Consider the following 114,765-nt stretch of genomic DNA (forward strand, 5'->3'; position numbering starts at 1 on the left):
ACAGCAACAGGTATTTACAACCTACTGATTGCCGGACTAGTTCTACTAGTAATGGGCGCAGGTGCTGGTTTAGTCGTTTATATTCGAAAAAGAAATGTGTTGAGAGAAAGCTAAAGATTACAATGACAACAAGCAATAGAGGCTCTTGAATTTCAGAGTCTCTATTTTTGGTATTTTTTGACGTTTGACGTATGACCACTAGAGGAGTAAGATAGTTTTTGTCTTAAACAATAATTATCAGTTTATTCTAAAATAGAGGAGAATTTCATCATGAAAAAACTTAGTAAGGAACAAATCGTCCAAAGTGTTCCTCAACGGGGATTTTTTGGACAACCTAAAGGGCTATTCACCCTTTTCTTCACAGAATTCTGGGAACGTTTCTCTTATTATGGGATGCGGGCACTGTTATTATTTTATATGTATACCGAAATTGCTGATGGAGGACTGGGCATAGATGATGGCACAGCAAAATCTATTATGGCCATCTACGGTTCTCTCGTATACATGTCAGGGATTATTGGTGGATGGATTGCAGATAGGTTGCTTGGTACGCAACGTACTGTGTTTTATGGTGGTGTACTTATTATGGCAGGGCATATTGTACTTGCGCTTCCAGCTGGTACGACAGCCTTATTCATCTCCATGTTCCTTATCGTTATTGGTACGGGATTACTAAAACCAAATGTTTCGAATATTGTGGGAGATATGTACAGCCCACAAGATGTACGCCGTGATTCTGGATTTAGTATCTTCTACATGGGGATTAACATGGGTGGACTTCTTGCACCGCTTATTGTCGGAACAATCGGTCAAGAATACAACTATCATCTAGGGTTTGGGTTAGCGGCAATCGGAATGCTAGTAGGTTTGATTGTTTACATGGCTACACGCAAGAAATATCTTGGACTTGCAGGAACTTATGTACCTAATCCATTAAGGGCAGGTGAAAAGAAAAAGGTATTTACCCGAATTGGTTTAAGTGCCGTGGTTATTGTGATTTTAGCGGCCATTACTATTCCAGCGGGTATCTTAACAATTAACCGTTTCACTTATCTTGTTAGTATTTTAGGTATTCTAATACCAACAGCCTACTTTATTGTGATGTACCGTAGTCCGAAAACAAATGCGGATGAAAAATCAAGAATCCTTGCTTACATTCCATTGTTTATTGCAGCGATTATGTTTTGGGCTATTCAAGAACAAGGTTCCATTATCCTTGCAGAGTATGCAGATAAACGAACAGAACTAAGTTTGTTTGGATTTGAATTGCAATCATCTTGGTTCCAGTCACTGAATCCACTATTCATTGTGGTGCTTGCCCCGATTTTTGCAAATATTTGGGTGAAAATGGGTGAAAGGCAGCCAACAACTACCAAGAAATTTTCTTTTGGTTTATTGTTTGCAGGTCTATCCTTCCTTGTAATGATTGTCCCAGCAGCTATGAACGGAACAGACACATTAGTAAATCCTATTTGGCTAGTACTCAGCTTCTTGCTTGTTGTAATTGGGGAGCTATGCCTGTCACCTGTTGGCCTGTCAGCTACAACAAAGCTAGCGCCTGAAGCATTTTCAGCACAAACAATGAGTCTTTGGTTCCTTTCCAACGCCTCAGCGCAAGCTATAAATGCACAGATTGTGAAATTGTATAAACCAGAGACAGAAATAGTCTATTTTGGCGTCATCGGTGGTGTTGCGATTCTTCTAGGACTGCTACTATTTATGGCATCTCCAAGAATTCAACGATTTATGAAAGGTGTTCGCTAATAAATTAGAAAACCATGATCCAGCAGGTATTCATCTGCTGGATTTTTTCCTGTTTACAACGGGGAGGGGAAACGATATAGTTTTGTTAGACTATAGAAATAAATAAAGGGAGGTCGTCTCATTATCCTTTCAATAACAAAAAGGGGTGAGTCTTACGATGAAAAAAGAACATGTTAAGATCGCGAACCGCGAAGCATGGATTGGGGTAGGATTAGTTATATTTAATTTCGTCTGGTGGTTTGCATTTGCTTATGGATTTGGAAGTAAGGACCCACAAGATTATACATACGTGTTAGGTTTGCCGGCATGGTTTTTTTATAGCTGTGTTTTAGGATTTATCATCATGGCAATATTGGTGACGATTGTTGTGAAAAAGTTTTTTGTTGCTATTCCATTTGATGAGGAGATGGAAGAAAAATGAATTGGGAATCTCTAATACCTTTAATCCTCTTTTTGGTAATCATTTTTTGTGTAGGAATATGGTCTGGCGGTTATTTGAAAAAATCTACTAGTTTTGCACAGGATTATTTTCTCGGAGGCAGGAGTCTCGGTGGATTTGTACTCGCTATGACAATGACAGCTACTTACGGAAGTGCAAGTAGTTTCATTGGAGGGCCCGGGACTGCATACAACCAAGGTCTGGGGTGGGTTTTGTTAGCCATGTCGCAAGTGGCAACAGGTTATTTTGTACTAATGGTGCTCGGGAAGAAGTTTGCTATTGTTACACGTCGCTACAATGCTTTAACCATGGTAGATTTCCTAAAGGAGAGATACCGGTCAAAATGGGTTGTCATCCTCTCGGCAGTCAGTATTATCGTTTTTCTATTCTCTGCAATGGCAGCACAGTGGATCGGTGGCGCTAGATTAATAGAATCACTTATTGGAATTGAATATACTACTGCATTGTTCATATTTGCCGTTTCTGTACTAATTTACGTTACAGTAGGGGGCTTTCGAGCTGTCGCCTTAACCGACGCAATTCAAGGTAGTGTCATGTTTGTCGGTACGTTAATATTGCTTGTCGCCGTAATTATTGCTGGGGGAGGTATTCCGGCAATTATTGCAGATTTAACAGCAGAGAACCCTAATCTGATCACTCCATTTGGGTCGGAAGGCACGCTTACACCGACTTATGTATCGTCCTTTTGGATACTGGTTGGGGTTGGAGTGGTTGCCTTGCCGCAAATTGCAATTAGAGCAATGTCCTATAAAAGCTCTCAATCTATGCACAGAGCCATCATTATAGGGACTATAGTGGTAGGTGTGATCATGTTGAACATGCATTTAATTGGTGTGTTCGCCCGTCCTATTTTACCAGGGATTGAAGTGGGTGACCGTGTGATGCCACTTATTGCGCTTGAAGTTATGCCAAATTGGCTAGCGGGGATCGTATTAGCTGCACCAATGGCAGCTATTATGTCGACAGTAGATTCCTTGCTATTGCTTGTTAGTTCAACAATAGTAAAAGATGTATATTTAAACTATGTGGAACCAAAAGCCTCTGATACGCGTGTTAAACGCTTAAGTATAGCAGTTACGGCGCTTCTTGGTGCTATCGTATTCATCATGGCACTCAACCCACCTGATTTAATTATCTGGTTAAATTTATTTGCCTTTGGTGGATTAGAAGCAGCCTTTATATGGCCAATTGTTCTCGGATTATACTGGGAGAAGGGGAATAAGTATGGTGCATTAAGTTCAATGATAGCTGGTGTAGGATTATACATTTTATCCGATTCCTTCTTCCCGCAGCCTTTTGGATTACATTCAGTGGTAATGCCAATCGTTGTATCCTTCTTTGTCTATATTGCTACAAGCCTTGCAACGCAAAAGAAAGTCGTTTGATAAGAGGTCCTGTCATACCAAGTGGCAGGGCTTTTTTATTTTTTCTAGCTTCAGTTCCTAGAGACTAGCGGGACTTCCTTCACCTCCGTACAATAAGTCAACATCTGCTCTAAAGGGAAGGAGGGTCGACTAAAACCGGCCTTGTCGGCCAACGTCGACATACCCCTGTTGCAGGGGCATATTTCCTTTATCTCCTACGGCTCTGTCCAAAAGGTCTTCGGTGGGACGAGTAATCGCAGTCCCAGTCCGTACGTCTCTAAACGGACGCTTTCGCTTTTATTCTTTCTAAACACAAATTAAATGGTTATAATGTAAATAATTCGATTGTTTGGAAAATAAGGAGTGTGCAAAGTTGGAAAAATTGTTAAGAAGGTTAACAGAATTAAGTGGACCATGTGGCCACGAACAAAATGTAGCTTATTATATAAAGGACTATGTAAAAGGTAAAGCTGATCATGTTGAAATAGACGGGTTAGGGAATGTTATCGTTCGAAAAAATGGAACAAAGCCTGGACCTAAGGTGCTACTTACTGCACATATGGATGAGGTAGGATTTATTGTTAAGAAGATTGAAGAGAATGGGTTTCTGCGCTTCGAAAAACTAGGTGGTCATGATGATCGTATCCTACTTGCGCAAGAAGTAAAAGTGTTAGGAAGAGACAATGAAATTGATGGGGTTATTGGAACTTTATCTGCTCATTTTGTGAAGTTTGAAGACCCGACAAAAGTAAGACGTCATGTGCAATTATACATAGACATTGGAGCTCGTTCCAAGCAAGAAGCTATTGAGATGGGCGTTGAGGTAGGTACACCTGTTACATATGCTCCTAACTTGAAAATGGTGGGACCAGAATCTCATAAACTGGTTCGTGGTAAATCATTGGATGATAGATCAGGCTGTGCAGTGCTATTATCCATACTTAATGATCTACAGGACGAAGAATTTGCTGGGGAAGTGACATTTCTTTTTACTGTTCAAGAAGAGGTAGGATTGCGTGGAGCCCAGGCGGCAATTAATAAGCTGGAGGTGGATGCTGCCATTGCGATTGATACCACTGCTGTCAGTGATACACCTGAAGATATAATGGATCAAAGCTTAGAGTTAGGGGCAGGCACTGGGATCAAGGTAATGGATTTTAGTCTAATTGTGCAGCGTACGATGAAGGAAAAATTGCTTGAACTTGCAAAGAAACATGCTATCGCTTATCAATTAGAGGTTTTTCCTGGTATCGGAACAGATGGGGGCGCCATTGCGTTGGCGGATAAAGGAATTCCAACAGGGGTGCTTTCCATTCCGTCTAGGTATACACACTCACCTGTGGAAGTTGTTAGCATGCATGATCTTGAAGCTACAAAGGATCTAGCAAAAGCATTTCTTATGCAACTTGATGAAAATACAACCTTTGAATTCTAGATTGCTACTTTTTGATTAAAATAGCCGGATGATCATTTGAATTTTAAAAACGAATTCGAGATCATTCGGCTATTTTGTTTTTAAACGTGCAATATAGTGAAATATTTAGTCTGTTATCTCTGTATATCTTCCATTTTACCTTGATCGGTAAACTCAATAAAGAAGTCCAATGCGGCTTGATTGCTTAAGGAACCTTTGTTTACTACTTGATCCACAGGCTTGCCCATTAGAATCTTCTTAACTGGTATTTCTAGCTTTTTACCATTTAATGTTTTAGGTAAGTCTGGAACTTGATGGATGGCTGTAGGCGTATGTCTTGGTGAGCAATGTGTACGTATTTGTTTCTTAATCTTCTGCTGAATTGCTACAGTCAACTCGACCCCATCCCTCATTACTACAAAAAGTGGGGTGGATGAATCTCCGTTAGTTAATGGAATATCCACGATCAAGCTATCAGCAACCTCCTCAATTTGATCGACTGCACGGTATATTTCACTTGTCCCGATTCGAATGCCGCCACGGTTAATGGTAGCATCAGATCTCCCGTAAATAACACAGGTATGTCGATCTGTAATCTTCAAATAGTCTCCGTGACACCAAATGCCTGGAAAGACGTCAAAATAACTGTCTTTTAGACGGATGTCCTTTTCATCATTCCAGAAGAAAACTGGCATTGATGGAAATGGGGCAGTTAAAACCAATTCGCCTACCTCATCAATGAGGGCTTCTCCCTGATCATCAAAACTTTCTATTCGAGCACCAAGGCCCCGGCACTGCAACTCTCCTGCGTAAACAGGGAGGATAGGCACACCTAATATAAAAGCAGTACATACATCGGTGCCACCACTTACGGAGGAAATCCAAAGGTCTTTTTTCACATTTTCATAGCACCATTGAAAACCCTCAGGAGGTAACGGGGACCCTGTTGAGCTAATATTTTTTAAATGCCTAAGGTCATAATCCTTACCAGGCTGCATGCCTTCTTTCATACAGGTAGTAATAAAGCTTGCGCTCGTTCCAAACACCGTGGTCTTTGTATCCTCAGCAAATTTCCATAAATTCTCTTTATCCGGGAATGTTGGACTTCCGTCATAAAGAACGATGGTAGAGCCGACAAGTAATCCACCAATAAGAAAATTCCACATCATCCAGCCTGTGGTGGTATACCAAAAGAATCGATCGTCTTCTGATAAATCCATATGAAAGGTCATAGCTTTCAAGTGCTCTAGCAAAATACCTCCCTGGCTTTGTACAATCGGCTTTGGTTTTCCTGTTGTGCCAGAGGAAAACAAGATCCATAATGGGTCATTAAACTCTACTTGTTCAAAAGTAAAAGGAAGGGAGTCATCAAGCGTAATGGCTTTTTTCCACGGTATGCTGTTTTTTAGCTTGGACATGTCAGCTGTCTTGTTAAGATAGGGAATCGTTATAGTTGTTTCAAGGGTTGGCAGTGCTCGCTGTAAATTCTCCACCACTTCTAAACGATTGAATTCTTTTCCGTTATACCTATAGCCATCTACGGTAATCATAACCTTAGGTTCAATCTGCTGAAATCGGTCCATTACACTTTCTGTCCCAAAGTCGGGGGAAGCACTTGACCAAATAGCACCAAGGCTTGAGGTGGCCAAAAATGCTACAACAGATTCATAGATATTGGGTACATAGGCGACGACGCGGTCTCCTTTTTTAATTCCAGAGCTTCTCAATGTTTGCTGAAATGCTCTTGTATCACGTTCAAGCTCTCCCCAAGTGATGGATGCAGTGGAGCGGTTTTCTGAGGAGTGCAGAATAGCAACTGCATCATTCTTTCGCTCGTTAAAAATATGTTGCGCGTAATTGATAGATGCTCCTGTAAACCATTTAGCCCCTGGCATTTTATGAGAACTTAATACAGCTTGATATGGTGTGGAGGATTTTATCTGAAAATATGTCCAAAGACTCTCCCAGAAATCTTCTGTTTCGTCTACCGACCATTTCCAGAGAGCATGGTAGTCATGAAAATCCAATTCTTTATGTTTGCGAAGCCAGTTCATATAAGTCGTGACAGCTGCCTTTTCTTTCTGATTATCCTGTGGCTCCCATAATAGGGTTCCTTCCTCAATTGCGCTCATTGTACCCCTCCCAATATGTCTCTATTGACTTCATTATATGAAAACGTTTTCTAAGTGTAAAGAAACAAAAGCTCACTAAGAACTCGTGAGCTTCGTGTTTAAGACCGTTACTGGTCCTCTTCTTATTCTGCTAATTTATCAGCGAAAGCTTTTACATATGGAGGTAAGTCAGGCGGACGGCGGCTAGAAATGATGTGTCCATCAGTGACTACCGCTTCGTCACTCCATGTTGCCCCAGCATTCGTCATATCATCTTTAATCCCAGGTGTACTGGTCACGTTCTTTCCTGAAAGTATATTGGCGGAAATAAGAACCCAGCCAGCATGGCAAATTTGTCCAATTGGCTTTTTCGCTTTATCCATTGTAGTTACCATTTCTAGTACCTCAGGATAGCGGCGTAATTTATCCGGTGCCCATCCTCCAGGAACAAGAATAGCGTCGTAATCATCTGCATTTATATCCTCGAAAGAATAGGCAGACTCAGCAGGTACACCATATTTCCCGATATAGGTTTTGCCAGATTCCTTACCTACTAAATCAACTTGGGCGCCTTCTTCCTGTAGACGCAGAATGGGATACCAAAGCTCCAAGTCTTCAAAATCTTGTTCAACGAGTGCAATAACTTTTTTGTTTTGTAGTCGCATTTGTTTCCCTCCATTCAACTTAAGTGTAACAAAGATCAGTCTGCTTATCGATTTATTCCCTTTTATTTAGATGCTCATTCATGGAGCCTTCTACTTTTTTATAATACGAATAATAACTAAACCAAAAAATGGAGTATATGATGGCGAACACGAAAAAGCTAAATAATGCTGCCAGCCAATTTAATGGCACCCACCCTACAGTAAAAGCAATGATAAAGTAAACGGTTAGAGACAAGCAAAAATGAAAGATAGTTTTCTTTAAATAACTTCCTTCTCCATCACCATAAATATACGAGGACAAACCATAATATATTCCGAGTAACATACTAGCCCCCATGTGCATCCAAATCTCGGATACAGTAGACTCCACGTTGTTCAATTTCATGATCGTCAAGGCAATGAAGGTAAAGATTCCACCGAATGCAATGCCAATCATTGAACGCTTTGTGATTTCAAGAATCATCCCTATTGCCCTCCTTTCATTAACTGGTCCTTTATTGGTTTCACATATTTTCTCGTAATATATTCTTTATTGCCTGATTGAAAGTAGACACATAGATTTCCATTAAAAGATAATTCAAACCGTTCAATCCTAACAAGATTGCCTATAACGGATTTGGAGAAGCGCATAAACTGATAAGGAATTAGTATTTCTTCGATTTCGTATAATTTCATACGAATCTCTAATTCTCGATCTTTAATTACAGCAAAAACCTTTCTTTTCTGTGCATAGATATAGTCAATATCAGGTGGGTTTAGAAGAACGGTTTGCTCCTCGTCCATACCAAATAACCGGCGCTGCTTTCGTTTTTTAATAACGGCAGCTATTTCCTCAAGCTCCTCAGACCATTCCTTGGCTTGAATGGTGACAGAAGTTTCTTCATGATTTTCATCTATATCTATATTCAATCTCATAGTTATCCCCCGATTTCGATTTCTTTACCCCCTTGCCATCTTTAAAAAAGCAGGGTAGCGTAAAATGGCGATCGTAAAGGCGATGAATCCGTAAATGAATAAAATAGAAGCAGGTAACAATATGTCGCTGATTTGCATGGAGCCCTCCATCCCTTGCTGTAATGCTTGGTGGGCCCAATACTGTGGCAAGAATTTACTGAGGGTCTGTATGAAAGATGGCATCATGTCGATTGGCATCCATAGGCCGCTGAGTACGGCACCTCCGAGAGCTATAACTTGGGTCATGGCGATCCCCATATTGTTTGTTTTCACTAGTAGCGAAAGCACTAATCCAATTCCCGTAACAGTAAAGGTGAGGAGAACAGAAATAAGTAACAGGAACAGCGGTTGCTCCAGTGGAATATCATAGACAAGCTTGCCGAAAAATAGCAAGACAATAATCTGGACAAACACGATATACATGTAGGGAATCCATTTTCCAAGTAAATATTTATAGGCGGGAAGGGGGGTGCTTGCAATACGTGCTGTCATTCCAAGCTCCCGGTCCTTTATAAAGTTAGCTATCATCGTAATAATAATGAAAAAGACAAACATCACCGTATAACCGGGAACGATTGATAAAATAACTTGTTCTCTCGCAACGCCTTCTGTACCGGAAGTGAAAACGGAAATAAATAACACCGTAAACAATATGGGCAACAGGAGCATCCAAAATAGTAGGCCTCTGTCCTGTAGATTCTTTAACAATTCAAACGATATAATCGAACGCATGTAAATCCTCCTATCATTTTAGCATATTTAATCACGCAGTTGACTTCCGGTTATGGAAAAGAATACATCCTCAAGTCTGGCCTGGCTTAGTTCTAGCTGTTCTGGTTGCACAGCATGTTGTTTGCAGTGATTAATAACGTGCTCCATAGCCAGTAAGGGACTGTCTGTTAGTAAGAGATGTTCTTCTTTTTTAGGAAAAATAGTGAAATCACCGTTTTCTTTAGGAAGACAATTTTCCCCTTTAAGATAAATGGAGGGGATGGCCTATTTCTGTAACAGTACATCCACACGGCCATTCTCCGCTATATTCCCTTTATCAATAAAGATTGCTTCATCGCAAATTTGCTCTATTTCTTCCATGTAATGGCTAGCATAAATAATTGCACAACCATGCTCCTTCAATTTCTCAATCATATTAAAGATATAACGTCTCGATTGAGGATCAATCCCTATTGTCGGCTCATCCATAATAATAAGATCTGGAGTATGCAGCAATGCACAGCCAATGTTCAAACGGCGTTTCATTCCACCTGAATAGGCGCTTACTTTGTGTTTTGCTTTATCAGTCAGACCAATATCATTTAAAACCTCATTAATTCGCAACTTGAGTGTTTGCCCTTTGAGTCCATAGATTTTTCCGAAAAAAGATAAATTGTCCCAGGCTGTAACGGTTTCCTCCAAACAAATTTCCTGTGGTATATAACCGATTATTTCTTTGCTGTTAGCTCTAGAAGCTTCCGTGAATGTTAGGCTTCCATCGAAGTCCTGAATAATAGAGGAGATGATCTTTAATAATGTAGTTTTTCCCGCACCATTTGGACCGACCAAACCATAGCACTTTCCTCTAGAAAAGTTTAAAGAGATATCATTTAAAGCCATATTTCTTTCATATTGCTTTTTTACACTTTTTAGATTTAACACTACTCTCACCATCCTTTATAAACAGTATGGCAAAAAGCGAACACAGTTGGATGCTTATTTGCGTAACGTGATGGAATTAGTGCATAAGTTAAATAAATGGTTGAACAGCATGTTAGAAAACTGCATTTGATCATCTTTTAGGAATGTTTGTGTTTTACTTATATTTAGTAGCTCAAAATTTTAGCTGCATCGTTATGGCTGCGTAGTTAAAATTTCCGCATTCTTGATTTGCAAAATAAAAAGCCACACCCGATTGTTGTCAGGTGTGGCAATTAAAAGCTTATTTTTTATTGTATTCTGCGTACTTAACATAATTCTGTTCATCCTCAATCAGCCCACATGCCCCGCATTGAATCTTATATTGCGGTCCTTTGTAGTCGATATGGAAGATGTCCGTCTGATCAGCTGCGTACTCCTGCATTACATCACCAGTAGTGGGATCAAGCTTTACTGGCTTTGCATGCTGTTCAATAATATTAAACCTTGTTCGATTGGTTTTACAGTTTGGACATTGATATGGTTGACTCACTAATCCCACCTCCGTTTCTCTTTTATCATTTAATTATTCAGGATAAAATATTCCAACTATAATAGGGAATACTACAAAAAAGTGCAAAAATGCTGTGTTTTAAATAATTGAAATAAGGGTATAAAGTTTGCTAGTGTAATATACGGGAAAAGGTCAGCTTTTTGACACGGTGGGAAAGTATAAAATTTCAGCCATGAAGTTAAGGCGCGTAGCTAAAGTAAAATATACATATAAGAGGTGAAGGAATGAAAAGTGTTTCAAATGTATTCTGGTATGCACTAGCTATTTGTATCGCGGTAGTAATTTGGGGATCTGTTTCCCCCGGAAAATTAGAGTCACTTACTAGTTCAGTGACGACGTTCATATCTGTGAATTTTGGGTGGTATTATTTATTAATTGTTATGCTCATGCTGATATTCTGTGTTTATTTAATATTTTCGAAATACGGTAAGGTGAAACTAGGGAAGGAAAAAGATAAGCCAGAGTTCAGTTTGCCATCTTGGTTTGCAATGTTATTTAGTGCTGGTATGGGGATGGGTCTTGTATTCTGGACAACTGCAGAACCAATTTCGCATGCATTTCTTACCACACCCGGTGCAGAACCTGGTACCGAGCAGGCAATTAAGGATGGCTTAAAATACTCCTTCTTCCACTGGGGTGTACATGCCTGGGCGGTATATGGAATCGTGGCTCTTGTACTAGCCTACTTTAAATTTCATCGTGATTCTCCAGGGCTTATCAGTGCTACGCTTGTTCCGCTTTTCGGAGAAAAAGCAATGGAAGGAATAGCTGGAAAGCTTATTGATACACTTGCTGTAGTGGCAACAGTAATTGGGGTAGCAGCTACACTTGGTTTTGGATCAGGTCAAATTACTGGCGGACTATCTTTCCTATTTGGAACACCGAATACGTTTAGTGTGCAAATTATTGTATTGATCGTTGCTACCATCCTCTTTATTGTATCTGCTTGGTCGGGAATTGGTAGAGGAATAAAATATTTAAGTAATATTAACATGGGACTTGCTTTTGTTCTATTACTTATCTTATTTATTGTTGGACCAACACTTTACATACTAAACATGTTTACTAATACATTAGGTAATTATATTTCGGATTTTTTCGATATGAGTTTACGACTTGCTCCATTAGATAATGACAATAGAGGCTGGATTAATGCATGGACCATTTTCTATTGGGCATGGTGGGTGTCGTGGGCACCATTCGTAGGTATTTTTATTGCGAGAATATCTAAAGGTAGAACCGTAAAAGAATTTATGCTTGGCGTCTTGCTAGTTCCAGCACTTGTTTGTTTTATTTTCTTTGCAGTGTTTGGAGTCTCGGCATTAAACCTCGAACAAAACGGAATCGCAGAAATTTCTGCGTTGTCCCTTGAAACCTCTACTTTTGGGGTATTGGCGGAGTATCCACTTGGTACATTAATGTCGATTATAACGCTTTTTGTTGTCGCGATATTCTTTATCACCTCTGCTGATTCTGCAACATTTGTATTAGGGATGTTAAGCACAAACGGACTGTTGAATCCTGCTAATTCGGTTAAAATAATGTGGGGACTGATGCAATCAGCTGTTGCCGCGATTATTGTATATTTCGGAGGTACACAAGGATTGCAAAATATGCTTATCATCGCAGCACTCCCATTTTCCATTGTTATCCTACTTATGGGTGCATCCTTTTTCAAAGCAGCGCATTCAGAATTTAAGCCTAGGAAATAAAGTAACGTGTATAAAAACCCTCTTATGGAAATGGATAACCATCCGTTTTAGGCATAAGAGGGTTTTTGAATTAAATGGAGTTGTCTTCTTCCTTATCTTTAAAAGTTAAGATTTACTTTACAAACAATGGTAACTTTTCTAGGAAGATAATATCATCTCGATCTGCAGCGTCTCCTTCTGCCAAAATGGCAGCTCGTGCTTTCACTTCAGCACCTGCTTTACGCACAAGCTCTTCTAAAGCTTTCATCGATTCACCTGTACTAATAACATCATCAATCAGGGCGACGCGTTTTCCATCAAGCTTCTCCGCATCCTTCCGATCTAAACAGAGAGTTTGTTCTTTCTGTGTCGTAATGGAAACCACCTTATGTACAAAAGGGTCTTGCATATAAGGCTTCGTACTTTTTCTTGCAACAACATAGCTGTCCATGCCCAGATCCTTAGACAACTCATGTACAAAAGGGATTCCTTTCGCTTCTGCAGTGACCAGGACATCTACCTCAGGTAACCTTTTAGCTAATAGGGGGGAAGCGGCAGATGTTAATGCTGTATCACCAAGAATAACAAAGCTGGCAATACTGAGATTGTCAGTAATCTTAATTATCGGAAGCGTTCTTGTTAGACCAGCTACATTCAGGTTATATGTTTTCATTATGTACCACCTTTTCTATTGGTTAAGAAATATAAAGAAATGGGTGAAAATAGCGCCCTTAAAAAATTCCCAATAGTAATTGCATGATGACACCAGCAAGCATACCTAGGAATGGGTCGGAAATTGCGGTAACAACCATTGTGACACCGGCAATCCATGTGGCTCCTCCGCTGTCAGCAGTGAGGGCAGCAGCGGCATTATCTGGCAATGTAACAATTGCACCTAGCACAAATAGAAATCCAACAATAGATGCACTTGGTACATACTTTCCTATTTTCGGGAGTAGCTTCACGAATAGGATTATCGCCATAAGTAACATCATAATTACACCAGCCCATACCGCGTGAGGTGCGCTAGCTGTTGCAGAAATGACAACTTCCACGGGGCCACCACCAAATAGGGCTGATCCCATGTCTGCCAGACTGCTAATAATTGTAATGGTGTCCACATTAACATCCGTGGAGGCAATGTCCCCGTTTATTTTCCCGAATGCTATATTAGCTCCGATATTAAGACAAACCATTGCTAAAGCTCCGCGAATAACCATAGGATTAAGAATGAGTTTCTGGAGGACAAGCTTTTCCTTTGGTGCATTATCTTTTATCTCTTGTTCTCCCTTTTTCACGAAAAAATAGATAATACTTGAAAGAATAACGGAGATTGTGATGGTATAGACTAAGTCATTGGTAGCTACATAAACAATTAGTGCACTGGCAAAAGAAGAGATACCGACAAGACGGTCGCTTTTTGCCATATCCCAGGCTACCTTTGCAAGCATGATCCCGACACCAGCCATCATCCCGTTTGTAATAACAGGGCCAATCCAATCGATAATTCTTTCTAGCAGGCCAAATAAACCGATAATCAGCATAATCAGTGCCCCGAAGAATATCATAGAGATGCGTTCTCTTAGATTTTTTCCCAAAGTCCCGGCGAGGGTGATTGTTTCTGCCTGATACGAGATAACCGCAACATTACTTGTCACAGCATTCCCAAATGCACCAATGACAAATGCAATAGCCGTTGGTACAGAGGCGAAGCCAAACGTGAGTGCTAGCAATCCTTGTGGCAGGGCATTTAATACCCCACTAACTGCTGCTAAAAGATCCTTCAGTATTTCCATGTTGATTTCTCCTTTTCCCCCAGAAAATGGAATGGTGAACAAAAAAAGAAAAAACCAGTCACGAATGAACGGTTTTTTCCCACATGAAAGCTGCACCGTCCATAGAGAAGTGGTTTACGGTCACTTCGTAGAGACTCCCGAACCATATTATCGGGAATATATGGGGTTTGTTTTATTTTTATTTACGAACATTAAAATGATTATAGTACAAAAGATTCAGTTTTGAAACACATTTCGACAAAATAATGCAAATTAATTCACAGTTTATAACAGAAATCCGAGGAAGGCACACCTGTGACAATAGAAATTTTGATAAAACAAAAAACCGGAAGATTTTCGAATTGTATTAAAAAATTCGAATCCGTCCGGAACTTTTTATAACATTATGGATACTAGGCACACTGCTTAGCGAAGGAAAATACCTAGACTCCAGTGGGAACAGCACGAGTCCGAAGACCCCGGAAGAAGCGTTCTTTGCTTCTGAGGAGGCTGAGGCCGTGCCCACGGAAAGCGTAGTATTTTCAGTAGCGATATACATGCAGTACCATAGATTTTTTCATTAAACTGTTCGTTTTTTTAGAATTAACAAAGTGTATCCCTAACCTTTTTTAGTCCAAAAATATCCTTTTGATTTTTGAAAGGAAAGTGGTTTCTTGTTCCTCTTTTTCCTGTGATGGTTCTTCTGGTTCGTCTTCAATAAAAATTTCTTTCTTATCAATAGCGTAATCATACGTTAACACGGCACCAATTTCCGTGTCGCTTTCTTCGTTCGTGATGGTAGTATAGGTAATATTATATTTTTTAGCTAAATCTTTTTCTTCCTTTAAAAATCGGTAAGATACCTGACCATTAATGAGCAATGTGGTGTTAGGATTTTCCTTCATTGCTTCCTCTAGTTTTTCTACACCCTTATCTGTCATCACTTGACCTATTGTCAAGGCAATTACAATTCGCTCTCTTAAGGTACCAAGAAACTGTTTTCGTTCAGCATCCTTAGGAAGTCGAGTACCATACATGCCTTCTGTCAGATAGTCGTCTACATTTTTGTTTGCCACCTACGATACCTCGCTTTCTATGACTATATTCTACACCTCTAAATAGGTCAGGTAAAGAATCACGGTAGATCGTTCAGCTGTACATGCATAAAGGATGCAGGTGAACGTCTCCCTGCATCCTTTATGCTTATTTCTTTCTTGCGCGGTGGTCTGCTGCTTTGCTTCTTGCTTGTGCCTCTAAATCTTCTTTATCTGCAAGTTCTTTGGAAAATTCGATGTCCAGCCCATCAGAATCCTTTAGATTCTTAGGTGTTTGCGCAAGAAAGTTATTTTTGGAATTCCTATGTTCATCTCTACCCATGATTGTCACCTCACTTTAGGAGACTTACATCGTTAGTATGTGCAAGGAGGAGAATCATCTGCATGGGAATTTTTATCATGTAATAGTTGGCAATATGTATTACATTTGCAGCTTAGCAGGCGAAGATAAACAGGAGGTGTGAGGACGAATTTCTCAGGAGAGTTGCTCGATACTTTTAAGGTCAAACACGTGGTTCATGCAATCAGTGGGATTAAACCAAATCCCACTGATTGAAGTTACCCTTATCTGTTTCTGTCACCGCCGAGGATGTCAAATAAGCCTCCGGCAATGCTTCCTTCCCCTTTTGAGCCGCCTCTTTCTGGTGCTGCGGCAAATATCCGACTAGCCAATCTGCTGAATGGAAGGGATTGAACCCACACAGTACCAGGGCCTCTTAATGTAGCAAAGAAAAGACCTTCTCCCCCGAATAAGGCTGTTTTTACTCCACCAACATACTCAATGTTGTAGTCGATATTGCCGGTCATGGCTACGAGACATCCCGTATCAACACGGATTGACTCACCTGCTGTTAGCTCTCTTTTATGAATGGTGCCGCCAGCATGGACAAATGCCAACCCATCGCCTTCGAGCTTTTGCATAATAAAACCTTCTCCGCCAAAGAATCCGGCACCGACCTTTTTCTGAAATTCAATTCCTACAGTTACCCCTTTTGCTGCCGCTAAAAACGCATCCTTCTGACAAATAAGCTTTCCGTCTAATTCGCTTAAGTCCATCGGGATAATTTTTCCTGGATAGGGTGAAGCGAAAGATACATGGCTTTTTCCTGTTCCTTCGTTGGTGAATGTAGTCATAAATAAACTTTCACCTGTTATAACCCGCTTTCCTGCACCAAGCAATTTCCCCATCAAGCCACTTTGTTGGCTAGATGATCCATCACCAAAAATTGTTTCCATTTTAATTGAATCATCCATCATCATAAGGCTTCCGGCTTCAGCAATAACTGTTTCGTGAGGGTCAAGCTCAACCTCCACAAATTGCATATCATCTCCATGAAGCTTGTAGTCAATCTCATGATTATTCATCGTGAACTTCAACCCTTTCTTATTTGGTGTTTATAATACGTTTAAGCGACTTAAATAGATTCGAAATAATAAAATTACGTATACCAACTGGGTCCAATTCTTCTTTATTTATACAATGTAACCTTGTAACCTTGTACTTCATTTAAAGCAGGCTACCATGTATAATGAGAAATCATACGTCTTTTAAAGGAGTAGTAAGAAATGAATAAGAAGCAGAGCCGTCCTCAGGATGGTGAGAATAATATTGAAGTATGGGAAGACCTTGTCCATATTAAGGACCTGGTATTAAGCATTATTATATGTACAGTCATAACACTTGGTGCTTATTTGATTGCACCAAATGAACCTCCTAAACCATTGATATATGGTCTGATTGGTGCTGTAGTAGGTTTTGTGATCAGCAGCATCATTATTAAACCAAAGCGTACATTACGTTTTGCAGAGGAAAGGGAGGAGTAGCATATGGAGCTTACACTTATTTTAGAAATGATTACTGCCTCCGTTATAGGTGCTGTATTGTATACCATAATCGGGATTGCACCAGGAACAGATGAGACAGCAGTTCTAGCACCTGTCACATTGGTTCTTGTATTGTCGGGGTTTGAGCCTATCGTCATTTTAGCCTTTTTTATATCTGCTATCGTTGCCAAAAAGCTTACCGATTCTATACCGGTTGCCATTGCAGGAATTCCTGGTGGCGTGATGTCAGCACCTATGGTGGAACATGCCATGGTGCTCAAAAAGCATGGCATGCCTGAAGTGAGTATTCGAAAAATGGCTTCAGGTTCTGTTATTGGAACATTTATTGCTGTACCTATGAGCTTGCTTTTAGCTAATTTAATTATCCCGCTAGCGGATGTTATTACCCAGTATTCTAATCAAATATTTCTTGGTGGTGCTATCTTCCTTGCTCTTATGTCAAAGAATCGCTGGGTATCATTGCTTTCTATCATTCCGTTTGCCTTTTTAATTCAGGGATTAAGAATCGCTTATTGGGAAACAGGAATTGTGCCAGAGGACGTTACCGTATTTACTTCTTTTTTCCTCGGTATTACGATCGGACCTGTGATTTTAAAGCTTGCTGAACTGTTGAGCGGTAAGGTGAGAAGACAGCTCCCGCGTTATGGATTAAAGGAAATCGTCCTCAAAAAGACAAAAACTGAAAAGGGATTTCCAAACCCATTTAAGATCTTAGACCGAAAAGAAATAGGCACAACATCATTTTCGTCTATTTTGGGTGTCTTAACATTTTTTATGAGTCCAGTGGGAATGACTATATTCCTTGGGGAAACGCTAACAAGTAGAATCAAGGATCCAGTTAAAAAGGCAACACGTGCAATCTCCAGTATGGATGGTTTAACGAATGCAGCATATATATCCGGGACACTTATCCCACTCATTGCGATTGGTTTACCACTGTCCCCAACTGCAATTGGACCAGGTGGAGCGTTATTTAATGCCCCGCCCGTATTCACGCCGGAAAATAATATCCACCACATGTTATCAACGGGGGACTTTATTATGGCTACGGTAATTGGCGCTTTCGTTGCAATTACCATCACGTTTTATGTAACAATTAAATATGCTCAACAAATCTGTGCCTTTGTGTTTCGTTATGTTCCACATGAGGCAATGTTAGGTCTGTTTTTTGGACTTGTAATTATGCTTGCATTTATGGATGCAGGTATTGTAAATGTGGCAGGTGTGCTTGTCGTAGCCCTTGTTGCAGGATTTCTTCATCGCCGAGGAGTGAACTATGGGGTGCAATTTATGACCTTATATGCAGCGCCGTGGCTTATCTCTGTGTTTATACCAGGTCTGTAATGGACGTCCAAGAATCAAGTAATAAGACCATTCGTATATTAATATAGGAAAGAAACACTCTTCCGCAGGCCGGTGGAGTGTTTTTATGTGGTGAAAGTTTCTGGGGAACTTTTTTAAAATGCAGTCGTACTACTTAAAAAAGGGAGGGGTATTGCTTGAAGTTTCGTACAGTTGGGTGTTTTTTGCTACTATTAATTCTCCTTGTAGCATGCGCACCAGAGGAAGGAGAAGAGAGGGATGAAGCAATGTCGCTAAAAGGAAAATGGAACGGAGAGATAAACATACCTAATCAGCCTTTAGCTATCGAAATGAATTTGGAAGACGAGCAAAGCGGGACAATCAGTATTCCAATACAAGGGGTTACGGATTATCCGCTGTCCACGGTTGAGTTGACAAAAGAGCAAAACGTAATTATCACGATGAAGATCCAAGGTCAGCTGCTAACTTTTGAAGGTAAGGTAAAAGGAGAAGAGATAACAGGAACGTTTACGCAGAATGGACAGCAGTTTCCATTTGAACTTGTAAAAGGGGAAAAGAAAGAAAAATCCGAGGATGAGGAAGAAGGGGAATTCGTGAGCATCAATACAGATAATGGAATATTGTATGGAGAATTGGAGACCCCGACATCAGCTGGCCCATACCCTGTTATGCTAATCATTCCCGGCTCTGGACCAACAGACCGTAACGGAAACTCTCCAGCTTTTCCCGGAAAGAACGACAGCCTCAAGCTACTTGCAGAGGAGCTTGCAGAAAATGGCATTGCGAGTGTCCGCTATGACAAACGTGGGGCAGGTAAGAATCAACAGGCGGTTATAGAGGAAGCATCAACAAGATACGATCACTTTGTACTGGACGCACAAGGGTGGTTAGACCTATTGGCTAATGATCCATCTTATACTAAAATTGGGGTTATTGGACATAGTCAAGGTTCTTTAACAGGGATTTTAGCAGCGCAAACATCATCGGTTGACGCCTTTATATCCCTTGCTGGAGCTGGCCGTTCCATGGACGAAGTGCTTTATGATCAGCTCGAGGAGCAAATTTCCGGCGATCTACTTGAGGAAAGTAAGGTAATTATAGAAGGATTAGTAGAGGGAAAAACTTCCCAAAATGTGTCAGATGAACTTCAATCTTTATTTAGGCCAGCTATTCAACCATTTCTCGCATCATGGATGAAATACATACCTGCAGATGAACTAGCAAAATTATCAATACCGACACTCATCATCCAAGGGGAGCATGATCTCCAGGTAAAGCAACAGGAAGCTGCAATTTTACAAGAAGCAAAACCAGATGCTGAAATGGTAACGATTGATAAAATGAACCATGTTCTTAAGGAAGCGCCTGCCGAGCGGGGAGAGAATATCCAAACCTATGGTGACCCAGCATTACCGATTGCAGAAGGGTTAATGGAAGAGATAATGGGTTTTCTAAAGGGCCATCAGTTCATAAGTAAATAAGTGTAAATAAGGAAACAGGGGGAGAAGGTAGTGGAGGATAAAAGACCATTGAAACTTGATAACCGTATCTATTTAATTGATGGGTTTGACCTTGGTGTAGCAGAACGTACAGGTTCCTACGTCATAGCAGAAGAAAAGCTGACCATTGTCGAAACTGGGCCAAGTCCATCTGTAAAACATATTAAAAAAGGGCTAGAGTACCTTGGCTATCAGTTAACAGATGTGGCGTACATTGTGTTGACACATATTCATTTAGACCATGCAGGTGGAGCTGGATTATTGATTAGAGATTGTCCGAATGCCAAAATAGTCGTTCATCCAAAAGGAGAGAGGCATTTAATTAACCCTAAGAGATTAGCTGCCGGTGCAAGAGCGGTATATGGAGAGAGTTTTGCTGAACTATTTGATCCAATTGTGCCAATAGAAGCAGATAGCCTGCTTGTAAAAACAGAAGGAGATCGATTAGAAATTGGCCCGGATTGCGTGCTTGAATTTTGGGATACGCCAGGGCATGCAAAGCATCACCTCGCTATTTATGATCCAATTAGTAATGGAATCTTTGCGGGGGACACCGCTGGTATCCGTTATCAGCAGTTGGCAAATCGCGAAATTGACTTTTTCTTGCCCTCCACTTCTCCAAATCAATTTGAACCGAACAAGATGGAGGAATCCATTCAGCGAATGCAGGTAAAAGAGCTTGATCGGATTTACTTCGGGCATTACAATATGACAGAAAAAACGGAACTTGCCCTACAGCAAGTATTGGAATGGCTGGAGATCTTCATGGAAGAAGGAGAGCAGGTTGTGGCAGAAGGGAAGGGATATGATACCCTTGCAGAGCGACTCTTAGCTAAAGTACAGTCAGCCTTGCGCTTAAAAGGTGTTCCAGATGATGACGAAGTATATATTATAATTAATCTAGACCTTCAAGTAAGCGCATTAGGGATTATTGATTACTTTAAAAATTTAAAGCAATAAAGTGAAACTGCAATCAGTGGGGGTTTTCGTTCTTCCCCACTGATTGTTAGTTGAACGAATCGGCATGTTAGTCCGTTTACTCTCACTAAAACTCCAAGGTTTCACTTCATGTTTTGAAGTGGGAGTCTTACGGACGGTTGCTCCGGGATAAAATGGATAAAGGAAAGCCGAGTGGATCGATTAATTAAAATCAAATCTTCTCGGCTTTTCTAACACTATATAGCTTTTCACTTTTAAGAATTTGACTGTTCCATTTCTAGCATGATAGGGCAATGGTCACTACCTAGTCTGTCGGGATGTGCTTCAGAACGAAGGAGGTAATCTTTTAATCGATTTGAGACGATGAAATAATCGATCCGCCAGCCGACATTTCTTTCCCGAATGGTTTTCATATAGGACCACCATGTATAAATCCCTTCCGTTTCTGGATGAAAATAACGTAAACTATCGGTGAAACCACTATCGAGAAGACGACTCATCTTTCCCCGCTCTTCCGTTGTAAACCCGGAGTTGCCATGATTTGTTTTGTGGTTACGTAGGTCGACCTCTTGGTGCGCAACATTCAGATCACCGCAATATACAACAGGCTTTTCCGCATCAAGTACTTTTAAGTATGCAAAAAGCTCGTCTTCCCATTCTAATCGGTAATCGAGACGGGTGAGATCTCGTTTGGAATTTGGTGTATAAACATTCACTAAATAAAATTTTTCATATTCGAGTGTAATAATCCGTCCTTCTTCTTCAGTTTCAGCATCCCCTACACCATATTTAACCTGCAGTGGCTTCTCTTTGGTAAAGACAGCTGTGCCAGAATAGCCTTTTCGCTCAGCATAATTCCAGTATTGATAATAGCCTTCAAGATCTAGATCAAGCTGCCCTTCTTGAAGCTTAATCTCCTGTAAACAAAAGATATCTGCATCCACCTCTTTAAAATAATCCATAAAGCCTTTTTTTACACAGGCACGAATGCCATTTACATTCCAAGATACAAGTTTCATAGAATCTATTTAAACTCCTTTTTAAGTAAGTATAAGATGTTCGCAAGTGTCTAGCTATGAGCGCCAGAAATTAGAAAATTTCCCGGAGCGCTCTAAGAGCTTTTCTTACTATTGGTACCTTATTATCTTATCATAGAACCAACAGCACTGAGGGGTGTTATGAATAGATGGGTTTTTATAAGATTAAAAAAATCTTCTTGACTTCTCAAGTGTATTAAACATATAATACACATATCAAGCGTATTAACACATTAATACAGGTGTTTTTTTGCGACTAGTGTATTACGCTCATAATACACTTTGGAAAAGAGTGAAGAAAGCCGAATAGGAGCTGCTGCTATGATAGTGAAATTTAACAACAGAGATCCTGTTTACGTACAGGTCGTTCGCCATTTTAAAGAGCAAATTGCTAAAGGTATGCTCGAGCCTGGTCAAGAGGTCTCTTCTAGAAGAGAGTTGGCGAGCCAGTTAAAAATAAATCCAAATACCGTCCAACGGGCTTATAAGGAAATGGAGGAACAGGGATTGATTTATACGGAGAAAAACTCGCCTAGTAAAATTACGAGAGATGAAGATGTCCTTCATCGTGTAAGAGAAGAACTTATCTTAGAGGCAGTGGATACATTTGTCACATCAGTTCGTTCCATTAATGTCCCTGTAGATGAGCTTTTAGAGTTAGTCAAGGAAAAGTATGACTACCAAAGTGATGAAGAAGGAGGAAGCGCACATGATTGAAGTGAGGGATATTAAAAAGAAATTTGGCAGGAAGCAAGTCTTAAACGGCGTTTCCTTTACTGCAAACAAAGGAGAAATCACCTGTCTAATTGGGATAAATGGGGTAGGAAAAACCACGATTCTAAATGCAATTATGGCATTAACTCCAGTTAATAGTGGAGAAATCCTTCTGGATGGTCAAAAGGTGACCAAACAAAGCTTTGAAAAGATAACTTTTATTCCTGATGCTATTACCATGATCCCGCAAATGACGATCGCTGAAGCAATGGAATTTATGGACGATTATTATGATTCCTGGAATCAAGATAGAGCCACAGAGCTATTAGGATTCTTTAAGCTTAAACAAGAAGAAAAGATAGCCAGCCTGTCAAAAGGGAATACCGCCAAAGTGAATTTATTACTTGGCCTGGCACTCGACGTTGATTATATCCTAATGGATGAACCATTTTCTGGAATTGATATTTTTAGCAGGGAGCAAATTGCTGATGTATTTACAAGTCACTTAATTGAAGGGCGAGGCGTCATTATTACTACGCATGAAATTAGTGATATTGAACATCTGATTGATAAAGTGGTCCTTCTTGATGAAGGAATTGTACTTAAAGAGTTTAATAGTGAAGAAGTTCGCGAATCAGAAGGGAAGTCGGTTGTGGACGTGATGAGAGAGGTGTATAAAGCATGATGCGCTATTTCAAGCTAGTTAATTTTGAACTTGGTCGGTTTTTCAAATTATATGGTGTAATAATTGGTATAACGATTTTATCGCAGCTAGTGGGGCTGTGGGTGGTTTCTAACAGTTATATGGAACGTGCGAATTATGCCATGTTCGAAGAGAACCTTTCACCAGCACAATTCGTAAGTGACAATGGTGAAATGAGTCTATTGGTATTAACAAGAACATTGTGGTTCCTTGGACCAATAGCGCTAGGAGCGATTGCATTACTCTTCAATATCTTCTTTGTTTGGTATCGAGACTGGTTTGGCAAAAATACGTTTATTTATCGCTTGCTGATGCTTCCAACCGCAAGAATTAATGTTTACTTGGCAAAGGCAACCTCCATCCTTTTAATGGTACTTGGGCTAGTGGCAATTCAGATCGTGTTGTTGCCGGTAGAGAGTGTGCTTTTAAAATGGCTGGTTACAAGGGATTTTCGACTGGATTTAGCGCCTGCAGAGGTAGTGTCTGGCTTACGTGAGTTAATGATTATTTTGCCGGCTGGAATTATTGATTTTGTTCTGGTTTATGGAGCAGGTATTATGGTGGTTTTTATACTATTTACTGCCATTCTGTTTGAACGGAGCTATCGTATAAAAGGTATCGTTTTCGGTGCAATCTATGCTGCATTAGCAACTGGCATTTTCCTTTTTCCTCTTATACTAGAAGGGATTATAGGTACAAATTATTTATATCCAATGGAATTACTTATTCTTGAGATTATTCTTGGGTTAATTGTATCGGCAGCCTCGATCTGGGTAGCAAATTATTTATTGACGAAGCGTATTACGGTGTAGGGAAGGATGGGAAGAAAATGAAAAAGTATTGGAAACTGTTGTCAATCACCATCATTGCTGTTTTAGCTATTGGTACGTTTTATATTCAAAAGGCAATCGCAAATGAAACCTCTATGGAACTAGTCTTAGACACAGTCAGTGGGGAAGAAGCGGAATTAAAGGGGATGGAGATATCAGGAGGATATTTCGCCAACTATTGGAATAAAAGGTTTACCATTACAGCAGGGGAGCTAGAGTTTGATAATAATGACTCCTTTATTGGGAGCCTTGAAAGATTTTATCAACCAAAAATAAATCAATTAATAAATGACCATCGAAGTTTTATGCGGGGGAAAAACTCTGACTTAGCAGGGTTTTATGAGGATGAACAGTTACTTGCTTATGCGAATGTTGATTCAAAATGGGATGGACAGAGCAGGTATAAAGACCACAATTTTGAAATAGATGTTTTGCAAAAGGGAGAAAATGACCGGATCACTTTTGAACAGAAAGTGCCAAATCAGCAAGATTATCGTTACATGTATGTAATGGATATACAGGTCCAGGGTGGACAGTTGAGCATTATTACAAGAAATGAAGGAAATACAGATGCTCCTACAGAATTTCGTGTGTATCGCTTTGATTTAGCGAGTGAGAAGTTAGTGAGTGAGGATAGTTTAATGAATCTAGATGGAATGAACAGCAAAAAATGGCATGAAGGTAACTTAGTGACAACCAGTACAGAAACAGAGCCAACAGAGAATGTCGTGTTCGCTAAAACAGAAATGGAAGAAGTAGAAACAGAATATGAAGAATACATGGTGGAAGAGAAGGGAACAGAATATGTTGCCTATAACCTCTCTACTATGGAGAGAAAAGAACTGAATATCCCTGAAGAAATGAGTGCTAATTCTTTTAATGAGTTTATACTTGGTTCGGCTATATATTTTATCCATCGCACAGAGCAAGGGTTAACGGTCAAGAGCTACAATTTAGAAAACCAGCAAGAGGATGAATTTAATGTAGATTTTCCTTCTACAGACCAAGGTAATATGATCGTGAATGGAAAGGGAGACCGTCTATATATTGTGGGTGGAGATAGTAAAGAACTGCCTATTACGATAGTGGACGTAAATACAGGGGAGACTCTATACCAGGGCATCTATAAGAAAAAAGGTGCAAACAAAGTAAATCAATTCTTTTCAATAGACAATATATATATTAAATAATGCAGTATGGTTGGAAAGCGGGAGTTCGCTATCCAACCATATTTTTATATATTTTATTTAGTTTTTCTTCGAATAAATCCATATGCACGATACGAGCCTCCCGTAAGTACTCTTTTCCTTGTACGAATAGGAGAATGACAGGGACAGCGAAGATATTAAATCGCCCAGCGACATCTGGAACTTCATTTGTTTCTATATGGGCTGTCTCAATTCGAGGGTAGTCTGCTAGTAGACTTTCTACCTGTGGCAACAAACCATGGCAAACACTACAGCCTTCCCTTGAAATGTAGAGCAGCGTAAGTTCATGTGTATCTATAAATTTATCAATTTCTTCCAAGGATCTTAAATCTTTCATGGAAATCACCTCTTCCTTTGAATGTCTTAATACTATACCCTTTTGTCACGATGTTTACAGCTTTCTGATCTGAGGAATATATTTTAAAAAAGAAAATGAGGTGATGGATTTGAAGAAAAAAGAAGAACGCTCACCTGAAAATGAAGTGAATAATCGTAAATCGGAAAAGCGAACAGAGCTTGATTCATTTGAGGATCAGAAATTTGTTGATGATATACCAATAGATGATCTGAATGCAGAGATGGATGAGGAAAAGAAAAAAACGAAAACGAAAAATACTTCTCAAAGTGAGAAAAAGAATATTAATTAGTCTTCAAACCATAAAATATAGAAGAGCCAAGCGGTCATTAAACCCGCTTGGCTCTTTTTGAGTATGTGAAGCAATTTAACGTTAATATTCCATGTGATGATGGTTATGAGGTCTTTCATCTGCAAAAAATTCTTCATGAGGGATCGGGGTAATGGCATCTAAACAGGTGATACCGAGAAACTTTTTAAGATCTAGTGTGAGGCAGAGCCCTGTAGCAAGAAAGTCTGTAACAGGTTCATCTTCTGGGAAATATGCGCTTACCCTATGTTTATCCTTTGGATAGGGTTGAATCTCCCGACCATTTGAAATAGGAAGTAGTAGTTCTACTTTTACACAGCAATTACTATCCATTGAAAAATGTCTTGCGCGTAATACAGGAGTTTCGATGCAGCCGAAAAATGTATCATTTCTATGATAAGGTGCCTGGAAAATTCCACTTCCTATAAACGGACTGCCATCATCTTTTGTATATAAAATAAACGGGATAGTCGAGTATTGTGGATCCATACCGTCTCCCTTCCTAAGTTGGCGAATAGAATAATTCCAACCTTCCTCCTGCACCTCCTTTTGAGCCTTTACGATGTTCTGTACAGTATCACAAACACAATCTTTGGATTCCTTAAATTGAAACATATCACTGTTTCTATAATAGCCCATATTATCTCTCCTTCTGATAATGATGTCACTACTTAATGTATGTTTTCTGCACGTTTTAGCCTGTTTTCTCGTCCATTTTCTAGCTAATTGAGTATATAGTCTATAAGATTATTAATTTGTGTGGATAACCTGGGGGATTCGCAGAGCCACTTTCTGTCATTTGGCATAAACATAATATAAATCGATACAGGCCTGTAGAAGATTTGCCCATGATATTACCCCTAGATAGGACACGGGAAAGTTGGCTGATCACCAGCTTTCTTTTCTTTTTTCTTATGCTTTTAATCTACTAAAAATACGCATATGTACGGGTACATCTATCTATTCAAAATTTGATGGCTGACATATATATATAAGCGTAAGGAAGTTTTCCACAGAAATTAGTAGGCAGAAAGCTTCTATAAAATATACAAAGGGAGGATTATTAATGTATAAAAGAAACAATTTTTATAATGCATATAATGACAATCAAAATGATCATCACAGGCATGATGACCGCGATCTAGCACCAAGCAGCAGTTGTGACAGATGCCATAGCGATCATTGTAGCTGTCATGAAAGACCAAGATCACAAGGTGCTTTAGTGGAAAAGGTTATCTGTTCAAAAGATGCACACAAAACTGCAGAATTTGCTCTTCCAGCAGCTCTAGGACCGTTTGGAGCAGGAGATGCAATATTGACAGGAATTATTGGACTTTTAACTGGCCTCGTCCCTGGATTGGTAAATATCAGGGTGACGCCAAACTATGCAGGAATCGAGCAGGAAATAACTGTCCTCAAAGACACTGTAGTTAATTTTGGTTTCGTACCAGCAACTATCGATGTTATTGTAACAGGTGGAGTCGTGGAACTTAGCATTCCGATCAGAGTCTACTTCCAGGAGCATACGCACTGTCCAGGAGCACGACCAGGAGACGTAGTCTTTGAAACAGACCCTGTTGTCGAAGCGCAGCTTATACAGCCGTTAATCGGTACTGATGATGGGGGGACAGTCCTTAACTTACTTCTTTTCAAAGCAATCTTGCGCACTCACATTACGGTTGTACGTCAAGGAATCGAAAGAGACGGTAAGTTCTGTGATTTGGATACTCACGACAAGCATCGAAACGGCCCAATTCCAATCAATACACCACAAAACCTTATCACTAACTCATCCGCACTTACTGGGGGCGGACCAGCACCAGCATAGGCGATTCAAGCTTCAATTAACAACAATACAACCTCATAACAATTTTTGCATACAGCTCCGGAGCATGAAGCTTCGGAGTTTTTGCATTTTAAAATAGAGCTGATGCTATAATGATGAATAGAAATCTGTCTGTAATGAGCAGGGAATGACCAGCTATCAATTTATATGGGTGCTAAATTGGATTATAGAAAGGAAAGAAGGAAATGGAAGCATTAAATCGCATGGCTGAAAGTTTAACGTACATCGAGGAGCATTTAGGTACAGTACTAAACGTGGAGGACGCTGCTAAGATTGCCTGCATGTCCAAGTTTCATTACCAACGGATGTTTACGATGCTGACTGGATATACGGTAGGAGAATATATTCGAAAAAGGCGCCTAACATTAGCGGCCCAGGAGTTACTTCATTCTAATACGAAAGTAATTGATATAGCAATGAAGTATGGGTATGAAACACCGGAATCATTTTCCAAAGCATTTCGCAAGGTACATGGCCTCAGCCCCTCATCTGTGCGTAAGTATGATCAGCCATTAAAAGCCTTTCCGAAACTCTCCTTTCAAATTCAATTAAAGGGTGATGAAGAAATGGATTACAAGATTGTAGAAAAGGATGCTTTTTCTGTAATGGGAAAGAGTATCAAGACATCACTGGTCGATGGCCAAAACAAATTAGAAGTTCCGGTATTCTGGGAAGAGTCCAGAAAAAATGGATTGGACAACGAATTAGCAGTACACGCTGGAGAGATGGGGATTATGGGAATTTGTATGGATTTTGATAAGGAGCAGGAACAAGTGCGCTATTTTATTGGTGCAGAGAAATCAAACACGGAAGTACCGGATACATGGGAAGAAGGCATAATTCCGGCAACTACATGGGCCGTATTTCCTGTGAAAGGACCGATGCCAAAAGCGATACAGTATGTGTGGGAGCGGATCTTCTCAGAATGGTTTCCATCAACAGGATACGAACATGGTGGAGGGCCAGAAATAGAGGCATACCAAAAAGGGGATCCTTACCATGAGGATTATTATAGCGAAATATGGGTCCCGATTGTAAAAAAATAATATACCCACGTTCAATGTGTAAAAAGAGCAGTTACGGGGCAATGTAATAGTGAGAAGGAGGGCTTATATGCTTGGTTTTTTCACGGAACCTTATGTTCGAATAACTCTTACTATCATTGTTCTCGTTGTCATTTTTATTATTCTTAGTCGTAACAAAAGGAAAAAGGCTACGGATTCGCTTTCTATTTTGCAGGAGCGGTATGAAAAAGGAGAGCTGAGCAAAGAGGAGTATGAAGAATCTCTCAAGAGACGTGGGAAATAATGAAGGATGTGCGACAACATCCTTCATTTACCCTAATATCTGTTCCTTACCAAAGAAAGAAGGAACAGGTATTTAGCCTATTATTGCTGGATGTGTGGTATCTTGAATCAGCTGTTGAATCTTTTCAGTATTTCCCCGATGAAAAAGCTCCACAATGGTACTACCGACAATAACGCCATCACAATAGCTACTTAAAGTCTGAGCCTGTGCCGGAGTGGATACACCAAAACCGGCAAGAACAGGAACGGAACTGTTTAATTTAAGCATTTCCAAGTAAGCTTTTACCTCCTCGCCATATGCTTCACGTGCTCCTGTCGTACCCGTGACTGCTACGGCATATAAGAAGCCCTCCGATCTCTTGGCAATTTCTATTAGTCTATCTTTTGTACTTGTTAAAGCTGCCAATCTAATAAAGGCTAGGGATTCGCTTTGCAGTTCATCTGCTATAAACTTCTCCTCCTCGATTGGTATGTCTGGTACGATAACACCATCAATCCCAGCTGTGGCACAATCCTGTGCAAAGGAGGCCAATCCGTAACGATACACAGGGTTCACATATGTCATCAAAATGATGGGAACCTTTCGTTCATCTTTAAATGCCTGTAAAGCTTTCAAGACGCCAGAAAGGGTCGTGCCATTCTCCAAGGCCCGCTTTCCTGCTGCTTGAATGGTAGGACCGTCAGCGACAGGGTCAGAAAACGGGATGCCTATTTCAATAGCTGCGACTCCGCAATCTTGTAGAAAGAGAACACGTTCTTTTAACACTTCTAAGCCGCCATCACCTGCCATAATATAAGGTACGAAAAGGTTATCCCCTTTAGATTGCTTTTGCTTAAAATAGTTTTCCATGTTGGCTTTTCCCATTTACTTTCCCTCCAGTGTATTTTTTACTTGCTCCACATCTTTATCACCGCGCCCAGAAAGACATATCACAATTTTTTCCTGGGGATCCATTTTTGTTGCAAGCTTCAGGGCATAGGCAACAGCATGCGCGCTTTCGAGTGCTGGTATAATCCCTTCTGTTCTTGATAGAATCTGAAAAGCCTCTAGTGCCTCTTCATCTGTAATCGAGGTGTAGCTCACGCGCTTTAATGCGTGCAAATGACTATGCTCAGGGCCAACACCAGGATAATCTAGACCGGCTGAAATAGAAAAGGCTTCTTCAATTTGTCCATGGTCGTCTTGTAGTAGGTGTGTCATCGTGCCATGAAGAATGCCAATACTCCCACTTGATAGGGTGGCAGCATGCTGCTTTGTCTCAATGCCAGCTCCCCCTGCCTCTACGCCGTAAAGCTTCACTCCATCATCCTCGACAAATGGGTAAAACATTCCCATCGCATTACTTCCCCCGCCTACACAGGCAATGACTGCATCAGGAAGGGATCCAGTTTGTTCCACTATTTGCTGTTTGGTCTCATTTCCAATGACAGATTGCAAATCGCGCACAATTTGTGGGAAAGGGTGTGGACCAACAACGGAACCGAGGATATAGTGTGTATCCTCTACATTATTTACCCAATAGCGTAAGGCTTCATTGACAGCATCCTTTAGGGTACCGCTTCCCTGTGATACACTGCGAACCTCTGCCCCAAGCAATTCCATCCGAAACACATTTAGTTTTTGCCTGCGTATATCTTCTTCTCCCATAAACACAATACATTCCAGATCCAATAAGGCACATACAGTAGCGGTGGCGACCCCGTGCTGACCAGCACCTGTTTCTGCGACAACCTTCCGTTTCCCCATCCGTTTTGTCAGCAGGGCCTGGCCAATTGTATTATTAATCTTATGGGCGCCAGTATGATTTAGATCCTCTCGCTTTAAATAAATCTGCACACCAGACAACTTTTGCGTTAAGTGCTCGGCAAAGTACAGAGGTGTTTCTCTGCCAATATATTGTTTCAAGTAGTAGTCCAAGCTTTCTTGGAATGCAGGATCCTGTTTTGCTTTTTCGTAGACAGCTTCTAATTCAAGTAGAGCAGGCATTAACAATTCGGGTACAAACCTTCCTCCAAAATTACCATATCTTCCATTTTTGTCAGGTGCCGTATAGGTTGTCATTTAATCGCTTCCTTCCGTTTAGCATTCATAATAAATTTCATTATCTTCTCACTATCCTTTTTTCCAAGCGTTTCAACACCACTGGAGACATCGACGCCTAACGGGTTTGCCTCTTGTATGGCCTGTGAAACGTTTTCGGATGTCAATCCTCCAGCAAGTAGAAAGTTATTGGGCTTAAATGCTAGATCTTTAATAAGGTTCCAGTCAAAAGATTTGCCATTGCCTCCACGATATCTTCCTACTGGACTGTCCAATAAGTAATAATCGCAAGGGTAGTCTTTCATCTCTTCCACGTTGCCATCTCCTACAGAAAAAGCTTTTATGATTGGGTAAGATAGTTCTCTAGCAAGAGAAGCTGGTTCATCTCCATGTAGTTGAATGTAATCAAGGTTTACTTCCTCAGCAATCTGCTCCATCGTCTCTTTTGTTTCATTTACAAATACGCCAACTTTCTTAATAGTAGGGGGGAGGTGAGTTCCAATCTCAGCAGCAACCTTTGGATTAACTCTTCGTTTACTGTCTGCGAAAACAAACCCGATAAAGTCTGCTCCCGCCGTTACCGCAGCCTCTGCAGCTTGATCTGTCTGGATTCCACAAATTTTAACGAGCATTTTCTGTACTCCCTTCTATTATTTTCGAGACTCGTAATGCTTGAAAAGTTCCCTTTAGATCTTTGGAGCGCATCAATGTCTCCCCAACCAGAATGGCCCTCGCGCCAGCTGTTGCAGCCAATTGGGCATCTGCGCTTGTTTTTATCCCGCTTTCGCTAACCAAAATGGATTTGGGCCTAGCAAGTCTAGCTAATTTTTCCGTTGTGTGGAGATCTACTTCAAAGGTTTTTAGATTTCGATTATTAATTCCGATGAAATCAGGATTAAGTTTGTTGGCTAACTCCATCTCTTTTTCATCATGTACCTCACAGAGCACCTCAAGATCAAGTTTTTTGGCATAGTCATAAAGCGCATTTAGCTGTTGTTCATGCAATGCCGCTACGATAAGCAAGATGATACTAGCTCCAGCTGCTTTTGCCTGGTCAATTTGTACAGGATGTATGATGAAATCCTTGCACAATACTGGAAGATTCACAGCATTGCTTACCGCCTGAAGGTCTTCCATGGAACCATTGAAGAATGTCTTATCTGTCAGGACAGAGATAGCTGCTGCACCATAAGCTTCATATTGCTTCGCTTGAGTGACTGGATCTACTGTCAGGGAGATAGCTCCTTTTGAAGGAGAAGATCGCTTTATTTCCGCAATAACACCAAGCTGATTAGAAGTAATAAGGGCTTCGCTTAGGGGTGTTACTTTCTTTCTAGAATGTTCTTGATCAAACGTTTGATTTAGCAATGAAAATACTTCTTTTTCCTTTTGCGCCACTATTTTTTCTAATATTGTCATGAGACCACCTCACCGATCAGTTTCCTGCTGTAGCTGACCAAATTTTCTAGTCGCTCCAGAGCGGCTCCTGATTGAATACTTTCTCTTGCAAGCTCCACAGACTCACGAATTGTTCCGGCAGCCCCGTTTGCATAAAGGCCTAAACCAGCGTTTAGTAAAACCGTATCTAAATAAGGCCCAGGTATTCCCCGTAAAACTTGTTGGGTTATTTCCGCGTTATCTGCAGCACTCCCACCTTGTATTTTTTCATTTGGCACCACAGGTAGACCTACCTCTTCGGGGTGAAGAGTGAATGATGTTACATTCCCTTCTTCAAGCAGGACGAGATGGTTTTCGCCTGCAAGGGAAGCTTCATCCATATAGCCTGCGCCATTAACAACAAGTGCTCTGCGGCGCCCAAGTTTTTTCAAAGCTTCTGCCAACATGGGCAGCATATCTCTTCGGTAGACTCCAAGCAGCTGTGTATCAAGCTGAACTGGATTTGTTAGTGGTCCAATCAAATTAAATACAGTAGGGAGACCAAGATCTTTACGAACTTTTGAAAAAGGCTTCAATCCAGCGTGAACATGTGGGGCAAATAGAAAAGCAATATTGTTTTCCGTAAGCATTTCTTCTACATGCTCCTTGGCAAAAGAGAGAGAAACCCCTAAATGTTCCAAGACATCGGCACTGCCTGTTTTACTGGATATACTCCGGTTCCCATGCTTGGCGACAGGGATACCAGCTCCTGCGATAACAAAAGCAGCTGTTGTACTAATGTTAAAGCTATTAGATTGATCCCCACCCGTGCCGCAATTGTCCATTACGTTAGTAATACGCGTTCCGTTAAATGTAGAGTGGCTACGAATCACTTCTACCATTCCGGCTATTTCCTCTGGCGTTTCCCCTTTTACTCGTAATGCTGTTAGAAAGGAGGCAATCTCAGATTCTGACACCCCGCCATTAATGCATGAGGTCATCAGCCCCTGAATTTCTTCTGTTGTTAAATTTTCCTGGTTAATTAGTTTCTCTAGATATTGTTTCATAGGAAAACTCCTCTCTTATCCCCTTTAAAAAATTGCGAATCACATTTCTTCCTTCCGTTGTACCAATCGATTCAGGATGGAATTGCACGCCATATAGAGGGAGGCTTTGGTGCTTTATTGCCATGATCTCACCATCCTCCAAAGACACTGCCGTAATTTCAAAAACATGGGGCAATGTGTTTTTTTCCACCACATAGGAGTGGTAGCGCATCACCTCAAGTGGCTGACTTAAATTACGAAAAAGCCCGGAGTTTTGGTGGGTTATAAGTGATGTCTTGCCATGCTTCATTTGTTTAGCCTTTCTTAAAGAGCCTCCAAGCGCTTCAGCAATCGCCTGATGTCCTAAGCAAATCCCAAGGATCGGTATCTTTTGGTAAAAATAAGAAACAAGTTCAAGACAAATGCCAGATGCAGCGGGAAGGCCAGGACCAGGGGAGAGGATGATGGCTACTGGAGCTAGACGTTCCACTTCTTGGATGCTAATCGCATCATTTCGATACACATGCACTTCCTCACCTTCTTCGGAAACGTATTGATAAATGTTATACGTAAAGGAATCATAGTTATCTAGTAACAGGATCAACGTTGGCCACCTCCATAAGTGATTTTGCTTTGTTTAAAGTCTCCGCATATTCGTTTTCCGGAAGGGAATCATGTACAATTCCTGCACCTGTCTGCAAGTAGGCAATCTCATTTTTTATGACAAGGGACCTGATAGCTAATGCAATGTTGATGTGTTGGTTAAAGCCAATATAACCAATACCCCCGGCATAGACGCCTCGTTTTGTATCTTCTAATTGATTAATAATTTGCATGGCCCGAATTTTAGGTGCACCGGAAACTGTGCCTGCTGGTAAGCAAGAGATCAGAGCATCAATGCTAGATAAACCCGCCTTCAATGTTCCTTTTACTTCGGAAACAATATGCATAACATGCTGGTATCTTTCAATTTTCATAAAGGTAGGAAGAGAAATACTACCAATTTCACAAACACGACCAAGGTCGTTTCGGCCAAGATCAAGGAGCATACGATGTTCGGCAATTTCTTTCTCATCATCCAGGAGATCATTCGCCAATTCCTCATCCTCTTCTTGTGTTGCACCTCTTGGCCTTGTGCCTGCTATCGGATTTGTTAGAATTTCTTTTCCATTCGTCTGTATCAAGCTTTCTGGAGAAGCACCTAGCAAGATGTAATCCTCAAAATCAATATAAAACATATAAGGTGACGGATTAGCCTTTCGTAGCTTGCGATAATAAGAGAAAGGATCACTTTTCATTTGGGCCTTCATCCGTTGGGATAACACGACCTGAAATATGTCCCCCTGCTCAATGTATTGTTTAGCGATTCTCACCCTTTCTTCAAAAATAGCCTGTGAGATGTCTGGCTGAAAGCTAATGGGTTCGTGGTCAATGCCTTGATCTGGAAAGGGTTCACTTAATGTTTTCTTTAAATTTTCCAGCCGAGAGTGTAACGCTTGCTCTGATTCTTGGTCTGGGTTCATAGCAATTAAATAGATTTCTTCATTTCGATGATCAAACGCAATGATTGTCTTAAAGAGCATAAGATGAATGTCCGGCATCTCCAGCTGATCTTGCAGGGCTTCTCCTATTGCTTCAAATTGTCGAATAGCATCATACCCGATATAGCCTATCGCTCCACCTTGAAAAGGGACAGGTAGATCTGTTTCTAGCGGGGGAAGATTCTCCTTCAAGTACGCTAGAGCTTCTTGGGAATATTGTTCGTCTCGGCATCCTTCCTTTTTGACTAGCGTCACATTATCATGGCCGATAATCTCTTTGTAAGGGTTACAGGCAATGTAAGAGTATCTTCCTTTCGTTTCATGTTTGAAGGAGCTTTCTAAAAGTACTTTCTTGGACCCAGGCAATCGCTGGAAAGTAGAAATAGGTGTTAAAATATCAGCATTTATTTTTAAAAACTTGTAATGAACAAACTGTTTCACTGGGCTTTTCAATGTTATTCATCTCCTTTACTTTTAAATAAAAAAATCCTCTATAAACGCAAATACTGCGTTTATAGAGGACGATTGTGACCGCGGTGCCACCTCTCTTGAAAAGAGAATCTTTCTCTTTTCATCTTGTTCAGATACGGAAGCCCAGATGTTATGGGAATCGATATCCTATCCGTGTAACGGCGGAACTCCGTGTTTTCCTACTTAAAAAACATGTTCAGAAAACCTCTTGTAAGTCCATTCAGCATACCTATTCGTACTGGATCCCACCAATTCCAGCTCTCTGAAACGACTTTAGTATACCTACTTCTCTTACATAAACGATTTTAGATATTTAATTTTTTCCAAACAAAAAGGCCCCACATCCGAAAAGGACGAGGGACCGTGGTACCACCTTTATTAGCTGAAATACAGCTCACTTTAGCAACATCGGGCATGCATTGCCCAATATTCGTCTCGTGTAACGATGAGACCTGTTCGCCAAAGCCTACTGCATACTGGTTCGGTTTGGAAGCTCAGAAGCCCATTCACCTAAATGTCCACACTGATTCTCACCAACCATCAGCTCTCTGCAATGTCTAAACTAGGTTACTATTCTTCTTCAACGCTCATTAGATTAAGTTGATTGAAAATAATGATAAAGGCTTTGCGAATAAAAGTCAAGGTTTTTTTCGATGAAATTTTTCTGTGTTACCCTTCTAGTTCTCCCAAGCATTCTTGTGGTATGGTAAAAATATATTTCGATGGAAGGATGTTAGATGAATGGGGAAGAAGAAGGTTGGAATTATTTTTGGAGGCAAATCCGCAGAGCACGAAGTATCCTTACAATCTGCTAAAAATATAGTGGATGCTATAAATAAAGAGTTATTTGATGTCGTCTTAGTTGGTATAGATAAAAAAGGAGAATGGCATATAAACGATGCTTCATCCTATTTATTGAATGAAGAGAACCCTAAATTAATAGAGTTAAATAAATCAAATGATGCAGTTGCGGTAGTCCCAGGAAAAGGAAATGGCCAGCTAGTAAAAGCAGGTGACGCTACTCCGTTAGAACAGCTTGATGTTATCTTTCCGATTGTACACGGAACATTAGGTGAGGATGGAAGTTTGCAAGGAATGCTGAGAATGGCTAACCTCCCATATGTTGGGCCAAATGTTCTATCTTCGGCAGTATGCATGGATAAGGGGATTGCAAAAGTAGTACTTCAAGAAGCAGGAGTGGAAGTAGCCAAAGGGTTCTCCTTTAATCGGGCGAAGAAAGACACCATCTCTTTTGAAAAGATAGAAGAGGCCTTAGGTACACCCGTTTTTATTAAACCTGCAAACCAGGGATCTTCTGTAGGGGTGACCAAGGCTACGACAAAAGAAGAGTTTATAGCTGGTGTAGAGGAAGCCTTTCAATATGATTATAAAATTATCATTGAAGAAATGATTAATGGTCGGGAAATTGAATGTGCAGTATTAGGAAATGCTACTCCTAAAGCATCTGAACTTGGTGAGATACTCCCTCAAAATGATTTCTATTCGTATGAATCCAAGTATATTGATGAAAAGGGCGCAGAGCTATCTATTCCAGCAAAGCTTGAGGAGGAGAAGGCTGCAGAAATAAAAACTACAGCAATTCAGGCATTCCAAGCGTTGCAGTGTGAAGGTCTGGCAAGGGTAGATTTCTTTTTAACACCAGAAGGAAAAATCATTGTAAACGAGGTAAACACTTTGCCAGGATTTACGAAAATTAGCATGTATCCTAAATTGTGGGAAATAAGCGGTCTGGAATATACAGATCTTATTACAACATTAATTGACTTGGCAATGGAGCGTTATGAAGAAGATCAACAGTTGAAAAGTACGGTGTGGTGATAAGAATTAATATGTAACGACTTAAAATGTTGAATCTCTAAAAACCTATAAGAATTTTGGTGAGATTTATTTTTACTAGAAAGAGGAACCATTTTCCATTTATGAATAGTTCCACTGTAATTTTTTATCCTTTAAAAGAATAGAGTCTAGTAACCAAAAAACAATAGAATGAAATGTAGAGATTAAAAACACTTGGGTTAAATCAGGATTACCATATATTAAAAATACTAGCATTGTTACTAGGAAAGCCACTGTAAAATAACTAAGAAGCTGTTTAACAGAAAAGAGTTTAGGTCTCTTTCTTAACCATATTTGAACTGGTACTGCAAAAATTAGAAAGCAAAAGAAATAAATGATAAAAATAATGATAAATCCGATATAACTAAAGTGAGGATATAAAAGCATAAAGTAAAATAAACTTGCTAAAACGGAGGAACCCGTTAAGCAAATGAATACTAGTGCAATAATGTTCAACACCACCTCTGTGAGCAATTGATTTACCAAATAAATATCTGTTGATAAGTATAAAGATGGCACCAAATAGAGAGGGTTGTACCCTAAATCTATGGTGCCATTTAATGCATCAACATGTTATAAAGTTGATTTCTTATAAGCTCTTTAATGTTAGCCTTCAAATCGAGTGAACTTTTCAGTGATTGGCAGTCGTTCTTTTAAGGCTGGTTGTTCATCAAAATAGCCTAAATGAACAAAGCCAACGATTTTTTCTTCATCGCCTATATTTAAAATTTCTTTTACTTTCGGGTCATAAATGTGAGGGTTCGTCTTCCAAACGGCTCCGAGCTGTCTTTCCCATGCAAGTAACCAAAAGTTTTGGATCATAGAAGCTACTGCGCCGTAGTTCTCCTCCCATTGCTTCGGTATTTCTGGTTCATCCATCACCACGACGAGAATAGCATTTGGTTCGTTGAGGTAATCCTCGCGATTTTGTTGTCGTTCCTCAGGATAAGTAGAAGCGATCTTTTTGGCAAAAGTCCCTAATTTTTCAGGTCCAACAAAAATAAAACGCCATGGTTGACGCAGACCGTGAGTTGGTGCCCACACTGCATCCTCCAGTAAGTCCAAGATAACTTCTTCTGTTACAGCTTTATCATTATAGCCTTTTTTTACTGACCGACGCTCCCGGATAGCCTTTGCCAGTGCAGTTTTTTTGCCTGTCGTATTCATTTTATGCCTCCTGGTCATGCGTATGCATAATTGATAATAGTTTTTACTTAAATTGTATCGGAATAAATAGGGAAAAGCAACTTGCCTTCTTTTTTGCACACTAGCAAAGTATAAAATTTTAGCCAGAAAGCAATTACGATGCAGTTAAAATTTTAATGTTCCAAGTATAAGAAAAACATAAACATTCGCTAAAAGACGAGCGTTTGTGGGTTTTTCTAAGCTACAGATAGAAAAAAGGCTTGATAAATACGTGGCTCCCCGTAATAATAAGAAGAGGAAAGGGCTTTCTAGTTCATTTAATGTGATTTGTTTCACATAAGCTAACGAAAGGGGTGAAAAAATGAAAGCATTTCTAAATAAAAAAGGGGTTTCTCTATCCATAAAGGAGTACCTCATTACGGCGTTAAGCTACATGGCATTGGGATTATTTTCATCTTTAATTATTGGACTTATTATGAAGACACTTGGAGAGGAGCTCATTAGCGGTTTTTCACCATCGCTAGGAGCATCCATGGCTGAAATGGGTAGCTTTGCGATGGATACGAAAATTATGGGCGGTGCGATAGGCGTCGCAATCGCTTATGGTCTCAAGGCTCCACCGCTTGTCTTGTTTTCGGTATTATTTGCTGGTGCTTATGGGGCGGAGCTTGGTGGGCCAGCAGGAAGTTATGTTGCTGCACTACTGGCAACAGAAATTGGGAAAATAGTTTATAAGGAAACACGGGTCGATATTATTGTGACACCTTTTGTTACCATTGGTGCAGGCTTTTTAGTCGGCTCCTTTATTGGACCACCAATTAATACATTTATGCTTGGCTTTGGTGAAGTAATTAATTGGTCGACTACGCAGCAGCCTTTCATCATGGGCATATTGGTAGCGGTGCTAATGGGCTTTGCTTTAACGGCACCAATCTCGTCAGCAGCTATTGCCATTATGCTGTCCCTAGATGGATTAGCGGCAGGGGCAGCTACCATCGGCTGTGCTGCACATATGATTGGATTTGCAACCGCAAGTTTTAGGGAAAATGGTTTTGGTGGTTTTATCGCCCAAGGAATCGGTACTTCTATGCTTCAGGTTGGGAATATTATTAGAAAGCCGATCATCTTGCTTCCACCGACCATTGCCGCGATCGTATTAGCACCGTTGGCCACAGTATGGCTACAACTGACAAACAATGCCTCTGGTGCAGGAATGGGGACAAGTGGGTTGGTTGGACAAATCATGACATTTGAATCAATGGGCTTTTCAACAGGGGTTTTCTGGAGTGTTTTGCTGTTACACTTTATTGCTCCTGCGCTTATCAGTCTGCTCATTTCGGAGTTATTGCGAAAGAAGGGGTTGATCAAGCAGGGAGATATGAAAATTACTTATGAGTAGGCGAGTGTTAAAGAAAAACGAACTAGCTACATAAAAGAGGTGCCGATACGTCTCTAAAGACGGGAGGCACCTCTTTGTTTAAACTATTCTTTTCTTAAGTACACCTGCTAGTAATGCTGCTACAACAGCACCTATGATAATAGCAAGTGCATAGAGCAAGCCTTTTGCTAATCCACCTTCAACAAGACCGATTACGAAGATTCCGCCGTGTGGGGCACGAAGTCCAATATCGAATAGCATCGTTAAACCACCAGTTACAGCACCACCTGCCATTACAGATGGGATAACACGAGCCGGATCGGCTGCTGCAAACGGAATAACACCTTCTGTAATAAAGCAGGCTCCTAACACGTAAGCTGTTTTCCCGGCTTCACGTTCTGTTTTAGTAAATTTGTTCTTAAACAAGGTTGTCGCGATTGCCATTCCTAATGGAGGGACCATTCCAGCTGCCATTACGGTTGCGATAAACGTATAGTTACCAGCATCAAGCATGGCAATACCAAATGTATAAGCAGCTTTGTTAATTGGTCCACCAAGGTCAAAGCCCATCATCGCACCTAAAATAATACCGACAAGCACTTGATTTGTTCCACCCATTCCCTCTAGGAAGGAAGATATACCAGTGTACACCTGAGTAAGTGGAGGGTTAATTAGCATCATAATGATTCCAGTTATGGCGATACTAAATAACGGGAAGAATAAAACGGGCTTTAAGCCTTCTAAAGCATTAGGCAATCTAGAGAATGCCTTTTTAACAAATAGTGTTACATAACCAGCAAGGAAACCTGCGATTAAACCACCAAGGAAGCCAGATCCACCATCCGCGCCATCAGCTCCTGACACGGTGATTGCAATTAGACCACCGACCATACCAGGTGCAAATCCTGGACGCTCGGCAATACTTGAGGCGATAAATCCGGCAAGAACTGGTACCATTAAGAAGAATGCTTTTCCTCCACCAATGGTATTTAACATTGCTGCGAATGCATTATAGCTATCACTGTCTGGGTCGGTTGCTTCAATTCCCCAGAAGAAGGACAGGGCAATTAAGATACCACCACCAACTACGAATGGTAGCATATTGGATACACCATTCATTAAATGCTTGTAAAAACCGCTTTTACCACCTTTTTCTGCTGATTCATCTTTTCCGCCCTCATGTTTGTACACAGGAGCATCTTGTTTAGCAGCTCGTGTTAGCAAGCTGTTAGATTCATGAAGGGCTTTTCCAACAGGTGTTTGAATCACATGCTTCCCATCAAAACGAGCCATTTCTACTTTTGTATCAGCAGCGACAATGATTGCGTCAGCTTCTGCTATTTCTTCCTCTGTTAGACGGTTTTTAACACCACTTGAACCATTTGTTTCTACTTTGATGTTAATTCCCATTTCTTTTGCTGTCTCGTTAAGCTTTTCAGCGGCCATATACGTATGCGCAATTCCGGTAGGGCATGCCGTTACAGCAAGGATCTTTTTAGAATCTGCTGGTGCATCCGTTACAGGCTCTTCAGGCTCTTCTAGCTCTGCTTCTTTCTGGTTAACCGCTTCTAAAATATGATCGACAGATGTCGCTTCATAAATTTTAGTTCGAAACTTTTCATCCATTAAAAAGGTAGACAAGCGGGAAAGTGCCTCAAGATGTGCATTATTTGCCCCATCTGTTGCTGCGATCATAAAGAAAAGGTGAGCAGGCTGTCCATCCAAAGAATCGTAATCAATTCCATCTGCAGAACGTCCGAAAGCAATTGCTGGCTCCTTAACTGCTGCTGATTTAGCGTGAGGGATGGCAATCCCTTCCCCGATTCCTGTCGTGCTCTGTTCTTCTCTACCAAGTATTCCTTCTGTGAATTTTTGTTTGTCCTGTAATTTCCCAGCACGGTCTAGCTGGTCAATAAGTTCGGTTAGGACATTTTCCTTTGTATTTGCCTGCAAATCAAGAATGATGGTTTCTTGTTTCAGCAATTCTGTTATTTTCATGTCAGTCACATCCATTCTAATGTTTCTATTTTGACTTCATCCACTAACCGGATAACATCTTTCTTCTCACATAAATCCGTTGTAAAGGCCGTAGCGCTTCCTGTTGCTACACCGTATTGAAAAGCAGCGCTTGTATCATGGTTCATTACATAGGAGGCTAGGAAACCGGAAACGAGTGAATCCCCTGCACCAACTGTATTTATTGCTTGTCCCTTTGGAGCAGTTGCGGCCAGTACCTGCTTCTCACTAACTAATATGGCACCCTCACTACCCAGGGAAACAATGACATGCTGGATACCAGTTTCAACAAGCTTTTTAGCATAGATAATGGCATCCTGCTTAGAACGTATGGTTACATTGAAAAGCTCGCCTAGTTCATGTTCATTTGGTTTAATGAGAAAAGGTTTCTCTTGAATAAGCTCTTTTAATGCTGGGCCAGAGGTATCGAGCACAAAGGGTACATTATTTTCTCGACATGTTGCTAAAATCCTTCGGTAGTCGTCCATTTTAATGGAATTGGGTAAGCTCCCAGCAAGTACAAACCAGTCATTTGTTGAGAGTGTTTGTATCTTGGCTGTCAATTGGGCGAATTGGCCTTCCGTAATATTTGGGCCGGGACCATTTAATTCTGATTCTGTATCAGCTTTAATTTTCACATTTATTCTTGTAATATCTTTTGTCTGTATAAAATCTGTTTGGACACCTTCCTGTTTAAGGAAGTCCATTACATAATCTCCTGTGAAGCCACCAGCAAAGCCGGTCGCGGTTGTATCAATTCCTAGACGTTGAAGGACCCTGGATACATTAATCCCTTTTCCGCCAGGGTAGTAATAGACCTCATTCGTTCTATTCAGTTCCCCGCTTTGAAATGATGGAAGGTAAGTAGTGTAGTCAATGGATGGTGTCATGGTGCATGTGTAAATCATATGTGTATCACCTCTACTGTTTTCATTGCGTTAAGTTCGTTCTTTATCTCTTCAGGTAAATTTCTTGTGATTAAAATAGCCTCATCCAAATCAAAGATTTTTGCAAAGTTAACCTTATGTAGCTTGGAATAATCTGCGAGTGCATAAGCCTTTTTTGCAAAGTTTGCTGCATGCTGTTTTACGCTTGCTTCCTCAGGATCTGGCGTTGTGTAACCGAATTTCAAATCAAAGCCGTTTACACCAAGAAAGCATTTATCAAAACGATAGTTTTTAATCGACTCTATTGCTTGTGAGCCAACAAGTGCACTAGTTTTTGCTTTTATTTTTCCACCTGTTAAATAGGCGGCTATGTCATGCTCCATTAAACGTTCTACTAAATTAATACCATTTGTAACAACGACTATATCTTTATGTTGTAAAAAAGGAATCATCTGAAAAGTGGTAGTACCGGCATCAAGAAAAATGCAATCTCCATCTTCTACTAAAGAAGCGGCATGCTGTGCGATTCTTTTTTTATCTTGAAGGTTTTTGGTTGATTTCTCCAAAATGCTCATTTCTCGAATTTTTTGCTCCGTCCATGTAGCGCCACCATGGATTCTTGATAACATTTTTTTCTTCTCTAATTCTGTTAAGTCACGTCGGATTGTCGATTCTGATGCGTTGGTTGCTTCAATCATTTCTTGAATAGTAACAGTCTGCTTTTCCTTGAGAAGATCAAAGATTATGGATTGTCTTTCCGTTGTTAGCATAGTGGGTCACTCCAGTACGATTGATTCATCCAAATTATAAAGTAAACGATTGCAAAAATCAACCAAAATCAATCAAAAACAATCAAAAATAATCAAACAAACAAGGAGATTGTTTGAAATAGCAGAAAATAGGTAATTAATCTATTGCAAAAGCCTTTTATAAATGATATAGTCATAAAAATTTACCCCGGGGCAACCGGCCGTAAGACTCCCACTTCAAAACATGAGGTGAAACTGTGATGTTTAAATGGAGTAAACGGACGTTAACACCCCGATTCGTTCAACTAACAATCAGTGGGAGAAGAATGAAAACCCCCACTGATAGAAGTTTCATTTTATATAAAAAGGAAGGGTGAAGCTTGTAGCTAGCTGTTACTATATTTAGGGACAACGTTATCCACTTTACCAACATGTAAAAAAGGAGTGAAAGATATGAGGAAAGTCACCTTAGAAGAGGTATTCAGCCATCCTATTACGCAAAAATATCTAAAGCGTTCAGGCATTGCTCATGCAATTTCCGTTACGGAATATGCGTTTATGTTTGCCAAAAAATACAATGTCAATACAGATCACGCTACAAAGGCAGCATTATTACATGATGTGGGGCATTACACATGGTACAGAGACGGAGAATGGGATTACGACCTTTACAAGGAAAATGATATTCATGCGATAAAAGGTGCGAGTCGCGCACATAAGTTGTTGGTCAGAATTGGTGAAGATCGGTTGGCGGCGAAGGAGATTGCTGTGGCAATACTTCTTCATACAGATTCTTATCTCCCAGAAGGCGATCTGCAACTAAAGCCACTACAACAGGTGGTGCACATGGCGGATGAAGCCGATGAAGAGGTAGGGGGGAATCATCATTACAAGAAAATGGAAGACCCCGTCGCATTGGAGCGGATTCGTGAACTAGACAGGCAAATAGACCAAGTGGAAAGAGAAAGGGAAGAGGGCATTAGTTAAGGGGCCCATTACAAACAAATCCCCTAGCCTTTCCCTACATAACTCCATTGATATGACTACGTTAAAAATAAAGATACATTCTGTTTTTTTATGCCCCCTCGTTTTAAAGAAAAACAAGTTTTCAAATCGCAAAAAAACCTGTTCAAGTAGAACAGGCTTCAAGATTATTCTTCATAATATTCTTCTAAGGTTATGCCCTGTGCCATGATTTCTTTTGCCGCTTTTTCTCCGACATATCGAATATGCCATGGCTCAAACTGGTATTGTGTAATCTCTTCTTTTCCCTCAGGAAAACGGATAATAAAGCCGAATTCTGCTGCGTTCTCTTTTAACCATTTCCCTTCATCTGTTTCACCGAACTCTATGATTAATTGAAAATTGACATCAGGACTTGTGACGTCCATCGCGAGGCCTGATTGATGCTCACTTTCACCTGGTCTTGCACTAAAGTTATTTGCTGCCTCTTCTCCATGCTCCGCAACGTTGCTGGTGAAAATAGCGTCTTGCCTGTCATAGGAGCGAAACCCGGATTGTGCATATAAATCAAGGCCAGCTTCGTCGGCGGCTGCAAACAAATCCTCTAACTTCTCAGCAGCTATTTGGCGCATTTGTTTTTTGGGAAGCTCTTCTGTGAACGGAAATCGAACGTTTGGTGTCACTAAGTCTTCTGGTAAATAGTCAGCAGGTAATGCGAACTCTTTATTTACTATTGCAAGCTGATCATATGGATTGCTTAAAACGGGCGTGCCGTTTGTCGTAGTCGTGGTTTCAGCTTTTTCGGGTAACGCCTTTCCAGGTTGGAAGTTTGCCTCTGAACCATCTAATAAGGCACTCAGTACTTTTTGGGTAGCTTTATTATAAACTCCAGATGCCTGCAATTCTTCAAATTGAAGCTGTAAATCTGTGATGGCCCACGTAGTTGCTTCTTCGTAAACGCCCTCCTCGGATAGGTTATAGCCGATTTTTCTTAGAGCATTTTGTAAGGATGTAACTTTTTCTCCTTGATCTTTCTTTTGTAGCATTTCTTTTGGTGCGGTAATCTCTTCTTTAACCTCCTGGTTATCGGCAGGGCTTTCCTGATGATTTGAAGAGGTTTCATCCTGTTGCTCCTCTGGCTCCTCCGAATTAGAGGAACAGCCGGAAATAACCGCAAGTATTGCTAGAGTTATGCTTAGTCTCTTTAACATGATGAACTCTCCCTAATTGGTTTTTCCTATTAAATACATATATGAACTCAGTCTAAAGCATATGTGACAAAAACTATCTATTATTCTCTCATAGTTTAGGATGAGAGGGCAATAGAGATTTTTCCCAATGGGGTGAAAAGAGAATGGTAACACGAGAAATTCCTGGGCATAAGCTATCGTAAAAACAGGAACAACTGGGGGTAAGCCTATGAACAGTTCCCAAAAAAGGCAAACTGCTATAATAGCAACCCTCTTCTTTAGCGCCTTGGTTGTTGTCTCAAGTGTTTATACGATGACACCTTTGACACAAGCATTAATGGAGAGCTTTCAAATTAGCAGTACCCAAGCAGCAGGAGCAGCAAGTATTTTTTCTCTTTTTTATGCTGTTGGTTTTTTAGTGTTCGGTCCAATTGGAAGCCGTTATGGTTATAAAAGTACGATGATGACAGGTTTGCTAATTCTCGGGATGATCTCAGGAGCAAGCGGGTTAGCTACGGATTACGAAGCATTGCTTTTATTTAGAGCATTTCAAGGTTTTTTTGCCGCTTCGTTTGCTCCAAATGCATTGACCTACGTTTTTCAAATCTTCGCCGAACGACAGCGTATTACCGCTATTAGCTTTATTAGTTTTGGTTATGTGACAGCAGGGATATTTGGTCAAGTCTTTGCAACGATGGTAGAACAATATTACGGGTGGCAAGCAATCTTTTTCTCGTTTGGCATTTTATATTTAGTTATCTGTATTGCCATGCTACTAGTTTTTCCTAAAGAGCAGGGGACAGACACTACCTTTCGCTTTAAGCAGTATCCTCGTTCGGTAGGACGCCTCTTTAAAAGAAAAATTCTCGTATACTGCTATGCTGTGACAAGCGTACTACTCCTATCATTTATCGGAATGTATACGATTCTTGGAGGTCACTTGCAAAACGCGCCATATTATATGTCCGATCAACAGCTTTTATATTTACGGTCAGCAGGGTTTATTGGAATGCTTCTTTCATTTGGTTCGGGTTATTTTGTCAGGAAATTTGGTGCTGCGGGAACGCTAAGAGGTAGTCTTTCCATGAGTATAGTTGGATTGGTGGGAATTGGTCTCCTTTCTGGGCCAATTATGATCACTATCATGAGTATTCTTTTTGTTGCCGGTATATCACTAACGTTTCCGGTTATTATGTTCCTAATCGGAAAATGGGGAGGTATGGAGAGAGCGACTGCTTCATCCCTATATGCCTTTATTCTGTTTATTGGGGCGACACTTGGCCCGTTGCTAGCTATGTTCTTTTTTCAGGAGTATGGCTTTACGGTTAGCTGTTTCATGCTGGCAGGTATTCTGTGTACTGGCTCCATTTTTTCATTATTAATTCGAGAAAAAGAAGAGGCCAGGACATGATGTACGTTTGTCCCAGCCTCCATGCAAAATATTATTGATCTTTGTGTTTCTCTTCGTATAATTTACAAATTTCCACGATAACAGTTGAAGCCTTTTCCATATTCTCTACAGAAATATATTCAAACTTGCCGTGGAAATTTTCCCCTCCAGTGAAGATGTTTGGAGTGGGTAATCCCATGTAGGAAAGCTGGGAACCGTCCGTACCACCACGGACAGGCTGTATAATCGGGGTTATTCCCAAGTTAGTCATAGCGTCCTGCGCTATGTCTACAATCTCCATCACGGGTTCAATTTTTTCGCGCATGTTGTAATATTGGTCTTTCAACTCTAGTTCGACACTTGCTTCACCGTATTTCTCTTTAATCTCTTCCGTGAACTTAACAAATGTCTCTTTCTTAGCTTCAAAGCTATTGCGATCAAAGTCACGAATAATGTAACTAACTTCCGTTTTTTCAACGTCACCGGAAACGGAAATTAAATGATAGAAACCTTCATATTTCTCCGTATACTCTGGCGCTTCTTGCTCAGGGAACTTGTTAATAAAAGAAGCCGCCATTTTCCCTGCATTAACCATTTTATCTTTCGCGGTACCTGGGTGCACGCTATTTCCGTAAAACGTGAGGTGTGCACCGGCCGCATTAAAGCTCTCGTACTGTAATTCCCCAAGCGGACCACCATCAATGGTATATGCATAATCTGCATCAAATCGCTCTACATCAAATTTATGTGGTCCTCTGCCGATTTCTTCGTCAGGTGTAAAGGCCACTCGAATCTTTCCGTGTTTTATTTCTGGGTTCTCAATTAAATGGTGCATAGCCGTCATAATCTCAGCAATCCCTGCTTTATTATCAGCTCCAAGTAATGTCGTTCCATCTGTTGTAATTAATGTATGTCCCTTATAGGCAGGAAGCTCTGGAAATTCCTCTGGCGTAAGTACAACATTCAACGCCTCATTTAATATCAAACTTTTTCCGTCGAAATTTTCGACAAGCTGAGGGTTAACATTTTTTCCTGTGAAGTCTGTTGCAGTATCTAGATGTGCTAGGAATCCGATTGTTGGAATATCCTTATCCGTGTTAGCGGGCAACGTTGCCATTACATAAGCATTATCATCAACCGTTACATCCATCATGCCAATTTCTCTTAATTCTTTTACTAGGAGGTTGGCTAATTCGAATTGTCCTTGAGTAGAAGGGGTTGCTTCATTTTGTTCATTAGACTGTGTATCCATTTTGGCGTAGGTAATAAAGCGATCTATCAATGCTTTCTTCAATGTATTCATCCCCTGTTTTAAAATTTAGATATATTGCTAGTATATCGTATCATGGGTTATCTGAACATTGAAAGAACTGCCGGCCAAACTTTCTTATTTTAAGAAACTGTTTATCCGGAGTTGGTTTCAATACATAGTTGCGTTAAAATTATTCTTAATCAGTTAAATGATTGCATTATAAATAATGACCCAATGGAGGGGTAAGGATGACCTATATTATTAGTGTATCTAGATTGAAGAATCGGTTGGAAAACAATAGAGACAATACAGTTATTGTGGACGTCCGCTTTCAATTGACAGATTCAGAAGCTGGTAGAAAGCAATATATAAAGGATCATCTTCCTGGGGCTGTGTATCTGGACTTGGAAAAAGATCTTTCCAGCAAGGCGGAGAAGCATGGTGGAAAGCATCCACTTCCTGATATGACTACTTTTGCGAGGAAAGTAGGGAATATTGGAATTGATCATAATACAACAGTTGTAATCTATGATCAGGCAAATGAAATGTTCGCAGCTAGGTTATGGTGGCTCTTACAGTGCCTAGGACACGAGAAGGCTTATGTGCTGGATGGTGGCTATGAAGAATGGCTTAGACAAGAAAATCCAGTAACAGACCAGATGCCAGTATTAGAACCTAAAAGATTTAGACCAATCTTACGAGATGAGCAGACTGCTAACATAGATGAAGTGAAAGAAAAACTAGAAAATGATACTGCGATCGTGATAGATTCCAGAGAAAGGGAGAGATACTTGGGGAATATTGAGCCCCTTTATCATAAAGCTGGTCACATACCCGGCGCCAAAAATTATTTTTGGAAGGACGTACTAAATAAAAAGGGAAGTTGGAAAAAGGATGAGGTATTAAGAGAACATTTTTCAGCCATTCCCAAAGATAAGGAAGTTATTGTCTCTTGTGGTTCAGGCATTTCGGCTTGTCCAAATATACTTGCATTAAAAATGGCAGGCTACGATAATGTAAAACTCTATCCAGGCAGCTTTAGTGACTGGATTTCTTATGAAGAAAATAAAATTGAGAAGAAGGAAGAGTAAAGATGGATAGAGAACGTTGCGGATGGGTCACAGAAGACCCGCTTTATGTTGCGTATCATGATGAAGAATGGGGAGTCCCAGTGGAAGATGATAGAAAACTGTTTGAAATGCTCTGCCTGGAAGGTGCGCAGGCTGGTTTAAGCTGGATTACCATCTTAAGAAGAAGAGAGAATTACAGAAAAGCATTTGATAATTTTCAACCAGAAGTAGTAAGCAAATATGACGAGAAGAAGATCGAACAATTGCTTTCTGATGAGGGAATAATTCGTAACAAGTTGAAAGTTCGTTCTGTTATAACGAATGCGCAAGCCTTTTTACGGGTCAAAGAGGAATTTGGCAGCTTCCAGTCTTATATCTGGCAGTTTGTCGGTGGAAAGCCAATTGTGAATCACTGGAAGTCGATAGAAGAGGTGCCTGCTGTAACGGAGGAATCAGAGCTGATGAGCAAGGATTTAAAACGTCGCGGATTCAAGTTTGTTGGTCCAACAATTTGCTATGCTTTTATGCAAGCGACGGGAATGGTCTGGGATCATACAGAATCATGCTTTTTGGTTCGAAATTAAATAGGACGAAATTTGAAAACACTACGTGTGCCGCAAACAAACATACGTAGTGTTTTCTTTTGTAGGTATAATGTTGGCGCCCAAATTCCATTATCTTTATCCCGGTGCAACGTCCGTAAAACTCCCACTTCAAAACATGAGGTGAAGCGTTGAGTTTTTAGAGGGGTAACGGTCGCTAGCACTCCGATTCGTTCAACTAACAATCAGTGGGGGTAGAACGAAAAAACCACTGGATGAAGTTTCACTTTATAGCTTAAAGATTTTTAATTCCTTATTTAATAGTTCGGCTAATTTGGCCAATTCATCTGCACTGTACGATACTTCCTCCATGGAACTGGAAGTTTGTTGTGCGGAAGCCGCAGCTTGTTCTACACCAGCAGCTGATTCCTCAGAGACGGAAGCAATTTCTTCAATAAGATTGTTCATCTCTTTACTGTTTTGGGAAATTTCCCGCAGGTTAGAAGAGATAAATGTAATTTTTTTAGTCATTTCGGAAACGGATTGATTAATCGAGTTGAAATTCCTACCTGTTTCTTCAATTTGTTTCGTACCTTCTTGAACTTCCTTATATCCTGAGTTAAGGGAGCCTACGACTTCTGTTGTCTCAGATTGGATGCTTTGTACAATGGTTGTTATTTCTCCAACAGAGGAAGCTACTTGTTCAGAAAGCTTTCTGACTTCATCTGCAACTACCGCAAAACCTCTTCCATGCTCCCCAGCTCTTGCCGCTTCAATGGCTGCATTTAATGAAAGAAGGTTTGTCTGATCAGCGATGTCTTTAATTACGAGTACAAGCTTAGAAATCTCATTGGATTGGTTATCAAGACCTTGTACTTTATCAACTGAAGTAGAAACAATGGTATCAATCTGCTTCATTTGTGCAACGGACTTATTCATTAGGGCCGTTCCTTCATTTGTTAATTCCAATACAGTACTGGAATTTTGTGCAGCCTCTTGTCCATTTTGCTCTGAGAGTTCTACTTTTTGTACAAAATCATTCATGCTTTCAGATAGGTCAGAAGCACTATTCGCCTGGGTTTCTGCACCAGTGGATAACTCTTCCATTGTTGTCGCAATCTGTGTATTTCCTTCACTAACTTCCTTAGAGGATATTGTCAGCACTTCACTTCTTGATGAAACGGAATTGGAAGCATCCGCTACTTTTAGTAATATACTGTGAATGTTCCCCTTCATTTTGTTAACCGCTGTTGCTAACTGGCCAATTTCGTCAGTACCATAGTAATCCATATCAGGGGTCTGGAGATTTCCATTTGCTACTTCGGAGGTTACGCCAACAATCTTTTTTAGGTTTTTAGTAATGATCCTGCTAATAATTATCATTAATGGAATGCCAATTATTGCTGCAAGAATAGTGGCAATGGCTAGGGTAATGGTACTGCCTTTAATACTCGATTCCGCATTTTGTACGGATTTATTTTGATCTTCATTAATAAGTGTAACTAATTCGTTTACATGATCAATGGTTTCTGTTCTTAACCGGGAGGTGAAATCACGCAGCGAATTTGCTATTAGCGATTGGTCATTCTCTACGGCTGGAACAATCTGTTCGGTAAATGCATCATCATTGGATTCATTCTTTTTGATAATTTCATCGAAATTACTGCGTTGTTCGTCGGTCACCATGGTTGGCTTGAGTTTATCGGCTAATGCTAAAAACTCTTCCTGATATTGAATAAATTGATCTTTATATTTATCGCTTTCAGTTAGCAAATAATCAGCTATCTGAACATCTTTAGCTTGAATTAAATAAGCCATGTCAGCCATATCGTTTACTCGTGAACTACTTTCCTTAATTTCGGTAATATCTTCCTGCCCTTTAGTCAATAGAAAAAATACCACACAAGCTGATGCTACAAATAAAAGCAATGTTAAAAAGAAAACAGTTATATATTTACGACCGATACTAACATTACGCCAAGCAAACCTTCTAAGAAGCTTGGAACGATTAATTTTCCTTTCTTTATTTTCTTTTATTTTCTTTGGTTTCGTTGCTTTTCTAAACTTCACGATTTTGCCCCCAATTTTTAGAAAAAAACATTTATTTTTAATATCGGCTAATTTTTCTAAGTCTTTAGTACTATTATAAATTTTTTGAAAAATAATTTTCAGATAGTTGCATTTGGCGATGTTTATCCTGTAAAATAGCAAATTGTGTGTTTAAGACATAAATAATAAGTAAGGTGATATAGATGATCTACTCAGCTTTTTTAGAAAAGGAAAAAGGCAAAGAAGAACTAAAGGAAGAATTGGATTCCTTGGAAATACAGTTACACCGGATGCAGAGTAATATGAAGGAGATTGCCAAAAAGTCAGAGATTATTAGCATAGACCAGGCAAATGAAGAACAGTGGGTTATTATTTATGCGGACAAAGGAAGAAAGCATTGCCAAGTCATGTTGCACGAATGTACAAAACCTTATCGGGGAGATTGGGATTCTGCAATACAGGCAGAATACCGTAGTGATTCAACCCTTCATATTGCAGATATTAAGGGAGTTAAGAATAAAGGTTTTGGTTCGGTCCTTATGAAGCATTTAAAAGAAATAGCCAGAGAAGAAAACATGCAATACATTACAGGTGATATTGTGGAGAGAGATTTTGACCATGTTAATAGACTAAAGCACTTTTATAGCAAACATCACTTCGATGTAAAAATAAATCATCAAGATTTTTCCGGAGAAATTATTTGGAATGAGAGGTAGTAACCAAACGACTGCCATAGCATAACTTGACGCTATAGGGTTTTATCGAGTAAGATTTAATCAGAATGAAAAAAGGAGGTGGGTTAGATGAATCGTACTGGAAGCATTTCTAAATTCAGAGAGTATCTTTGGATTTGTTATGCGCTTTTTTCCATCATTTTTATCCAAGGGACACGTATGCCCTTTTCGGAAGTAAAATAATGGAAAAAAACAGTAAGAGACATCTACCTGCTACGGATATAGTGGACGACAGGGAGCGGTTGCTCTTTGTCGTCCTTTTTTAATTGGCACACTATCCATTTGAAGGTTGTCTCTTCTATAGGAGGCAAAGCAAATGATTTTATGTAGTTTACGAAATGTTACCCAAATAATTGGTGCAAATACAATCTTTCAAGATATTAATTTGGAAATAAAGCAAGGCGAGCGAATAGGACTTATCGGAAGAAATGGCGAAGGGAAAACGAGTTTATTAAACCTAATTTCCAAGGAATCTGACCCAGCAATTGGTGTTATTTCTTGGAAAAAGGAGTTGCGGACAGGGCTCTTAAAGCAAATCGCAGTCACAGAAGAAGAGAAGCAAGTGCAGGCATTGTTGTATGACGTGTTTGAAAACTTAAACAAGATAAGAGAGAAAATGACGGAATTAGAGCAACGCATGGCAGCGGAAAAGGATCCTGCCAAACTGGAACGTCATATGGAGATCTATGGCACATTATTAGATAAATTCCAGCAAGACGGCGGATACGAAATGGACGCACAGGTTCGACAAGTTCTCAATGGATTGCAAATGACTGAACTGGAAAATAAGAAATGGCATCAGCTAAGTGGTGGAGAGAAGACCAAAGTTGGCTTGGCGCAATTATTATTAAAAGCCCCTGATCTTCTTTTACTTGATGAACCAACAAATCATCTAGATTTCCTGGCAATAGAATGGCTGACTTCTTTTATTAAGCATTATGAAGGTACAGTGATAATTGTCTCTCATGATCGTTATTTTCTTGATGAAACCGTCACTTCAATTTTGGAAATGGATCAAGGAGAGCTGATTAAATATCATACGAATTATACGGATTACGTAAAAGAAAGAGAAGCAAGACTGCTGCGTGAATTTCAACAATACGAAGACCAGCAGAAAAAGATTAAAAAAATGAAGGAAACGATTAAACGGCTTAAAGAGTGGGCAAATCAGGCAAACCCGCCTAATGATGGGCTACACAGGCGAGCCAAAAGTATGCAAAAAGCATTGGACCGACTGACAGTGGTAAAACGCCCCGTATTGGATCAGAAGAAGATCAATCTTGATTTCGAAATGGAGAGCCGCAGTGGGAAAGAAGTACTAAAGCTTGATAGCGTATCAAAGCGTTTCGGAAACCAACGTTTATATGAAGAGCTTTCCATGTTAGTCCGTTTCCAAGAGAGGATCGCCCTAATTGGGGAAAATGGAACGGGGAAGAGCACTTTGTTACACCTCATGCTTGGAACGGAGAATGCGGATCAAGGCATGGTCAAACAGGGAAGTAACCTTTCTATTGGCTACCTTTCCCAGCACATGCTTGAGATGGATGCAAATCTAACTGTTTTAGATGAGTTTCGGGAGCATGTGGCAGTTACGGAAGGAGAAGCAAGAAGAATCTTGGCGAGTTTCCTTTTTTATGGTCCGAATGTTTTTAAAAAGGTAAGGCAGCTTAGTGGTGGCGAAAAAATGAGGCTTCGTTTGGCAGAGCTTGTTTATCAAAAACATAACCTGCTTCTATTGGATGAACCGACCAACCATTTAGATATTGAATCAAAAGAAGTATTAGAAGAAGCTTTAGAGCAATTTGAGGGAACGATTATAACGGTTTCTCATGACCGCTATTTTCTGGATCGCTTATTTCCTGTGACTTATCTGCTTGCAGACCAAAAGCTTACGCGATTTGAAGGCAACTATACGTTTGCCAGAGGGAAATGGCTAGAAAAAAATGAATCGTAATGTAACTAAGAGGGTTTGTCAGTTTACTGGCAGGTCTTCTTTTTTAAAAAAATCTGTTTGCAATATTTATGTGTCTTATGTAATATATAATTAACTTATGGAATTTATATTTAACAAAGAGGGGTCTCCATGGTAAATAAAATAAAGTTAGCGAGAATGGAAAAGGGTTGGACTCAGGAGCAGCTAGCAAGCAGGGTGAAGGCGACAAGGCAGACTATAGGTTTAATAGAAAAGGGCGAATACAATCCAAGCCTTAAGCTATGTATCTCCATTTGTAAAGAACTTGGGAAGACATTGGATGAACTATTTTGGGAGGGGGTTTAATATGAGGTCATTTTTAAATTATCTACTACCTGATGATGAGTACAAACGGACTCGTATTCTTTATTTCCTTGCAGAAAGTGCGGTTATTCTGGCGGTAGGATTACTTATATTTACAGGGCTAAATAGTTATTGGTTTGAAATAGGGGAGCTCAATCTCACTTTTACATTATTTCTAATTTATATTTTCATTATCTTTTATGTGTATCTACGTTATATCTTTTCAGGTATTGAATTCACATCTGTATATAATAAAAAGCAATATAAGAGAGAACGGCAGCTAAGGGTTAAAACAGCATTCGCTTCAGGAGTTGTATTTTTCTTGGTGAATTTTTTTCTTAAAGGCATTCCAACTAATTTGGAAGAATGGCTGGATATAGTTGGACCTTCCGTTTTATTTATCGTGTTCTTTATTCTATTTGACTTTATTTCTCTCAAGCGCTCTTTTAAGAAAAATAAAGAATTAACGGATGATTAAATGTGTCTTGCCAAGCATAAGAATACGTGTTTTCTAAACAGTATGATAAAATAGGGACATTTCAATGGAAGGGATGTTGAACAATGCAGTATGTAACTTTAAATAATGGATTAAAAATGCCTCAGCTTGGATTTGGAGTTTGGCAGGTACCTGATGAGGAAGCAACCCCTGCTGTAGAAAAAGCAATTGAAGTTGGCTACCGTTCTATTGATACCGCGAAAGTGTATGCAAATGAGAACGGTGTCGGAAGTGCAATTGCAAACCAAAACGTACCACGCGAAGAACTGTTTATTACTACAAAGGTCTGGAACAGTGACCAAGGCTATGAAAATACGTTAAAGGCATTTGATGCGAGTTTAGAAAGATTGGGACTAGATTATGTTGACCTGTACTTAATTCATTGGCCAACACCGAAATTTGACGAATATGTGGAAACATATAAAGCACTAGAAAAATTGTATAAAGATGGTCGAGTAAAAGCTATTGGGGTGTGTAATTTCAATATCGATCATTTGCAACGTCTGTTGGATGAGTGTGAGGTCGTACCTGTCATTAACCAGGTTGAATGCCATCCTTATCTACAACAAGCTGAGTTGAAAGACTTCTGTGACAAGCACAATATTTATCTAGAAGCATGGAGCCCATTAATGCAAGGTGGCGAAGTATTAAAAGATAAAGTTGTGACAGATATTGCTGAAAAACACAGCAAAACCCCAGCACAAGTTATTTTACGCTGGCATTTACAATATAATAATGTTGTAATTCCTAAATCCGTTACACCATCTCGAATTGAAGAGAACTTTAATGTATTTGATTTTGAGTTGAGTGCACAAGATTTGGAAAACATCAAAGGGCTGGACCGCAACGAAAGAAAAGGTGCAGAACCAAGTGAAATGAACAAACGTTAATACAAACATAAGTAGAACCAGATGAAGCGCATCTGGTTCTTTTTTTTATTATTTGCAGGATTTTTTACTATAAAGGCGAAATAATAAGATGTGAGATATTTTTTCACACTAACATTAAAAATCGATAAGATGTAACGAGGCGTTTTATCCATTTTAGAAGGAGTGATGGTTTATGAGTGCAAATAAAATGAAGAAAGAGTTCAAAGCCAATAACTACAAAATGGAGGAACGTTCAAGTTAAATAGATTGTTCCTCTTTAAAACAGGAGGAAATGGATTGACGAATTTAGAGAAAATGGGATGGACCCAACCTATAGAAAAAGAAGAACACGACAAACTTGCTAGAGTGATAACAGTTCAAAAGAACAGCTACCGCCTTTCGGACGGTAATATGGAATTTTTGGCACAGGTGAGCGGGAAGTATTTGCATACTGCCTCTGGAACACTTGATTTTCCTGCCGTTGGTGACTGGGTGGTAGTAGAGAAGTTATATGATGAAGAAAAGGCAGTGATAAAAGAGCTTCTCCCTAGAACGAGTCAGTTTATACGGCAAGCAGCTGGCGAGCGAACGGAGGCTCAATTAGTAGCAGCTAACGTAGATACTGTATTTATAGTTAATGCGCTCGATCATGATTTTAATAGCAGACGGATTGAACGTTATATACTATCCACCTATGAAAGCGGTGCTACCCCTGTAATTGTTTTCTCTAAAAAGGATTCGTGTTCGGTGGAGAGACTGGAAGAAGTTATTTCCTCTACAGAAGAAATCGCGATAGGTGTCCCTATCATTTCTGTTAGCGGAAAAACAGGAGAAGGGCTGGATCAATTACTGTCTTATCTACCATCAGGCAAAACCGGAGCATTGCTAGGTTCCTCAGGGGTAGGGAAATCGACATTAATTAATACACTTTTAGGGAAAGAAATACAGGAAACAAGAGGAATTAGGGAAGACGATAGCAAGGGACGGCACACCACCACCCATAGGGAGATGTTTCGTATACCAAATGGAGCACTATTAATTGATACTCCTGGTATGAGAGAATTGCAACTATGGGAAGGCGAAGGAGCAATGGGCGCCACGTTTCAGGATGTGGAAGCCCTGGAGGAAGCGTGTCGGTTCAAAGATTGCCAACATGACACGGAACCTGGATGTCGGGTGAAAGAAGCAATGGATAATGGAGAATTATCTATAGACCGGTTTCAAAGCTATCTTAAACTGCAGCGAGAACTGGCATATGAAAAAAGAAAGCAGGACCAAAAGGCTTTAATGGAAGAAAAGAATAAATGGAAGCAGATTAGTAAAGATCAAAAAAAGAAATACCGAGCAAGATAAACAAACCCTCTTACAGTTGCAGCACTGTAAGAGGGTTTGTTTATCTCATGAAAAATGAAAGACACGTTTGACCAAATCTTCATATTCCTTAAAGTAAGTTGGAATATCTTTTTCGTCCAAGCCCACATACATTGCTTCACAAATGGACTCGTTGTACCATTTTTGTCTGTCTACGCCAGCGTTGAAATTTCTCCACGCAACTTCTGGTCCTAAATGTTTAATATCTTGTTCTTGTCCTAGTAAGTTATCTAATTTATCAGCCACAATCAAATATTTTACTTCCTTTGATCCGTTTCGAATAGTATCGATTGTATGCTGTTTTCTTTCCTCCCAAGATTTTGATTTATCTTCCGTATGGGCTGCAACAAGTTCGGCTACTTTGCTCCCAAAGTGATTCTCCATGTCCTGTATCTCGTATGGTGTATCTTCCACAACGTCATGCAAATATGCAGCGCAAATAAGCTCCTCACTGCATCCTGCTTTCTCTAATCGTTCTGCTACTCTAATCGGGTGTGTTACATACGGTGCATTAGAGTTTTTTCTTGTTTGTCCCTTGTGTGCCATTTCGGCAAATTTTTTTGCTCTTTCCCTCAATATCGTCGCCTCCTTAATACATAGGTTACTATGCCGTCTAATTCGCTTATCGCTATTGTATAGGTTTGTTCCCAAACAGTGCAATAATAAATCAGCCAGTAGGTCTTCTCTTTCATTTCGGAATAGAAACAAGTAAACTGGTTCTATAATAGAAATTATTGGTGTAGTTCTAGTTAAGGAGGCCATACATAGTGGAAGAAGGTATAAATAGAAGAAAAACAGAACACATCCGTCTTTGTTTGGATGACAATGTGGAAGGGGTTAATAAATCAACAGGGCTAGAAGGAATATCCTTTATACATAATGCTCTTCCTGAAATAAACTTTGCAGATATAGACTTGCAGACTTCCTTTTTAAATAAAGCCCTTAAGGCGCCATTCTTGGTGAGTTCCATGACAGGTGGGAGTGAGCTGGCTGCAAAAATCAATCAGAATCTTGCTATTGCTGCAGAAGAGAAGGGCTGGGCGGTAGCGTTAGGCTCGACAAGAGCGCTACTTGAGAGTGATGCACATAAAGAGTCATTCTTAATTAGGAAGCAGGCGCCTACTGTACCACTTATTGCAAATCTAGGTGCGGTTCAATTGAATTATGGCTATGGAGCAGATGAAGCAGAGCGGATTGTAGAGCTAACCGAAGCTGATTCCTTGGTGTTACATTTGAACAGTTTACAGGAAGCGGTTCAAGATGGCGGTGATTTGAATTTCGAAAACCTCCTACCTAAGATCGAGGCTGTTTGCAAGCAGCTCCCTGTACCGGTTGGTGCCAAGGAAGTTGGCTTCGGCATTGATGGAACAGTGGCAGAAAAACTTTATAATGCTGGAATTTCCTTTATTGATGTAGCAGGAGCCGGTGGGACATCCTGGAGCCAAGTGGAAAAACTACGCTCAGAAGATCCATTAAAGAAAGCAGCTGCAGAAGCATTTAATAATTGGGGATTACCTACAAAAGATTGTATTGTATCTGTTAAAAGTAGTAATGTAGCAGTCCCTGTCGTGGCAAGCGGCGGAATGAAGACAGGAGTCGATGCAGCGAAAGCTATTACGTTGGGCGCAGATGTAATCGGCTTTGCCAGACAGCTATTACAGGCAGCTACCGAGTCTGTAGAATCTGTTATCCGAACGATGGATCAAATTGAACTAGAGTTAAAAATGACGATGTTTGGTATCGGAACAAAATCTTTAAATGAATTAAAAAACACCGATCGCGTCATGGTGATGGGGAAATCATTACTAAATAAGACAGCTGGGGAATAATCCTCAGCTGTTTTTCTATTTAATAGCTTCTCGATGAGAGCCATAGGAGCTAATTGTTTGGCTGTGTGGGGATGACAAGCAAAAAGTGAAAGATATAAGAGATGAAAGTTCGACATCGAGGTGATATGTACAAAACAAAGAAGATCTCCAAACAAACAAAAAGCCCATCATCATTGTTGATGACGGGAGATAGGTAGATCTGATCTAGGCTTTTCTTAACCTAGCAACAAAAAGATATGGAATCCATACGATAGCAATGATAATTATAGAGGCGCCGAGAATCCCCGTGGTTATTTCCTCTGCAATAGTACCGTATTTTTCTGCGAACATAGAATGTATAAGGCAAATAATGAAACTCTCTACCCAGAACTTTGGCATAAGGGACTTTCTAAGATATTCTCTTTGAAAGTGAAAGTATAAGTAGGCGGAGATGATCAACAATATAAGGCCTGGAAGCACACCATCATCCGAAATAATGTGAGACTCCCCCAAATAGATAGAGATATAACTGCCGATAATTAGTAAGGGGTACACAAAGGTTGCTGCTCGAAGCCAAGCCCTAAAGTGAAACTTTTTGGTTTCTTGCTCTTTACGTGTCATTTCCTGATATTCTTCGTCAGAATTGTCTTCCTCTGGTAAGGTGGTGTCTTCCATTTGAGAGAACCATTCTTTGTTTAAAGAATCAGCTTGCTTCATCCAGTCGCCTTCAAAAGTAAAAGGTAATTGCTTCTCCCTCTTTACAATCGTTTGAAATCTTTCCTCATCTTCCATGTCGTACAGATTTAGGCTGGAATAAAGGAGAGGAATCTGATTTTCCTTCAATCCTTGTAGCCATGTATTAATAGCCGTTCCCATATAAAACGGCACAGTCAAAATTTGTTGCTGGCCGTTTTTCTCATAGACAATGTATAGAACAGGGGCAAGAGCCATACGTGGTACTTGCTCCGCGATGCGAGACTTTGTATAAGCATGGTTTTCCTTTAGTAAATAAATGGACACCACTACATATTGGATATGGTTAAAGTTAATGATGCCTTCGCTGTCTGTTCTATTGTCTTCGTTCCAGGTATGGTATGTAATTTGGTTTTTCCCCAAACGGTATGAGGAAAGATGGCGGTTTCGCCAAATCATTCTCTTTAAGACGCGCGTGAGTGCAATACATATCCAAATACCTAATGGAATAAGAATTATAAATAGTAATAGCCAGGTATTCATGTAAACAACGAATAATACAGGGCCTAAGGCAATAAATGTTAACCCTATCAAGAGACCGAGCGTGCTAAATAGGAATGCCGTCACCCACCAAAAAGGTTCCATCTGTCTTTGTTTATGTTCATGTAAGTATGATTCGTTATACATGTAAGCACCACTCCATCTAATGTTTAAATATTAGCTAGATATCTAATGAATTTCTGCTACAATTAGTAATTATAGCAAAAAAGAGATAATAGTGGGGGAAACAATGGCATTATATCCAGAAATGTTTTTATCAAAATGGCATTTAATTATAGTTTTTTTGACTGGCATCGTACTGTTTGGTTTAATTATCGGAGGATACTCGAAAAAAACCATCATCTCTTCTACTCTAAAGTGGCTAGTAGCCATTTATATCATTGTTACTGTTCCAATAGCTCTTTTCACTATGGATGCAAAGCATATCGAAGAAGAAATGGTTGCGGGGCTTGATGAGGTTTATCAAACAAATAAAGGAAAAGTCGAAAATGATCATTTAGTGGCATATGTCGGTTCATTTGAGGATGAAGACGGCGATTTTGAAGTCAAAATTTATGGCGGGAACTACGATGATTTAGAGGAGTTTTCCGGTAACGTAACAATTGTTATTTATGACGGAGAGGGCTCGCTGTTGAAAGAGGAGACGTATGAAGGAATTTCTTTAAAGCCTGGGGATAGAATTGAACTTGATGATTACTTTACAACAAATGAAGCACCAGCTAGATTTCAGTATGCTTTTGAATGATAGGTTTTGGATGCGTTAGGGAAAGGGTATGATACTTAAAAAGCAACTAGGAGGAAAAATAGATGCCCTGGACTATGAATGATTACCCGTCATCAATGAAAAACCTGCCAGATATAACCAAGAAAAAGGCAATAGATATTGCCAACTCTATGCTTGACGAAGGATATGAGGAAGGAAGAGCTATTCCAATAGCCATCGAGCAGGCAAAAGAGTGGCGAGATAACGCAAGTAAAAAAGAAGTTGAAGAGTATGAAGATAGTGGTAATCCAACGAAACGCTCTGAAGAGGGAAAGCGATATGATAATAACCCGGAACGTTTAGAAGAGGGTGAACATGTTTTGTCCCACGAAGATGGATGGGCTGTTTCATCAAGTAACGCGAAAAAACCAAGCGATGTATTCGATAACAAAGAGGATGCCATTAAGCGTGGGCGTGAAATCGCTAACAATAAAGGAACATCTTTAACCATTCATAAAGAGAATGGAGACGTACAAGAAAAACAAGACTATACAAATGAGTCGTAATCACTTCCCTTAGGAAGTGATTATTTTTTTACTCCTTTTCAAATACTAAGGGAAATGGCGAAGGAGGAATATCGTGGAGCAGAATGAAAGACCAAAAGAACACCATAAATTTATCCCTATGACTTCCATTACAAGTGGTGGGGGTATCCAGGTAAAAGAAGATGTATATTATTATACAGATCAAATAGTTAATATTGGGTTTATTGGGCATCCGAGTAGTGATAAGTGGGTGTTAGTCGATGCTGGCTTACCTAATGCAGCGCCGGAAATTAAATCAGTGGTGGTAGACAGATTTGGACGGAATAGTAAGCCTGCAGCAATAATCTTGACGCACGCTCATTTTGATCATGTAGGCGGCTTGTATGACCTTATACAGGAATGGGATGTCCCTGTTTATGCCCATGAGCTAGAACTCCCATATCTTCAAGGTGAAAAAGATTACCCTGAACCGGATACAAACGTGGAAGGTGGAATGCTCGCAAAAATGTCCTTCCTGTACCCACATGAGGGGATTGATTTAGGTTCATCTGTACAGCCTTTACCCTCAAATCAGCGGGTGCCTTTTCTAGATGACTGGAAATGGCTTCATACACCGGGCCATTCCCCTGGCCATGTATCCTTTTACCGGGAAAGTGATGGGCTATTATTTTCTGGGGATGCAGTGATTACAGTAAGGCAAGATTCTCTTCATAAGGTTCTCCTGCAACAGTCAGAGGTAAATGGTCCACCCAGGTATTTGACGACAGATTGGCAGGCAGCATGGGAGTCGGCGCGTATCTTGGCAGACCTAAAGCCAAGCGTTATGATTTCCGGGCATGGTTCGGCTATGGAAGGTGATAAACTTACAAAAGGGATGGAAAGACTTGTACGTGAATTTGAAAAAGTAGCTGTTCCTGATTTTGGTAAATATATAGACAAAGGAAGGCTTCATTAGATAGCCTTACTTCAAGACATTCTGACCTTCTGTAAAACAAGCACAATACTTCATTTGAAACAGGAAGCTATGCTACAATATTTACAGAAATGAGGTGGAATAAATGCAAATAGAAATTTGGTCAGACTTTGTATGTCCATTTTGTTATATAGGTAAACGTAGATTTGAAAAAGCACTAGAAGCATTTCCTCATAAAGAAGAAGTAAGTGTAATATACAAGAGCTATGAGCTTGATCCCAATGCAGAAGTAAACCCAGATAAAACGATTCATGAGCTACTTGCCGGAAAGTATAATATGCCGGTAGAAAGAGCGAAGCAAATGAATGAAGATATGGGGAAACAAGCAAAGGAATTAGGACTACAATATAACTTTGATGAAATGAAGCATACAAATACGTTCGATGCACATCGTGTTGCTAAATATGCAGCAGAACAAGGCAAGGGTAAAGAAATGACGGAACGACTACTATATGCCTATTTCACAGAATCTATGTTAATCAGCGATCACACGACGTTAATTGACCTAGCATCAGAAATTGGGCTTGATGAAGATGAGGTAACGACTTTACTAAAAGTAGATGATTATGCCATTCATGTCCGGGCAGATGAAGAACAAGCTCGTCAAATAGGCGTGGAAGGCGTTCCTTTCTTCGTATTTAATGAGAAGTATGCTGTTTCTGGTGCTCAGCCACCTGAGGTCTTTACAGAAGTCCTTGAAACAGTTTGGCAAGAAGAAAAAGAGAAGCCGGTACTAACATCATTAAATCCCAAACAGTCCAAAACGACGTACTGTACGGATGAGGGGTGTGAAACGGAATAACAAATAGGAAAGTCTATGGAGAATCTCCATAGACTTTTTTTGTACGTTCGAAGAGACGATGTAGCTAGAATTTTGAAGTGCCAAGTATAAGAAAAACGTAACATCCGCTAGAAGGTGGGGCGAATGCAAGTAATATATCCAAGAAGAATTAACTAGGAAAAAAGACAGAAATATGGAAAACCTCTCACAAAATATTGACGGGGTCTCATAATCTGTTATAATAAAAAACAGGCTAATTGATAATGAATATCATTATTGATTGTTGATAGGGAAACAATCAATACGGCATTAGACATAGAAAGAGAAGGTCATTATGAAAATACGTTATTACATCCTGATCCTTGGTGTGCTCTCCATAACCTCTGTATTTATCGGAGTATCGAATGTAACACCATTGGACTTATTCCATTTAACATCAGAGCAGGCTAACATACTGTTAGTCAGTCGACTACCAAGATTAATTAGTATTCTCATTGCCGGAATGAGCATGAGTATATGCGGGTTAATCATGCAACAACTCAGCAGAAATAAATTTGTTTCCCCAACAACAGCGGGTACGTTGGATTCTGCAAGGCTAGGCGTACTTGTATCGATGATGGTATTTGCATCAGCAAGCCCGTTACAAAAAATGCTAGTATCCTTTGTTTTTGCACTCTTGGGCACGTTTATATTTATGAAAATATTGGAGAAAATCAAGTTCAAGGATACGATTTTCATACCTTTAGTAGGTCTTATGTTTGGGAATATTATCAGTTCCGCGTCAACGTTTTTCGCCTACCGTCATGATCTTATTCAGAACATGTCCAGTTGGATGCAGGGTGACTTTTCGATGATAATGTCAGGGAATTATGAACTGATGTTTATTAGTATCCCTATCTTGATAATGGCTTTCTTATATGCGAATAAGTTTACCATTGCTGGAATGGGAGAAGACTTCTCTCGTAATCTTGGCCTTAACTATCGTCAGGTTGTAAATTTGGGGCTAGTAATTGTAGCTCTTGTAACGGCTTCTGTTGTATTGTCAGTTGGACTTATTCCATTTCTTGGGTTGATTGTTCCGAATATTGTTACCATTTATCAGGGCGATCATCTGAAGAAAAGTTTAATACATACAGCATTGCTTGGGGCGATATTTGTTTTAATGTGTGACATTATTGGCAGAATCATTATCTATCCGTATGAAATACCAATTAGCCTAACAGTTGGTGTTATTGGCAGTGCGATCTTTATTTACATGCTGCTAAGGAGAAGAAAATATGGGCTATAAAAAGAAAACAATCATACTTGCTGTTATCGCATTGGCTCTTGCATGTTTGTATATTTTTTACAATCTGACTGGAAATATAGGCTATATTTTACCTAGAAGAATCATTAAAGTAGTTACGATCATTATGACAGGCGGGGCTATTGCGTTCGCGACCACCCTTTTTATGACTGTTACCAATAATCGTATTCTAACACCTAGTGTGCTGGGGCTTGACTCTCTGTATATGTTGATTCAAACCATTATTATTTTTGTGCTTGGTTCGAGATCACTTGTGATGTTGAGTGGTGAGGTTAACTACCTCGTTTCAATTGGGATGATGGTAATATTTTCCCTTATTCTATATCAATGGTTATTTAAGAGTGAGGGGAGCAATATTTACTTTTTATTGCTAATCGGGATGATTCTAGGAACCTTCTTTGGTAGTTTAACATCCTTCATGCAGGTACTTATTGACCCAAATGAATTTTCGTTAGTACAGGACAGGATGTTTGCCAGTATTAATAACGTAAATACAGACCTCGTTTATTTATCAATTGTCATTCTGGTGTTGGTCGCACTCTATTTTGCCAGGCTTTATAAGTATCTAGATGTACTGGCACTTGGTAAGGATGACGCTATTAATCTTGGGGTACCTTACAACTATGTAGTAAAGCGGCTGTTAATCATTGTTGCGATACTTATTTCTGTTGCAACAGCGCTTATTGGACCAATTATGTTCCTAGGCCTACTTGTTGTCAATGTCGCATATGAATTCTTAAAAACATATCGACACTTTTACATTATTATCGGCTCTATGTTAATCAGTATTATTGCACTTCTTGGTGGGCAGTTCCTTGTAGAAAAAGTATTTGTGTTTGAGACGACTGTAAGTGTCATTATCAACTTTATTGGTGGAATTTACTTCATCTATCTTTTGTTAAAGGAGAATAAATCATGGTAACTATTAAAAATGTCTTCAAGTCATATAACGAAAAAAAAGTAATCGAAGATGTCTCTTTACATATCGAAAAAGGAAAAATAACTTCCTTTATCGGCCCAAATGGTGCTGGAAAGAGTACGCTTATTTCCATGATCAGTCGCTTGATTACAAGAGATAATGGGGATATCACCATTGATGGGAAAGACATACTCAAATCCAAAAACAATGAGCTGGCCAAAAAGATCTCAATTTTAAAACAGTCAAATGGCATCAATTTAAAATTAACAGTGAGAGAACTCGTTTCCTTTGGGCGCTTTCCATATTCGCAAGGAAAGCTTACGAAGGAAGATTGGATAAAGGTGGAAGAAGCGATTGATTACATGGAGTTGCGGGAAATGCAGCATAAGTTCCTAGATGAACTTAGTGGTGGCCAAAGGCAACGTGCCCATATTGCCATGGTAATTGCACAGGATACAGAATATATTCTGCTTGATGAACCACTAAATAATTTGGATATGCGACATTCTGTACAGATCATGAAAACCTTGCGTCGCCTTGTAGACGAATGGGGAAAGACAATTGTAATCGTGATACACGATATCAATTTTGCTTCCTGTTACTCGGATAATATTGTGGCATTAAAGGATGGAAAGATAGCAAAAACAGGCCGCACATGTGATGTGATTGATGAGTGTGTACTTAAAGAAATATATGATATGGACATTGATATTAAAAATATTGATGACCGCAGAATATGTGTCTATTTTTAAATGATTTCAGCACTGTTTAAAGAAAAGATAAAAAAACCCTTATAAAGGCGAACTGCACGGGAATGCAATGCCGATATAAAGGAATCAACGTACTTGTATTTTATATGAAACAGAGAAAATGGTAAATATATATGCTTACAAATTATAAGCCAGGGAATGAAGCCTGGATTAAAAACCAAATATTGAGGAGAATTTAATATGAAGAAGTTTACGATTATGTTTGTAATGGGACTTTTAGCGCTTGTTATGGCAGCTTGTGGAAATGACGCTAGTGGTGAAGGTAGTAATGGGGAGGAAGCGAGTTCTGAAAAGATCACGATTTCCCATGAATATGGAGATACTGAGGTCGTAAAGAATCCTGAGAAGGTTGTCGTATTTGACTTCGGTATTCTAGATACCCTTGATAAGCTAGACGTTGATGTAGCTGGTGTTGCACAAGGAAATATTCCTTCCTATCTTGAAAAGTACAATGGGGAGGAATACGAAAATATCGGAAGCTTAAAAGAGCCAGATTTCGAGAAAATCTCCGAAATCAATCCAGATGTAATTTTAATTTCAGGTCGTCAAGCAGCAGTATATGACCAGCTTGAAGAGATTGCTCCTACAATCTATTTAGGTGTAGATACAACGAATTACATGGAATCATTTAAAGATAACATGAATAAGGTTGGGGAACTTTTTGACAAACAGGAACAAGTAGAAGAAGAACTTGCAGCAATAGATGAGTCCATTGCTGGAATAAATGAAAAGGCTTCTTCAGCAGATGAAAAGGCACTCATTATTTTGGCTAATGATGACAAGATCAGTGCATACGGGCAAAATTCTCGTTTTGGTATTATTCATGACGTGTTTGGTGTGCCAGCAGTAGACGAGAGTATTGAAGCCTCTACACATGGTCAGAATGTTTCTTTTGAATACGTTGTGGAGCAAGACCCAGACCTATTGTATGTAGTGGACAGAGGCGCAGCAATTGGAGGAGATTCAGCTGCTAAGCAATTAGTAGAGAATGATCTTGTTAAAGGAACCAAAGCATATGAGAATGATAATATCGTTTATTTGGACCCTGATTACTGGTATCTATCTGGAGGCGGACTTGTGTCAGTGTCCGAAATGGTAAAACAAATCGAGTCCAGCCTAGAATAAAACTTTAATTAAAAGCTTGTAGAGAAACCGTGTGTTTTTCTGCAAGCTTTTTGCACGGCTTAAGAACTTTTACTAAATGTGGCAGAATGAAGGGAAAGGCGGTTCAGATTGTTACCGAAATGTTACGTTGGTTTGAAAACCCTGTCAAAATAGCTTTTTCAAGGGTTATCGCCTTTCCTGGCACTTGATAAGTGGTAGAAAAGTATGTTTGAATGAAGGAACAACATAATGAAATGAGGGAATTGTTAATGAAGAAGTTGATTTTGTTAGGTTTTGCACTAACTTTAGCTATAGTATTGGCAGCTTGTAATGATGATTCATCGAAAGAGTCCAAAGATAATGAACAAGAAGATAGTGCACAAACGGAAGAAAGTGCAGCAGGGGAAAATGAACAGGCGCAGCAATCAACGGAGATAACAGAAGAAGAAAAACTTGATCCAGAGAAAGCAGTAGTTTCTGTTAATGGTACGGAGGTAATGGGAGATAGCTATAATTCAGTATATAGCATGTTGAAAACCCAAATGGCCGGAAGTGGACAAGATGTTTCGGATACGGAAGTAGTCAAAGAACAAGCCGTTAATGTTCTAATCGAACAGCAATTGATTCGTCAAGAAGCAGAAACGCTAGGTTTAGAGGTGACGGATGAGGAAGTGCAATCCGAATTTGACACGATTAAGGAAGAGAATGGTGAGCAATTAACAGCAGTTCTTGATCAGTTTCAGTTGTCCGAAGATGACTTTAAAAGACAACTTGCTGATGACTTGATTACGAATAAATACGTGGAATCTGAGTTAGATATTAAAGTAACAGATGAAGAAGTCGAAGAGTATTACAACAAGTTGAAAGAACAAAGTGGCGATCAGGAAGTTGGTAAACTGGAAGATTTAGAGCCGACTATTAAAAATCAGATAACACAGCAAAAAACTGCAACTGAGCTACAGAGTAAAGTAGCTGAACTAAAAGAAGATGCAGAAGTAGAAACCTTAATCTAAATAACGATAGCCCTTTTCTTATAATGAAAGGAACGTTGGAGTATTCATTATAAAAAAGAAGCGAGATAAAAGTTGATTAAAAGAAATGCCGAATCATTACGTCAAAGCCTTTAGGCTAGTAATGATCCGGCATTTTTGCATCATTTGTAGTGTGAACTCGTCAATTAGCGAAGCATTTCCTGTAGCGCCGTTTAGGCATTCCTAAGTTGCCTCTATTATTATTTGGTCTAACTGATGGAAAAGCTGCTGCATCTCTTCATCCGTTCCAATTGTGATGCGTACGTAATTTTCAATGCGTGGCTTGTTGAAATACCGAATTAGGATGCCAGATACCTTAAGCCTCTCGTAGAGCTCTTCTGCAGGAATTGTTTCATGTGTAGTGAATATAAAGTTTGTCTGAGATGGCAGAACGGTAAACCCACGTTGATTCATTGCACTAATCGTCCATTCTCTTGTGGTTTTAACTTTCTCTGTCATGTCAGCATAATAATCGGTCGCTTGAAACGCCGCCTCCGCTCCCGCGATAGCAAGTCGATCCAAGGTATAAGAGTTAAAAGAATCCTTAATACGCGTAAGACCTGAAATCAAATCCTCATTTCCTAGTGCATATCCCACTCGAAGGCCGGCAAGCGACTTTGACTTAGACATGGTTTGAATGACCAAGATATTCTCGTAATCTTGAACAAGTCTCACTGCAGAGTCACTGGCAAAATCGATGTACGCTTCATCAATAATAACAACTTGATTCGGATTTTGTGCAGCAATTTCCTCAATAGAACCCAACTCCAGATAAATACTCGTCGGTGCGTTTGGGTTCGGAAAAATGACACCACCCTGCGATTGGAAAAAAGCTTCCTTAGGTATAGTAAAATCTGCTTGTAAGGGTACAGTCTCAAATGGAATATTAAACAGACGTGCATAGACAGGATAAAAGCTATAGGAAATATCCGGGAATCGGATTGTTTTATCTTGGTCAAAAAAGGCCATAAAGGAAAAAGCAAGTACTTCGTCTGATCCATTGCCGACAAAAACTTGTTCTTTCTTTAGTCCATGTAAGTCTGCAATTCGCTTTTTCAACTGACCCGCAGTAGGAGATGGATATAAGTTGAGACTGTTTGTAGCTTCCTGTTCAATTGCCCTTACCACGGCAGGGGAAGGGGGATAGGGATTTTCATTTGTATTCAGTTTAATGATCCCTGGCTGATTTAACTGTTCTCCAGGTACATAGGGCTCACAGCGGAGGGTGGCTTTGCTCCAAAACCTACTCATTTTGGTTGCCAGCCTTATTAATATGCCGTTTCATTAGCTCTTTTTTTATATCTGATACAGAAACATCAAGCAGCTCCATTAATACCAGTGTATGGTAGGTTAAATCTGCTATCTCCCAGGTAACCTCCTGTTTATCCGTGTTTTTAGCCCCAATGATAACTTCACTGGCTTCTTCGCCTATTTTCTTTAATATCTTATCAATTCCCTCATTAAATAGATAGGTTGTATATGCCCCTTCTACGGGATTATTCCGACGTTCCTTAATGTTATTAGTCAACATTGGGATAATCTCACTTGCAACTTCTTCTTTTTCGTAGAGTGTATTGTGAAAACACGTTTCCTCTCCAGTATGACAGGCAGGTCCAACCGGCGTTACGTGGATCAATAAGGCATCTGCATCACAATCAAATTTGATTTTCTTAATCTTTTGCTTGTTCCCTGAGGTTTCGCCTTTATTCCAAAGGGATTGGCGCTTCCTACTGTAAAACCACGTCTCACCAGTTTGGATGGTTTTCATAACGGCCTCTTCATTCATATAGGCCAATGTAAGTACTTTAGCATTTTCGGCATCTTGTACGATGGCAGGAATTAAGCCATTATTATCAAAGGAAAGTTTTTCTATCTCTACCTCCATGATTGTTCACTCCTAACGTTGATTGCTTTCGTCTGTAAATACTGTTTTAATTCTGGAATTGGGATCTCATTATAGTGAAATACAGAGGCGGCAAGGGCTGCGTCTGCATATCCTTCTTGGAGTACATCAGAGAAATGCTCCAATTTGCCAGCACCACCACTTGCGACGATTGGGATATTCACAGCTTCTGCAAGTTGCTTAATTAGATCAAGTTGATAGCCGTTTTTCTCTCCATCTGTATCAATAGCGTTAATTACAATTTCACCAGCCCCTAGCTCTTCACCGCGCTTTGCCCATTCGATTGCATCTAAGCCTATATTGTTGCGGCCACCTTTGGTAAACACCATCCATTTATTATCTGCTGTTTGCTTTGCATCAATGGATAGTACGATGCATTGAGACCCGAATTTCAAGGCAGATTGTTGAATAAGTTGTGGATTCACTACTGCTGAACTATTAACTGAAACCTTATCGGCACCTGAGCGAAGGATTTTGTGAATATCTTCGACTGTCCTTAACCCACCACCAACCGTAAAAGGGATCGCGATCTCCGCTGCTACTTTTTCTACGATGTCAGCAAGGATGTCTCGTTCTTCATTGGAGGCGGTTATATCATAAAACACGAGTTCATCTGCGCCGGCTTGATTATATCGTTGTGCAAGTTCGACTGGATCAGCTACATCCTGTATGTTTTGAAACTTTTTCCCTTTTACAACCCGTCCTTTATCTACATCCAAACAAGGGATTATCCTTTTAGCGAGCATTTGACTCATCCTTTACGATATCTTCAAAAGATAGTGTGCCGTCATACAAGGCCTTTCCGATTATAGCTCCATATAGTTGCAGATTTATTAGCTGTTGAATATCTTCTTTCGTTGTGACTCCACCTGAAGCAATTACATTCAGGTTTGTTGCCTGATTCATGGCTTCAAGTTCTTCCAGGTTAGGACCTTGAAGCATTCCATCTTTTAAAATGTCAGTGTATACAATGGTTTCGACGCCGATTTCTTCAAGCTCTTTAACCAAGTCAATGGCACGAATGGTGCTTGTTTCGGTCCAACCATTTGTTGCAACAAACCCGTTACGGGCATCAAGCGATACTGCTATTCGACCCTTGTACAGCTCTACTGCCTTCTGGAGAAAGGGACGATCTGAAATTGCTGCAGTTCCGATAATTACTCTTTCCACACCTGCTTCAACATACCTTTTTATTGTTTCCAGTGAGCGGATACCGCCACCGACTTGTACAGGAATGGGACTTATAGAAGCAATCTCTTCGATGAGCGATTGATTTGCAGATATACCTGATTTCGCTCCATCTAAATCAACGATATGGATAAAGTCCGCCCCTTGCTTTTCCCATTGACGGGCAACAATTAATGGGGAATCACTATATATTTTTTGTTGATTATAATCTCCTTGTGTAAGTCGTACACACTTTCCATCCTTGATATCTATAGCTGGAAATAATATCATCTGATCATCTCCCCGAAGTTTTTTAATAGCTGTAAACCAACCGCGCCACTTTTTTCTGGGTGGAACTGCATCCCTGTTATGTTTTTATCCTGAACGACTGCAGGAATAGTCCCTCCATACAAGGTACTTGCGACCAAAGATTGGTTCTCATAATCCGTGACAGCATAGGAATGGACAAAATAGGCGTATGCTTCTGGGTTAATACTCCGCAAAATAGCGTTGTTCCCATGCTGGTCTAATGTGTTCCAGCCAATATGAGGAACTTTTACATTTCCCGTTATTCGTGACACAGCACCTTTGAGTAGGCCAAGCCCTTCCCACCTTCCGTCTTCATAGCTCGTTTCATAGAATAATTGCATGCCTAGACAAATGCCGAGTAAAGGCTTGCCGTTTGCAGCCTCTTCCTTTAATATTTTTGCTAATCCTAGACTTCTAATGGCTTCCATTGCGTCATTAAAGGCACCAACTCCTGGGAGAATGATAGCTTTACTTTCCTGGACTACGTTAGATTCTGTAGTAACGACAGAGGAGAGGCCCACTTTATTTAATGCGAATTGCAGACTCTTTATATTGCCTGCACCATAATCAATTATCGCGATCATTACTTTTCGCTCCTTCTGTAAATAGCGTTGTGCACATTCTTTACATGTAATCTACTAAAGAGTCCCTTTTGTCGATGGAACACCTTTTATCCTGCTATTTTGTTGACTTGCTAAATCGAGGGCCCGACCTACGCCTTTAAAAATAGACTCAATGATATGGTGAGAGTTTTTTCCATACAACAGGTTAATATGGAGTGTCACTTTTGCATTGCTTGCAAAAGCTTGAAAGAACTCTTCTACTAACTCTGTATCAAAACTTCCAACCTTATCCTTTAATCCTTCTACGTGAAATACCAGATAGGACCGGCCACTTATATCAAGAGATATGCTAGATAATGCTTCATCCATAGGGCTAGAAACGGTGGCATATCGTGTTATTCCTTCTTTGCTTCCAAGTGCTTCTCGAAAGGCTTGACCTAGCGCGATGCCAATGTCCTCTACAGAATGGTGCTGGTCCACTTCCAAATCACCATCACATGTAATCTCTAAATCAAATAGCCCGTGCTTGCTTAATAGAATAAGCATATGGTCAAAAAAGCCAATCCCTGTCTGGATAGCGGAGTTCCCTTCTCCGTCGATTGAAAGGTCTAACGTTATGTCCGTTTCGGCTGTCTTTCGTGTAACATTACTTTTGCGCATTTTTCCCATCCCTTCTTTGATAAATTGCGTTGGCATGAGCAGTTAGCCCTTCTGTTTCCGCTAAGTGAATTATCGGTTCAGATGCTTTTAGTAAAGCCTCTTGTGAGTACTGGATGATACTTGATTTTTTCATAAAATCATAGACACCTAGAGGGGAGGAGAAGGCTGCCGTTCCACTCGTTGGCAAGGTATGATTGGGTCCTGCAAAATAGTCACCAAGCGGTTCTGGAGAATAATTGCCAAGGAAAATAGCTCCTGCATTTTTTACAAATGGCAATTTGTCAGAAGCATTCTCCATCATCAGTTCTAAATGCTCAGGTGCTATTTGGTTGATAAGGTCGAATGTTTCTTGTTCATTCTTTGTGATAATAATACGTCCAAAATCTTGTAAGGAAGCTTTTATAATGTCTTTTCTTTCTAACATTTCTAGTTGGATGTACATCTCATTTCTAACTTTTTCAGCTAACGTGGTACTGTTTGTAATGAAAAAGGTACGAGCACGCTCATCATGCTCGGCCTGTGAGAGCAGGTCTGCGGCAATATATGCTGTAGGGGCGGAACCATCTGCTGCTACACATATTTCGCTTGGTCCTGCAATCATGTCAATGGCTACATCACCAAATACCCACTTCTTTGCCCTGGCGACAAAAGCATTCCCAGGTCCTACGATTTTATCTACCTTAGAAACTGTCTCTGTACCATAAGCTAATGCGGCTATTGCTTGAGCGCCACCGATTTTGTATACAGTATCTACGCCCACTTCCCTTGCTGCTGTAAGCACATAAGGATTTACCTTTCCATCTTTCTGTGGTGGTGTCACAATAGCGATTTCCTCTACTTGAGCTAATTTTGCTGGAATCACGTTCATTAGTACAGAGGAAGGGTAGGCAGCCTTTCCACCAGGGATATAAATGCCAGCTCGACCTATGGGTGTAATCATTTGGCCGAGTGTTATGCCTGATGACTTATGAAAGAACCAAGACTTTTCGAGCTGCTTTTGATGGAATTCCTCAATGTTTTGTTTTGCTTGCCTCAAGGAATTTATAAAATTACCATCAACAAGTTCTGCTGCCTCTGTAAATTCCTCCTCTGATACGAGCAACTCTGTAAGCTTTACGCCATCAAATGCTTCGGTATAATCGTATAATGATTGGTCTCCTGTTTGTCTCACCTTTTGAATGATTTCTAGTACAGTTTTATCAAGGTTTTGATTATCTTGTTCCAAGGTAGTTGTGTTACGTTCTTCTTCAAGGTATGAGTCAGCCGTTATGATTCTCATATTCTTCCTCCAGTCCTACTGTAAGTCTCTTGATGAATAGCTGAATATCATTTGATTTTGTGGCGAAGCTCGCTTTATTCACAATCAGCCTTGTGCTAATATTTTCAACGTCCTCAAAGACTTCCAATCCATTTTCTTTTAACGTATTTCCTGTTTCCACAATGTCTACTATGACGTCAGCTAATCCGATTAGGGGAGCAAGCTCAACAGATCCATTTAGCTTGACAGTCTCCACATCCAATCCTTTTTTTTGAAAATGTTGTTCGGTGATGTTGGGATATTTTGAAGCCACTGTTAGGCGTTGCTTGGAAGGGGGAAAGTCACCTGCTCTTCCAGCGACAACAAATTTACACTGTCCTATTTTCAAATCTAGTAATTCATAGACATCTGCCTGTGATTCTAGAATGTTGTCTTTTCCTGCGATGCCAATGTCTGCCGCCCCTTTTTCAACATAAGTTGGGACATCAACGGCCTTAACAAAAATTAACTTTATCGAAGCATCCTCACTTAGAAAAACAAGCTTACGTGTATCTTCATGAAAGTCCTGAAACTGAATACCTATTTTCTTTAATAAATGAATCGTGCTATCGGCGGTTCTGCCCTTTGCTAGTGCGAGAGTTATGTTGGACATCTTACTTACCTCCGTTTTGCTTCAGAATGTCTAAAAGTGCTTGGTAGTTACGAAATGTTTGTGTGTCTTCTTCAGTTGTTATCGTATTTACAGATTCACTGAGAGTGATTTTTATGTCTATAGGCTTTTGGGTAACCGCAGATGATTCAGGAAAAATGCGAACGGTAAAACCATCCTCGCGTAGAAACTGTGCGGTTTGGAATGCTTCCTTCTGCTTGCTCTTTTCATAGGTCATGATAAGCTGTGGCACCATCGTTACTTCACTTATCTGGCCTTTTTGCACTAGCGCTTCCTGTAGTAAATCCACTTCCATAGCAAATCCAATAGCAGGCAGGTCAACACCGTATTGGTCTCCTAAATGATTGTAGCGACCTCCCATGAGAAGGGGGTGTCCGACCTGTTCAACAAATCCTTGGAAAATGATATCTGAGTAATAATTCATGTTGTTGATTAGTCCAAGATTTAAGACGATATGTTCTCCAACCTCGTAATCTTCTAATATATCCACAATCTCTGATAGGTTATTAAGATTTTTATGCATCTCTTCATTTAATAGCTTATCTGAAATCTGTTGCATGACTTCCCGCGGTGTCCCGTAGAGCATGGGAATAGCTTGCATGGCTTCGCGCAGATCTTCTGTTAAAGATAATTGTTCAAGAAATGGTACCATTTCTACAATGTTTTTTGACTGAATCAACGATTGTAGCTGTTCTATTTCCGAAGGGTTCAATCCTGCTGGAGCAATTAATGATTTAAAGAATCCAGCATGGCCTATTTCTATTTTAAAGTTGGAGAACCCTAATTCCTTTAAATTATGAATCGCAAGCATAATTACCTCGGCATCTGTTTCAGGCCGGTTATTACCCAAGCATTCGACCCCAGCCTGCGTACTTTCCTTTGTACCAGTACTGGCTGTACTTCTAAAAACATCTTGAATGTAAAAGTAACGCAACTCTTCTTCCGGCATCCCACCTTCGGCAACCATTCGCGTTATGGGAATGGTAACATCCGGCCTCATAACAAGAACCTTTCCGGAAGAATCAATAACCTTTACCATATCGTCTTTGTTTACAGTACCAGTAAGCTTTGAATAAAGATCATAGGATTCAAAAGTAGATGTCCTAATTTGTTCATATCCGTAAGTAGAAAAACGATTTTTAAATTGGGTGATCAAGGTTTCTCTTCGTTTAAATCCATCTGCATTATATTCCGCTTTCGCTGAACCAATTTGATAGGATGGCATGACAATACTCCTTTCTTTGTCTAACTCCGAGCGGCAAAAACTAGGCGACTTCCCTTAGCTCTTTAATACGTGCGCTCTACGTCTTCCTTGATAAATCAAAATATTTTATATCCTTTATCGCTTTATCGCTTTATCTTAGTAAAGTTATATAGTATTGTAAGTAGTATAGTTAGAAAAGTCAACCAAAAGGAGAAGATTTTAATGTTTGATTACCATATACACAGCAATTTCTCGGCTGATTGCTCTACGCCAATGGAGAAAACGATCGAATCTGCGATTAATAAGGGACTTAAGGAAATTTGTTTTACCGAGCATGTTGATTTCGACTACCCTGATCCAACTATTTCATTTGAGCTTGATCTCAATCAATATGAGAAAAAGCTAAAGGAAATGAAACAGAATTACGGGGAAAGCATTAGTATTAAGAAAGGTGTGGAAATTGGGGTCGAACCACATCTTCTTTCCCGCTATGAAGAACTTATTGCAGCGAACCGCTTTGACTTTATTATTTGTTCCATGCATACGTCTGAGCAAAAAGACCTTCATTCAGGGAGTTTCTTTGCTGGTAAAACGGTGGAAGAGGCATATCAGCTTTACTATGAAGAGTTGCTCGATTGTATAACCCATTTTCAGGACTATAACGTGTTGGGTCACATTGACTTGGTCAAAAGGTATACAGAGCAAAAGAGTAAGCTTGATTTTCACGATTTATTAGAACAAATTTTCAAGAGAATTATTGCAGACGGAAAAGGGATTGAATTAAACACATCAGGGTTTCGTTATGGGCTAAACAGTGGAATGCCAAGCACAGATATATTAAAACTTTATAAGGAGTGTGGGGGAGAAATCATTACTTTAGGCTCTGACTCTCATATGGAAACAACAGTTGCTTACGGATTTAGGGATGCTTTAGAGTTGCTCCAATCAATTGGCTTTTCCAATATTGCTACTTATTCCGATCAGAAGCCAACCTTTCACGCGATTGAAGAGATGTTTCAATAGAGGCGTTGTGTTAGAAAGAGTTACCAATAAGGACGCGAAATTCATCTAAATTACGAATAATTTGGTGTGTCAGGGACAGAAATAGGGCGAAAATGGTATACTTAAGGTACAACTGTGAAAGATGAGGGATACTCTTTGAACCGAAAAAATATTACAAGGCTAACTGTAGGCTTTATAGTCTTGTTGGGAATGATCTCATTGGGTTATCAATCTGAACGAAAGCCTGATATTAGTACAACCAAGCCAACGGTTTTTCTGCATGGCTATAAGGGGACCTTTAACTCGTTTGGCTTCATGCTTGATCGATTTGAGGACAAATATAACTGGGGAAATAGGGCGTTAATTTACTATGTTTCTGCCAATGGTGAAATCAGTACACGCAATTTAAGCAAAGGGAGATCAGAGCCGCCACTTGTCCAAGTTGTATTCGAAGATAATCGCGCAGGCTTTACTCAAAGTGCTGCCTGGTTTGCCTCTGTTCTAAAGCATATGAAGCAGCACTATTATGTGGAAAACGTTAATTTAGTTGGGCATTCCATGGGTGGTATAGTGTCACTTGAATTCTTGAAACAATATAATGATAAAGAACTATATCCGAAGGTTGATAAATTTGTGGCTATCGCTAGTCCATTTGATGGAATTTACAGCGAGGGCTATTTTCAAGTAAACCATGGTCCTGCCGCTACAGATCTTATACCTGGATCGGCTGCGCTGGAAATGTTGCGTGAACGGCCATTCCCTGAAGATATCAGTGTCTTAAGCATTGGGAGTACAGGGGATAAGGTAGCGGTGCCAGAAAGCCTTAAATCCTTGCGTCAGATCATCCCAAAGGAACAGCTTGAAGAGATTGTGATAGAGGATAAGAGTCTTGGGCATAGTGGATTGCATGAAAATCAACAGGTCGACCAACTTATCCATTCTTTTCTATGGAAAGATCGTGTTCAATAACTTAAAATGAAATAGGTGCTGCGGCATGCGGAATAACTTCAAAGGAATGATACAGATGATTAATCATCCCATATATGAAAAGCTAATAGAAATAACGAACAAGCAAAATGTCATGGTAGATGAATTGTTAAGTAACCATACGTATACGCGACTCGGTGGAAAAGCGGACATTCTTGTTACACCGGAAACATATGAAGAAGTGCAGGCTATCGTAAAGCTGGCTAACAGCGAAATGGTAGCTTTTACGTTGTTAGGAAACGGATCCAATCTAATTGTAAAAGATGGTGGCATCCGTGGGATAGTCATGAACCTAAAAAAACTCAGCTCAATTCAAACGACTTCAAACACCATTGTCGCAGGGAGTGGCGCAAGGATTATTGATGTATCAAGAGAAGCATTGGAGCGTCGGCTAAGCGGACTTGAATTTGCCTGTGGGATACCTGGTTCGGTTGGCGGTGCGCTGTTTATGAATGCTGGTGCTTACGGCGGGGAGATAAAAGATGTCCTTGTCAGTACAAAAGTGGTAGACCCGGAAGGTAATTTGCTGACACTGCCAGTAGGGGAATTAGAGATGGATTATCGCACAAGTAACATCCCAGAAAAGAAGTATATTGTACTTGAAGCAACCTTTGCACTTCAACAGGGCGAGTATGAACAAATTAAGGACGTTATGGACGATTTAACGTTTAAACGTGAGTCAAAACAGCCATTGGAATACCCGTCCTGTGGAAGTGTATTTAAGCGTCCCCCTGGCTATTTTGCAGGTAAGTTAATTCAAGATAGCGCTTTGCAAGGGAAACAGATTGGCGGGGCGCAAGTGTCCCTGAAGCATGCCGGCTTTATTGTAAATAAAGATGGAGCGACAGCAAGTGAATATATTGCTTTAATTCATCACGTGCAAGAGACAGTCGATGAAAAGTTTGGCGTTAAGCTAGAACGTGAAGTTAAAATTATCGGAGAAGATGCATAAGTAATAGGGCATCTTATTATTAAAAAAGCTTTGGACTGCTAAATAGCAGATTCCAAAGCTTTTTTACATGTTAAGAAATGTTTCGTACCAAATAATACTAACTAGAGTTAAGCTCTAAAGCGCTTAAGGAAGCTTTGTAGTCGCTCGTTACTGGAATGTTCAATAACTTCACTTGCTGTTCCTTGCTCTGCGATAACACCTTCATCAAGGAACAAGACCTTATCTGCAACATCTAGAGCAAAATCCATCTCATGTGTAACGAGGATCATGGCCATTTCTCCCTCTTTTGCAATATCCCGAATAACCTCGAGTACTTCTCCGACAAGTTCCGGATCCAAAGCAGAGGTTACCTCATCAAACAACATGACCTTCGGGCGCATAACTAAAGCACGGGCCATGGCAACTCGCTGTTTTTGTCCACCGGAAAGCTGGCTTGGATAATTATCTAATTTATCTCCAAGTCCAACTTTTTCAAGCATCTGGATAGAGTGTTGTTTCGCTGTCTGTTTATTTTCCTTCTTCACATGGATTGGTGCGGTCATACAGTTCTCTAAAATAGTCATGTGTGGAAAAAGGTTAAAATGCTGAAAAACCATGCCGATATCTCCGCGCACTTCACGCAAATGCTTTTCATTTGCGTCAACAAGCTGTCCATTCTTATCCATCTTCCATAGGTTTTTCCCGTCGACGATAATATCACCGGAAGTTGGTTTTTCCAATGTCATTAACATGCGGATAATGGTAGTTTTCCCTGAACCACTTGGTCCAATTACTGCCACTTTTTCAGCGGGCTTAATATCAAGATTAATCCCTTTTAATACTTCTACATCCCCAAAGGATTTGTGCACATCCTGAAATGTTACAATTGGCTCTGTCATTTAAGTTGTCGCTCCTTTACTACTATTTAAAGTTTCTTTTTTATCAAAACGTCGATTCATTCTTTTTTCTAGCTTACTTATTAGAATAGCAGAAGGATAGCTTAAAACTAAGAATAAAATCGCAACAATTGTTAAAGGCTCCAAATATGCCCAATATTGTGCGCCATAACTATTCGCCATATGAAGGATTCCTACTACGCCAATCGTGGAGGCAAGTGGAACTTCTTTAAACATAATAATTAAGTAGTTTCCAAGCATGGGAATGGTTGGAGGGATTGCCTGTGGCAAAATAACCTTTAACCACTTTTGCCTTGTAGAGAGATTTAGAGCTTGTGAAGCTTCCCACTGTCCCTTATCAACTCCTTCAATTCCGGATCGGTATACTTCTCCAATGTAAGTACTGAAGTGTAGTCCAAGGCCGAGTACAGCACTAGTAAATGGCGACAGAGTCATCCCCACGACAGGGACCATTGGCCATGCAAAGTAAATAAAGAATAATTGTACCAAAGGTGGGGTAGAACGAATGAATTCCATTACCCATGTCACAATCCAATTCAAAGGCTTAAACGGTATTCTTCGTAAAAAGGTCCACACAAAGCCGAATATGAGTGAAAATAAGTAGCAGGCAAATGTTAGTCCAACGGTAATGCCCAGTCCTTCCAATACAACAGGAAAGGCGTCAAAAAATATATCCCAACTCCAATTATCCATTAGCTAGCCACTCCTTTCTTGGAAATAACTTCTGCTTTGCGCGTTAGCCAGATAATTGGTAACGCTAGAATAAAGTAGAAGACTAAAAGAAGTAAGTACACGGTTGGAGCTTGTGACAAGTCATTACTTCGTAGAATGTTTCCGTAGTATAATATATCGTTCATTCCAATTAAGTACACTAAGGATGTTGCTTTTAGCATTTGAATTAAATAATTTCCGAACTCTGGTAACATCATGCGCACGGCCTGTGGTAAAATAATAAGCCGCATACGCTGAAAGCTAGACATGTTGAGTGCTGTTGCGGCTTCAGTCTGCCCCTTGGCAACAGAAAGAATAGATCCCCTTACAATTTCTGACATATAGGCACCATAATTCAGCGCAATGGCAACAACCCCAACAAGCCAATTACTGCCAAGCTGAATGTCAAAAAGCATGGGAACAGCATAGTAGAGCCAAAATAATTGAACGATTAGTGAGGTGCCACGAAATAATTCAATATAGAATCCGGTAGCCTTGCGAATGAATACATTAGAAGATAGACGGCAAAGACCTGCTATAAATGCCATCAGGTAACCTAAAATCGCAGAGGCGATAAGGACAGAGAGAGTTATATTAATCCCACGCATAAGGTATGGAAATATATCTGTAAATACACTAATTGGAATCACTCCTTTTCATAGTAGTCAACATAGAAAAACATAGGATCTGGCCCCCCTTGGCGGGAGGAAGACCCTATGGAGTCTCGTCATCTAGAAGATGTGAAACGCTCAGTTTATTCTTTGGACTGAATAAAGCAGTTTTAATTTTTTTGTTATGATTAGTAATTTTCTCCGCTACAAACTGATTCAGTTGTGATTTCTCCGGCTTCAGCCATATTGCTTTCCGGGTCAAACCCATTTGCTTCAAGCAACTCGGCAACAGTTCCATCTTCTTTCAGTTCTTTAAGTTTTTCATTATATGCATCCCTTAATTCGGTATTATCCTTAGAGAATGCAGCTGCGCCATAGCTTGGTACCCCTTCGATATCAGGCTGCTCGAAATTATCAACAAACTCAAGATCATCCCCAGCAGTTTCCACCGCCATGCGAAGTGTCATTTCTGTGGCCGTTGTAACATCAGCTCTATCCGCTTGGATGGCAGAAAAGGTTGCTGGAATATCATCGGCAGGAGTTACTTGATCATCACTGACCCCTACACTTTCAAGATAACCTACTTCTGTTGCACCAGACATTACAGATACTCGGATGTCCGGGTTGTCCGCGATGTCTTGGTAGCTTTGGATATTAAGTGGGTTTCCAGCCTGTACGACCAAGCCTTCACCATACACCATTTCCGGTTCACCAAAGGCTGCCTGTTCACAGCGGTCCGGTGTAATAGCCATTCCAGCTGTCACGACATCAAATTGATTTGCTTGCAGTCCAGGAATAAGAGAATCGAAATTAGAAAGCTGTGATTCCATGTTATCAATACCTAGTTCCGCAAATACAGCCTCTGCAATATCTACTGCTGCACCTTTTAGTTCACCATCTTCTTCATAAGCGTAGGGCTCTTCATTGGCAAAGCCAATTGTAACCGTTCCTGCTTCTTGTAATTCTTCCAGTTTTCCACCATTACTATCGCTGTCGCCACCATCGCCACTCGCACCTTCATCTTCTGAGCCACAGGCAGCCAGAGCGATTAATATTAAACCTAATAAACTAGTAAGTATAATTTTCTTCATATTGTTTCTATTGACCTCCTATTTTTTATTTTCCAAGCATGCTTTTCTTTTATTAAGCCATATATACAAGGTAACCATTCAAGGCGTGACTTTGCTCCTAGGAAAAACATCACCCCTTATATGTAAAAAAAATTACCGAGAATTGGCTGACTTAATGAAAAGCACTTATATAATTATGTTAAAGGTATTACAAGAACGTTTCAAACCCAGTATATTTTGATTATTTATAATTAACTGGCGTATAGTGCAAATAAGTAAGTTAGAGTGTCAGAGACAAAAACATACTAGTGTATTGTTCCGTATGCTTTCATTTTCCCAACATTTGGTTGAAACTGATGACGTTGATTTAAAAGGCTATTATAGACAACATAGTTAAGGACAAGGTACGATAGAAAGAGTGGAACGAGATTAAACAAAGGGGGAATACTTTTGAAAGTTGTGATAGTGGGAGCCGGAGCATTGGGTGGATATTTTGGGGCACGATTACACGAGGCAGGGGCAGAAGTAACCTTCTTGGTACGAGAAAAGAGAGCAGTCCAACTGAAGGAGCATGGCTTGCGAATTTCAAGCCAAAAAGGTGATTACACTATTAAAAATCCAAATGTAACGACCGATCCAAATAACATTCCTGAAGCAGACCTAGTATTAGCAGGCGTGAAAGGATATCACTTAGATGGTATCCTTGAGCCACTAAGAGTGCTCTCCAATAAAGGGGCTTATGTGCTTCCTGTATTAAATGGGATAGAACATATTGAACTTCTGCAAAAGCATTTGGGGAACAAAGCTGTACTCGGAGGCTTGTCGTTTATTATCGCAACATTGGATAATAGTGGACATGTGATCCATTCAAGTGACTTTCATGACCTTATTTTTGGTCCGCTATATACGGAGCAAACAGAAATATGCGAAAAACTCCAAGCTCTGTTTACTAAGGCGAATTTTCATGCTATAAATAGCGAGAATATCCTTGAGGAACTTTGGAAGAAATATTCATTTATCAATGCCTTTTCTGGTATTACTACGGCTACGAATCTTGCTATTGGAGAAATAAGAGAACAACCAAAGACGTTTCAGATTGCCAAAGAATTGCTGAAAGAAATGAAGCAGCTAGCAAATGCATATGGAGCAGAATTAAAAGATGAGCATATTGAAGAGGCGGAAAAGAAATTGATCACACTTCAGGCTGAAGCAACCTCCTCTATGCACCAAGACCGAAGAAAAGGCCTTCATCTTGAGCTAGAACATCTACATGGTGGCGCAATCCGGTTAGCTGAAAAGACAGGTATTAATCTGCCATACACAAAAGCTATTTACGGTATCATCAAGCCATTTGAAAAGGCGTAGAAATGGAGGGGGCAATTTGTCTACATTTACTATTGTTATTATTGTGATGGTCGCTGTAGTGGCAATTGTTTTGCTTTTATCGCTGTTTACCATTTCAAAAGGGTATGCATACAAACATGAAGTTGATCCATTACCTGGTGAGGATAGCAACAAAGAGGATAACCAAGAAGAAAAAGAAGAGGAGAAATGATAAAAATGAAATTTTCAACAATAGGTACAAGCTGGATAACAGAATCCTTTATAGCCGCAGCAAAACAGTCAGGATCTGCTGAACTACATGCTGTTTATTCTAGAACAGAGGAAAGTGCTAAAGCATTCGCGGAGAAAAACGGAGCGAAACAGTGGTTTTCTAATTTGGAAGCTATGCTACAGGACGAAGAATCCGACTTTATTTATATTGCTTCACCGAACAGAATGCATTATGAGCATATGATTATGTGTATGGAGAATGGTAAACATGTGTTTTGTGAAAAACCAATGGTCTTGAATGAATCACAGTGGAATCATGTACAGGAGACAGCAAAGGAAAAGGGCGTCTTTGTATTTGAAGGATTTCGTCATCTTTATTCCCCTAATTATAAGAAGTTAAAAGATCAGTTGGCTCAAGTTGGTCAGGTTCGCAGTGTGATGCTGCAATATGTACAGTATTCTTCTAAATATGATGCCTTTAAAGAAGGAAAAGCACCTAATGTGTTTTCCAAAGAGTTTGCTGGTGGCGCAATAATGGACCTAGGCGTTTACCCGCTAAGTTTGGCACTAGACTTGTTTGGCGAACCGAATAACATTAACTATTTTCCTGTCCTGCTGTCGAACGGAACGGATGGAAGTGGCACCCTTGTACTAAGCTATAACGAATTTGTTGTCACCATCCTCTGTTCAAAAATAGCCCAAGGGACTGCACCATCTGAAATTCATGGGGAAGATGGTGCCTTAAGAATGGATCATGTGGCACCAATCGAACAGCTGTCCTTTTATGATAGAAAAACAAAAGAGACAACAGAATTAGCTGAAAGGCAGGAGCAATTAGACATGATTTATGAAGCCCAAGCCTTCGTTAAGATGGTAAAGGAACAAAACCTTGAGGAACACGCGGCAGGACTAGAACGAAGCAGACAGGTTGCAAAATGGACGTCTGAAGCAAGAAAACAGCACAATATTCTATTTCCAGGAGAGTAATAAGGGACGATAAGTAAAAGGTCGAGCGATAAATCTAAAATCGCTCGACTTCTTATATTTTTATAAAGTTTAAAGGCGAACATAAATACCTTAGCCTTTTTTTGCACGTTAGAAAAGTATAAAATTTTAGCAAGGAAGCAATAACGACGCAGTTAAAATTTTGGAGTTCCAAGTATAAGAAAAAACATACTCATTCGCTAAAAGACGAGCGAATGTGAGTTTTTCAAATATCAAGTGGTTTTAATCTAGCTTCAATACGTTCCCTATCTTGTTCAAAATATGGGGGCAATGCCAGCGATTCGCCTAGGTGTTCTGGATCTTCGTCGGTTGTAAAGCCAGGACCGTCTGTAGCTAGTTCAAAAAGAATACCATTTGGCTCTCTGAAATAAAGAGATTTAAAGTAATAACGCTCCACTAATCCTGAGTTGGGAAGTCTGGCACTTTGCAAGCGTTCCTTCCAATACTGTAATTCCTCTTCGTTATCTACACGGAATGCCACATGATGGACACTCCCTCTTCCAGGTCGTTCTCTTGGGAGGTCGGGTCTTGTTTCCAAATGAACCTCAGCACCAGTGCCACCTTCGCCAGTTGAAAAGACACGTACATCCTGCTGACCTTGAACTAAGGAAGGGTAACGATCGATCTCCTTAAAGGAGAGAACCTCTGTTAGCACCTTTATGGTTGGATCTGGATCATTAACAGTGAGATGACTTGGCCCAAGTCCGATGATGGCATTTTCAACGGGAACTGGCCCCTTTTTCCATGGGGTACCACCTTTTACACCATTGTTTGTTTCATCTGATACTAACTTAAGCCTCTGGCCTTCTGGGTCTCGGAAAGAGACAATTTTTCGGCCACCCACAGTAATGATGTCATCATGGTCAACCTTATACTCGATGAAGCGTTGCTTCCAGTATTGTAGAGCATTGTCATCCTTAACACGTAGAGATGTTGCAGAGATACTGCTGACACCAGGGTAGGTCGTACCTGCACGTGGTATTTCAAAAAACGTCAAATCAGTGCCAGGGTTGCCTATCTCATCTGCATAAAATAAATGGTACACGGAAGTATCATCCTGGTTTACCGTCTTTTTAACAAGGCGCATTCCGAGCACTTCTGTATAAAAAGAGTAGTTGTCTGCTGCGTTTGCCGTTAATGCTGAGACGTGGTGGATACCTTTCAGTTCCATATGTTTTCCTCCTTCGATCAATTGTGTATGATATTTACTCGGAAAATAGTTTGAATTCAAGATAATTTTATTATAATCCTCACTGAATTAATTGTCTACTTCCTCGACTCCCTGTTCGGTCTTTGGTCTTAACCCGTTCTGAAGATCTCTTATTGAAAGGCCAAACGTCATTTGAAGGTGCGGATAATCCTGGAATTTCTCCCAATCCCCACCCCATTCAAAGCCGAGATCCTTTGCTATGTCTGCAACCTCGAACCAGTCAGAGTCACCGTTTCCATTTCCATCATAGTTAAGGTCCCAGATAAGGTTCCCATCCTGATCGGAGAGGGCATAATCAATGGCCAAGCCATAATTATGATAGGATTCTCCTCCTTGTGCGTGTGTAACAATGTTTCCCTCAGTCGTTCGCCCTTGTTCATAAAGAGCGTTCTGTTCATCATAGCTTCGAATGGTTTCCGTGATAATCAATTCTATACCTATATTCTCAGCCTCTTTCACTAGCTTGTTTTTATGCTCTTCAACGATAGGATGAAGCTGTGTTGGAATGGATGCATCCTTTCCTTTGTCATCATATTTTTTGTTTTGTTGGTTATATAATGTAAAAAGCAATACGAAGAATAGGATAATAATAAGCCACGTACTAAGTATGCTAGATGTCTGCCGCATGCTGTTATTCCCCTCAACCTATATTTCTAGTTCTTATCTTATTCTAACAAATAAAGAGGGCATTATGCTGTTGGAGAGGGAGGATTATGGAGCAAAATTCATGTTCTTTCTTTATGTTATTTACGTTATAATAAGGCCAATAAAGTGAAACTTCAATCAGTGGGGTTTTACGGACAGTTGCACCGGGATAAAGGAGGAATGCATATGTTAACCTTTATTGTTAGTTTACTGGGTTATATTTTCGGCTGTATCCACGGTTCCCAGGTGGTTAGCAGGATGAAGAAAGTCGATATAAAAAATAGTGGGGTTAAGAATGCTGGGGCTTCCAATACAACAATTTTACTTGGTTGGAAATACGGTATTCTTGTTGCATTAATTGATATTTTTAAAGCAACAGCAGCAATAATGCTAGCTTTATTTATCATAAGAGAGAGCGGTGTTAATGGGGATGCTCAGATTTTACTCGTTTATGTCACGGCACTCTTTGTAATTGTAGGGCATAACTATCCTATCACGATGAAATTTAGTGGAGGAAAAGGGACAGCCAGCCTTGTTGGGGGGCTACTGGCAATTGATTGGAAAATTGCCGTGATAGGAATTGCTATATTATTTCTATTTACCTTTACGACAGATTACCTTGTTGTTGGAGTACTGTTTATGTACCTGTCATTTCTAGTGACAACATACTTATTTTTCGGTGTGGAACCAACCATGATCGTCGTGTTCTTATCTTTGTTGAGTATTATGAAACATATGGAAAATTATAAACGTATATGGAGAAAAGAAGAGACGAAGCTTTCAAGTATGTTTCGTAAAAAATAATCACTGGAGGAACTTATGCTAGATATTATCATTTGGATCGCTATTAGCGTATTGTTTATACTAAGTTTTATAGGCATTATTTTCCCAATTGTCCCCTCTGTGCTTGTAATATGGGGTGGGTTTTTGCTTTATCATTTCGTGTTAAATAGCAACGAGCTTACTGCTGTTTTTTGGACGGTAATGATTGTTTTAACGGTTGTGCTTATCGTTTCAGATATTATTGCCAATAGTTATTTTGTGAAAAAATATGGTGGTAGTAAATGGGGAGAGCGGGGAGCGGCGATTGCAGTTATCATTGGATCGTTTATTATTCCACCGTTTGGTATCATTATCATCCCATTTGCTGCTGTGTTTATTATTGAAATGATTCAAAAGAGAACAGCACAGGAAGCACTGCTTGCATCTGTAGGATCCTTATTCGGCTTTTTAGGAGGAGCAGTAGCCAAAGTTGTAATACAGCTCGTTATGATTATCTGGTTTATAATCGTTGTGGTATTCTAAAGTAAGATAGAAAGGGTTTTTTTGATGAAACTACCAGCTAGAGTGATGACCATTGCCGGATCTGCTGCAGGAGGAAGTGCAGGGATTCAGGCAGATTTGAAAACATTTCAAGAATTAGATGCCTACGGAATGAGCGTACTTACAGCGATTGTTTCCAGGCATCCCCAGACAAAGAAAAATGTTCATCTCCAGACAATAGAGGCCATTGAAGCACAGTTTGCAACTGCTATCGAGCAAGTAGGTGTGGAAGGAGTAAAAATAGGGATGCTCTTTTCCGAGGAGATAATAGAGAGTGTGTCTGGATTAGTGAAACAAGCAGACATTAACTATTTAGTAGTTGATCCGGTAATGGTAGGAAAGATGAATTCGAAGCTACTTGAGGATAAGGCAATCCATGCACTCAAGGAAAAAATGATTCCAATGGCGACTATTATTACACCGAACGTACCAGAGGCATCTTTATTATTAGATGGAAGAAGGATTACGTCTGTGGGGGAACTAAAGCAGGCAGCGGTGGATCTTTATAATCTTGGTTGTCAAAATGTTCTTGTAAAAGGGGGGAGACTGGACGGTCCTGCCATTGATGTCCTATTCGACGGAAAGAATATGACATTGTTTGAGGCCCCGCGTATGGAAACCGCCAATACAAGTGGTGCTGGCTGTACTTATTCCGCAGCCATTACAGCATTTTTAACAAAAGGTTTTTCTGTTTATGAGTCTGTCAAAAAAGCAAAAAGTTTTGTTACGAGAGCGATTGAATATGGTTTTTCCTATACGGATATCGTTGGTCCGACTTACCATGCGGCCGAGAGGAAATATGGAGAAGCTAGCAAAATTAAAATCTATCATGTTAATCAGGGGGAAGCCAAATGAGTAAACGCGCTTTAATTAATGTAGATTACACATATGATTTCGTCGCAGAGGATGGGAAGTTAACATGCGGCAAACCGGGTCAAGCTATAGAGGATAACATCGTAAGCTTAACAGAAGAGTTTATTACGGTGGGAGATTATGTTGTGCTAGCAATTGACGCCCATCATGAAGGAGACGCATTACATCCTGAAGCCAAGCTTTTTCCGCCACATAATATTATAGGAACCTCTGGCAGGAATCTTTATGGAAGTTTAGCCAATCTTTATGAGCAATATAAGGATAAAGAGAATGTTTATTATCGTGATAAAACCCGATATAGCGCGTTTGCTGGGACTGATCTAGAATTAAAGCTGCGCGAACGCGGTATTGAGGAAGTACATATTATTGGAGTATGTACAGACATTTGTGTGTTGCATACAGCCGTGGATGCTTATAACAAAGGGTTCAAGATCGTAGTTCATAAGGATGCGGTCGCTAGCTTTAATCAAGCTGGCCATGAATGGGCGCTTGGTCATTTTGAAAATACGCTTGGAGCAAGTGTTATATAGAAAAGTTTGGCTCATATAGGAGGAAGAATAAAGATGGAATCATTATTTTTAGGGAAGCAGTTTAACTCTTTTAGGGTAAAGCAAGCCGCTCCCTCTGATGCGGTAGCAGTAACAGAATTACTAAAAGGTGTTGCCACTCGCTTGCAAGAGAATGGATTAAATCAATGGGAGTTCTTACTTGATGGTGGAGAAGATGCGGAGATTATTAATTCCATTAAACGCGGTGTTACCTATATCGTGACAGATGGTGAAAGACTTGTTGCTACTTTTAATCTCACAAATAAACAAAACGACTGGGATGCTCAACTTTGGGGAGCGAGAGAAGATAATGCTTATTACATTCATCGCCTTGCCGTACATAACCACTATACTGGAAGAGGGATAGGAAAAGATCTTCTGTTGTGGCTTGATGAAAATTTACAAGGGGAGGCGACGCTTCGACTCGACTGTATCGCGGATAACCCTGTTTTGAATGATTTTTATAAGCACGTAGGGTTCAAATATGTGGGACAGGGACATGCGGAAGGTGACTCTTTTTCCTTATATGAAAAAGAGACTCCCTCTCGAACATTAAACTCCTGAATGTGAAGGGGTGAGAAGAGAGCATCTTCTCACCTTGACTTTACAAGCATATCCCTTTATATTTAGGGATATATCGAAACGTTGACGAGGATTAGTATAATTTGTTTGTCTGTACAAGAGAGGGAATGGCGCTGTGAATTCCTACTGACACGAATTAGAACCTGCCTCCTGAGTTCGCCATTGGAAGGTTTAAACCGTAAAATGAGCGCGGGTCATGCCGTTATACATTTAAGTGTGCATCAGTAGTATGGATGCAAACAAGGGTGGTACCACCATAACCTCGGTCCCTTTTCGGATGGAGGATTTTTTGTGTTCAATATTTAAAATATCTTTATATAAAGAGGTGTTAGGCTTGGGTAAAAAGAACAAGCAGTTTGTGGAAAAAATAACAGCAATGGAAGATGATTTCGCGCAATGGTATACAGATGTTGTGAAGCAGGCAGATTTGGTTGATTATGGTCAAGTTCGCGGCACAATGATTATTAAACCATATGGTTACGCCATTTGGGAAAATGTGAGAGACGAGCTGGACAAAAAGTTTAAAGAGACTGGACATTCTAATGTCGCGTTCCCACTCTTTATTCCAGAAAGTCTGTTGCAAAAAGAAAAGGATCATGTAGAAGGATTTGCCCCAGAAGTAGCCTGGGTAACTCATGGTGGCGAGGAAAAACTACAAGAGCGTATCGCTGTCCGCCCAACTTCGGAAGTGCTTTTCTGTGATTATTACTCAAAAAATATTCATTCTTATCGAGATCTGCCAAAGCTTTATAATCAATGGACAAATGTGGTGCGTTGGGAAAAAACAACAAGACCATTCTTGCGTTCCTCTGAATTCCATTGGCAGGAAGGGCATACGGCGCATGCTACAGATGAGGATGCAGCGCAAGAAACAAATCGCATGCTTGAAGTATATGCTGATATGGCAGAAAAATATCTCGCCATCCCTGTACTAAAAGGACGTAAAACCGATAAAGAAAAGTTTGCAGGTGCTAATTACACGCTGACAATTGAAGCGCTGATGCATGATGGAAAAGCCCTGCAATCAGGTACATCACATCATTTCGGTTCTGGATTTGCAGAAGCTTTTGATATTACGTATTTAGATGAAAATGGGGAGAGCCAATTTGTACACCAAACATCTTGGGGACTATCCACTAGAATTATGGGAGCTTTGATCATGGTTCATGGTGACAATCGTGGGCTAGTTATCCCACCTAGAGTTGCACCAACACAGGCTATGATTGTTCCAATCGCTCAGCATAAAGAAGGCGTATTGGATAAAGCATACGATTTACGTGATCGCTTGAAGGATCTGGTACGTGTTGATATTGATGCAAGTGATAAAATGCCTGGCTGGAAATTTAATGAATATGAAATGAAGGGGATCCCTGTACGTATTGAAATGGGACCAAAAGATATTGAAAAAGAGCAAGTAGTACTTGCACGCAGAGATACAGGTGAAAAAGAATTTATTCCACTAAGTGAACTGGAAAGTCGCTTACCTGTATTGTTGGAAGAAATTCAACAGAACCTATATACAAAAGCACAAACGCATCGTGAAGAAAAAACGTCTATTGCTAAAACGATGGATGAATTTAAACAAGTGCTAGAAGAAAAACCAGGCTTCATTAAAGCAATGTGGTGCGGAGATGTTGCATGTGAAGAGAAAATAAAGGAAGAAACAACTGCCACTTCACGTTGTATTCCGTTTGACCAAGAAACAGTAGCAGATACTTGCGTATGCTGTGGGAAAGATGCTAAAGAATTGGTTTATTGGGCAAAAGCATATTAAAGAGAGTATGAGTTAACCTTTTAAAATTAATTTAAAAGTCGAATGAGTTCTAAAGCTGGTGCTAAGGCTTTGGATTATCATTCGACTTTTATTTTTAGGGTAGTTCCAATAATGCTTTCTCCATTTTCCTTTTCGTCGCTTCTAATTTGCATCTATCCTCAATATAATTTGCTTCATCTTCACTATAGAATTTCGCAAAGTTTTGTCCTTCATATCTTGGAACAACATGCATGTGAAAATGCGTAAGTTCGTCAAATGCCCCGCCATTTTGGCAGATAGTAATTCCGTCAGGTCGGTACAATTCTCTGATCACTTTAGAGACTTTTTTTGTAGCTTCAACTAAAGAAGCTGCAGTATGTTCATCCAGTTCATCAAAAAATCGAAAGTGAGCCTTAGGTAAAATTAAAACATGCCCCTCATTATAAGGACTGTGATCGAGAATACAGCATACATACGTATCCTCATAAACTATCGAAGTATCTTCTTTTTTATTTGCAACAGCCTAAACAATTCAATCCTATTCCTCCCCAACGCCCGTAGCCTTTTAGTACAGACTACGCATGTAATTATACCAAACTGTTAAATGAATCCTCTTCACTATACACCTTAAAGCAAGAAATCCATTAGAATATTCACTATATTCTTATTTTAAAAAATAGGTCTCTCAATCATTGTTTAACCCTGAAAACCTTTCTCTGTAAAGGTTTTCAATAAAATAAATATATTTTTTATAAAAAAACTATTGAATTTTTATACATTATCATGGTATAAATATACACATAGATTAATAAATATACAAAAAACATGCAGCGGGGGATAACCATGAAAGATGAATTGACTAAAGAACTTGATTATATAAAACAAGACTTACAGAAAATGAGTGATCATCTATATTATAACCCTGAGCTGGGTGATCAGGAATTCGAATCAATGAAACTACTAACAAACTATCTTGAGAAACAGGGCTTTCAAGTAGAAACTGGCTTAGTTGGAAGAACCACAGCATTTAAAGCTACATACGAAGGAGAAAAACCGGGGCCTAAAATAGCTTATTTAGCAGAGTATGATGCATTGCCTGGAGTCGGCCATGGCTGTGGACATAATTTAATCGGAACAATGAGTGTGGGAGCTGCAGTAATACTTAGTAAACAGATTGACCATATTGGCGGAAGCGTCGTTGTACTTGGAACACCTGCTGAGGAAACGAATGGCGCAAAAGTTCCAATGAGTGACGAGGGAATCTTTTCAGACATTGATGCAGCAATGATCGTACATCCAAGTGATCTGTCATACTCAAGTGGAGATTCCTTGGCAATGGACGCTATTCAGTTCGCGTATTCAGGAAAAGCTTCTCATGCAGCTGCTTCTCCTGAAAAGGGAATAAATGCTTTGGATAGTGTCATTCAACTATTTAACGGAATAAACGCTCTACGTGAGCATCTTACTTCCGATGTCCGAATACATGGCATCATTTCCGAGGGAGGACAGGCAGCAAATGTTGTACCCGATTCTGCTGTGGCCCAATTTTATGTAAGAGCGAAAGAAAGAGATTATTTAAATGAGGTTGTAGAAAAGGTTCATAACATCGCAAAAGGGGCAGCGCTCATGACAGGCGCCACTTTGGAGATTTCCAATTATGAACTAAGCTATGACAATATGATCACAAACAAAGCATTATCAGATGCATTCAACAAAAACTTACAGCAAGTTAGTGGAGGACCTGTTTTACCAGCAAAACAAAGCTATGGATCTATTGATATGGGGAATGTTAGTCAAGTTGTACCAGCAATTCACCCATATATCGGGTTTGGCGAAGAAGGGCTAACCGCCCATACGCAGGACTTCGCAGATAAAACAATAACAGAAGAGGGGCATCAAACCTTGGCTAATGGTGCACTATCACTAGCCTTTACAGGGTATGACCTCTTAACAGACAAAGCACTTTATCAATCGATGCAACAGGAATTTAAAGGGAAATAGGGGGAGAAAAAATGAAAAAGACAATTGGAATTATACTATTTATTATGCTAGTTGCAGGGGGACTTGCGGCTTGTGGGACATCAGATGAAGCTTCAGGAAGTTCGGAGCAAGACAAAAAAGTATTAAAAATGGCAACGTCGGCAGATTTTCCTCCATTTGAATCTCGCGATAACGAGGGGAACTTTGAAGGGTTTGATATAGATTTAGCGCATTTAATAGCAGAAGAACTAGGCTATGAATTGGATATTGAAGATATGAAATTTGATGGATTAATTGGTGCTTTGCAGGCAGATCGAGTAGATATGGTGATGTCAGGTATGAGTTCAACTGATGAACGGAAGAAAAATGTAGACTTCTCCACCCCATACCATCACTCTGGCGAAATGTTTGTTACAACATCCGATTCTGCAATTGAAAGTCTTGAAGATTTGGAAGGTAAAACAATTGGTGTTCAGCTTGGTACCATTCAAGAGGAAGGTGCAGAAACCCTTAGTGAGGAATATGGTTTTGAAGTGAAAAAGGTAGATGATGCAGGATTGATTATTCAGGAACTTAATTCCAACCGAATTGATGCTGGTTATATGGATAAGACGGTGGCAACTGGGTTTATAAAAGAGCAAGGACTCATTGGCTTTGATGATCCGACTACAAGCTCTCCAGGTATGGGAATTGCTTTTCCAAAAGGTAGTGAAATGGTAACAGAAGTGAATGAAGTACTTGAAAAGCTTGAAGATGAAGGAAAGATACAGGAGCTTGAAGAGAAATGGCTCTCTGACATGGAATAAAAATACAGCAGAGAATTGAGGTGTTAAGGCATGAATTTGGACTTCAGCCAAATTGTGCCTTATATTCCTTTTATACTAAAGGGAATCGGGGCTACATTAAAATTTGTAAGTATATCCATTATAATTGGGTTTGTACTTGGTACATTACTCGCATTATGTAAAATAACGAAAGTACCATTTTTAAAGGGATTTGCTGTGTTTTATACATCAGTGTTTCGTGGAACCCCACTTATTTTGCAATTAATGATTATTTATTTTGCTGTTCCACAGCTCACTGGATATGATATCTCGGCATTTTTATCAGCTGTACTTACATTTGGGTTAAATTCTGCAGCTTATATTTCAGAAATTATAAGAGGTGGTATCCAGGCGGTAGATCGGGGGCAAACAGAAGCAGCAGAAGCGTTAGGAGTTCCTTATAAGCCTATGATGCTAAATATCATTCTGCCACAAGCATTCAAAAATATCTTACCAGCCATGATGAACGAGTTTATAACCTTAACAAAAGAGTCCGCCCTCGTTTCCACAATCGGGTACTTGGATTTAATGCGGAGGGCGCAAATTGTGGGCTCCGATATTTACCGGAATTTTGAGCCACTAATTTTAGCTGGCCTTATTTACTGGGTAATGGTTTATATTCTTACGGTGGCAGGAAGTTTAGTGGAACGGAGGCTTCGTCAAAGTGATTAAAGCTGAAAAGATTACAAAAGTGTTTGGAAAGAATATGGTCCTTGAAGAGATATCCACTACTGTTCAACAAGGTGAAGTGGTAACCATTATTGGACCTTCAGGTTCTGGTAAATCAACATTTCTGCGTTGTTTAAATCTTTTAGAGGTTCCAACTTCAGGTGAGATATTTATGAATGGAAACGAGATCACATCTCCTAAAATTAATAAGCTGGAAGTTAGAAAAAATATTGGGATGGTATTTCAACACTTTCATCTTTTCCCACATATGACCGTGCTTGAGAACGTTATTTATGCACCACAAAAGGTAAAGGGCATAGACAAGTCAACGGCTGTGGAAAATGCGAAAAAGCTCTTAGCAAAGGTTGGGCTGACAGACAAAGAAAGCGCCTATCCGAATCACTTATCAGGTGGACAAAAACAACGGGTAGCAATTGCGAGAGCGTTGGCGATGGAACCGGAAGTAATGTTGTTTGATGAACCTACTTCAGCACTTGATCCTGAAATGGTGAAAGAAGTGCTTGATGTTATTAAAGATTTGGCTGATACAGGGATTACGATGGTGATCGTGACACACGAAATGAACTTCGCTAAAGAAGTAGCAGACCGTGTATTATTCTTAGACCAAGGAAAGTTAGTAGAGGAAGGAAAACCGAAAGACTTTTTCCATGATCCGAAGTCTTCCAGAGCAAGAGACTTTCTAGATAAAGTATTGTAAAAATCGTTTGATGTAAAATAGAGTAGTTAGGAAAAGCGAAAACCGCGTGGAATCGAAACTTTTAAACAGAGTATCGAGTCACGCGGCTTTTTTATTTTAACGCGTCTTGAATTGCTTTTTCGAGTTCTTCTGGTTTTGTTTGTGGTGCAAAACGATCTATAACCTGCCCATCTTTGCCAACTAAAAACTTAGTAAAATTCCACTTGATTTGTTTCGTTAGTAGACCTTTTGCTTCCTCTGTTAAATAGTTGAAAAGTGGATGTGCATTTTTCCCTTTAACATCAACTTTGCTGAACATTGGGAATGTAACCCCATAGTTTAACTGGCAAAATTCAGCAATCTCTTCATTTGATCCAGGATCCTGGCTGTTGAATTGATTGCATGGAAAACCTAGAATTTCAAGTCCTTGTTGATTGTACGTATCGTAAAGCTTTTGCAACCCCTCTAGCTGAGAAGTAAAGCCGCACTTGCTTGCTGTGTTAACGATTAAAAGAACTTTTCCTTCATATTCTGATAATAAAATTTCCTTGCCGTTAATTGTTTCAGCTTTGAATTCATATACACTCATAATAAGCAAGCCTCCTTAGTAAAAGAATAGCAATGGTATTGTAGCCTGTCCAAACAAACGCTTTTCTTCTACTTGGGACTTCGGAATTTAACTACATCGCTTTTGCTTCCTCGTTAAAATTTTATATTATTTCCACGAGAAAAAAGACGACCCATCTAGGCCGTCTTTTTTTGAATCATGATATTAAGCTTTTTGCTTAAGGGATTCGCCGATAGCAGTAAGTCTTTCTTCTACTTCTTGTTCGCTTAAGCCATGTTCTTCTACATACAAGTTTCGTGGGCTTACCCGACATTCATGAGTACAGCCGCGAATATATTTATGCTCATTTTCTTCAGAGCAGAGGATTTGTTGATTACATTCAGGATTTGCACAGTTTACGTAACGTTCGCATGGCTGTCCATCGAAATAATCTACGCCGACTACAACGTGTTCTTTCCGATTGATTGGTACTGAAATACGGTTATCGAAAACATAGCATTGTCCGTCCCATAGTTCTCCTTGCACTTCTGGATCTTTTCCGTAGCTTACGATGCCGCCGTGTAGTTGGCTTACATCTTCAAAGCCTTCCTCCAGCAACCATCCGGAGAATTTTTCACAACGGATTCCGCCTGTGCAATAGGTTAGTACTTTCTTGTCTTTAAATTGTTCTTTATTTTCCTTAATCCAATCCGGAAGCTCGCGAAATGTTTCAATTTCCGGTCGGATAGCACCGCGAAAATGTCCTAGATCATATTCATAATCATTTCGAGCATCGATTACCACGGTATCTTCCTCTTGCATTGCTTCAAAGAATTCCTTTGGTGAAAGGTAGTTACCTGTTGTTTCCAAAGGATTAATATCATCTTCAAGGCGAAGAGACACGATTTCCTCCCGTGGGCGTACATGCATTTTTTTGAAAGCATGTCCATCATGTTCATCAATTTTAAACACCATGTCAGCAAAGCGTGGATCATTGTGCATTGCTTCCATATATTTTTCTGTTTGTTCTACTGTACCTGATACCGTTCCATTTATCCCTTCCGCAGCTACAAGGATTCTTCCTTTTAGCTCAAGCTCTTTACAGAACTTTAGATGCTCAGTAGCGAAGGATTCAGGATCCTCGATTGGTACATACTGATAATAAAGTAATACTTGATAATTTAAATTCTCCATGTTGATTTACCACCTATCATTCATATTTGCAAGATATAAATGTTTGGTAGTCGATATTCTTATTTTTTATCTTGCAAGACATTATTTTATCATGTTTGAATTTCTTTTTCTAGTCCGTGACGGAGGTTAAGTGTATTACACCTTTTTACAAATTAATTTCATTATAAGATTCGCGTTTCTCACAGTAAGAAACGGGTAAATAAAGAAAGCTAGGTATCTTACATAATACGTACAATGGAGGTGGAAATAATGGCGATAGTACGTGTGGGATTGGTTTCTGCCCCCAATCTCCCGGCATATATAGCAGAAGAATTGTGTAAAGAATTGCCAGACTATTTTTCTAAAGAGATTGATAACGATACGAGCTGGGAAGTAGAGACGACAGTCGATACACTTGTCGGAGTTGCGGAAGAAACGAAGGAAGTGCTTGATAAAGCAAACAATATAAAAAAAGAACAAAACTGGGAGTATGTCATTTGTCTAACAGATCTCCCGATTTTCTTTAAGAAAAGGATAGTTGTGGGAAATGCCAATTTAGACCATAAGGTTGGACAGGTATCCATTCCTGCATTTGGAGTCATGCCGATGCATAAAAGAATTCGCGTGATCATGATTGAGTTGATGAAAGAACTATACCGCACTTCCGACGAACGCGTTTCGACGGAAGAGCACACACTAGAAAATGGAAAAGATGCTGCTAAAAATATAGGTAGACAGTTTTTCTTTTCTCGTGTGAGGAGATTAGTTGCATCACCGGAAGAACAGTTGGATTTTCGGTATGTGATCCGCTCTCGAGTGATCGGATATTTGCGTATAATGTGTGGCATGACGTTTGCCAACCGCCCGTGGGACGCGTTGCTTTCGTTTAAAAAGATAACGATGCTATCTTTTGCATCAGGTGCCTATGTTTCCATTTTTCCAAACCCTTGGGTACTTAGTGTAGCTTACTCTCCTCTTAGACTAGTTTTCTTGTCTCTCTTATCGATATTAGGGATGGTAACATGGATTATTTTTTCCCATAACCTGTGGGAAAAACCATCACAACACGGTAAGAAGCGTTGGCGAGATTTATATAATCGTACGACATTTTTAACACTTACAAGTATTGTGTCTCTAAATTATCTTGTTTTATTTATTATGTTTCTTGCGGCTATGTCTCTTCTCGTTCCTCCGGAGTTATTCCAAATAAGGACTCAAGTTGAAGGTTCACCATCTTTTGTTTATTACCTGAAGCTAGTCTGGTTGGTCACTTCATTTGGAACACTCGCCGGAGCAATAGGAACTGGATTAGAGAGTGAGGAAAGGATTCGCAACGTTACCTACTCTTTTCGCCAACAGCAGCGTTATTATGAAATAGGTGAGGAAGAAAACGAAGGGGATAAGAATGAGGATTCTGAGCCTGAAAAGAGGTGCATCGAATGACAAAGAAAATTGTAGTTGGATTAATTGCGGCTCCAGAGCTACCTGCAGCTATCGGGAAAAAGTATATTGAAAAGATTCCTCATCATCTTCAGCAACAAATCGAAAAAGATGTTTCATGGGAAATGGAGTTTATTGTAGATCCGCTTACTGGAGCAGCGGAGACAGTAGGTGAAATATTAGAGAAAGCAATTGAAATAAAGAAAGCGGAGGGATGGGATTATGCGGTTTGTTTAACGGACCTCCCTCTATTTCACAATAAAAACATTGTGGGAGCAGATATTAGCCTGCACCATGCTGTTGCACAATTATCGATCCCTGTATTTGGCTGGCTGCCAACCAAGAAACGAATCGAGAAATCCATCATTCAAATTATTAGGGAGATTTATTATTATCAAGGCAATTCTAATAAAATTGATGAGATAGAGAAATCGGATCCTGAAGTTATACTGCAGAAGCAATTTCCGGTTAGCCGGGTAAAACGACTCAGCTCCGATGATGATCATGTAGGGAAAGAAGCGCGCTATATTGTATTCCCCAAAAAGCTAGGAATATTACGTTTGGTAATGGGGATGACACAAGCAAATCAACCGATGAGCATAATGCCTTCTTTTAAAAGAATCATTGCGGTGGCTTTTTCTACAGGTATTTTTGGTCTTATCTTTTCTACAATATGGGAACTAAGCTATCTTCTTAGCACATACAGACTATTGGGGTTAAATGCAGCGGCTATTGGGTTAATGGTATTCTGGATTATTACTGCCCATAATCTGTGGGAAAGCCCGGCCACGCGTACAGATGCAAAACTAAGACGCTTATATAATCAAACTACAGTCCTCACATTACTAATATCTGTGTTAAGTTATTATGCTGTACTATTCTTATTATTTCTTATTGCCATTGTTATTGTCATACCGCCGGACGTGTATGTGTTTTCCATAGATCTAGAAGAAGAGTTTACGTTTCTATACTTCCTTCGATTAGCTTGGATTGCAACTTCTATTTCTACAATTGTTGGGGCAATTGGCGCAAGTCTGGAGAATGAAGAACTGGTTCGTGATATAACGTATGGATACCGACAAAAAAGAAGGTATAATGAGATAAACTCAAAAAAATAGGGAAACGCTTACTATCAAGTCGCTGTGGGAATAAACAACCAGAAGTTTTTTTGAAAATAACATCTCTAATTACTTGCTTTTTAATCTAGAAAAGGTTAAAGTGGATAGTAGCAAAAGGAAATTGAAGTTTGAATAATACTTTACGATCTCTTTATCAAAGTGGTGTAAAAGTATTTATGATTCAATTACTTTGCACGATATTTTGTATAAGGAGGTCATTTTAATGACTGGTAAAGTAAAATGGTTTAACGCAGAAAAAGGCTTCGGTTTCATCGAGCGCGAAGACGGAGACGATGTATTCGTACATTTCTCAGCTATTCAATCAGAAGGTTTCAAAACTCTTGAAGAAGGTCAAGACGTTGAATTTGAAATCGTTGAAGGTAACCGCGGACCGCAAGCAGCTAACGTTGTTCGCCTATAATAGTTAATTACAAAAAGGTTTATCTCATCCGTGAGATAAACCTTTTTTTGTACCATAGAGTAATTGCTAAAGGAAGTTAAAGCAGCTAACGGACTATAGGAATGACCAAAAAGGGGGAAGAGCATGGAAAGTTTTAACTGGAAAGAAACGGCTGAAGTAGAATGGGATAGCCGGGCCGACTTTTGGCACGAACGTAGCAGGAATATGTGGGAAACAGGCAGCAGAAAGACTATTCTTCCTTTTATACAACGACATGTAAAAAAGGGAAGCAATATACTGGACGTTGGGTGTGGGGATGGATATGGCTCCTATTTGTTAAACAAGGCAGGCTATGGCGTAACGGGTGTCGACCTTTCCGTTGAAATGATCACACATGCTAAAAGGACGGCAATACAGCATGAAATCGTCTTTCAAAAAGCGGATGTAAATGATTTACCCTTCCCGACAAATTCATTTGATGCACTCATGGCCATTAATGTTTTAGAATGGACTGAGAATCCATTCCACGCATTAAAGGAAATGATTCGAGTTACAAAAGAGGGAGGATACCTTTGCGTTGGTATTTTAGGACCAACAGCTGGTCCGCGTGTGAACAGTTTTCCCAGGTTATATGGTGAAAACGCAATATGCAATACGATGATGCCATGGGAACTTAAAAAGCTGGCAATGCAGGAAAATCTTCAACATATTGAGGATATTGGAGTTTATAAAAAAGAAGTGAAACCAACCGAGGTAGAGCATATGCCACTGGATCTAAAACAAGCACTATCCTTCATGTGGGTCTATCTCTTTAAGAAGGCTGGAACCACTTAGTTGAGTTGTGAAGTTTAAGCAAATGTAAGGTAGTGTTTTTACTTTCCATTCGTAGATGATTGAGGACAATATAGCGTAGGCAAAACATGAAGACTCCTTGAAAATGCATTAAGCATTTTCTGCGTGCGATGAGTCGCTGACGAACCCTTACTTGTCCAGTGGGAACAGCGCGAGTCCGAAGACCCCGGAAGTTAGGGGAAGGAACAAAGGCTAAGAGCGCCACGTCCTGTGGCAACGCCTTCGTGACCAACATCCTGTTGGCCCGTGGCTGAGGCCGTGCCCACGGAAAGCGCAATGTTATGATGTAGCGAGAAATTCCAACTTGTCCTAGAAGTAAGGAGGATTACAATGGATAAAAAGGAAATGGAAGATCAAGTAATAAAAAGTTATCAAAGTGATGAAAAAATGATGATCTTAATTTATGCACAATGGTGTATCAATAATGATTTAGACCCCGAAGCATTATATGTTAAAGCCTATCCGAATCAGATACATAACCCATCCTTAGCGGAAGCAATGGAGCTTACGGTACCGAAAAAAGAGTCTGAAGAAATACCGACACACACGGTATTACAGGTGCTACAGTTGTTCGGCAATGACGACTTAGCTTTTATTGTCCAAAGTGAATTGGATTAGAAAAACGCACGTTCGCTCGCTTTTTAGCGAACGTGTACGTTTTTCTTATACTTGGAGCTTCAAAATTTAAACTACGTCGTTATTACTTCCTAGCTGAAATTTTATGCCTTCCTAACGTGTAAACAAAAGAGAGGACGGGACATAACAAAACGTTATAGTCAAAAGACGGAGGATAGCTAGAATAAGCGTAAGAAATATACGGAGACTCCTATGGGAGGAAGGCCTAGGTGAGACCCCGGAATGCGGAGCATCCGGAGGCTCACCAGCCGCCCATGGAAAGCGAAGTATACTTCTGAAGCGGTTATTCAAACGCCATTCTTTCTGATTTATCTTTTACGTAATTACTTTTGTCCCGTCCTCAATCTTTTACCTCTTATTGCTCGAATAGTTTTATAAGTGCCTGAGTACCACTATCATTTTCGCCTTTTTCTGCTAGCTCTTTGTAAAGTTTAAGTGAAAGAGCCAGCCCTGGTGTCTCCATGCCAAGCTCCTTAGCAGATTCTATTGCAAGGGTCATATCCTTGATAAAGTGTTTTACATAAAATCCCGGTGCATCATCGCCAGCAATCATTCTTGGTGCCAACTTTGATAAAGAGAAACTCCCTGCGGCACCCGTTGTAATGGTGTCAAGCACCCTAGATGGATCTAGACCGGCTTTTTTTGCATAGACAATCGCTTCACATACCCCGATCATGTTTGAAGCAATCGCAATTTGATTACTTAACTTTGTATGCTGTCCAGCACCTGCTTCACCCTGTAGAATAATATTTTCTCCCATTGCCTCCAATACAGGAAGTACTGTAGTAAATGCTTCTTCATCACCACCAGCCATAATGGCTAGCGCACCATTTTTAGCACCAATATCCCCACCGGATACAGGGGCATCTAATGCATGGATACCTTTTTCTTTTGCCCGATCGTAAATTTCTTTAGCTAATGCAGGTTTTGATGTTGTCATGTCAATTAGGTAGCTGCCAGGATTTGCATGTGCGAGCAATCCATCTTTGCCAAGATAAACCTCTTCAACATCCTGAGGATAGCCAACAATGGTGATGATAATATGGCTAGAGCTAGCAAGATCTTTTACAGAATCTGCCCACTCTGCGCCTTGTTCCAATAATGGTAGTGCTTTTTCTTTTGTCCGAGTGTAGACCGTTACGGGAAACCCATCTTGCATTAGATTTTCAACCATGCTGCTTCCCATAACTCCTGTTCCAATAAACCCAATTCGCTTTTCCTTAATATCCACTATTTCACGCCTCCTAATTGAATTTCATGTGCTTATTTGTCGTAAAACTTTATGTAGTTTCCAGCAGTGTTTCTCTTTAAAAAAAGTATAGCATAGAAAGGAGGCATACAATGTGTGTATACCTCCCTAATCCTTGTTAACTTTTGAATATAGTATCGATCTCTTTTATTTCTTCAGTGGTCAATTCCACATTAAGTGTCTGTAAGTTATTTAATACTTGATCAGCACGTTTTGCGCCAGGAATAACCACATCAATAGCATCCCGAGTTAAATACCATGCTAGCACGACATGTGCGACCTCGACATTTTTATTGGTAGCTATTTTACGTACCTTTTCCACCTTTTCTAAGTTACGAAGGAATGTTGCCCCTTGGAAGTTTGGAGCCTTAGCACGACCATCCTGAAAGGTAGTGTTTTTATCGTATTTCCCTGCAAGTAAACCTGAAGCAAACGGGAAATAAGGTACAAAGGAAATGTTGTTTTCTGTTGTATAAGGAAAATATTCGGTTTCTGCAGCTCTGTTCAGAAGATTATATTCTCCCTGAAGTACATCCACATAGCCGTCTTTATTAGCCTCTTTTAGTTGATCAAGAGAAAAATTAGATACACCTATTGCTTTTATTTTACCCTGATCCTTCAGTTCTTTTAATGCACCAACCGCTTCATCTTTAGGAGTTTCTTCATCTGGGAAGTGGATATAAAATAAATCGATATAATCTGTTTGAAGGCGTTTAAGACTATCTTCCACAGATTGCTTTAAAAAAGCGGGTGAATTGTCGAAAACGATATCCTTTCCAACAAATTTGTGCGCACCCTTGGTTGCAAGTACTACTTCCTGACGTTTACCCGTTTCTTTCATAACTTGCCCAACCAGTTCTTCTGAACGTTCTGGACCATAAATGAAAGCAGTATCCAAAAAGTTCATACCATTGTCAATGGCTGTTTTAACTAATTCTTTGCCTGCCTCTTCATCAAGATTTGGATAAATATTGTGTCCGCCAACAGCGTTTGTCCCTAAGCCAATTGGGTTAACTGTCAGCTCTGTTTGTCCTATTTTCGTCTTGTGTTCCATGGGAAATATCCTCTCCTTCTTAAGCGTTGTGAATTATCCTTTACGATAACCCCTGCATATAATAGTATAAGGAAAAAAGCAAAGGAAGGAAAAGAAATGAACTGGCATACAAAAGCATTTTCTGAACTAACGACTACAGAACTATATAAACTTTTGAAAGCAAGAACGGACGTATTTGTCGTCGAGCAAAATTGCGCCTATCCGGAATTAGATAATTTGGACCAGGAAAGCATGCACTTATATTTAGAAGAAAAAGGGGAAGTCGCTGCGCTGGTACGTATTATTCCTGCAGGTAACAAATACACAGAAGCCTCGATTGGAAGAGTAATGGTGGTCAACAAATTCCGTGGCAAAGGCTATGCGAGAAACGTGATGGAAAAAGCTTTGCAATTTATCACAGAAGAATGGAAAGAATCTAGGATTAAGATTCAGGCCCAAGAATATTTAAAAGCGTTTTACCAATCATTCGGGTTTAAGCAAATGACAGAGCCGTATTTGGATGATGGGATTTTACATATTGACATGATTTGGGAGTCGAAATAAAGAATCACCCTCGATTGTTTTGCACATAGTATACCTACATAGTTAAAGCAATTAGAGGAGGATCCATATGATCACCAAAGAGCAACTATTGCAATGTAAAGCAGACTTGGTGCAAAGGCAGAATGAACTGATAAATCATATACAGGATCATTTTGGTACAACACTTGAATTGGCGAAGGAATCGGTGAGTGAACTTTCCAATTATGATAACCACCCTGGTGATATGGGGACAGAACTTTTTGAAAGAGAAAAGGATATTGCCTTGAACGAGCATGCTGAAACAGAGCTTGAAGATATTAATAAGGCCTTGCATGCGATAGAGGAAGGGACATATGGCATATGTAGCCAATGTGGCGCAGATATTCCCTTTGAAAGGTTAGCGGCTCTGCCAACTGCTGACCGCTGTATGGAGCATGCCGGAAATAATGTAATCTTTGAAGAAGACCGTACTGTAGAAGAAGAGGTTTTTAGCCCAAACATTAACCCGGATGAAGAAACAGATGAAAACCAGGTCTCCTATGATGCGGAAGACAGTTGGCAGGAAGTAAGCAGATATGGCACTTCCGAAACAACTTCTGATTTTTATGGGGATCATGAGGATTATGATGAAATGTATCCGAACAGTGATGAACTTGTAGGTTCTGCAGAAAATGTAGAAGAGTTTCTCGCCGCAGATATTGATGGAAAATTTGAAGGGGTTACCTATAACCACAATCGTTATGAAAAGAATCTCGATTCAGTGGAAAGTGATAGTGATGATGAAACCATATAGTCCATACTTCCGTATTATTAATTAGAGGGAGTGGATAAGATGAGTGAACAAACGGGTTGTATTAAATGCGGGAGTACCGATGCAGATTCAAAAGAAGTTGCCATGACGGGGACTGGCCTATCCAAAATGTTTGATATGCAGCATAATCAATTTCTTGTTGTGTACTGTAAAAACTGCGGATACTCCGAATTTTATAATAAGAAAAGTTCATCTGGCAGTAATGTAATTGATTTATTTTTTGGATAGCAAAAAGCGGACCTTTTGGAAAGGTCCGCTTTTTTCATCTCATTTAGAACAAGCTGCCCATCATGCCACCAAGTAAGGTATCCACTATATTAGCTAAAAGGTAACCAGAGGCTAGTAAGGTTACAAAGTAAACACCGATTAGCAAGTAAATTCGATCGAATGCTGGAGCGGGTCGTTCAAGTAAGATAAGAGTTGGTACTAAAAGAATTGGCCCTATCAAACCAATTAGAAGAATGTTCCCCGAAAGAGGGATCTCCACAAGTGCTAGTAAAGAGCCTAAGACTGTTAAAACTAAAAATGGCACTGAATATGCCCCGGTCTTCGCTACAACATCTGTAAATGATAAGGATTGCCCGCCGATCTTCACACCAGCAAATGTAATGGCTGCTATAACACCGAACAAAACTAAAAACTGGATAAGTGGTAAAAGAAAGCTGTCAACAAAGGAAACCTGCATGAAATAAGATCCAATGCTACTTGAGATTATGTACGTTCCAAGGGAGATTAGCAGGGAAAAAATGACGATAGTTATAATACCTGAAATCAATTGGCTGCTTGCGACGTTCTTTCCTTCGCTAGGCTTTTTCAAAAGCTTTACAAAGAACGCCCCAAACTGCGAAGTCTCTCTTTTTACTGTCTCCATAAAATCATTCGATTGACTCTGGTTTTGCTGCTGTCCTGGTGTTAGTGGCTGGCTCGGTTCACCAATATTGCTTTCCTGTTCTAAGGTAGGATCAGTGTTTACAGGTTCCTGAGTAGCTGCGTTATTTTCCACAGGTAACGGCGCGCCACAATTCGTGCAAAACTTTCCTTCTTCTGTTTGCTGTCCACAATTTGGACAAATCATAAAATCACTCCTTCTTAATTATTTGGATACTTACATGCATTCGACAAAAAAGGTGTAAATCCTGTTTTTGTTGGAAATTATTAATACATCAATTCGAAGTAAACCGCTCGCAGATGATATTAGAAGAAATGTAAGCACCCTCTATAAGTATAATGCGAAAAAACAAAAAAAAGAAGGGAGGATAGTCCCCCCTTCTAAAGAATCTTACGTGACGTTTATTGTTCTGTTTCTCCTGCTTGCAAGGTAACCTCAGCAGTTTTTTGTTCTCCGTCACGATAGTACTCTATTTCAACTGTATCCCCAACTGCAGCGTCGGAGTACAGGAATTTTCTAAGCTCTAAAATAGAAGTGATTGAATTCCCATTAATTTGTGTGATGACATCAAATCTTTGTAGACCTGCTGTTTCTGCAGAGGATCCAGCTTGTACGTCTGCAATGACCATGCCACCATCTACTTTTTCAGGAAGCTCAATCTCACTCCGGAATTGGGCAGGCACCTGGCTTAAGGAAGCAGTGCTAATACCGATAAGTGGGCGTTCAATCTCCCCGTTTTGCTCTAATTGATCCATAATTGGTAGTGCTGTGTCCATTGGAATTGCAAAGCCAATTCCCTCTACCTCTTCACGAGCAATCTTCATGGAATTAATTCCAATTACTTCGCCATTTCCATTAACGAGTGCTCCACCACTATTACCAGGATTAATAGCAGCGTCAGTTTGGATTACTTCTGTTACCCAGTCTGCTTGTTGGTCCCCATTTGTATCCATGCTTACAGAACGATTTAGTCCACTGACAATTCCTTTGGTAATCGTGTTAGCGAATTCAATCCCTAAAGGGTTCCCGATGGCAACAACCGTTTCACCTACTGTAAGGTCCTCAGAGCTGCCGATACTTGCCACTGTATCGATTTTTTCTCCATCTACCTCAAGTACTGCTAAATCTGTTAAGGAATCCGTACCGAGTACTGTTGCATTAATGTGTTCTTCGTCATCTAACACAACTTCTACTTCTTCGGCGCCTTCCACAACATGTTGATTTGTAACAACATATGCTTTACCGTTTTCCTTTTTGTAGACAATCCCCGATCCAGTTCCGGCTTCTTGGCTATCTGTCCAAACGTTTTGTTGCTGCATATTGCTAACTCCAACTACAGCCTTGGCTGTTTCTTCAATGCTGGAAGAAAGGGTTGCGTCATCCGATGCTAGTGTTTGCACAATATCCGGAGTTGAGGAAGAGTTAGCGCCATCCCCTCCTGAAGCCGAAGAACTTGTATTTATTGGAATAATATTTGTCATAATAAGGGCAATGATTAGAGCAACAGATACAATCCCTCCTGATAAACCACCAAGTATGAAGTGTAGTCCGCTTTTGCTTTTGGTTGGTTTAACATTTTCAGACCGCTGTTCCGCTGGCGTTGATTCATGATGAACTGTATGCTGTTGTTGCATGAGGTAATTATCGTTTTCTGTCCCACTGTCTTGTTCCAGGTTCTGATCAGATATTTCCTGGCGCTCATTCCTTTCCTGTTCTCCTTGATGATTTGGATTATATTTGTCTTGGTCCATTGATTATCACCCTTTCGTTGATTTCGATCTATAAGTTGAGTATACCCACAGGTTTTGGGAAACATTTGGTATAAATGTGGTATAAATGTGTAAAAGTGATAGCTTGTTCAACGGTTAGGTCTTATGTAAAAATAGAAGTAATGACATTAAATCGAAAAGGTGAGCGTGTATGAACTATCATATAGGGGTTGTGGAAGATGATCCGAATATCCAAAATATTGTTACGGCATACTTGAAAAAAGAGGGCTTTGAAGTTTCACTGTCAGATTCTGCTGAGAAGGCATGGGAGATTTGGGAAGACCGTAAGCCTGATATGTGGATATTGGACATTATGCTCCCAGGAATGGATGGGTACGAGTTCTGTAAAAAAATCCGCAATGAAAGCGAAGTACCGATTATCATTATTTCTGCAAAAGATGATGAAATTGACAAAATTCTTGGTCTTGAGCTCGGTGGAGACGATTATTTAACAAAACCATTTAGCCCGAGAGAATTGATAGCGCGTATCAAGCGATTGTTTAAGCGTTCGGCACCGCGAATAAATGGAGGAAATGAAGACAAGGAAATTATCAAAACACATCATATGGAAATATATAAAAGTGAACGACGGATTTTTTATAATGGAAATGAGCTTGATGTCACAACGAAGGAATATGACATGCTAGTGTTTTTAACTGAAAATGTCAATCGGGCTTTTTCTAGAGAGGACCTGTTAGTAAGGGTCTGGGGAGATGATTATTTTGGTAGTGACAGAGCGGTAGATGATTTAATAAAACGAATACGAAAGAAACTACCAAATCTACCACTTGAAACGGTTTGGGGTTATGGATACCGATTGCGTGATGATGAGGAAACAGAATGAAACTGCAATCACAGCTAAATGCTGCCTTTACTGCCTTATTGCTCGTGATATTGGCTGTCACGGGGTATATCATTTATTCCCTTATTCTTGATATGTTGATTGAAGATGAACAAAGGCAATTAAAGCAAAACGGAGAGATACTAGCCGAATTAATTAACGAGTCCGGAGCGATCAGTAATGCGGGGCTCAGTAACTTTTTGAATGAGCAGAACCTCCAACTCATTATGTATAATGAAAATAACAATGTTATACCGTATTCAACCATTCCAAGTAAAATCGTTAAAGGCTTGTTTGAGAATAATGACTTTTCTGCCCGTGATGAAGCGCTGTGGGAATATAAAAATGCCCGGTATGTAACTTCTCGTATCATCATAACCCCTGAAAGCAATGGCGACCAGCTAATATTGCTTACACCGTTAGATGATTTGCAGGAAGTGCAACAGCAGTTTATCTTCCGACTGCTCATTGTTTTTCTCATTGGGGCAGCAGCTGCCATCCTTCTTAGTTATTTTTTAACCAATAAACTTGTTACACCACTTTCCCAACTAAAAAGACAGTTGAAAAAGGTGGAGAATAGACAGTTTGATGATATCAACCGAATTAAAGCAACAGGGGAAATTAAAGAAGTAGAGCAAAGTGTTTATGAAATGGCAAATGAATTGAAGCAATACATTAGGTCACAGCAAACATTCTTTCAAAATGCCAGCCATGAATTGAAAACACCGTTAATGACAATACAAGGATATGCAGAAGGTATCAGGGATGGGATCTTTGATGAAAATGATCAAGACAAAGGTCTTGAAGTCATGGTTACAGAGGTAAAAAGATTGAAGAAAATTATTAATGAGATGATCTTGCTTGCAAAGCTGGACAGTGATACGGAAGTATACAATAAAGATAAAGTGTTGGTAGACGATTTGATAGAGCAAGTTGTGGATCGTGCCTTACCGATTGTAAATGACAAAAAAGTACACTTAAAACAAGAGATAGAGGCAAATATTGTCCTTTATGCAGACGAGGAAAAACTCTTACGCGCTCTCTTGAACCTGGTATTTAATGCTATTCGTCATGCTAATTCGACCGTCTCCATACAAGTGAAGAAACAGGAAAGCAACACCCATATTTTAATAGAAGATGATGGTGAAGGGGTGGCTGAGGAATTAATGCCACATATTTTTCACCGGTTTGTAAAAGGTAAAACTGGGGAAACTGGATTAGGATTAGCAATTGCTAGAGCAATTATTGAACAATCAAATGGAAAAATAGCTGTCCATAAATCGGAACTGGGTGGAGCGAAATTTGAGATAATTTTTATCGGATAGGAAGTTAAGTTTTAATCAGACGCTCGACGCTTTTGTACATTTTTCGTTAATTTTTTGAAAAAACTTTAATATGCCTATGGTTTTATGGTATAATCGTATAGTTTGAATCACTCTAATTTAAAGAGGAGCGTACTTTTATGCAATTAAGAGAAGATATTCGTAATATTGCGATCATTGCCCACGTTGACCACGGAAAAACAACACTGGTTGATCAGTTACTGAAATACTCAGGAACTTTCCGTGAAAACGAACAAGTCAATGAAAGAGCAATGGACTCAGGAGATATTGAAAGAGAACGTGGAATTACTATCTTGGCGAAAAATACTGCGATTAAATATAAAGATACATCTATTAATATTTTAGATACACCTGGACACGCAGACTTCGGTGGAGAAGTAGAACGAATTATGAAAATGGTAGATGGTGTGGCACTCGTTGTAGATGCTTATGAAGGAACCATGCCACAAACTAGATTCGTACTGAAAAAGGCACTTGAGCAGAAGCTAACTCCGATCGTTGTGCTTAACAAGATCGATCGCCCAAATGCCCGTCCTTCAGAAGTGGTAGATGAAGTATTGGATCTATTCATTGAGCTTGGTGCAGATGATGAGCAGCTTGAATTCCCAGTTGTTTATGCTTCTGCATTAAATGGTACATCTGGTCTTGAACCAGAATCTCAAGAAGAAACAATGGATCCTGTTTTTACTACTATTTTAGACCATATTCCAGCACCTGCTGATACGAAAGACGAGCCTTTACAGTTCCAAGTAACATTGTTGGATTATAATGACTATGTTGGTCGAATTGGGGTTGGACGCGTCGTTCGTGGTACAATCAGCGTTGGTCAACAAGTGGTTGTCTTAAAAGAGGATGGCTCACAGAAGTCATTCCGTATTAGTAAGCTTTTCGGCTTTATTGGTCTAAAACGTATTGAAATCCAAGAAGCGATTGCAGGAGATATTGTTGCGATTGCTGGAATGGAAGATATCAATATCGGGGAAACCATTTGCCCACAGGATCATGTTGAAGCACTACCATGGCTACGAATTGATGAGCCAACATTGCAAATGACGTTCGTGGTAAACAATAGTCCATTTGCTGGACGTGAGGGTAAATATATTACGTCACGTAGAATTGAAGAGCGTCTATTGAAGCAATTGGAAACAGATGTTAGTCTACGTGTAGATCCAACAGATTCTCCGGATGCTTGGATTGTATCAGGTAGAGGAGAATTACATCTATCCATCTTGATAGAGAATATGCGTCGTGAAGGTTACGAGCTACAGCTTTCTAAACCACAGGTAATCATCAAAGAAATTGATGGTGTACGTTGTGAGCCTGTAGAGCGTGTGCAAGTAGATGTGCCAGAGGAATATACAGGCGCAATTATGGAATCACTTGGAGAGCGTAAAGGCGAAATGCTAGATATGGTAAACCATGGTACTGGCCAAGTCCGCCTTGAGTTCAAAGTGCCTTCTCGTGGATTGATTGGTTATGCTACAGAATTCATGACCCAGACACGCGGTTATGGTATCATCAACCATACGTTTGATTCGTACGAGCCAGTTATTAAAGGGCAAGTCGGTGGACGTCGTGAAGGTGTATTAGTTGGCCTGGAAAACGGAAAAGCCTCCACTTACGGTATTATGCAACTGGAAGATCGTGGTGTGATTTTCGTAGAACCTGGTACAGAAATATATGCTGGCATGATTGTCGGAGAACACAACCGTGAAAACGATCTGACTGTTAACATTACAAAAGAAAAGCACTTAACAAACGTACGTTCAGCAACGAAGGACCAAACTTCTACAATCAGGAAGACAAGAAAAATGTCTCTTGAGGAAGCAATTGAGTACTTGGCTGACGATGAATACTGTGAAGTAACACCAGAATCCATTCGTTTACGGAAAAAAATCCTTAATAAAAACGAACGTGAAAAGGCAGCAAAAAAATCAAAAACAATCTAATTTGAATAGGGAACCCATGGTAATAGTGGGGTCCCTATTTTTTGGTTGCGATTATTGGAATTTTCCGAACATTTATTTGTAATGTGCATTCAATCAACCAGAAGAGATGCTCAATCGATCGAAGGAGAGCGTCAATCAATCAGAAGAGATGCTCAATCGATTATAGAAGAGTTCCAATCAACAAGAAGAGCGTCTCAATCGATAATAGAAGAGTTCCAATCAACAAGAAGAGCGTCTCAATCAATCATAAAAGAGCCCCAATCAACCAGAATTGCGTGTTACCGGCTATGTAGCCTTGGATAGAATAGAATTTAACTGGTTTAGGATGAAGTAAGGAAGGCAACTAATAAAGGTAAAATAGAAAGGAGGCTCACCCTATGCGATTTACTGGAATTGCTATTTTGTGCACGTTTTTTGTAATACTTACTGCCTGTTCGAATGATGGGAGAAAACCCGAACCGATGGAGCCAGAGCAACCTGCTGAAGAAACATCAGGGGAGGCAGGAGAAAATGAAAATGCCGGTAATAAAGGGGAGAACATAGAACAAGTAGCCACAAACTTAGAAGCCCCATGGGCAATTGAAAAGCATGATGGAAATTTGTATGTTAGCGAGCGTCCTGGTGCCATTGTCACCATTACAAAGAGTGAGCAAACTCGAAAGCCTGTTGAGTTTGAAAGAGATCTTTCCCAACAGTCAGAGGCCGGATTGCTCGGTATCTCCATTCCGGAGGATTTTTCATCAAGTAAAATTGCATATGCCTATTATTCTTATGAGCAGGACGGAACTTATTACCAGCGTGTCATTGAACTTGAAGAAAGAGAAGAGACATGGCACGAAGTATCTACTATTCTTGATAGGATTCCCGGAGGGCAGGTGCATCAAGGAGGAAGGATAAAAATAGGGCCAGATGAAAAACTTTATGTTACAACAGGTGATGCGTCTGTTCCTGAAAATGCACAGGATGTAGAGAGTCTAGCGGGAAAAATTTTGCGGATAAATACTGATGGGAGTGTACCTGAAGACAATCCTTTTCAAGACTCTTATATTTATTCCTATGGGCACCGTAATCCGCAAGGGATGGCTTGGGATGAAGCTGGTTCCCTATACGCTACCGAACATGGATCCAATGCACATGATGAGATAAATTTAATTAAACCTGGAGAAAATTATGGATGGCCTGTAATACAAGGGGATGAAACTGAAAGAGAGATGGTAACACCCCTCGCTCATTCTGGTGAAGAGACATGGGCGCCATCTGGAATGACAAA

Annotated in this window: 123 protein-coding genes, 1 riboswitch and 3 other annotated features (2 of these 127 cut by a window edge); of the genes, 69 read left to right on the forward strand and 54 right to left on the reverse strand. The window is 39.9% G+C overall.

Annotation, left to right across the window (positions count from 1 at the left end):
• The 5 genes from BN988_RS11905 to BN988_RS11925 form a co-directional block, all read left to right on the forward strand.
• Positions 1-114, forward strand: partial view of a 5'-nucleotidase C-terminal domain-containing protein gene (locus tag BN988_RS11905; RefSeq protein WP_051557912.1) — the end only. The gene continues 3,588 nt to the left of window position 1, outside the view; the window shows 114 of its 3,702 coding nt (coding positions 3,589-3,702); the start codon falls outside the window, past its left edge; it ends in the stop codon at positions 112-114.
• Positions 115-270: 156 nt separating this feature from the next.
• Positions 271-1,764, forward strand: a complete 1,494-nt coding sequence (locus BN988_RS11910; RefSeq protein ID WP_036577025.1) for a peptide MFS transporter — start codon at positions 271-273, stop codon at positions 1,762-1,764.
• Positions 1,765-1,921: 157 nt separating this feature from the next.
• On the forward strand, positions 1,922-2,185 hold the full coding sequence (locus BN988_RS11915; RefSeq protein WP_036577026.1) for a YhdT family protein: 264 nt from the start codon (positions 1,922-1,924) through the stop codon (positions 2,183-2,185).
• Positions 2,182-3,609, forward strand: a complete 1,428-nt coding sequence (panF, locus tag BN988_RS11920; protein WP_036577027.1) for a sodium/pantothenate symporter — start codon at positions 2,182-2,184, stop codon at positions 3,607-3,609. Before BN988_RS11915 ends, panF begins: the two co-directional genes overlap by 4 nt.
• 352 nt (positions 3,610-3,961) lie before the next feature.
• Positions 3,962-5,023 (forward strand): M42 family metallopeptidase, encoded by a 1,062-nt coding sequence (locus BN988_RS11925; RefSeq protein WP_036577028.1) that lies wholly within the window; start codon positions 3,962-3,964, stop codon positions 5,021-5,023.
• 113 nt (positions 5,024-5,136) lie between these two features.
• On the opposite strand, the gene BN988_RS11930 is transcribed toward BN988_RS11925, so the two are convergent.
• From BN988_RS11930 to BN988_RS11960, 7 genes are all read right to left on the reverse strand, one after another.
• Positions 5,137-7,134, reverse strand: a complete 1,998-nt coding sequence (locus tag BN988_RS11930) for an acetoacetate--CoA ligase (RefSeq protein ID WP_036577029.1) — start codon at positions 7,132-7,134, stop codon at positions 5,137-5,139.
• 122 nt (positions 7,135-7,256) lie between these two features.
• Complete coding sequence (locus BN988_RS11935; RefSeq protein WP_036577030.1) at positions 7,257-7,778, reverse strand: type 1 glutamine amidotransferase domain-containing protein; 522 nt, start codon at positions 7,776-7,778, stop codon at positions 7,257-7,259.
• Positions 7,779-7,830: 52 nt separating this feature from the next.
• A complete protein-coding gene (locus tag BN988_RS11940) occupies positions 7,831-8,241 on the reverse strand; it encodes a DUF3021 domain-containing protein (protein ID WP_036577031.1) in 411 nt (136 codons plus the stop codon).
• A gap of 2 nt (positions 8,242-8,243) precedes the next feature.
• Complete coding sequence (locus tag BN988_RS11945) at positions 8,244-8,693, reverse strand: LytTR family DNA-binding domain-containing protein (RefSeq protein ID WP_036577032.1); 450 nt, start codon at positions 8,691-8,693, stop codon at positions 8,244-8,246.
• A 24-nt stretch (positions 8,694-8,717) separates the two neighbouring features.
• Positions 8,718-9,464 carry an ABC transporter permease gene (locus BN988_RS11950; RefSeq protein ID WP_036577033.1) on the reverse strand — a complete coding sequence of 249 codons (747 nt, stop codon included), beginning with the start codon at positions 9,462-9,464 and terminating at the stop codon, positions 8,718-8,720.
• Positions 9,465-9,728: 264 nt separating this feature from the next.
• Positions 9,729-10,385 carry an ABC transporter ATP-binding protein gene (locus BN988_RS11955; RefSeq protein ID WP_231495232.1) on the reverse strand — a complete coding sequence of 219 codons (657 nt, stop codon included), beginning with the start codon at positions 10,383-10,385 and terminating at the stop codon, positions 9,729-9,731.
• A 280-nt stretch (positions 10,386-10,665) separates the two neighbouring features.
• Entirely contained in the window at positions 10,666-10,914 is a 249-nt protein-coding gene (locus BN988_RS11960; RefSeq protein ID WP_036577034.1) for a hypothetical protein, read from the reverse strand.
• A 245-nt stretch (positions 10,915-11,159) separates the two neighbouring features.
• Between BN988_RS11960 and BN988_RS11965 the strand changes: the two genes are divergently transcribed.
• A complete protein-coding gene (locus tag BN988_RS11965) occupies positions 11,160-12,647 on the forward strand; it encodes a BCCT family transporter (protein ID WP_036577035.1) in 1,488 nt (495 codons plus the stop codon).
• A 112-nt stretch (positions 12,648-12,759) separates the two neighbouring features.
• Here the strand turns inward: BN988_RS11965 and BN988_RS11970 are convergent, their stop codons facing one another.
• The 5 genes from BN988_RS11970 to BN988_RS11985 form a co-directional block, all read right to left on the reverse strand.
• The gene (locus BN988_RS11970; protein WP_036577036.1) at positions 12,760-13,299 is read right to left on the reverse strand and encodes a phosphoribosyltransferase family protein; all 540 of its coding nucleotides are present in this window, start codon (positions 13,297-13,299) and stop codon (positions 12,760-12,762) included.
• 58 nt (positions 13,300-13,357) lie between these two features.
• On the reverse strand, positions 13,358-14,422 hold the full coding sequence (locus BN988_RS11975) for a guanine permease (protein WP_036577037.1): 1,065 nt from the start codon (positions 14,420-14,422) through the stop codon (positions 13,358-13,360).
• An 82-nt stretch (positions 14,423-14,504) separates the two neighbouring features.
• A riboswitch (purine riboswitch) is annotated at positions 14,505-14,606 on the reverse strand.
• A gap of 424 nt (positions 14,607-15,030) precedes the next feature.
• Positions 15,031-15,477, reverse strand: coding sequence for a YueI family protein (locus tag BN988_RS11980; RefSeq protein WP_036577038.1), 447 nt, complete (start codon positions 15,475-15,477; stop codon positions 15,031-15,033).
• A gap of 127 nt (positions 15,478-15,604) precedes the next feature.
• Positions 15,605-15,778, reverse strand: a complete 174-nt coding sequence (locus tag BN988_RS18690; protein ID WP_081779436.1) for a YfhD family protein — start codon at positions 15,776-15,778, stop codon at positions 15,605-15,607.
• A gap of 242 nt (positions 15,779-16,020) precedes the next feature.
• Complete coding sequence (locus BN988_RS11985; RefSeq protein WP_036577039.1) at positions 16,021-16,821, reverse strand: TIGR00266 family protein; 801 nt, start codon at positions 16,819-16,821, stop codon at positions 16,021-16,023.
• Positions 16,822-17,022: 201 nt separating this feature from the next.
• Here BN988_RS11985 and BN988_RS11990 point away from each other — a divergent pair, with 201 nt between their 5' ends.
• The 4 genes from BN988_RS11990 to BN988_RS12005 all read left to right on the forward strand — a co-directional run bounded on the left by BN988_RS11990 (position 17,023) and on the right by BN988_RS12005 (position 21,083).
• On the forward strand, positions 17,023-17,280 hold the full coding sequence (locus BN988_RS11990; protein WP_036577040.1) for a hypothetical protein: 258 nt from the start codon (positions 17,023-17,025) through the stop codon (positions 17,278-17,280).
• A gap of 3 nt (positions 17,281-17,283) precedes the next feature.
• A complete protein-coding gene (locus BN988_RS11995; protein ID WP_036577041.1) occupies positions 17,284-18,645 on the forward strand; it encodes a tripartite tricarboxylate transporter permease in 1,362 nt (453 codons plus the stop codon).
• A gap of 155 nt (positions 18,646-18,800) precedes the next feature.
• Positions 18,801-20,105, forward strand: a complete 1,305-nt coding sequence (locus BN988_RS12000; RefSeq protein WP_051557914.1) for an alpha/beta hydrolase family protein — start codon at positions 18,801-18,803, stop codon at positions 20,103-20,105.
• 30 nt (positions 20,106-20,135) lie between these two features.
• Positions 20,136-21,083, forward strand: coding sequence for an MBL fold metallo-hydrolase (locus BN988_RS12005; RefSeq protein WP_036577042.1), 948 nt, complete (start codon positions 20,136-20,138; stop codon positions 21,081-21,083).
• Positions 21,084-21,316: 233 nt separating this feature from the next.
• On the opposite strand, the gene BN988_RS12010 is transcribed toward BN988_RS12005, so the two are convergent.
• The gene (locus tag BN988_RS12010; RefSeq protein ID WP_036577043.1) at positions 21,317-22,081 is read right to left on the reverse strand and encodes an exodeoxyribonuclease III; all 765 of its coding nucleotides are present in this window, start codon (positions 22,079-22,081) and stop codon (positions 21,317-21,319) included.
• Between the two features lie 339 nt (positions 22,082-22,420).
• Between BN988_RS12010 and BN988_RS12015 the strand changes: the two genes are divergently transcribed.
• From BN988_RS12015 to BN988_RS12030, 4 genes are read left to right on the forward strand one after another with little or no spacing between them, the layout of a single operon-like run.
• A complete protein-coding gene (locus BN988_RS12015; protein ID WP_036577044.1) occupies positions 22,421-22,816 on the forward strand; it encodes a GntR family transcriptional regulator in 396 nt (131 codons plus the stop codon).
• Positions 22,809-23,498 (forward strand): ABC transporter ATP-binding protein, encoded by a 690-nt coding sequence (locus BN988_RS12020; RefSeq protein ID WP_036577045.1) that lies wholly within the window; start codon positions 22,809-22,811, stop codon positions 23,496-23,498. The genes BN988_RS12015 and BN988_RS12020 overlap by 8 nt, the downstream gene beginning before the upstream one ends.
• Complete coding sequence (locus BN988_RS12025) at positions 23,495-24,328, forward strand: hypothetical protein (RefSeq protein WP_036577046.1); 834 nt, start codon at positions 23,495-23,497, stop codon at positions 24,326-24,328. The genes BN988_RS12020 and BN988_RS12025 overlap by 4 nt, the downstream gene beginning before the upstream one ends.
• 17 nt (positions 24,329-24,345) lie before the next feature.
• Positions 24,346-25,536, forward strand: coding sequence for a hypothetical protein (locus BN988_RS12030; RefSeq protein ID WP_036577047.1), 1,191 nt, complete (start codon positions 24,346-24,348; stop codon positions 25,534-25,536).
• Positions 25,537-25,564: 28 nt separating this feature from the next.
• Here BN988_RS12030 and BN988_RS12035 read toward each other — a convergent pair whose 3' ends face one another.
• Positions 25,565-25,891, reverse strand: a complete 327-nt coding sequence (locus BN988_RS12035; RefSeq protein WP_036577048.1) for a thioredoxin family protein — start codon at positions 25,889-25,891, stop codon at positions 25,565-25,567.
• Positions 25,892-26,000: 109 nt separating this feature from the next.
• On the opposite strand from BN988_RS12035, the gene BN988_RS12040 reads away from it, so the two are divergent.
• Positions 26,001-26,201, forward strand: a complete 201-nt coding sequence (locus BN988_RS12040; protein ID WP_231495233.1) for a hypothetical protein — start codon at positions 26,001-26,003, stop codon at positions 26,199-26,201.
• A gap of 81 nt (positions 26,202-26,282) precedes the next feature.
• On the opposite strand, the gene BN988_RS12045 is transcribed toward BN988_RS12040, so the two are convergent.
• Positions 26,283-26,858 (reverse strand): CotY/CotZ family spore coat protein, encoded by a 576-nt coding sequence (locus BN988_RS12045; protein ID WP_036577050.1) that lies wholly within the window; start codon positions 26,856-26,858, stop codon positions 26,283-26,285.
• Positions 26,859-27,285: 427 nt separating this feature from the next.
• Here BN988_RS12045 and BN988_RS12050 point away from each other — a divergent pair, with 427 nt between their 5' ends.
• The 3 genes from BN988_RS12050 to BN988_RS12060 all read left to right on the forward strand — a co-directional run bounded on the left by BN988_RS12050 (position 27,286) and on the right by BN988_RS12060 (position 29,373).
• Positions 27,286-28,047 carry a hypothetical protein gene (locus BN988_RS12050; protein ID WP_036577051.1) on the forward strand — a complete coding sequence of 254 codons (762 nt, stop codon included), beginning with the start codon at positions 27,286-27,288 and terminating at the stop codon, positions 28,045-28,047.
• Positions 28,048-28,250: 203 nt separating this feature from the next.
• On the forward strand, positions 28,251-29,111 hold the full coding sequence (locus tag BN988_RS12055) for an AraC family transcriptional regulator (protein ID WP_036577052.1): 861 nt from the start codon (positions 28,251-28,253) through the stop codon (positions 29,109-29,111).
• A gap of 67 nt (positions 29,112-29,178) precedes the next feature.
• The gene (locus BN988_RS12060) at positions 29,179-29,373 is read left to right on the forward strand and encodes an SHOCT domain-containing protein (protein ID WP_036577053.1); all 195 of its coding nucleotides are present in this window, start codon (positions 29,179-29,181) and stop codon (positions 29,371-29,373) included.
• A 72-nt stretch (positions 29,374-29,445) separates the two neighbouring features.
• Here BN988_RS12060 and trpA read toward each other — a convergent pair whose 3' ends face one another.
• From trpA to trpE, 7 genes are read right to left on the reverse strand one after another with little or no spacing between them, the layout of a single operon-like run.
• Positions 29,446-30,237, reverse strand: a complete 792-nt coding sequence (trpA, locus tag BN988_RS12065) for a tryptophan synthase subunit alpha (protein ID WP_036577054.1) — start codon at positions 30,235-30,237, stop codon at positions 29,446-29,448.
• The gene (gene trpB / locus BN988_RS12070; RefSeq protein WP_036577055.1) at positions 30,238-31,434 is read right to left on the reverse strand and encodes a tryptophan synthase subunit beta; all 1,197 of its coding nucleotides are present in this window, start codon (positions 31,432-31,434) and stop codon (positions 30,238-30,240) included.
• Positions 31,431-32,045, reverse strand: coding sequence for a phosphoribosylanthranilate isomerase (locus BN988_RS12075; RefSeq protein WP_036577056.1), 615 nt, complete (start codon positions 32,043-32,045; stop codon positions 31,431-31,433). Before BN988_RS12075 ends, trpB begins: the two co-directional genes overlap by 4 nt.
• The gene (trpC, locus tag BN988_RS12080) at positions 32,035-32,832 is read right to left on the reverse strand and encodes an indole-3-glycerol phosphate synthase TrpC (RefSeq protein WP_036577057.1); all 798 of its coding nucleotides are present in this window, start codon (positions 32,830-32,832) and stop codon (positions 32,035-32,037) included. Before trpC ends, BN988_RS12075 begins: the two co-directional genes overlap by 11 nt.
• Positions 32,829-33,857: an anthranilate phosphoribosyltransferase gene (trpD, locus tag BN988_RS12085; RefSeq protein WP_036577058.1), complete on the reverse strand. Its 1,029-nt coding sequence runs from the start codon at positions 33,855-33,857 to the stop codon at positions 32,829-32,831. The genes trpC and trpD overlap by 4 nt, the downstream gene beginning before the upstream one ends.
• Positions 33,829-34,440 (reverse strand): anthranilate synthase component II, encoded by a 612-nt coding sequence (locus BN988_RS12090; protein WP_036577059.1) that lies wholly within the window; start codon positions 34,438-34,440, stop codon positions 33,829-33,831. Before BN988_RS12090 ends, trpD begins: the two co-directional genes overlap by 29 nt.
• Positions 34,421-35,830: an anthranilate synthase component I gene (trpE, locus tag BN988_RS12095; RefSeq protein WP_231495234.1), complete on the reverse strand. Its 1,410-nt coding sequence runs from the start codon at positions 35,828-35,830 to the stop codon at positions 34,421-34,423. The genes BN988_RS12090 and trpE overlap by 20 nt, the downstream gene beginning before the upstream one ends.
• Positions 35,831-35,891: 61 nt before the next feature.
• Positions 35,892-36,157: a binding site (T-box leader), on the reverse strand.
• Between the two features lie 37 nt (positions 36,158-36,194).
• Positions 36,195-36,441, reverse strand: a binding site (T-box leader).
• Positions 36,442-36,589: 148 nt separating this feature from the next.
• On the opposite strand from trpE, the gene ddlA reads away from it, so the two are divergent.
• Positions 36,590-37,687, forward strand: coding sequence for a D-alanine--D-alanine ligase (gene ddlA, locus BN988_RS12100; protein ID WP_036577060.1), 1,098 nt, complete (start codon positions 36,590-36,592; stop codon positions 37,685-37,687).
• A 99-nt stretch (positions 37,688-37,786) separates the two neighbouring features.
• Here the strand turns inward: ddlA and BN988_RS18395 are convergent, their stop codons facing one another.
• A complete protein-coding gene (locus BN988_RS18395; protein WP_315970423.1) occupies positions 37,787-38,224 on the reverse strand; it encodes a UPF0715 family protein in 438 nt (145 codons plus the stop codon).
• An 87-nt stretch (positions 38,225-38,311) separates the two neighbouring features.
• Positions 38,312-38,872 carry a nitroreductase family protein gene (locus BN988_RS12110; protein WP_036577061.1) on the reverse strand — a complete coding sequence of 187 codons (561 nt, stop codon included), beginning with the start codon at positions 38,870-38,872 and terminating at the stop codon, positions 38,312-38,314.
• A gap of 340 nt (positions 38,873-39,212) precedes the next feature.
• Between BN988_RS12110 and BN988_RS12115 the strand changes: the two genes are divergently transcribed.
• Positions 39,213-40,250 (forward strand): PTS transporter subunit IIC, encoded by a 1,038-nt coding sequence (locus BN988_RS12115; RefSeq protein WP_036577062.1) that lies wholly within the window; start codon positions 39,213-39,215, stop codon positions 40,248-40,250.
• 78 nt (positions 40,251-40,328) lie between these two features.
• On the opposite strand, the gene BN988_RS12120 is transcribed toward BN988_RS12115, so the two are convergent.
• From BN988_RS12120 to BN988_RS12130, 3 genes are read right to left on the reverse strand one after another with little or no spacing between them, the layout of a single operon-like run.
• Positions 40,329-42,227, reverse strand: coding sequence for a PTS fructose transporter subunit IIABC (locus BN988_RS12120; RefSeq protein ID WP_036577063.1), 1,899 nt, complete (start codon positions 42,225-42,227; stop codon positions 40,329-40,331).
• 5 nt (positions 42,228-42,232) lie between these two features.
• Complete coding sequence (gene pfkB, locus BN988_RS12125) at positions 42,233-43,153, reverse strand: 1-phosphofructokinase (RefSeq protein WP_036577064.1); 921 nt, start codon at positions 43,151-43,153, stop codon at positions 42,233-42,235.
• A complete protein-coding gene (locus BN988_RS12130; protein WP_036577065.1) occupies positions 43,150-43,902 on the reverse strand; it encodes a DeoR/GlpR family DNA-binding transcription regulator in 753 nt (250 codons plus the stop codon). Before BN988_RS12130 ends, pfkB begins: the two co-directional genes overlap by 4 nt.
• A 432-nt stretch (positions 43,903-44,334) precedes the next feature.
• On the opposite strand from BN988_RS12130, the gene BN988_RS12135 reads away from it, so the two are divergent.
• Complete coding sequence (locus tag BN988_RS12135; RefSeq protein WP_036577066.1) at positions 44,335-44,868, forward strand: HD domain-containing protein; 534 nt, start codon at positions 44,335-44,337, stop codon at positions 44,866-44,868.
• A gap of 164 nt (positions 44,869-45,032) precedes the next feature.
• Here the strand turns inward: BN988_RS12135 and BN988_RS12140 are convergent, their stop codons facing one another.
• A complete protein-coding gene (locus tag BN988_RS12140) occupies positions 45,033-46,055 on the reverse strand; it encodes a D-alanyl-D-alanine carboxypeptidase family protein (protein WP_036577067.1) in 1,023 nt (340 codons plus the stop codon).
• 208 nt (positions 46,056-46,263) lie between these two features.
• Here BN988_RS12140 and BN988_RS12145 point away from each other — a divergent pair, with 208 nt between their 5' ends.
• Positions 46,264-47,445: an MFS transporter gene (locus BN988_RS12145; protein ID WP_051557918.1), complete on the forward strand. Its 1,182-nt coding sequence runs from the start codon at positions 46,264-46,266 to the stop codon at positions 47,443-47,445.
• 31 nt (positions 47,446-47,476) lie between these two features.
• On the opposite strand, the gene pepT is transcribed toward BN988_RS12145, so the two are convergent.
• Positions 47,477-48,718 (reverse strand): peptidase T, encoded by a 1,242-nt coding sequence (gene pepT / locus BN988_RS12150; protein WP_036577068.1) that lies wholly within the window; start codon positions 48,716-48,718, stop codon positions 47,477-47,479.
• A 206-nt stretch (positions 48,719-48,924) separates the two neighbouring features.
• On the opposite strand from pepT, the gene BN988_RS12155 reads away from it, so the two are divergent.
• Positions 48,925-49,767, forward strand: coding sequence for a sulfurtransferase (locus BN988_RS12155; RefSeq protein WP_036577069.1), 843 nt, complete (start codon positions 48,925-48,927; stop codon positions 49,765-49,767).
• A 2-nt stretch (positions 49,768-49,769) separates the two neighbouring features.
• Positions 49,770-50,330 carry a DNA-3-methyladenine glycosylase I gene (locus tag BN988_RS12160; RefSeq protein ID WP_036577070.1) on the forward strand — a complete coding sequence of 187 codons (561 nt, stop codon included), beginning with the start codon at positions 49,770-49,772 and terminating at the stop codon, positions 50,328-50,330.
• Positions 50,331-50,576: 246 nt separating this feature from the next.
• Here BN988_RS12160 and BN988_RS12165 read toward each other — a convergent pair whose 3' ends face one another.
• Positions 50,577-52,358, reverse strand: coding sequence for a methyl-accepting chemotaxis protein (locus BN988_RS12165; RefSeq protein WP_081779438.1), 1,782 nt, complete (start codon positions 52,356-52,358; stop codon positions 50,577-50,579).
• Between the two features lie 182 nt (positions 52,359-52,540).
• Between BN988_RS12165 and BN988_RS12170 the strand changes: the two genes are divergently transcribed.
• The 7 genes from BN988_RS12170 to rsgA all read left to right on the forward strand — a co-directional run bounded on the left by BN988_RS12170 (position 52,541) and on the right by rsgA (position 58,064).
• A complete protein-coding gene (locus BN988_RS12170; protein WP_051557920.1) occupies positions 52,541-53,053 on the forward strand; it encodes a GNAT family N-acetyltransferase in 513 nt (170 codons plus the stop codon).
• An 87-nt stretch (positions 53,054-53,140) separates the two neighbouring features.
• Positions 53,141-53,254 carry an RAxF-45 family protein gene (locus BN988_RS19375; RefSeq protein WP_286163045.1) on the forward strand — a complete coding sequence of 38 codons (114 nt, stop codon included), beginning with the start codon at positions 53,141-53,143 and terminating at the stop codon, positions 53,252-53,254.
• A gap of 133 nt (positions 53,255-53,387) precedes the next feature.
• Entirely contained in the window at positions 53,388-55,025 is a 1,638-nt protein-coding gene (abc-f, locus tag BN988_RS12175) for a ribosomal protection-like ABC-F family protein (protein ID WP_036577071.1), read from the forward strand.
• Positions 55,026-55,154: 129 nt separating this feature from the next.
• Complete coding sequence (locus BN988_RS12180) at positions 55,155-55,349, forward strand: helix-turn-helix transcriptional regulator (RefSeq protein WP_036577072.1); 195 nt, start codon at positions 55,155-55,157, stop codon at positions 55,347-55,349.
• A gap of 1 nt (position 55,350) precedes the next feature.
• Complete coding sequence (locus BN988_RS12185; protein ID WP_036577073.1) at positions 55,351-55,824, forward strand: hypothetical protein; 474 nt, start codon at positions 55,351-55,353, stop codon at positions 55,822-55,824.
• An 83-nt stretch (positions 55,825-55,907) separates the two neighbouring features.
• Entirely contained in the window at positions 55,908-56,732 is an 825-nt protein-coding gene (locus tag BN988_RS12190; RefSeq protein WP_036577074.1) for an aldo/keto reductase, read from the forward strand.
• 294 nt (positions 56,733-57,026) lie between these two features.
• A complete protein-coding gene (gene rsgA / locus BN988_RS12195; RefSeq protein ID WP_036577507.1) occupies positions 57,027-58,064 on the forward strand; it encodes a ribosome small subunit-dependent GTPase A in 1,038 nt (345 codons plus the stop codon).
• Positions 58,065-58,109: 45 nt separating this feature from the next.
• On the opposite strand, the gene BN988_RS12200 is transcribed toward rsgA, so the two are convergent.
• Positions 58,110-58,658, reverse strand: coding sequence for an HD domain-containing protein (locus BN988_RS12200; protein WP_036577075.1), 549 nt, complete (start codon positions 58,656-58,658; stop codon positions 58,110-58,112).
• Positions 58,659-58,849: 191 nt separating this feature from the next.
• Between BN988_RS12200 and fni the strand changes: the two genes are divergently transcribed.
• Positions 58,850-59,911, forward strand: a complete 1,062-nt coding sequence (gene fni / locus BN988_RS12205; protein WP_036577076.1) for a type 2 isopentenyl-diphosphate Delta-isomerase — start codon at positions 58,850-58,852, stop codon at positions 59,909-59,911.
• A gap of 204 nt (positions 59,912-60,115) precedes the next feature.
• Here the strand turns inward: fni and BN988_RS12210 are convergent, their stop codons facing one another.
• Complete coding sequence (locus tag BN988_RS12210) at positions 60,116-61,270, reverse strand: hypothetical protein (protein WP_036577077.1); 1,155 nt, start codon at positions 61,268-61,270, stop codon at positions 60,116-60,118.
• Positions 61,271-61,373: 103 nt separating this feature from the next.
• Here BN988_RS12210 and BN988_RS12215 point away from each other — a divergent pair, with 103 nt between their 5' ends.
• From BN988_RS12215 to BN988_RS12255, 9 genes are all read left to right on the forward strand, one after another.
• Positions 61,374-61,889, forward strand: a complete 516-nt coding sequence (locus tag BN988_RS12215) for a hypothetical protein (protein WP_036577078.1) — start codon at positions 61,374-61,376, stop codon at positions 61,887-61,889.
• A 62-nt stretch (positions 61,890-61,951) separates the two neighbouring features.
• On the forward strand, positions 61,952-62,413 hold the full coding sequence (locus BN988_RS12220; protein WP_036577079.1) for a DUF2188 domain-containing protein: 462 nt from the start codon (positions 61,952-61,954) through the stop codon (positions 62,411-62,413).
• 118 nt (positions 62,414-62,531) lie between these two features.
• A complete protein-coding gene (locus tag BN988_RS12225) occupies positions 62,532-63,347 on the forward strand; it encodes an MBL fold metallo-hydrolase (protein ID WP_051557991.1) in 816 nt (271 codons plus the stop codon).
• 103 nt (positions 63,348-63,450) lie between these two features.
• Positions 63,451-64,167: a DsbA family oxidoreductase gene (locus BN988_RS12230; RefSeq protein WP_036577081.1), complete on the forward strand. Its 717-nt coding sequence runs from the start codon at positions 63,451-63,453 to the stop codon at positions 64,165-64,167.
• A gap of 313 nt (positions 64,168-64,480) precedes the next feature.
• On the forward strand, positions 64,481-65,434 hold the full coding sequence (locus tag BN988_RS12235) for an ABC transporter permease (protein ID WP_036577082.1): 954 nt from the start codon (positions 64,481-64,483) through the stop codon (positions 65,432-65,434).
• Positions 65,424-66,374 (forward strand): iron chelate uptake ABC transporter family permease subunit, encoded by a 951-nt coding sequence (locus tag BN988_RS12240; RefSeq protein WP_036577083.1) that lies wholly within the window; start codon positions 65,424-65,426, stop codon positions 66,372-66,374. The genes BN988_RS12235 and BN988_RS12240 overlap by 11 nt, the downstream gene beginning before the upstream one ends.
• The gene (locus BN988_RS12245; protein ID WP_036577084.1) at positions 66,368-67,123 is read left to right on the forward strand and encodes an iron ABC transporter ATP-binding protein; all 756 of its coding nucleotides are present in this window, start codon (positions 66,368-66,370) and stop codon (positions 67,121-67,123) included. Before BN988_RS12240 ends, BN988_RS12245 begins: the two co-directional genes overlap by 7 nt.
• A 198-nt stretch (positions 67,124-67,321) precedes the next feature.
• Positions 67,322-68,266 (forward strand): siderophore ABC transporter substrate-binding protein, encoded by a 945-nt coding sequence (locus tag BN988_RS12250; RefSeq protein WP_036577085.1) that lies wholly within the window; start codon positions 67,322-67,324, stop codon positions 68,264-68,266.
• 248 nt (positions 68,267-68,514) lie between these two features.
• Positions 68,515-69,258: a SurA N-terminal domain-containing protein gene (locus BN988_RS12255; protein WP_036577086.1), complete on the forward strand. Its 744-nt coding sequence runs from the start codon at positions 68,515-68,517 to the stop codon at positions 69,256-69,258.
• A gap of 201 nt (positions 69,259-69,459) precedes the next feature.
• On the opposite strand, the gene hisC is transcribed toward BN988_RS12255, so the two are convergent.
• From hisC to hisZ, 9 genes are read right to left on the reverse strand one after another with little or no spacing between them, the layout of a single operon-like run.
• Positions 69,460-70,527, reverse strand: coding sequence for a histidinol-phosphate transaminase (gene hisC / locus BN988_RS12260; protein WP_036577087.1), 1,068 nt, complete (start codon positions 70,525-70,527; stop codon positions 69,460-69,462).
• Positions 70,520-71,161, reverse strand: coding sequence for a bifunctional phosphoribosyl-AMP cyclohydrolase/phosphoribosyl-ATP diphosphatase HisIE (gene hisIE / locus BN988_RS12265; protein WP_036577088.1), 642 nt, complete (start codon positions 71,159-71,161; stop codon positions 70,520-70,522). The genes hisC and hisIE overlap by 8 nt, the downstream gene beginning before the upstream one ends.
• On the reverse strand, positions 71,152-71,925 hold the full coding sequence (gene hisF / locus BN988_RS12270) for an imidazole glycerol phosphate synthase subunit HisF (protein WP_036577089.1): 774 nt from the start codon (positions 71,923-71,925) through the stop codon (positions 71,152-71,154). The genes hisIE and hisF overlap by 10 nt, the downstream gene beginning before the upstream one ends.
• Positions 71,915-72,637 carry a 1-(5-phosphoribosyl)-5-[(5-phosphoribosylamino)methylideneamino]imidazole-4-carboxamide isomerase gene (hisA, locus tag BN988_RS12275; protein ID WP_036577090.1) on the reverse strand — a complete coding sequence of 241 codons (723 nt, stop codon included), beginning with the start codon at positions 72,635-72,637 and terminating at the stop codon, positions 71,915-71,917. Before hisA ends, hisF begins: the two co-directional genes overlap by 11 nt.
• Positions 72,634-73,239, reverse strand: a complete 606-nt coding sequence (hisH, locus tag BN988_RS12280; RefSeq protein ID WP_036577091.1) for an imidazole glycerol phosphate synthase subunit HisH — start codon at positions 73,237-73,239, stop codon at positions 72,634-72,636. Before hisH ends, hisA begins: the two co-directional genes overlap by 4 nt.
• A gap of 54 nt (positions 73,240-73,293) precedes the next feature.
• Complete coding sequence (hisB, locus tag BN988_RS12285; protein ID WP_036577509.1) at positions 73,294-73,878, reverse strand: imidazoleglycerol-phosphate dehydratase HisB; 585 nt, start codon at positions 73,876-73,878, stop codon at positions 73,294-73,296.
• Positions 73,865-75,157 carry a histidinol dehydrogenase gene (gene hisD, locus BN988_RS12290; RefSeq protein ID WP_036577092.1) on the reverse strand — a complete coding sequence of 431 codons (1,293 nt, stop codon included), beginning with the start codon at positions 75,155-75,157 and terminating at the stop codon, positions 73,865-73,867. The genes hisB and hisD overlap by 14 nt, the downstream gene beginning before the upstream one ends.
• Positions 75,138-75,788 carry an ATP phosphoribosyltransferase gene (gene hisG, locus BN988_RS12295; protein ID WP_036577093.1) on the reverse strand — a complete coding sequence of 217 codons (651 nt, stop codon included), beginning with the start codon at positions 75,786-75,788 and terminating at the stop codon, positions 75,138-75,140. The genes hisD and hisG overlap by 20 nt, the downstream gene beginning before the upstream one ends.
• Position 75,789: 1 nt before the next feature.
• Positions 75,790-77,031: an ATP phosphoribosyltransferase regulatory subunit gene (gene hisZ / locus BN988_RS12300; RefSeq protein WP_051557922.1), complete on the reverse strand. Its 1,242-nt coding sequence runs from the start codon at positions 77,029-77,031 to the stop codon at positions 75,790-75,792.
• Positions 77,032-77,232: 201 nt separating this feature from the next.
• On the opposite strand from hisZ, the gene BN988_RS12305 reads away from it, so the two are divergent.
• From BN988_RS12305 to murB, 3 genes are all read left to right on the forward strand, one after another.
• The gene (locus BN988_RS12305; RefSeq protein ID WP_036577094.1) at positions 77,233-78,033 is read left to right on the forward strand and encodes a histidinol-phosphatase HisJ family protein; all 801 of its coding nucleotides are present in this window, start codon (positions 77,233-77,235) and stop codon (positions 78,031-78,033) included.
• Positions 78,034-78,168: 135 nt separating this feature from the next.
• The gene (locus BN988_RS12310) at positions 78,169-78,981 is read left to right on the forward strand and encodes an alpha/beta fold hydrolase (RefSeq protein ID WP_036577095.1); all 813 of its coding nucleotides are present in this window, start codon (positions 78,169-78,171) and stop codon (positions 78,979-78,981) included.
• 25 nt (positions 78,982-79,006) lie between these two features.
• Positions 79,007-79,951 carry a UDP-N-acetylmuramate dehydrogenase gene (gene murB, locus BN988_RS12315; RefSeq protein WP_231495235.1) on the forward strand — a complete coding sequence of 315 codons (945 nt, stop codon included), beginning with the start codon at positions 79,007-79,009 and terminating at the stop codon, positions 79,949-79,951.
• A gap of 107 nt (positions 79,952-80,058) precedes the next feature.
• On the opposite strand, the gene ehuA is transcribed toward murB, so the two are convergent.
• From ehuA to ehuB, 4 genes are all read right to left on the reverse strand, one after another.
• Positions 80,059-80,829 (reverse strand): ectoine/hydroxyectoine ABC transporter ATP-binding protein EhuA, encoded by a 771-nt coding sequence (gene ehuA / locus BN988_RS12320; protein ID WP_036577097.1) that lies wholly within the window; start codon positions 80,827-80,829, stop codon positions 80,059-80,061.
• Complete coding sequence (gene ehuD, locus BN988_RS12325) at positions 80,830-81,540, reverse strand: ectoine/hydroxyectoine ABC transporter permease subunit EhuD (protein WP_036577098.1); 711 nt, start codon at positions 81,538-81,540, stop codon at positions 80,830-80,832.
• The gene (locus BN988_RS12330) at positions 81,540-82,166 is read right to left on the reverse strand and encodes an amino acid ABC transporter permease (RefSeq protein ID WP_036577513.1); all 627 of its coding nucleotides are present in this window, start codon (positions 82,164-82,166) and stop codon (positions 81,540-81,542) included. The genes ehuD and BN988_RS12330 overlap by 1 nt, the downstream gene beginning before the upstream one ends.
• A gap of 191 nt (positions 82,167-82,357) precedes the next feature.
• Positions 82,358-83,260 carry an ectoine/hydroxyectoine ABC transporter substrate-binding protein EhuB gene (gene ehuB, locus BN988_RS12335; protein ID WP_036577099.1) on the reverse strand — a complete coding sequence of 301 codons (903 nt, stop codon included), beginning with the start codon at positions 83,258-83,260 and terminating at the stop codon, positions 82,358-82,360.
• Between the two features lie 438 nt (positions 83,261-83,698).
• Here ehuB and BN988_RS12340 point away from each other — a divergent pair, with 438 nt between their 5' ends.
• Genes BN988_RS12340 through BN988_RS12345 form a run of 3 tightly spaced genes read left to right on the forward strand, consistent with a single transcriptional unit; the run spans position 83,699 to position 85,780 of the window.
• Entirely contained in the window at positions 83,699-84,604 is a 906-nt protein-coding gene (locus BN988_RS12340; protein WP_315970424.1) for a ketopantoate reductase family protein, read from the forward strand.
• A gap of 16 nt (positions 84,605-84,620) precedes the next feature.
• Complete coding sequence (gene ytzI, locus BN988_RS18695; protein ID WP_081779439.1) at positions 84,621-84,794, forward strand: YtzI protein; 174 nt, start codon at positions 84,621-84,623, stop codon at positions 84,792-84,794.
• Between the two features lie 5 nt (positions 84,795-84,799).
• Entirely contained in the window at positions 84,800-85,780 is a 981-nt protein-coding gene (locus BN988_RS12345; RefSeq protein ID WP_036577514.1) for a Gfo/Idh/MocA family protein, read from the forward strand.
• A gap of 223 nt (positions 85,781-86,003) precedes the next feature.
• Here the strand turns inward: BN988_RS12345 and BN988_RS12350 are convergent, their stop codons facing one another.
• Both BN988_RS12350 and BN988_RS12355 read right to left on the reverse strand, forming a co-directional pair.
• Positions 86,004-86,969, reverse strand: coding sequence for a ring-cleaving dioxygenase (locus BN988_RS12350; protein ID WP_036577101.1), 966 nt, complete (start codon positions 86,967-86,969; stop codon positions 86,004-86,006).
• 87 nt (positions 86,970-87,056) lie between these two features.
• Positions 87,057-87,635, reverse strand: a complete 579-nt coding sequence (locus tag BN988_RS12355) for a M15 family metallopeptidase (RefSeq protein ID WP_036577102.1) — start codon at positions 87,633-87,635, stop codon at positions 87,057-87,059.
• 204 nt (positions 87,636-87,839) lie between these two features.
• Between BN988_RS12355 and BN988_RS12360 the strand changes: the two genes are divergently transcribed.
• The 6 genes from BN988_RS12360 to proS all read left to right on the forward strand — a co-directional run bounded on the left by BN988_RS12360 (position 87,840) and on the right by proS (position 92,753).
• Entirely contained in the window at positions 87,840-88,457 is a 618-nt protein-coding gene (locus tag BN988_RS12360; protein ID WP_036577103.1) for a glycerol-3-phosphate acyltransferase, read from the forward strand.
• A 15-nt stretch (positions 88,458-88,472) separates the two neighbouring features.
• Positions 88,473-88,958 (forward strand): DUF456 domain-containing protein, encoded by a 486-nt coding sequence (locus BN988_RS12365; RefSeq protein ID WP_036577104.1) that lies wholly within the window; start codon positions 88,473-88,475, stop codon positions 88,956-88,958.
• 24 nt (positions 88,959-88,982) lie between these two features.
• Positions 88,983-89,831, forward strand: a complete 849-nt coding sequence (thiD, locus tag BN988_RS12370) for a bifunctional hydroxymethylpyrimidine kinase/phosphomethylpyrimidine kinase (protein WP_036577105.1) — start codon at positions 88,983-88,985, stop codon at positions 89,829-89,831.
• Complete coding sequence (locus BN988_RS12375) at positions 89,828-90,379, forward strand: cysteine hydrolase family protein (RefSeq protein ID WP_036577106.1); 552 nt, start codon at positions 89,828-89,830, stop codon at positions 90,377-90,379. The genes thiD and BN988_RS12375 overlap by 4 nt, the downstream gene beginning before the upstream one ends.
• A 33-nt stretch (positions 90,380-90,412) precedes the next feature.
• Entirely contained in the window at positions 90,413-90,961 is a 549-nt protein-coding gene (locus BN988_RS12380) for a GNAT family N-acetyltransferase (protein WP_036577107.1), read from the forward strand.
• Positions 90,962-91,033: 72 nt separating this feature from the next.
• Positions 91,034-91,253, forward strand: a binding site (T-box leader).
• A gap of 60 nt (positions 91,254-91,313) precedes the next feature.
• Positions 91,314-92,753, forward strand: coding sequence for a proline--tRNA ligase (proS, locus tag BN988_RS12385; protein ID WP_036577108.1), 1,440 nt, complete (start codon positions 91,314-91,316; stop codon positions 92,751-92,753).
• A 94-nt stretch (positions 92,754-92,847) separates the two neighbouring features.
• Here proS and BN988_RS12390 read toward each other — a convergent pair whose 3' ends face one another.
• Positions 92,848-93,225, reverse strand: coding sequence for an HIT family protein (locus BN988_RS12390; protein WP_081779440.1), 378 nt, complete (start codon positions 93,223-93,225; stop codon positions 92,848-92,850).
• A gap of 350 nt (positions 93,226-93,575) precedes the next feature.
• Between BN988_RS12390 and BN988_RS12395 the strand changes: the two genes are divergently transcribed.
• Genes BN988_RS12395 through BN988_RS12410 form a run of 4 tightly spaced genes read left to right on the forward strand, consistent with a single transcriptional unit; the run spans position 93,576 to position 96,923 of the window.
• The gene (locus BN988_RS12395; RefSeq protein WP_036577109.1) at positions 93,576-94,733 is read left to right on the forward strand and encodes a M20 family metallopeptidase; all 1,158 of its coding nucleotides are present in this window, start codon (positions 93,576-93,578) and stop codon (positions 94,731-94,733) included.
• Positions 94,734-94,744: 11 nt separating this feature from the next.
• A complete protein-coding gene (locus BN988_RS12400; RefSeq protein WP_051557926.1) occupies positions 94,745-95,518 on the forward strand; it encodes an ABC transporter substrate-binding protein in 774 nt (257 codons plus the stop codon).
• A gap of 30 nt (positions 95,519-95,548) precedes the next feature.
• The gene (locus BN988_RS12405) at positions 95,549-96,208 is read left to right on the forward strand and encodes an amino acid ABC transporter permease (RefSeq protein WP_036577110.1); all 660 of its coding nucleotides are present in this window, start codon (positions 95,549-95,551) and stop codon (positions 96,206-96,208) included.
• Entirely contained in the window at positions 96,201-96,923 is a 723-nt protein-coding gene (locus tag BN988_RS12410) for an amino acid ABC transporter ATP-binding protein (protein ID WP_036577111.1), read from the forward strand. Before BN988_RS12405 ends, BN988_RS12410 begins: the two co-directional genes overlap by 8 nt.
• 91 nt (positions 96,924-97,014) lie before the next feature.
• Here BN988_RS12410 and BN988_RS12415 read toward each other — a convergent pair whose 3' ends face one another.
• Positions 97,015-97,491: a glutathione peroxidase gene (locus BN988_RS12415; protein ID WP_187120249.1), complete on the reverse strand. Its 477-nt coding sequence runs from the start codon at positions 97,489-97,491 to the stop codon at positions 97,015-97,017.
• Positions 97,492-97,674: 183 nt separating this feature from the next.
• A complete protein-coding gene (gene trhO, locus BN988_RS12420) occupies positions 97,675-98,643 on the reverse strand; it encodes an oxygen-dependent tRNA uridine(34) hydroxylase TrhO (RefSeq protein WP_036577112.1) in 969 nt (322 codons plus the stop codon).
• Between the two features lie 249 nt (positions 98,644-98,892).
• Here trhO and BN988_RS18400 point away from each other — a divergent pair, with 249 nt between their 5' ends.
• The 5 genes from BN988_RS18400 (at position 98,893) to BN988_RS12445 (ending at position 103,050) form a co-directional block, all read left to right on the forward strand.
• Positions 98,893-100,065, forward strand: coding sequence for a hypothetical protein (locus BN988_RS18400; RefSeq protein ID WP_051557927.1), 1,173 nt, complete (start codon positions 98,893-98,895; stop codon positions 100,063-100,065).
• Positions 100,062-101,180 carry a hypothetical protein gene (locus BN988_RS12430; RefSeq protein WP_036577113.1) on the forward strand — a complete coding sequence of 373 codons (1,119 nt, stop codon included), beginning with the start codon at positions 100,062-100,064 and terminating at the stop codon, positions 101,178-101,180. Before BN988_RS18400 ends, BN988_RS12430 begins: the two co-directional genes overlap by 4 nt.
• Positions 101,181-101,403: 223 nt before the next feature.
• The gene (locus BN988_RS12435; RefSeq protein ID WP_036577114.1) at positions 101,404-101,601 is read left to right on the forward strand and encodes a cold shock domain-containing protein; all 198 of its coding nucleotides are present in this window, start codon (positions 101,404-101,406) and stop codon (positions 101,599-101,601) included.
• A 123-nt stretch (positions 101,602-101,724) separates the two neighbouring features.
• On the forward strand, positions 101,725-102,414 hold the full coding sequence (locus BN988_RS12440) for a class I SAM-dependent methyltransferase (RefSeq protein ID WP_036577115.1): 690 nt from the start codon (positions 101,725-101,727) through the stop codon (positions 102,412-102,414).
• Between the two features lie 348 nt (positions 102,415-102,762).
• The gene (locus tag BN988_RS12445) at positions 102,763-103,050 is read left to right on the forward strand and encodes a hypothetical protein (RefSeq protein ID WP_036577116.1); all 288 of its coding nucleotides are present in this window, start codon (positions 102,763-102,765) and stop codon (positions 103,048-103,050) included.
• A 373-nt stretch (positions 103,051-103,423) separates the two neighbouring features.
• On the opposite strand, the gene BN988_RS12450 is transcribed toward BN988_RS12445, so the two are convergent.
• Both BN988_RS12450 and BN988_RS12455 read right to left on the reverse strand, forming a co-directional pair.
• Positions 103,424-104,299: an NAD(P)-dependent oxidoreductase gene (locus BN988_RS12450; RefSeq protein WP_036577117.1), complete on the reverse strand. Its 876-nt coding sequence runs from the start codon at positions 104,297-104,299 to the stop codon at positions 103,424-103,426.
• A gap of 136 nt (positions 104,300-104,435) precedes the next feature.
• Positions 104,436-105,371, reverse strand: coding sequence for an aldo/keto reductase (locus BN988_RS12455; RefSeq protein ID WP_036577118.1), 936 nt, complete (start codon positions 105,369-105,371; stop codon positions 104,436-104,438).
• A gap of 96 nt (positions 105,372-105,467) precedes the next feature.
• Here BN988_RS12455 and BN988_RS12460 point away from each other — a divergent pair, with 96 nt between their 5' ends.
• The 3 genes from BN988_RS12460 to BN988_RS12470 all read left to right on the forward strand — a co-directional run bounded on the left by BN988_RS12460 (position 105,468) and on the right by BN988_RS12470 (position 106,932).
• A complete protein-coding gene (locus BN988_RS12460) occupies positions 105,468-105,914 on the forward strand; it encodes a GNAT family N-acetyltransferase (RefSeq protein ID WP_036577119.1) in 447 nt (148 codons plus the stop codon).
• 67 nt (positions 105,915-105,981) lie between these two features.
• A complete protein-coding gene (locus BN988_RS12465; protein WP_036577120.1) occupies positions 105,982-106,686 on the forward strand; it encodes a TraR/DksA C4-type zinc finger protein in 705 nt (234 codons plus the stop codon).
• Positions 106,687-106,725: 39 nt separating this feature from the next.
• Positions 106,726-106,932: a zinc ribbon domain-containing protein gene (locus tag BN988_RS12470; RefSeq protein WP_036577121.1), complete on the forward strand. Its 207-nt coding sequence runs from the start codon at positions 106,726-106,728 to the stop codon at positions 106,930-106,932.
• A 43-nt stretch (positions 106,933-106,975) separates the two neighbouring features.
• On the opposite strand, the gene BN988_RS12475 is transcribed toward BN988_RS12470, so the two are convergent.
• The gene (locus BN988_RS12475) at positions 106,976-107,779 is read right to left on the reverse strand and encodes a zinc ribbon domain-containing protein (RefSeq protein WP_036577122.1); all 804 of its coding nucleotides are present in this window, start codon (positions 107,777-107,779) and stop codon (positions 106,976-106,978) included.
• A gap of 215 nt (positions 107,780-107,994) precedes the next feature.
• Positions 107,995-109,344 (reverse strand): S1C family serine protease, encoded by a 1,350-nt coding sequence (locus BN988_RS12480; protein WP_081779441.1) that lies wholly within the window; start codon positions 109,342-109,344, stop codon positions 107,995-107,997.
• Between the two features lie 169 nt (positions 109,345-109,513).
• Between BN988_RS12480 and BN988_RS12485 the strand changes: the two genes are divergently transcribed.
• From BN988_RS12485 to BN988_RS12500, 4 genes are all read left to right on the forward strand, one after another.
• The gene (locus BN988_RS12485; RefSeq protein WP_036577123.1) at positions 109,514-110,206 is read left to right on the forward strand and encodes a response regulator transcription factor; all 693 of its coding nucleotides are present in this window, start codon (positions 109,514-109,516) and stop codon (positions 110,204-110,206) included.
• A complete protein-coding gene (locus BN988_RS12490) occupies positions 110,203-111,528 on the forward strand; it encodes a sensor histidine kinase (RefSeq protein WP_036577124.1) in 1,326 nt (441 codons plus the stop codon). Before BN988_RS12485 ends, BN988_RS12490 begins: the two co-directional genes overlap by 4 nt.
• A 137-nt stretch (positions 111,529-111,665) precedes the next feature.
• Positions 111,666-113,495 (forward strand): translational GTPase TypA, encoded by a 1,830-nt coding sequence (typA, locus tag BN988_RS12495; RefSeq protein ID WP_036577125.1) that lies wholly within the window; start codon positions 111,666-111,668, stop codon positions 113,493-113,495.
• 377 nt (positions 113,496-113,872) lie between these two features.
• On the forward strand, positions 113,873-114,765 hold the 5' portion of the coding sequence (locus tag BN988_RS12500; protein ID WP_036577126.1) for a PQQ-dependent sugar dehydrogenase. The gene runs 241 nt beyond the window's last position; only the first 893 of its 1,134 coding nucleotides appear in the window; its start codon is at positions 113,873-113,875; its stop codon lies beyond the right edge, outside the window.

The organism is Oceanobacillus picturae (assembly GCF_000612865.1).
In the GTDB taxonomy this organism is placed as follows: Bacteria; Bacillota; Bacilli; order Bacillales; family Amphibacillaceae; genus Oceanobacillus_B; species Oceanobacillus_B jordanicus.

Bases quoted from the DNA above. Each gene is read 5' to 3' on its own strand.
- BN988_RS11910 (WP_036577025.1), top strand. From the start codon at position 271: ATGAAAAAACTTAGTAAGGAACAAATCGTCCAAAGTGTTCCTCAACGG.
- BN988_RS11915 (WP_036577026.1), top strand. From the start codon at position 1,922: ATGAAAAAAGAACATGTTAAGATCGCGAACCGCGAAGCATGGATTGGG.
- panF (WP_036577027.1), top strand. From the start codon at position 2,182: ATGAATTGGGAATCTCTAATACCTTTAATCCTCTTTTTGGTAATCATT.
- BN988_RS11930 (WP_036577029.1), bottom strand. From the start codon at position 7,134: ATGAGCGCAATTGAGGAAGGAACCCTATTATGGGAGCCACAGGATAAT.
- BN988_RS11935 (WP_036577030.1), bottom strand. From the start codon at position 7,778: ATGCGACTACAAAACAAAAAAGTTATTGCACTCGTTGAACAAGATTTT.
- BN988_RS11940 (WP_036577031.1), bottom strand. From the start codon at position 8,241: ATGATTCTTGAAATCACAAAGCGTTCAATGATTGGCATTGCATTCGGT.
- BN988_RS11945 (WP_036577032.1), bottom strand. From the start codon at position 8,693: ATGAGATTGAATATAGATATAGATGAAAATCATGAAGAAACTTCTGTC.
- BN988_RS11950 (WP_036577033.1), bottom strand. From the start codon at position 9,464: ATGCGTTCGATTATATCGTTTGAATTGTTAAAGAATCTACAGGACAGA.
- BN988_RS11965 (WP_036577035.1), top strand. From the start codon at position 11,160: ATGAAAAGTGTTTCAAATGTATTCTGGTATGCACTAGCTATTTGTATC.
- BN988_RS11970 (WP_036577036.1), bottom strand. From the start codon at position 13,299: ATGAAAACATATAACCTGAATGTAGCTGGTCTAACAAGAACGCTTCCG.
- BN988_RS11975 (WP_036577037.1), bottom strand. From the start codon at position 14,422: ATGGAAATACTGAAGGATCTTTTAGCAGCAGTTAGTGGGGTATTAAAT.
- BN988_RS18690 (WP_081779436.1), bottom strand. From the start codon at position 15,778: ATGGGTAGAGATGAACATAGGAATTCCAAAAATAACTTTCTTGCGCAA.
- BN988_RS11985 (WP_036577039.1), bottom strand. From the start codon at position 16,821: ATGAATAATCATGAGATTGACTACAAGCTTCATGGAGATGATATGCAA.
- BN988_RS11990 (WP_036577040.1), top strand. From the start codon at position 17,023: ATGAATAAGAAGCAGAGCCGTCCTCAGGATGGTGAGAATAATATTGAA.
- BN988_RS11995 (WP_036577041.1), top strand. From the start codon at position 17,284: ATGGAGCTTACACTTATTTTAGAAATGATTACTGCCTCCGTTATAGGT.
- BN988_RS12010 (WP_036577043.1), bottom strand. From the start codon at position 22,081: ATGAAACTTGTATCTTGGAATGTAAATGGCATTCGTGCCTGTGTAAAA.
- BN988_RS12015 (WP_036577044.1), top strand. From the start codon at position 22,421: ATGATAGTGAAATTTAACAACAGAGATCCTGTTTACGTACAGGTCGTT.
- BN988_RS12020 (WP_036577045.1), top strand. From the start codon at position 22,809: ATGATTGAAGTGAGGGATATTAAAAAGAAATTTGGCAGGAAGCAAGTC.
- BN988_RS12025 (WP_036577046.1), top strand. From the start codon at position 23,495: ATGATGCGCTATTTCAAGCTAGTTAATTTTGAACTTGGTCGGTTTTTC.
- BN988_RS12030 (WP_036577047.1), top strand. From the start codon at position 24,346: ATGAAAAAGTATTGGAAACTGTTGTCAATCACCATCATTGCTGTTTTA.
- BN988_RS12035 (WP_036577048.1), bottom strand. From the start codon at position 25,891: ATGAAAGATTTAAGATCCTTGGAAGAAATTGATAAATTTATAGATACA.
- BN988_RS12045 (WP_036577050.1), bottom strand. From the start codon at position 26,858: ATGGGCTATTATAGAAACAGTGATATGTTTCAATTTAAGGAATCCAAA.
- BN988_RS12050 (WP_036577051.1), top strand. From the start codon at position 27,286: ATGTATAAAAGAAACAATTTTTATAATGCATATAATGACAATCAAAAT.
- BN988_RS12055 (WP_036577052.1), top strand. From the start codon at position 28,251: ATGGAAGCATTAAATCGCATGGCTGAAAGTTTAACGTACATCGAGGAG.
- BN988_RS12060 (WP_036577053.1), top strand. From the start codon at position 29,179: ATGCTTGGTTTTTTCACGGAACCTTATGTTCGAATAACTCTTACTATC.
- trpA (WP_036577054.1), bottom strand. From the start codon at position 30,237: ATGGGAAAAGCCAACATGGAAAACTATTTTAAGCAAAAGCAATCTAAA.
- trpB (WP_036577055.1), bottom strand. From the start codon at position 31,434: ATGACAACCTATACGGCACCTGACAAAAATGGAAGATATGGTAATTTT.
- BN988_RS12075 (WP_036577056.1), bottom strand. From the start codon at position 32,045: ATGCTCGTTAAAATTTGTGGAATCCAGACAGATCAAGCTGCAGAGGCT.
- trpC (WP_036577057.1), bottom strand. From the start codon at position 32,832: ATGACAATATTAGAAAAAATAGTGGCGCAAAAGGAAAAAGAAGTATTT.
- trpD (WP_036577058.1), bottom strand. From the start codon at position 33,857: ATGAAACAATATCTAGAGAAACTAATTAACCAGGAAAATTTAACAACA.
- ddlA (WP_036577060.1), top strand. From the start codon at position 36,590: ATGGGGAAGAAGAAGGTTGGAATTATTTTTGGAGGCAAATCCGCAGAG.
- BN988_RS12110 (WP_036577061.1), bottom strand. From the start codon at position 38,872: ATGAATACGACAGGCAAAAAAACTGCACTGGCAAAGGCTATCCGGGAG.
- BN988_RS12115 (WP_036577062.1), top strand. From the start codon at position 39,213: ATGAAAGCATTTCTAAATAAAAAAGGGGTTTCTCTATCCATAAAGGAG.
- BN988_RS12120 (WP_036577063.1), bottom strand. From the start codon at position 42,227: ATGAAAATAACAGAATTGCTGAAACAAGAAACCATCATTCTTGATTTG.
- pfkB (WP_036577064.1), bottom strand. From the start codon at position 43,153: ATGATTTACACATGCACCATGACACCATCCATTGACTACACTACTTAC.
- BN988_RS12130 (WP_036577065.1), bottom strand. From the start codon at position 43,902: ATGCTAACAACGGAAAGACAATCCATAATCTTTGATCTTCTCAAGGAA.
- BN988_RS12135 (WP_036577066.1), top strand. From the start codon at position 44,335: ATGAGGAAAGTCACCTTAGAAGAGGTATTCAGCCATCCTATTACGCAA.
- BN988_RS12140 (WP_036577067.1), bottom strand. From the start codon at position 46,055: ATGTTAAAGAGACTAAGCATAACTCTAGCAATACTTGCGGTTATTTCC.
- BN988_RS12145 (WP_051557918.1), top strand. From the start codon at position 46,264: ATGAACAGTTCCCAAAAAAGGCAAACTGCTATAATAGCAACCCTCTTC.
- BN988_RS12155 (WP_036577069.1), top strand. From the start codon at position 48,925: ATGACCTATATTATTAGTGTATCTAGATTGAAGAATCGGTTGGAAAAC.
- BN988_RS12160 (WP_036577070.1), top strand. From the start codon at position 49,770: ATGGATAGAGAACGTTGCGGATGGGTCACAGAAGACCCGCTTTATGTT.
- BN988_RS12170 (WP_051557920.1), top strand. From the start codon at position 52,541: ATGATCTACTCAGCTTTTTTAGAAAAGGAAAAAGGCAAAGAAGAACTA.
- BN988_RS19375 (WP_286163045.1), top strand. From the start codon at position 53,141: ATGAATCGTACTGGAAGCATTTCTAAATTCAGAGAGTATCTTTGGATT.
- abc-f (WP_036577071.1), top strand. From the start codon at position 53,388: ATGATTTTATGTAGTTTACGAAATGTTACCCAAATAATTGGTGCAAAT.
- BN988_RS12180 (WP_036577072.1), top strand. From the start codon at position 55,155: ATGGTAAATAAAATAAAGTTAGCGAGAATGGAAAAGGGTTGGACTCAG.
- BN988_RS12185 (WP_036577073.1), top strand. From the start codon at position 55,351: ATGAGGTCATTTTTAAATTATCTACTACCTGATGATGAGTACAAACGG.
- BN988_RS12190 (WP_036577074.1), top strand. From the start codon at position 55,908: ATGCAGTATGTAACTTTAAATAATGGATTAAAAATGCCTCAGCTTGGA.
- rsgA (WP_036577507.1), top strand. From the start codon at position 57,027: ATGGGATGGACCCAACCTATAGAAAAAGAAGAACACGACAAACTTGCT.
- BN988_RS12210 (WP_036577077.1), bottom strand. From the start codon at position 61,270: ATGTATAACGAATCATACTTACATGAACATAAACAAAGACAGATGGAA.
- BN988_RS12215 (WP_036577078.1), top strand. From the start codon at position 61,374: ATGGCATTATATCCAGAAATGTTTTTATCAAAATGGCATTTAATTATA.
- BN988_RS12220 (WP_036577079.1), top strand. From the start codon at position 61,952: ATGCCCTGGACTATGAATGATTACCCGTCATCAATGAAAAACCTGCCA.
- BN988_RS12225 (WP_051557991.1), top strand. From the start codon at position 62,532: ATGACTTCCATTACAAGTGGTGGGGGTATCCAGGTAAAAGAAGATGTA.
- BN988_RS12230 (WP_036577081.1), top strand. From the start codon at position 63,451: ATGCAAATAGAAATTTGGTCAGACTTTGTATGTCCATTTTGTTATATA.
- BN988_RS12235 (WP_036577082.1), top strand. From the start codon at position 64,481: ATGAAAATACGTTATTACATCCTGATCCTTGGTGTGCTCTCCATAACC.
- BN988_RS12240 (WP_036577083.1), top strand. From the start codon at position 65,424: ATGGGCTATAAAAAGAAAACAATCATACTTGCTGTTATCGCATTGGCT.
- BN988_RS12245 (WP_036577084.1), top strand. From the start codon at position 66,368: ATGGTAACTATTAAAAATGTCTTCAAGTCATATAACGAAAAAAAAGTA.
- BN988_RS12250 (WP_036577085.1), top strand. From the start codon at position 67,322: ATGAAGAAGTTTACGATTATGTTTGTAATGGGACTTTTAGCGCTTGTT.
- BN988_RS12255 (WP_036577086.1), top strand. From the start codon at position 68,515: ATGAAGAAGTTGATTTTGTTAGGTTTTGCACTAACTTTAGCTATAGTA.
- hisC (WP_036577087.1), bottom strand. From the start codon at position 70,527: ATGAGTAGGTTTTGGAGCAAAGCCACCCTCCGCTGTGAGCCCTATGTA.
- hisIE (WP_036577088.1), bottom strand. From the start codon at position 71,161: ATGGAGGTAGAGATAGAAAAACTTTCCTTTGATAATAATGGCTTAATT.
- hisF (WP_036577089.1), bottom strand. From the start codon at position 71,925: ATGCTCGCTAAAAGGATAATCCCTTGTTTGGATGTAGATAAAGGACGG.
- hisA (WP_036577090.1), bottom strand. From the start codon at position 72,637: ATGATATTATTTCCAGCTATAGATATCAAGGATGGAAAGTGTGTACGA.
- hisH (WP_036577091.1), bottom strand. From the start codon at position 73,239: ATGATCGCGATAATTGATTATGGTGCAGGCAATATAAAGAGTCTGCAA.
- hisB (WP_036577509.1), bottom strand. From the start codon at position 73,878: ATGCGCAAAAGTAATGTTACACGAAAGACAGCCGAAACGGACATAACG.
- hisD (WP_036577092.1), bottom strand. From the start codon at position 75,157: ATGAGAATCATAACGGCTGACTCATACCTTGAAGAAGAACGTAACACA.
- hisG (WP_036577093.1), bottom strand. From the start codon at position 75,788: ATGTCCAACATAACTCTCGCACTAGCAAAGGGCAGAACCGCCGATAGC.
- hisZ (WP_051557922.1), bottom strand. From the start codon at position 77,031: ATGCCATCCTATCAAATTGGTTCAGCGAAAGCGGAATATAATGCAGAT.
- BN988_RS12305 (WP_036577094.1), top strand. From the start codon at position 77,233: ATGTTTGATTACCATATACACAGCAATTTCTCGGCTGATTGCTCTACG.
- murB (WP_231495235.1), top strand. From the start codon at position 79,007: ATGCGGAATAACTTCAAAGGAATGATACAGATGATTAATCATCCCATA.
- ehuA (WP_036577097.1), bottom strand. From the start codon at position 80,829: ATGACAGAGCCAATTGTAACATTTCAGGATGTGCACAAATCCTTTGGG.
- ehuD (WP_036577098.1), bottom strand. From the start codon at position 81,540: ATGGATAATTGGAGTTGGGATATATTTTTTGACGCCTTTCCTGTTGTA.
- BN988_RS12330 (WP_036577513.1), bottom strand. From the start codon at position 82,166: ATGCGTGGGATTAATATAACTCTCTCTGTCCTTATCGCCTCTGCGATT.
- ehuB (WP_036577099.1), bottom strand. From the start codon at position 83,260: ATGAAGAAAATTATACTTACTAGTTTATTAGGTTTAATATTAATCGCT.
- BN988_RS12345 (WP_036577514.1), top strand. From the start codon at position 84,800: ATGAAATTTTCAACAATAGGTACAAGCTGGATAACAGAATCCTTTATA.
- BN988_RS12350 (WP_036577101.1), bottom strand. From the start codon at position 86,969: ATGGAACTGAAAGGTATCCACCACGTCTCAGCATTAACGGCAAACGCA.
- BN988_RS12355 (WP_036577102.1), bottom strand. From the start codon at position 87,635: ATGCGGCAGACATCTAGCATACTTAGTACGTGGCTTATTATTATCCTA.
- BN988_RS12360 (WP_036577103.1), top strand. From the start codon at position 87,840: ATGTTAACCTTTATTGTTAGTTTACTGGGTTATATTTTCGGCTGTATC.
- BN988_RS12365 (WP_036577104.1), top strand. From the start codon at position 88,473: ATGCTAGATATTATCATTTGGATCGCTATTAGCGTATTGTTTATACTA.
- thiD (WP_036577105.1), top strand. From the start codon at position 88,983: ATGAAACTACCAGCTAGAGTGATGACCATTGCCGGATCTGCTGCAGGA.
- BN988_RS12375 (WP_036577106.1), top strand. From the start codon at position 89,828: ATGAGTAAACGCGCTTTAATTAATGTAGATTACACATATGATTTCGTC.
- BN988_RS12380 (WP_036577107.1), top strand. From the start codon at position 90,413: ATGGAATCATTATTTTTAGGGAAGCAGTTTAACTCTTTTAGGGTAAAG.
- BN988_RS12395 (WP_036577109.1), top strand. From the start codon at position 93,576: ATGAAAGATGAATTGACTAAAGAACTTGATTATATAAAACAAGACTTA.
- BN988_RS12400 (WP_051557926.1), top strand. From the start codon at position 94,745: ATGAAAAAGACAATTGGAATTATACTATTTATTATGCTAGTTGCAGGG.
- BN988_RS12405 (WP_036577110.1), top strand. From the start codon at position 95,549: ATGAATTTGGACTTCAGCCAAATTGTGCCTTATATTCCTTTTATACTA.
- BN988_RS12415 (WP_187120249.1), bottom strand. From the start codon at position 97,491: ATGAGTGTATATGAATTCAAAGCTGAAACAATTAACGGCAAGGAAATT.
- trhO (WP_036577112.1), bottom strand. From the start codon at position 98,643: ATGGAGAATTTAAATTATCAAGTATTACTTTATTATCAGTATGTACCA.
- BN988_RS18400 (WP_051557927.1), top strand. From the start codon at position 98,893: ATGGCGATAGTACGTGTGGGATTGGTTTCTGCCCCCAATCTCCCGGCA.
- BN988_RS12430 (WP_036577113.1), top strand. From the start codon at position 100,062: ATGACAAAGAAAATTGTAGTTGGATTAATTGCGGCTCCAGAGCTACCT.
- BN988_RS12435 (WP_036577114.1), top strand. From the start codon at position 101,404: ATGACTGGTAAAGTAAAATGGTTTAACGCAGAAAAAGGCTTCGGTTTC.
- BN988_RS12440 (WP_036577115.1), top strand. From the start codon at position 101,725: ATGGAAAGTTTTAACTGGAAAGAAACGGCTGAAGTAGAATGGGATAGC.
- BN988_RS12445 (WP_036577116.1), top strand. From the start codon at position 102,763: ATGGATAAAAAGGAAATGGAAGATCAAGTAATAAAAAGTTATCAAAGT.
- BN988_RS12455 (WP_036577118.1), bottom strand. From the start codon at position 105,371: ATGGAACACAAGACGAAAATAGGACAAACAGAGCTGACAGTTAACCCA.
- BN988_RS12460 (WP_036577119.1), top strand. From the start codon at position 105,468: ATGAACTGGCATACAAAAGCATTTTCTGAACTAACGACTACAGAACTA.
- BN988_RS12465 (WP_036577120.1), top strand. From the start codon at position 105,982: ATGATCACCAAAGAGCAACTATTGCAATGTAAAGCAGACTTGGTGCAA.
- BN988_RS12470 (WP_036577121.1), top strand. From the start codon at position 106,726: ATGAGTGAACAAACGGGTTGTATTAAATGCGGGAGTACCGATGCAGAT.
- BN988_RS12475 (WP_036577122.1), bottom strand. From the start codon at position 107,779: ATGATTTGTCCAAATTGTGGACAGCAAACAGAAGAAGGAAAGTTTTGC.
- BN988_RS12480 (WP_081779441.1), bottom strand. From the start codon at position 109,344: ATGGACCAAGACAAATATAATCCAAATCATCAAGGAGAACAGGAAAGG.
- BN988_RS12485 (WP_036577123.1), top strand. From the start codon at position 109,514: ATGAACTATCATATAGGGGTTGTGGAAGATGATCCGAATATCCAAAAT.
- BN988_RS12490 (WP_036577124.1), top strand. From the start codon at position 110,203: ATGAAACTGCAATCACAGCTAAATGCTGCCTTTACTGCCTTATTGCTC.
- typA (WP_036577125.1), top strand. From the start codon at position 111,666: ATGCAATTAAGAGAAGATATTCGTAATATTGCGATCATTGCCCACGTT.